Consider the following 112,261-nt stretch of genomic DNA (forward strand, 5'->3'; position numbering starts at 1 on the left):
GCAATGCGTGGCTCGTGGGCCGGCGCCATGGGCCAGACCCAGTTCATCCCGACCACCTACAACACCCATGCCGTGGACTTCGACGGCGATGGCCGACGCGACATCTGGAACAGCACGCCAGACGCCCTGGCCTCGACCGCGCACTATCTGCAGAGCTCGGGCTGGAAACGTGGCCAGCCGTGGGGCTTCGAGGTCCAGGTGCCGCCTGGCTTCGATTACTGGCAGGCCGATGGCGCCCTGCGCAAGCCGGTGAGCGAGTGGCTGGCGATGGGCGTGAAACTGCCTGCCGGTACCCAGCTGCCAGTGGGCAGCAACCAGCTGTCTGCCGCCCTGCTGCTGCCAGCGGGCGCGCGTGGCCCGGCGTTCCTGGTGCTGGACAACTTCCGCGCCATCCTCAAGTACAACAACTCGTCATCCTACGCGCTGGCGGTAAGCCTGCTGGGTGATCGCTTCACGGGCTGGGGCTTCATTGCCGGCAGCTGGCCGAAAGAAGACCTGCCGCTCAGCCGCAGCGAGCGCATGGAGCTGCAGAACCTGCTGAACAGCAATGGGCACGAAGCCGGCAATGCCGATGGCATCATTGGCGCCAATACCCGCAAGGCGATCCGCAATGCCCAGCAGGGGCTGGGGTGGCCGGCGGATGGGTATCCGACGCACAAGCTGCTCGAGAGCCTGCGTCAGCAGTGAGCATTTTGGGGCCGCTGCGCGGCCCATCGCGACACAAGGCCGCTCCTACAAGCGATCGCGAACCATCGGGGTAACGCGGTCTCCTGTAGGAGCGGCCTTGTGTCGCGATGGGCTGCAAAGCAGCCCCGGCAATCTCAAGCCTGGAAAAGATCCTGCTCCAGCAGCAAGCTCTGCCGATCACTATCCAGCCTTACGCGAGCCCCCAAAGGCAAGCACACATTCGGGTCACAATGCCCACTGCGCCACCCGGCCAGCACCGGCACACCCAGCGGCGCGAAGATGTCCTCCAGCAGGGGCGTCAACGCCGCAGTGGTAATCCCGGCAAAGTCCCCCACCAGCACACCCTTCACCCCCTCCAGCTTGCCCGCCAGGCGCAGTTGGGTCAGCAAGCGATCCACCCGGTACAGCGGCTCGTTGACGTCCTCGATGAACAGGATGCAACCCTGCGTATCCAGCTCGGCAATCGTCCCCAGCGTCGCGCCCAGCATCGACAGGTTGCCGCCCAGCAGCGGCCCGCTGGCCACCCCATGCAGCACGCTGCTCAAGGCGAAGTCAGCAGGGTGCACGATCTGCTCCCCTGCCCGCACATGCCCACCCAGCTGCGCCAGCAACGAAGTCTCGGTTGGCGGCAACTTGGCCCCCAGCAGGTCGGCATTGAGCATCCCGCCATGGAAGGTGAGCAGCCCGGTATGCCGGTAGATCGCCGTGTGCAGCGCGGTGATGTCGCTGTAGCCGATCAACGGCTTGGGGTTGCGCCGGATCAGTTCGAAATCGAGCTGGTCGAGCAGGCGCATGCTGCCGTACCCCCCACGCATGCACAGAATGGCGTCGATGGCCGGGTCGGCAAAGGCCTCATGCAGGTCCTGCAACCGCTGCCGGTCCGGCCCCGCCAGATAGCCCTGGGCCTGAAGGGCACCCGGATAGATGCGGCAACTGTAGCCTCGATCAACGAACCACTGGTTGACCTTGTGCGTATCCAACCGCGCCGCGCCCGCCGGGGCGACAATGGCAAAACAGGCATCACGCGGCAGCGCGGCGGGCAGGCTGGGTTGGAAGGTTTCGGCGCAATTCATCGCGGCTCCTTGCAGCGCGTGTGGCACAAACAAAAATGCCGATGCCGCCCTTCGGCGCGCATCGGCATGCGTAGCTCTGTGCTTGGCTCAGAGCTTGATCTTGGCTTCGTGAGCCTGCTGGTCAGCGTGGTACGAAGAACGCACCAGCGGGCCGGAAGCGACGTTCTTGAAGCCCATCTTGTAACCTTCCTCGGCGAACCAGGCGAAGGTGTCCGGGTGGACGAAACGCTGCACCGGCAGGTGGCTGCGCGACGGCTGAAGGTACTGGCCGAGGGTGAGCATGTCGATGTCATGCTCGCGCATGCGGTGCATCACTTCGATCACTTCCTCGTCGGTTTCGCCCAGGCCGAGCATCAGGCCCGACTTGGTCGGTACGTGCGGCACCAGCTGCTTGAACTTCTGCAGCAGGTCCAGCGACCAGTCGTAGTCCGAACCCGGGCGTGCGGCCTTGTACAGGCGCGGTACGGTCTCGAGGTTGTGGTTGAACACATCCGGCGGCTCTTGCGCGGTGATCTCCAGGGCAATATCCATGCGCCCACGGTAGTCCGGCACCAGGGTTTCCAGCTGTACGCCCGGCGACAGCGCACGGATTTCGCGGATGCAGTCGGCAAAGTGCTGGGCACCACCGTCACGCAGGTCGTCGCGGTCCACCGAGGTGATCACCACGTACTTCAGGCGCAGGTCGGCGATGGCGATGGCCAGGTTCTTCGGCTCGTCCAGGTCCAGCGGTTTCGGCCGGCCGTGGCCAACGTCGCAGAACGGGCAACGACGGGTGCAGATGTCACCCATGATCATGAAGGTGGCGGTACCACCGGAGAAGCACTCGCCCAGGTTCGGGCAGGATGCCTCCTCGCATACGCTGTGCAGCTTGTGCTTGCGCAGCAACTGCTTGATGCGGTCTACCTCGGGCGACACCGGGATACGCACGCGGATCCAGTCGGGCTTCTTCGGCAGCTCTTCGGTGGGGATGATCTTCACCGGAATGCGCGCCACCTTTTCGGCACCACGCAGCTTGACCCCGGCTTCCACCTTCTTCGGCGCTGGGCGCGGGGTGGCATCCTGGGTAGGTATCAGGTTCGGCACGGCTTCTTGCACAGTTGTCATATTCAGTCGATTCCGCCCGTGAGGGTCGTCTGCTCAGCGTAGTCGAGGTGCTTGACCAGCTGTCCGCGCAGCCTTGTCCTGACCTCGTCGAGTTCGATCGGACCTGCCAGGTCGCGCAGCTGGGTCATCGCCAGCCCCGCATAGCCGCAGGGGTTGATTCGGCGGAATGGCGCGAGGTCCATGTCCACGTTCAGGGCAAGGCCGTGGAACGAACGGCCGTTGCGGATTCGCAGGCCGAGGGAGGCGATTTTCGCTCCGTCGACATAGACGCCCGGGGCATCGGGCTTGGCCGCGGCCTGGACATCGTAACTGGCGAGCAGGTCGATGAGGGTCTGCTCGATACGGCTGACCAGCTCACGCACGCCAAAGCCCAGCCGGCGCACATCCAGCAGCAGGTAGGCCACCAGCTGCCCGGGGCCATGGTAGGTCACCTGGCCACCGCGATCGGTCTGCACCACCGGGATGTCGCCCGGCACAAGCAGGTGCTCGGCCTTGCCGGCCTGGCCCTGGGTGAAGACCGCGGGGTGCTCGACCAGCCAGACTTCATCCTGGCTGTCCGTGCTGCGCTGCTCGGTGAAGCGACGCATGGCCTCCAGCACCGGTTCGTAGGGCTGCAGGCCAAGCTCGCGAAAACCGAGGCAGGCGGACATCAGAGCACCATTTTCACGATGCCGGTAGCGCGCAGGGCGCTGTTGATATCGTGAAGCTGGTTCTCGCTTTCGGCAACGATGTGCAATTGCACGGTGGTGTACTTGCCTTCCTTGCTCTGGCGCTCGGCCAGGGTGGAAAGGTCGACCTTAGCGTGCTTGCTCAGGATCTCGATCACCGTGTCCTTGAAGCCGACAACGGTGTCACCGATGACCTTGATCGGGTAATCGTCGCAGGGGAATTCGATCTTGTGCGACTTGACGTCTGGTTCGCTCATGGCGGAAACGGCCTCGTAAGCCGTGGCAACAACAACGCCCCCGCAGGATACGCGGGGGCATGCAGGTCACGTATCAGTTGAACAACCCGTAGAAGAATAGACGGATGCTATCCCACATACGGCGGAAGAAACCACCTTCCTCGACGCCATCGAGGGCGATCAGGTCGGCACTGTGAACCACTTTCTCGTCCAGTTTGACTTCCACTTTGCCGATCACGTCACCTTTGGCGATTGGCGCGGTGAGCTGCGGGTTCATGGTCATCGAAGCCTGAAGGCGCTTCAATTGGCCTTTAGGCATAGTCAGGGTCAGGTCGTTGGCCAGGCCGGCTTTCACTTCGCCAGTCGCGCCCTTCCAGACCGGCGACTTGGTCAGCTCGGTACCCTTCTGGTAGAAGGTCTGGGTTTCGAAGAAGCGGAAGCCGTAGGTCAGCAGCTTCTGGGTCTCGGCAGCACGCGACTGCTCGCTGTTGGTGCCGAACACCACGGCGATCAGGCGCTGGCCATCGCGAACGGCCGAAGCCACCATGCAGTAGCCGGCTTCGTCGGTGTGGCCGGTCTTCAGGCCGTCGACGGTCTTGTCACGCCACAGCAGCAGGTTGCGGTTTGGCTGCTTGATGTTGTTCCAGAAGAACTCTTTCTGCGAGTAGATGGCGTAGTGGGCCGGGTCGACGTTGATGATCGCACGGGCCAGGGTAGCCATGTCGTGGGCCGACGAGTAGTGCTCCGGGTGCGGCAGGCCGGTCGGGTTCATGAAGTGGCTGTTGCCCATGCCCAGGTCGGCAGCGGTCTTGTTCATCATGTCGGCGAAGGCGTCTTCGCTGCCGGCGATGTGCTCGGCCAGGGCGACCGAGGCGTCGTTGCCGGACTGGATGATGATGCCGTGCAGCAGGTCGCTGACGGTCACCTGGCTGCCCACCTTGATGAACATGCGCGAACCGCCGGTACGCCAGGCGTTTTCGCTGACGGTAACCGGGTCGTTTTCACCGATCTGGCCGCGACGGATGTCCAGGGTGGCGATGTAGGCCGTCATCAGCTTGGTCAGGCTGGCTGGCGGCAGGCGCTCGTCACCGTTGTTCTCGACCAGCACGTTGCCGCTGGACGCATCCATGAGTACGTAGGACTTGGCTGCCAGTTGCGGTGGCGCCGGCGTCATCTGCTCAGCCGCGAAGGCGGCAGGCGTGATCATCAGCAGTACGGGCAGGCAAAGTCGTTTGGCAAGGTTGGTGATGTTCATCCGTCTCTCGAAAATCGCTAATGGTCTGATGTTCCCTGGGCAAGATCATGTGCCCAGCGCCAGTCAGTCTAGTTTTTGTGGCCGTAGGCCAGGCTCGCAAAGTGCGGCTTTATGTCGCTGCGAGCAAAAGCCGACATTGTACATGCCCGCGCCCGGCAATTCATGACAAAACCGACAGTTTAACGGTTGCCTTGAATGGGAACGCGGTCATTGTAGGAGCGGCCTTGTGTCGCGATCGGGCTGCAAAGCAGCCCCAGCCACTTTTGCATTCATGCAGAAATCCTGGGGCCGCTGCGCGGCCCTCTCGCGACACAAGGCCGCTCCTACAGAAAGCGCATCAAGGCTGGAGCTCCACTGTCAGTCAGCTGTGACCAGCTTGGCCTGCCCAAGGTTCGCCAGGCGGATGCTGTCCTGCGCTTGCTGGATCTCGCCCTGGCTGTTGATCGGCCCAAGGCGCACGCGGTGCAGGGTCTGCTGGTTGCGCACGATCGAGCTGATGAACACTGGCGCGCTGACCATGCTGCTGAGCTTGGAGCGCAGCAGTTCGGCGGCGTCCGGGTTGGCGAAGGCGCCCACCTGCAGGAAGCTGCCGCCACTGCCGGCCGGCACGTTGTTGCCAGCCACCTGCACCGGCACCACCGGCGCCGCATGCTGCTGGGGCGGCGGGGTCCATTGCTCGACGCGCCCGGTACTGGCCGGGATTGCCTGGGTCTGGGCCACCTGCGGCTCTTTCAGCACCATCGGCGGCGTCTGGCCACGCTGGGCCCACCATTGCTGCGGGTCGATGCCTTCGACGCGCACGTGCGCGGTACCGATCTCGGCATAACCGAGCTTTTTCGCCGCGGCATAGGACAGGTCGATGATGCGGTCCGAATAGAACGGCCCACGGTCGTTCACCCGCAGGATCACGCTGCGGCCGTTGGCCAGGTTGGTCACCCGCACGTAGGCCGGCAGCGGCAGGGTCTTGTGCGCCGCGCTCATGCCGTACAGGTCATACAGCTCGCCGTTGGCGGTGTTCTGGCCGTGGAACTTGGTGCCGTACCACGACGCGGTGCCCTCCGCGCGATAGTTGCGCGAGTCCTGCATCGGGTAGTAGGTCTTGCCCAGCACCGTGTACGGGTTGGCCTTGTAGTTGCCGGTGTGCACGGTTGGCGTGGCGTCGGGGATCTTGTTCACATCCACGTCCCACCACGGCGCGCCGTCCTTGTGCGCCCGGTTGATGTCCAGGCCCGGCTGGGTGCGCACCACGTTGCCACTGCTTTGCTGGGACGGGCGGTTGGACGAACAGCTGGCCAGCACCACGCCGACGGCGAGGCAGGTGAGCAGCTTGAAAGAGTTGCCAGAGAAGATTGCGCGCATTACTTGACGCCCCGTGCTTGAACCAGCTGTTCCGATAGCTGATGCACCGCCATGGCATACATCACGCTGCGGTTGTAGCGAGTGATCGCGTAGAAGTTCTTCAGGCCCATCCAGTACTCGGGGCCATTGTCGCCCTCGAGACGGAAGGCGGTAACCGGCAGATCATCGCGCAGCGAATCATGGACCGACCAGCCAAGCGTGCGCAACTCCCCAACGGTTTTTACCGGTTCGATGCCGGTAGTCAGGCCTTCGTCGGCGCGCCCACCGTCCACCCAGGCGCGGCTGACCACACCTTCGCCGGCCACCCAGCCGTGGCGCTTGAAGTAGCTGGCCACGCTGCCGATGGCATCGTCCGGGTTGTTCCAGATATTGATGTGGCCGTCGCCGTCGAAGTCCACCGCGAAGTTGCGGAAGCTGCTCGGCATGAACTGCGGCAGGCCCATGGCGCCGGCGTAAGAGCCCTTGAGCGTCAGCGGGTCGAGCTGCTCCTCACGGGCCAGCAGCAGGAACTCGCGCAGCTCCTTGCGGAAGAATTCGGCCCGTGGCGGGTAGTCGAAGCCCAGTGTCGACAAGGCATCGATCACCCGGTAGTTGCCGGTGTTGCGGCCAAAGAAGGTTTCCACGCCGATGATGGCGACGATGTACTGCGCCGGTACGCCGTATTCCTGCTCGGCACGGGCCAGCACCGCCTCGTGCTGGCGCCAGAAGTCCACACCACGGGCGATGCGCGCGTCGGTGATGAACATCGGCCGGTAGTCCTTCCACGGCTTTACCCGTTCGGCCGGGCGCGAAATGGCGTCGAGGATCGACTGTTTGCGCTGCACCTCACTGAACACACCCATCAGCTGCTCAGGGGCAAAGCCATGGTCGCGGCTCATTTCGCCAACGAACTGGGCCACCTGGGGCGAGCCTTGGTAATCGCCGGCATGGGCCAGCTGTACAGCGCCGAACAGGCCCACCGCGCCGATCCACGGCGCACAACGGGCAGCCCAGTTACGCACTGCTTGCATGAAATTCTTCACCTTATTCAAACCTGAGCGATCCATTTGCGGTGCGTGTGGATCGACATCAGAACGCCAAACGCTGACAGCAGCGTCACCAACGAAGTTCCGCCATAGCTGATGAAGGGCAGCGGCACGCCCACCACGGGCAGAAGGCCGCTGACCATACCGATATTGACGAACACGTATACAAAGAAGGTCATGGTCAGGCTGCCCGCCAGCAGCTTGCCGAACAGGGTCTGCGCCTGGGCGGTGATCATCAGGCCACGGCCGATCAGCAGCAGGTAGACGATCAGCAGCAGGCAGATGCCGACCAGGCCGAATTCCTCGCCGAGCACGGCAATGATGAAGTCGGTGTGGCTTTCCGGCAGGAAGTCCAGGTGCGACTGGGTGCCGAGCAGCCAGCCCTTGCCGAACACACCGCCCGAGCCGATCGCCGCCTTCGACTGGATGATGTTCCAGCCAGTGCCCAACGGGTCGCTTTCCGGGTCGAGGAAGGTCAGTACCCGCTGCTTCTGGTAGTCGTGCATGACGAAGAACCACATCGCCACCGCCACTGGCACCGCAGCCGCCAGCACGCTGAGGATCCAGCGCCAGCGCAGGCCGCCCATGAACAGCACGAAAGCCCCGGAGGCGAGGATCAGGAGCGCCGTGCCCAGGTCGGGCTGGCGCACGATCAGGATGAACGGCACACCGATCAGCACCAGGCTGATCGCCACATGCTTCAGATGCGGCGGCAACGTGCGCTTGGACAGGTACCAGGCGATGGTCGCCGGCATGATGATCTTCATGAACTCCGAGGGCTGGAAGCGGATCACCCCGGGGATGTTGATCCAGCGCGTGGCGCCCATGGCGTTGTGGCCCATCACGTCCACCACCACCAGCAACAGCACCCCGGCCAGGTAGGCCAGCGGCACCCAACGGGCCATGAAGCGCGGCTCCAGCTGGGCGATGATGAACATCGACACCAGGCCGATGCCGAACGAGGTGGCCTGCTTGAGCAGCAGGTCCCAGTTCTTGCCACTGGCCGAGTACAGGACAAACAGGCTGCCGGCCGCGAGGGTCAGCAGAATGATCAGCAAAGGGCCGTCGACGTGGATGCGCTGCAGAAAGCTGGCGCGCCGACGCATCACATCCTCGCTGGAGAGCATGCGATCGAAATTGTTCATCACAGGGCTGATTCCTGGGTAACGGTGGCAGGCGCGAACTCGGGCTTGAGCCGGCCGTTTTCGTCAAGCAGCCAGGCGTCCATCACCTGACGCACCACCGGGGCGGCGACGCCCGAGCCGGACTCACCGTTCTCGACCATCACCGAAACCACGATCTTCGGGTCCTCGGCCGGGGCGAAGGCGACGAACAGAGCGTGGTCGCGGTGGCGCTCCTGGAGCTTGTTGCGGTCGTACTTCTCGCCCTGCTTGATCGCCACCACCTGGGCGGTACCGCTCTTGCCGGCAATGCGGTACTGCGAGCCGATGGCCGCCTTGCGTGCGGTACCGCGGGCGTTGTGCATCACCTGCTCCATGCCATGGGTGACCTTGGCCCAGTCGGACTTGTCACGCAGCACGATGTTTTCCATGGGGTTGTCGTCTACCGGCGGCAGGCCTTCGATGGTCTTGGCCAGGTGCGGGCGGTTCCACACACCCTTGTTGGCGATCAGCGCAGTGGCCTGGGCCAGTTGCAGCGGCGTGGTCTGCATGTAGCCCTGGCCGATGCCGAGGATCAGGGTTTCGCCGGGGAACCAGGCCTGGCGGCGAGTGGCGCGCTTCCATTCGCGCGACGGCATCAACCCGGCAGACTCCTCGAACATGTCGAGGGAAACCCGCTGGCCGATGCCGAACTTGTTCATGTAGCTGGACAGCCGATCGATGCCCATCTTGTGGGCAAGGTCGTAGAAGTAGGTGTCGTTGGAGCGCATGATCGCGGTGTCCAGGTCGACCCAGCCATCGCCCGAGCGGTTCCAGTTACGGTATTTGTGGTCATAGTTGGGCAGCTGGTAGTAGCCCGGGTCGAACACCCGGCTGCCGGCATTGACCACGCCGCTGTCCAGGCCGGCGATGGCCACCGCCGGCTTGATGGTCGAACCTGGCGGGTACAGGCCGCGCAGCACGCGGTTGAACAGCGGTCGGTCGATCGAGTCGCGCAGTTCGGCATAGGCCTTGAAGCCGATGCCGGTGACGAACAGGTTGGGGTCGAAGCTGGGCTGGCTGACCATCGCCAGCACCTCGCCGGTACGCGGGTCGAGCGCCACCACCGCGCCACGCCGGCCACCCAGGGCGGCCTCGGCGGCCTCCTGCAGCTTGATGTCCAGGCTCAGCACGATGTCCTTGCCCGGTTTCGGGTCGGTACGCTTGAGCACCCGCAGCACACGGCCACGGGCGTTGGTCTCGACTTCCTCGTAGCCCACCTGGCCATGCAGGTCGGCTTCGTAGAAGCGTTCGATGCCGGTCTTGCCGATGTGGTGGGTACCGCTGTAGTTCACCGGGTCGAGGGTTTTCAGCTCTTTCTCGTTGATCCGCCCCACATACCCCACCGAATGGGCGAAGTGTGCGCCCTGCGGGTAATGGCGCACCAATTGGGCCACCACTTCCACGCCCGGCAGGCGGAACTGGTTCACCGCCACGCGGGCGATCTGCTCTTCGTTGAGTTCGAACAGGATCGGCACCGGCTCGAACGGCCGGCGGCCCTGGCGCATGCGCTTCTCGAACAGGGCGCGGTCGTCGGGCGTCAGTTCCAGCACTTCGACGATGGTATCCAGCACTTCCTGCCAGTTACCCGCACGTTCGCGGGTCATCGAAAGGCTGAAGCTGGGCCGGTTGTCGGCGACGATCACCCCGTTGCGGTCGAAGATCAGCCCGCGGGTCGGCGGGATCGGCTGCACATGCACCCGGTTGTTCTCCGACAGCGTCGAGTGATAGTCGTGCTGGATGACCTGCAGGTAGTACAGCCGCGCGATCAGCACGCAAATGAGCAGCATGATCGCCACTGCGCCGACCACGACGCGGTTGCGCACCAGGCGGGCGTCTTTCTCGTGGTCCTTGAGACGGATCGGCTGCGACATCGGACTGCTTACAGGCTCATTTATGGTAAGGATGCCCGGACAACACGGTCCAGGCGCGGTAGATCTGCTCGCCGATGAGTATCCTTACCAATGGGTGCGGCAAGGTCAGCGGCGACAGCGACCAGCGTTGCTCGGCGCGCGCACAGACCTCGGGCGCCAGGCCTTCCGGGCCGCCCACCATCAAATTCACCGTGCGCGCATCCAGGCGCCAGCGGTCCAGCTCGGTCGCCAGTTGCTCGGTACTCCAGGGCTTGCCATGGACCTCGAGGGTGACGATGCGTTCCCCTGGCTGAACCTTGCTCAGCATGGCCTCGCCCTCCTGACGGATCAGGCGGGCGACGTCGGCATTCTTGCCACGAGTGTTCAGCGGGATTTCCACCAGCTCCAGCGACAGCTCGGCAGGCAGGCGCTTGGCATATTCATGCCAGCCTTCCTCGACCCACTTCGGCATGCGCGAGCCGACCGCGATCAGGCGCAGACGCACAGCGCTTCCTTATTCCCGGTCCTTGAGCTTGTCGGAGTACTCGTGGGCATGGTCCGGGCTGTGGTGCTTGCCATCGGCAGCACGGCTTTGCTCGGCACCCTGCCACAGGCGCTCCAGGTCGTAGAACTGGCGGGCAGCGGCGGTCATCATGTGCACGATGACGTCGTTCAGGTCCAGCAGCACCCAGTCGCTGTCGCCCTTGCCTTCTTCGCCCAGTGGCTGGGCACCCTTGGCCTTGACCGCTTCGCGGACCTTTTCCAGCATCGCGTTGATCTGGCGGTTGGAGGTACCGGTGGCAATGATCATGTAGTCGGTCAGGCTGTGCTTTTCGCGCACGTCGATGACCTGGATGTCCTGGGCCTTGACGTCTTCCAGCGCTGCCTTGGTCAGGGCGACCAGTTCTTCGCCGTGGATTTTCTGCTTGGTCATATAAAACTCGTTCAACTCGTTGGATGAGGCGCCAGAGGCACCGTCAGTTAGGTGCACGATACAGTTCGTGCGCCTCGATGTAGGCCAGTACGGCGTCCGGCACCAGGAACCTCACCGATTTGCCGCTGGCCAGCAGCTGTCGGATCTGTGTAGCCGACACCGCAAGCGGCGTCTGCCAGACGAACGAAATGTTTCCCGCCGGGCCGGACATGGCGGTGGGATCGCTCTCCGAGCGCGCAGCCAGCAGGTTGCGCAGCTCGTCAGGGGGTTCTACGTCGGCATCCGGGCGTTGCAGCACCAGGATGTGACAGTGTTGCAGCAATTCTTCCCAGCGGTGCCAGCCGGGCAAGCCACAGAAGGCATCCCAGCCCAGCACCAGGAACAGCTGGTCGTTGGCGCCCAGTTCGGCGCGGATCGATTCCAGCGTGTCGATGGTGTACGACGGCTTGTCGCGCGCCAGTTCGCGGGCATCCACGCTCAGGCAGGGCACGCCCTGCACGGCGCCCTGCACCATGGCCAGGCGGTCCTGCGCGGCCACCTGCGGGGTGTCGCGGTGTGGCGGCCGGGCGTTGGGCAGCAGGCGCAGCTCATCCAGCCCCATGAACTCGGCCACTTCCAGCGCGCTGCGCAGGTGGCCGATGTGCACGGGGTCGAAGGTGCCGCCAAGAATGCCGATGCGCCGGACTGCCTGGGCCTTGCTCAACTCAGCAGGACTCCTGGCCGCGCAGCTGGCCGTCGCCGATCACTACGTACTTCTCGCAAGTCAGGCCTTCCAGGCCGACCGGGCCACGGGCATGCAGCTTGTCGGTGGAAATGCCGATTTCCGCACCCAGGCCGTACTCGAAGCCGTCGGCGAAGCAGGTCGGGGTATTGAGCATGACCGACGCCGAGTCGACCTCGGCCATGAACTGGCGGGCTTCACCCTGGTGTTCGCTGATGATCGAATCGGTGTGGTGCGAGCCATAGTAGTTGATGTGCTCGATGGCCTGGTCCAGACCGTCGACCACACGGATCGACAGGATCGCATCGAGGTACTCGGTGTGCCAGTCGGCCTCGGTGGCCGGCTTGGCGTCGATGATCGCCCGGGTGCGCTCGCAGCCACGCAATTCGACGCCCTTCTCCTGGAAGCGGCGGGCCATTTCCGGCAGGAAGCGCTCGGCCACCTGCTGGTCGACCAGCAGCGTTTCCATGGCGCCACAGATGCCGTAGCGGTAGGTCTTGGCGTTGAACGCCACGCGCCAGGCCTTGTCCAGGTCGGCGTGCTGGCTGACGTAGACGTGGCAGATACCGTCCAGGTGCTTGATCACCGGCACGCGGGCATCGCGGCTGATGCGTTCGATCAGGCCACGGCCACCGCGCGGCACGATGACGTCGACGAATTCCGGCATGCTGATCAGCGCGCCCACGGCTTCGCGGTCGGTAGTCTCGACCACCTGCACCACGGCTGCCGGCAGGCCGGCGGCGGCCAGGCCACGCTGGATGCAAGTGGCGATGGCGCGGTTGGAGTGGATGGCTTCGGAGCCGCCGCGCAGGATAGTCGCGTTACCCGACTTCAGGCACAGGCTGGCGGCATCGATGGTCACGTTCGGGCGCGACTCGTAGATGATCCCGATCACCCCCAGCGGCGTGCGCATCTTGCCAACCTGGATACCGGATGGGCGGTAGCTCATGTCGCGGATGGCACCGACCGGGTCCGGCAGGCTGGCCACCTGCCGCAGGCCGGTGATCATGCCGTCGATACGCGCCGGGGTCAGCGCCAGGCGGTCGAGCAGCGCCGGTTCCAGGCCGTTGGCACGGCCGGCGGCCAGGTCCAGCTCGTTGGCAGCGGTCAGCTCGGCACGAGCGGCGTCCAGTGCATCGGCGGCAGCTTGCAGGGCGCGGTTCTTCTGCGCGGTGCTGGCACGACCGATCACCCGGGAAGCCTCACGGGCAGCGCGACCCAGGCGGGTCATATAGTCAAGAACGGACTCAGTCATGGGTTCGGTGTCTTGGCGAAGGGGAAATCGGCTGATTATAACTGCCGCGCAGGTGTACGCCCAGCGGCGGGTGGCGGATGGTAGAAAATGGCTGGGGGCATTGTGTAGGAAAGATGTAACCGGGGTTATCGAAACTTCTATCTCCTGTCAGGGCCCTTTCGCGGGTAAACCCGCTCCTACAGGGATTGCACAAGGCCTGGGACCTCCAAGGTACCTGTGGGAGCGGGCGAGCCAGCGAAAGGGCCGACACTGCCAACATCCCACCCGATTCAGCCTAGATTAAGCCATTCATTGTTATCATCCCCGCCTTCCCAACCGCGAACCGCCCGCATGCCAGCCTTGCCCGACAGCTTTTTCGACCGCGACGCCCAGACCCTGGCCAAGGCCCTGCTGGGCAAGGTCATCCGCCATCGCCACGGCGACCTGTGGCTGGCCGCGCGCATCATCGAGACCGAGGCCTACTACCTCACCGACAAGGGCAGCCACGCCTCGCTCGGCTACACCGAAAAACGCAAGGCGTTGTTCCTCGATGGCGGGCACATCTATATGTACTACGCGCGCGGCGGCGACTCGCTGAACTTCAGCGCCCACGGGCCGGGCAACGCGGTGCTGATCAAGTCGGCCTATCCTTGGCAGGACGCCCGCTCGGGGCCGAACAGCCTGGCGCAGATGCAACTGAACAACCCCGATGCCAGCGGCAACCTCCGCCCGGCCGAGCGCCTGTGCGCCGGCCAGACCTTGCTGTGCCGGGCCCTGGGCCTGAAGGTGCCGCACTGGGACGCCCGGCGTTTCGACGCCGAGCGCCTGTACGTGGAGGATTGCGGCAACGCCGTGCCACGGGTGATCCAGGCCGCCCGCCTGGGCATCCCGCATGGCCGCGACGAGCATCTACCCTACCGTTTCGTCGATGCCGAATACGCCCGTTTCTGCACGCGGAACCCGTTACGTCGTGGCCAAGTCGAAGGCCGCGACTTCTTCATTCTCGAACAAGGAAGCTGAACCATGGGCCAATGGCTCGACAGCCTGACCGGCTGGCTCAGCGCCAACCCGCAGTGGCTTGGCCTGGCAATTTTCCTGGTGGCCTGCATCGAGTGCCTGGCCATTGCCGGCATCATCGTGCCAGGCACCGTGCTGCTGTTCGCGGTCGCGGTACTGGCCGGCAGCGGCGCCTTCAGCCTGGGCGAAACGCTGCTGCTGGGCTTTCTCGGCGGCCTGGTGGGCGATGCCTTGTCGTACACGGTGGGCAAGTACTTCCACCAGAATATCCGTCGCCTGCCCCTGCTGCGCCACCATCCGGAATGGATCGGCAGTGCCGAGGCCTACTTCCAGCGCTACGGCATCGCCAGCCTGCTGGTAGGGCGCTTCATCGGGCCGCTGCGGCCAATGCTGCCGATGGTCGCCGGCATGTTCGACATGCCACTGCCGCGCTTCATCGCCGTCAGCCTTGTGGCCGGTGCCGGCTGGGCGGTGGCCTACCTGCTGCCCGGCTGGGCCACCGGCGCGGCCATGCGCCTGCCCTTGCCGGAAGGCTTCTGGCTGGATGCCGGGATCATCGCCGGCACCCTGGCAGTCATCATCGGGCTGAGCCTGAACACCAGCATTCGCGATCAACGCCACGGCACCCGGCTGATCGCCGGCATGAGTTTCCTGGCCTTGGCCGGGGTCTTCCTCGGCTGGCCCTACCTGCACGAATTCGACCAGGGCGTGATGACACTGGTGCAGGAACACCGCAGCCAGGCCATCGATGGAGCCGTGGTGCTGGTGACCCGGCTGGGCGATTTCCGCACCCAGTTGTTCCTCGGCGGCCTGCTGACGGGCCTGCTGCTGCTTGCCCGGCAGTGGCGGCATGCCATGTTCGCTGCGGGCGCGCTGATGGGTACTGCGCTTGCCAACGGCACGCTGAAGTGGCTGTTCGCCCGGGCCCGCCCGGAAGTGCTGAGTGACCCGCTGACCAGCTACAGCATGCCCAGCGGGCACAGTTCGGCGTCGTTTGCGTTCTTTCTGGTGATGGCGGTGCTGGCCGGGCGCGGGCAACCGCCGCGGATGCGCCTGACCTGGGTGATGCTGGGCTGTATTCCAGCGCTGGCGATTGCCCTGTCACGGGTGTACCTGGGGGCGCACTGGCCGACCGACATCCTCGCTGGGGCCTTGCTGGCGTGCTGTGTGTGCGCGCTCAGCCTGGCACTGGTGCAGCGTCACCAGACCCTGCCGGCCTTGCCGCTGCGGGTGTGGTGGCTGGTGTTGCCGGCGTGTGTCGCGTTGCTGGCGTTCTTTGCCATGCATGCGCTGCCGCAGGCTTTGCTGCGGTATCAATATTGATACCGCCTGTACCGGCCTCTTCGCGGGTAAACCCGCTCCCACAGGTACTGCATCAAGCCTTAGAACGGCGCTATCTCTGTGGGAGCGGGTTTACCCGCGAAAAGGCCGGCACTGGCAACCCATCACTATCAGGCAAACAATTCACCCTGAATCCGCTCCAGCAGCTTCTGGATTTCCCCCAACCGCTCCTGTGGCGAGTCGAGGGTCAGCAAATCCAGCTTGTCCTCTTCCATGAACGGCAGCAGGTACGCCAGCTGGTTGGCCAGCGCCTGGCGCCCGTCAACCGGGCGCGGCATGTCCAGGGCTTCGACCATCGGGTGTTCACCCAGGGCCACCAGCAACGCCAGCAGGTCTTCGTCCGCCTCGAGCAACGGGCTGTCCGCCTGCTCCGCCAGCCATTGCACCTGCCCCACCAGCAACTGGTCCTTCTGCACCTCGGTGCTTTCCAGGTTGAAGCGCCGCACACCTTCGACGCGGATACCCAGCAAGCCGTTATCCTGCTGCACGAAGTCACGGATCACCGCCTCGCAGCCGATCGAGGCAACCACCGGCGGCGCCTTGCCGACCTGCTCGCCTTCCAGGATGCACACCACACCAAAACCTTCGCCCCGTTTCATGCAGCGCCCGATCATGTCCAGGTAGCGTGCCTCGAAAATCTGCAAATCGAGGAAACAACCAGGAAACAGCACGGTATTGAGGGGAAACAGCGGTAGCGTCATCACAAGTCCTCAAGCCACCAGGCTGACCGCCAGCGGCAGGAACACCGCCGTGGCCACCCCCATCAGGCTCATCGCCAGCGCGGCAAAGGCGCCGCATTCGTCACTTTCCTGCAGGGCCACCGAAGTGCCCACCGCGTGCGCGGTCACGCCCAGAGACATGCCGCGCGCCTCGGGGCTATGCACGCCAAAACGGCTCAGCAGCGCCGGGCCGAAGATTGCCCCGATCACCCCGGTAATCAGCACGAACACTGCCGCCAGGGCCGCCACGCCGCCAATCTGCTCGGCCACCAGCATGGCGATCGGTGAGGTCACCGATTTCGGCGCCATGGTCATCAGGATCATGTGCTCGGCACCGAACCACCAGCCCAGCATCAGGCAGCACAGCGTGGCGAACAGGCCTCCGACTACCAGCGTAGTAAATGTGGGCCAGAACAGCTGCCGGATACGCCGCAGGTTGAGGTAGAGCGGCACCGCCAGAGCCACGGTGGCAGGCCCCAGCAGGATGTTCATGATTTCGGTGCTCTTGCGGTATTCGCTGTAGTCGATGCCACACACCAGCAACACGCCGATCACCAGCAGCATCGACACCAGTACCGGCTGCAGGAAGATCCAGCGGGTCTTCTCGTAGGCCGCCAGCACCACCTGGTAGGCCCCAAGCGTGATGCCGATACCGAACAAGGGATGATGAACGACCGCATTCAGTGCGCCTTGCCAGTCGAGCATCATGGCTGCTCCTCGCGCCGGCCCTGGCGGTGGATGAGCTTTTGCATCAACACGCCGACGAACACCAGGGTCACCAGGCAGGAGATCAGCAAGGCACCGGCAATGGCCCAGAAGTCCGCGGCGATATCCCTGGCATACACCATCACCCCCACCGCAGGCGGCACCAGCAACAGCGGCAGGTAGCGCAGCAGGCTGCTGGCGGCCTCGTTCAGCGGCTTGCCCACCTCACCACGGGCCATGAGGAAGAACAACAGCAGCAACAGGCCGATGATCGGCCCCGGCAAAAACGGCACCAACAGGTGGTTGATTGCCGTCCCCAGCAGCTGGAACAGCACCAGCCAGGTCAAACCACGCAACAGCATAAGCATCTCCCTCGGGCATGGCCGCCATTATAAGCACGTGCCGCCATATACCGATATTCGTCGAAAAGCGCGCAACTTGACTGAAACGGTTCGCCGTGCTGATCTTGCACTTTCGTACCAACTGACAACCTGGAGAGTCCGCGATGCCCCATGTACCGGTTACAGAGCTTTCGCAGTACGTTGGTAAGGAACTGGGCCGCTCGGCCTGGCTGAAGATCGACCAGCAGCGCATCAACCTGTTCGCCGAAGCCACGGGCGATTTCCAGTTCATCCATGTCGACCCGGAAAAGGCGGCGAAAACCCCGTTTGGCAGCACGATCGCCCACGGTTTCCTGACGTTGTCGCTGATTCCCAAGCTGATCGAGGACATCCTGGTCCTGCCGGAAGGGCTGAAGATGGTGGTGAACTACGGACTGGACAGCGTGCGGTTCATCCAGCCGGTCAAGGTCGATAGCCAGGTGCGGCTGAAGGTGGACCTGGCCGAGGTGACCGAGAAGAAGCCGGGGCAATGGTTGCTCAAGGCGATTGCCACGCTGGAGATCGAGGGAGAAGAGAAACCTGCTTATATAGCTGAGTCGCTTTCACTCTGTTTTGTCTGATGCACCACAGTTTCTGTGGGAGCGGGCAAGCCCGCGAAGCAAGCACCGCGGTGGATGGCACGGGCTTCGCCCGTGTTCGCGGGCGCGCCCGCTCCCACAGGGTGCATGCCAGGATTTCAATGTTGTGCAAGGCAGTAGCCCCAACGATGTCCGTGCCTGGCCTCCTCTACAAACCCACCGCACTCGCGTAAACTGCCAGCCTTCGTGCAGCCTAGGGCTGCCCCTGTCGATTTACCAAAGGTGCCCGCCATGCCCTGGCTGCAAGTACGCCTGGCCATCAGCCCGGAACAAGCCGAAACCTACGAAGATGCCCTGCTCGAAGTGGGTGCCGTCTCGGTCACGTTCATGGACGCCGAGGATCAACCGATCTTCGAGCCAGACCTCAACACCACCCCGCTGTGGTCGCACACCCACCTGCTGGCCCTGTTCGAGGCCGATGCCGACCCTGAGCAGGTATTCGCCCACCTGCGCCTGCTGACCGGCGCCGAGCTGCCCGAGCACCAGGCCGAGGTGATCGAGGACCAGGACTGGGAACGCAGCTGGATGGACAACTTCCAGCCGATGCGCTTCGGCCGCCGCCTGTGGATCGTGCCCAGCTGGCACGAGGCCCCGGAACAGGACGCGGTGAACCTGCTGCTCGACCCGGGCCTGGCATTCGGCACCGGCACCCACCCGACCACCGCCCTGTGCCTGGAATGGCTCGACGGTCAGCAACTCGAAGGCACCCAGGTGCTGGACTTCGGCTGCGGCTCGGGCATTCTGGCCATCGCCGCGCTGCTGCTGGGCGCCCGTGAGGCGGTCGGTACCGACATCGACGTGCAGGCCATCGAGGCTTCGCGCGACAACGCCCAGCGCAACGGCATCGCCGATGAGAAGCTGGCGCTGTACCTGCCCGAGCACATGCCGGCCATGCAGGCCGACGTGCTGGTCGCCAACATCCTCGCTGGCCCGCTGGTGTCGCTGGCACCGCAACTGTCCGGCCTGGTCCGCCCAGGTGGCCTGCTGGCGCTGTCGGGCATCCTCGCCGAGCAGGGTGAGGAAGTGGCCGCGGCCTATGCCGCCGACTTCGAGCTGGACCCGATCGTCGTGCGCGACGGCTGGGTGCGCATCAGTGGTCGCCGCCGTTAAGCGGGCCTAGAATACTTTTCTGCACAGCTCCCGGATTGCCGCATGACCGACAGTTTCGTCACCCAGTGCCCGCATTGCCAGACCAGCTTTCGCGTCACCCACCACCAGTTGAGCGTGGCCCGCGGTGTAGTGCGCTGCGGCCACTGCCTGCAGGTGTTCAACGCCGCCAAGCAGCTGCTGGAGCAGAACCGCGCCGGCGGAGCCAGCGCACCTGCGGTGCCGGCACCGATGCCTGCCGCCCCTGCCGAGCCGCTGGCCGAACCGGTGATCGCACCCGAGCCTGTCGCCAGCGAACCCGGCACCACCCCGGACGAGGACTGGGCGCTCACCAACCAGGCGTTGGACGCGCTCGACCTCGACATGGAACTGGAGCGCCTGGAGCGCCGCGGCCAACCGGCCACGGCTCGCCCGGCCAGCCAGGATGACGGTCTGCAGGCGCGGCGTGACGAACTGCACCCGGACGAACATGCCGACGACCTGTTCGGTACGGCTACCGATGAACCGTTCGAACCGCAACCGGCGATAGAAACCGCGCCCGTGCTGCGGGAGCCGGAGCCCTTGGAGCTGGACCTGGAGCCCGCCCCGGGCGAGCGTACCGAGCCGACGTTAGGCGGCAATCTGGACCTGGACATCGACGACGAGCCACCGGTACACCGTGCCGTCGAAATCGATGACCACCCCGAATTCAACGAACCGCTGCGTGCCAGCGATGATGAAGCCCCGGTACAGGGCCTGAGCGCCCGCGACGACGAGCCGCTGGAGCTGCACCTGTCTGCGCGCGATGACGAGCCTGTCGAGCCGCTGCCCGGCGAACGCCTGGAACCAGGCCTTGCCGGCAAAGCCGAGCGCCCGGCGCGCAAGGAGCCGCTGGTCGACGTCGTCGACGACCCGCTGCAACTGGGCTGGGAAAAGCCCGCACCCAACTGGGGCAAGCGCCTGCTGTGGGGCTTCCTGACCCTGCTGGCCGCTGGCTTGCTGGCGTTCCAGTACGTGTGGTTCCACTTCGACGAAATGGCCCGCCAGGACCAGTACCGGCCGCTCTTCCAGCAAGTCTGCCCGTTGGTCGGCTGCGAAGTGCCGACCCGCGTCGATATCGCCCGAATCAAGAGCAGCAACCTGGTGGTACGCAGCCACCCGGACTTCAAGGGCGCACTGATCGTCGATGCGATCATCTACAACCGCGCGCCGTTCGCCCAGCCGTTCCCGCTGCTGGAACTGCGCTTCGCCGACCTCAATGGCCAGCTGATCGCCAGCCGGCGCTTCAAGCCCAGCGAATACCTGTCCGGCGAACTGGCCGGGCGCGGCGAAATGCCCAGCCAGACCCCGATCCACATCGCCCTGGACATCCTCGATCCGGGGCCGAAGGCCGTTAACTACAGCCTGAGCTTCCGCTCGCCGGAATAACTACCAACCCTGTGGGAGCGGGCGTGCCCGCGATCACGGGCGAAGCCCGTGCCATCCATTGCGCCGCCTGCTTCGCGGGCCCGCCCGCTCCCACAGGGGCCGCGCAAGGTCCTGGATCCTCCCCCCATACCAAATGTCATAAGCCGACAACTGTTCAGATTTTATCCAAATCCATCTTTATCCGGTCACCGAGAGCGGGTATCATGCCAACCCTTTTTCGAACTCCAAGATTCGGCCCCACAACAGGGATCACCTATGTCGGCGGTACGCATCGGCCCATACACACTACGTAACAACCTGATCCTCGCGCCCATGGCCGGGGTCACGGACCAGCCTTTCCGTACACTTTGCCAGCGCCTGGGCGCCGGCATGGTGGTGTCGGAAATGGTCTCCAGCGACATGAGCCTCTGGAACAGCCGCAAGTCGAGCCTGCGCCGCATCCATGAAGGTGATCCCGAACCACGCTCGGTACAGATCGCCGGTGGTGATGCGCAGATGATGGCAGCGGCGGCAAAGGCCAACGTCGAAGCTGGCGCCCAGATCATTGATATCAACATGGGCTGCCCGGCAAAAAAAGTCTGCAACAAAGCCGCAGGCTCTGCTTTATTGAGAGATGAAGCCTTGGTCAGCGAGATTCTCCACGCCGTGGTCGGCGCCGTGGACGTCCCGGTGACCCTGAAGATCCGCACCGGCTGGGACCGGGCGAACAAGAACGGCCTGAACGTGGCGAGGATCGCCGAGCAGGCCGGCATCCAGGCGCTGGCGGTGCATGGCCGCACACGCGCCGACCTGTACACCGGCGAAGCCGAATACGACACCATCGCTGCCATCAAGCAGGCGGTGTCGATCCCGGTTTTTGCCAACGGCGATATCACCTCGCCAGAAAAGGCCCGGGCGGTGCTGGACGCCACCGGGGTAGACGGCCTGTTGATCGGCCGGGCCGCCCAGGGGCGGCCATGGATCTTTCGCGAGATCGAGCATTACCTGCGCACTGGCGAACACCTGCCAGCGCCGCAGCTGGACGAAGTGGAACGCATCCTGCTGGAGCACCTGGCCGCGCTGCATGCCTTCTATGGCGATGTGATGGGCGTACGTATCGCCCGCAAGCACGTTGGCTGGTACCTGGCAACACGACCCGGCGGCAAGGAGTTTCGCTCCCGGTTCAACGCTTTGGAAGACACACAAGCGCAGTGCGCCAACGTTCGCGCGTTTTTCAGCGAACGTCGACAGAGCCTTGAGACAGAGGACGGACAAGGGGTGGCCGCATGACGATGATGACCGAGACATTTGTGAGTGGAACAACGCCCGTGAGCGACAACGCCAACCTGAAACAGCACCTCAACACGCCGAGCGAAGAGGGCCAGACCCTTCGCGACAGCGTCGAGAAGGCGCTGCACAACTACTTCGCCCACCTGGAAGGCGCGACCGTGACGGACGTGTACAACCTGGTGCTCTCCGAAGTCGAGGCGCCCCTGCTCGAAAGCGTGATGAACTACGTGAAGGGCAACCAGACCAAGGCCAGCGAGATGCTCGGGCTGAACCGAGGCACCCTGCGCAAGAAGCTCAAGCAGTACGACTTGTTGTAAGCCAGAATCCCAACCAGAAAAGGCGGCTCCCTGAACAGAGGCGCCTTTTTTGCTGACTCCACCGCGTTATTGGAACCCGAAATGACCGACCAGACTACCCGCCTGCCAGTCCGCCGCGCCCTGATCAGCGTCTCCGACAAGACCGGTATCCTCGAATTCGCCCGTGAGCTGCAGCAGCTCGGTGTCGAGATCCTGTCCACCGGCGGCACCTACAAGCTGCTCAAGGACAACGGCGTCAACGCGGTGGAAGTGGCCGACTACACCGGCTTCGCCGAAATGATGGATGGCCGGGTCAAGACCCTGCACCCGAAAATCCACGGTGGCATCCTCGGCCGTCGCGGCACCGACGACGCCATCATGAACGAGCACGGCATCAAGCCGATCGACCTGGTAGCAGTCAACCTGTACCCGTTCGAAGCCACCATTTCCAAGCCTGGCTGTGATCTGCCGACCGCCATCGAGAACATCGACATCGGCGGCCCGACCATGGTCCGTTCGGCTGCCAAGAATCACAAGGACGTGGCCATCGTGGTCAACGCCAGCGACTACGCCGGCATCGTCGAAGGCCTCAAGGCCGGTGGCCTGACCTACGCCCAGCGCTTCGACCTGATGCTCAAGGCGTTCGAACACACCGCCGCCTACGACGGCATGATCGCCAACTACATGGGCACCATCGACCAGGCCAAAGAGACCCTGAGCACTGAAGGCCGCAGCGAATTCCCGCGCACCTTCAACAGCCAGTTCGTCAAGGCCCAGGAAATGCGCTACGGCGAGAACCCGCACCAGAGCGCGGCGTTCTACGTGGAAGCGAAAAAAGGCGAAGCCAGCGTTTCCACCGCCATCCAGCTGCAGGGCAAGGAACTGTCGTTCAACAACGTGGCCGACACCGACGCCGCACTGGAGTGCGTGAAGAGCTTCGTCAAGCCGGCCTGCGTCATCGTCAAGCACGCCAACCCATGCGGCGTGGCCGTGGTACCTGAAGACGAAGGCGGCATCCGCAAGGCCTACGACCTGGCCTATGCCACCGACACCGAGTCGGCGTTCGGCGGCATCATCGCCTTCAACCGCGAGCTGGACGGCGAAACCGCCAAGGCCATCGTCGACCGCCAGTTCGTCGAAGTGATCATCGCGCCGAAAATCTCCCAGGCTGCCCGCGACGTGGTTGCCGCCAAGCAGAACGTACGCCTGCTGGAATGCGGCGAGTGGCCAGCCGAGCGCGCTGCCGGTTGGGACTTCAAGCGCGTCAACGGTGGCCTGCTGGTGCAGAGCCGCGATATCGGCATGATCACTGCCGATGACCTGAAGATCGTCACCAAGCGCGCGCCGACCGAGCAAGAGATCCACGACCTGGTGTTCGCCTGGAAAGTGGCCAAGTTCGTCAAGTCCAACGCCATTGTCTACGCCAAGCAGCGCCAGACCATCGGCGTCGGCGCCGGCCAGATGAGCCGCGTCAACTCCGCGCGCATTGCTGCAATCAAGGCCGAGCATGCCGGCCTGCAGGTGCAGGGCGCAGTCATGGCGTCGGACGCGTTCTTCCCGTTCCGTGACGGCATCGACAATGCGGCTAAAGTGGGTATCAGCGCCGTGATCCAGCCGGGTGGTTCGATGCGTGATGCCGAGGTGATTGCTGCCGCTGACGAAGCCGGCATCGCCATGGTCTTCACCGGTATGCGCCACTTCCGCCACTAAACAGATGCAGGGCCGATCGCCGGCCCTTGTAGGAGCGGCCTTGTGTCGCGATAGGGCCGCAAGGCGGCCCCGGCAATTTCTGCTGCGAAGCTGAAAACCTGGGGCCGCTACGCGCCCCTTTCGCGACACAAGGCCGCTCCTACAGGAAGCGGGATCGGCCAGACAGAATTCGAGGTTTTGACATGAAAGTTTTGATCATCGGCAGCGGCGGCCGTGAGCACGCCCTGGCCTGGAAAGTCGCCCAGGACCCACGCGTGGAGAAAGTCTTCGTTGCCCCGGGCAACGCCGGCACCGCCATTGAAGCCAAGTGCGAGAACGTCGCCATCGACGTGTGCGCCCTGGAGCAACTGGCTGACTTCGCCGAGAAGAACGTCGACCTGACCATCGTCGGCCCGGAAGCACCGCTGGTCATCGGCGTGGTCGACCTGTTCCGCAGCCGCGGCCTGGACTGCTTCGGTCCGACCAAGGGCGCAGCCCAGCTGGAAGGCTCCAAGGCCTTCACCAAGGACTTCCTGGCGCGTCACAAGATCCCGACCGCCGACTACCAGAACTTCACCGAAATCGAACCGGCGCTGGCCTACCTGCAGGAAAAAGGCGCGCCGATCGTGATCAAGGCCGACGGCCTGGCCGCGGGCAAGGGCGTGATCGTCGCCATGACCCTGGAAGAAGCCGAAGCCGCCGTGCGTGACATGCTGGCCGGCAACGCCTTCGGCGATGCGGGCTCCCGCGTGGTGATCGAGGAGTTCCTCGACGGCGAGGAAGCCAGCTTCATCGTCATGGTCGACGGCCAGAACGTGCTGCCCATGGCCACCAGCCAGGACCACAAGCGCGTCGGCGACCAGGACACCGGCCCGAACACCGGCGGCATGGGTGCCTACTCCCCTGCCCCGGTGGTCACCGCCGAAGTGCACCAGCGCGTGATGGACCAGGTGATCTGGCCGACCGTGCGCGGCATGGCCGAGGAAGGCAACGTCTACACCGGCTTCCTCTACGCCGGCCTGATGATCGACAAGGCGGGCAACCCCAAGGTCATCGAGTTCAACTGCCGCTTCGGCGACCCTGAGACCCAGCCAGTCATGCTGCGCCTGGAGTCGAGCCTGGTGCTGCTGGTCGAGGCCGCATTCGCCAAGGCGCTGGACAAGGTCGAAGCACAGTGGGACCCGCGCCCGAGCCTGGGCGTGGTACTGGCTGCCGGCGGCTACCCGGGCGACTACGCCAAGGGTGACGTGATCAATGGACTGGACGCTGCCGCGAAGATCGAAGGCAAGGTGTTCCACGCCGGTACTGCGCTCAAGGATGGCAAGGTGACCACCAACGGCGGCCGCGTGCTGTGTGCCACCGCCATGGGCAGCACCGTTGCCGACGCGCAGCAGCAGGCTTACCGCCTGGCCAAGGAAGTAAGCTGGAACGGCAGCTTCTACCGCACCGACATCGGCTACCGGGCCATCGCCCGCGAGTGCGGTGAGCACCAGCAGTAAGTTGTACCGGGCTGCCGCAGCGCGCTCCAGCACCTTGCGCCTGCGGCATCCGGCTCGTCGACAGGGCCCCGAGGGGCCTTGCCTTCGACTTGGCGCGCCGCGCATAGTTAATACCCGGCACCTTGGCTAAGAAGGGATTTCGTAGTGCGTCGGCTTCGGATTGCCTCAGCTCTGATCGTCAGCTTGCTGACCTTGCTCTGCATGTTCCCGGCTGCGGCCGAACATGACGGAGGCTGGGCCGTTCTGCTCGACGAACAGGCCAACCTGCAACTGAGCGACGTGCGCTCCGAGCGTTACCGCAACCAGTTCAGCCCGCTGGTACTCGCCGACCTGGATGCCGCCCCCGCGGAACAGGCCCTGTGGCTGCACTACCGCCTGGAGCCCGGCGAGCAGGAACAACTGCTGCGGGTTTTCGCCCCAGACCTTTCTGGCCTGGACCTCTACGCCCTCGAGGGCGACCAGCTTCTGCGTCAGCTGCACCACGGGCGCCAGGCCGGCAATGCCAGCCCGACCCTGCGTGGCAGCGACCATGTACTGCCCCTGCCCAACAGCAAGCAACCCCTGGATATCTACCTGCGCCTGGTTTCCGAGCACCAGCTGCGCCCGGCCATCAGCCTGGAGCCTGCGGCCGTGGCAGCCTCCGACCAGCGCCAGCCACTGCTGTTCGGCATGCTGTTCGGCGGCCTGGTGATGCTGATCATGCACAACCTGATCCGCTTCCTCTACAGCCGCTCCAGCACCACCCTGATCCTGGCGCTGTACCACGGCCTGATGCTGCTCAGCGGCCTGATCCTGCTGAACCTCAGCGGCCCCTGGTGGCACGTGTGGCACAGCGCGCAGACGCCCGCCGCATACCTGACGCTGGTCCTGGCCGGCCTGGCCGGGCTGTGTTTCACCCAGCATTTCTTCTCGCCATGCAACTCGCCACGGCTCAACCGCCTGCTGCAGGGCGAGATGCTGGTGGTCGGGTTGAGCGGGTTGGTGCTGCTGTTCGTCGACACCCTGCCCCTGAACCTGATGACCTACGCCCTGATGGCCCTGGGCAGCGTGAGCATGCTGCTGGTCAGCAGCTACCACTGGTACAAGGGCTATGCCCCCGCACGCCTGTTCAGCCTGGCCATGGTGGTGTTCAACCTCGGTGGGCTGGTGCTGCTGCCAGCGCTGCTGGGCCTGACCCGTACTTCGACGCCCTGGCTGCTGTGCATCCTGCTGGGGCTGACCGTGGCCAGCGGCCTGCTGCTCAACCTGGCAGTCAGCGAACGCCTGCGGCGCATGAGTGAAGAGCGCTTCAGCGCCAGCCGCGCCCTGGCTGCCAGCGATGCCGAAATCAACGCCAAGGCCGAGTTCCTGGCCAAGATCAGCCACGAAATCCGCACCCCCATGAACGGTGTGCTGGGCATGACCGAGCTGCTGCTGGGCACGCCGCTGTCGGTCAAGCAGCGCGACTACGTGCAGACCATTCACAGCGCCGGCAACGAACTGCTCACGCTGATCAACGAGATTCTCGACATTTCCAAGCTGGAATCCCGGCAGATCGAACTCGATGACGTGCAGTTCGACCTCAACGCGCTGATCGAAGATTGCCTGAACATCTTCCGTGCCAAGGCCGAACAGCAGAACATCGAACTGATCAGCTTCACCCAGCCGCAGGTACCACGGGTGATCAGCGGCGACCCGACGCGCCTGCGCCAGGCCTTGTCGAGCCTGCTGGAGAATGCCCTGAAAAACACCGACCAGGGCGAGATCCTGCTGGTAGTGGCGCTGGACCAGCGCGGCGAGGTACCGCGCCTGCGCATCGCCGTGCAGGACAGCGGCGAACCGTTGCCCGCCGCTGACCGCGAAGCCCTGCTGCAGGCCGAGTTGCACAGCCACCACTTCCTGTCCAGCAACAAGCTGGGCGGCCACCTGGGGCTGGTCATCGCCAAGCAGCTGATCGGCCTGATGCAGGGTGAGTTCGGCATCAAGAGCAGCACCGGCATGGGCAACACCCTGTGGCTGACGCTGCCGCTGGACCCTTCGCGCCTGGAACAGCCACCGGCCGACCTGGACAGCCCGCTGCGCGATGCTCGCGTACTGGTGGTGGACGACAACGACACCTGCCGCAAGGTGCTGGTACAGCAGTGCAGTGCCTGGGGCATGAACGTCAGCGCGGTCCCGTCGGGCAAGGAAGCGCTGGCCCTGCTGCGCACCAAGGCCCACCTGCGCGACTACTTCGATGCCGTGCTGCTGGACCAGAACATGCCAGGCATGACCGGCATGCAGCTGGCCGCCAAGATCAAGGAAGACCCGAGCCTGAACCACGACATCCTGGTGGTGATGCTCACGGGCATCAGCAACGCGCCGAGCAAGGTCATTGCGCGCAACGCCGGGGTCAAGCGGATCCTCGCCAAGCCGGTGGCCGGCTACACGCTGAAAACCACCCTGGCCGAAGAACTGGCCCAGCGCGGCCGCGAGCAAGCCATACCAGCCAGTTTGCCCGGCATCCCCCAGGCACTGGACCTGCCCGGCGATTTCCGCGTGCTGGTCGCCGAGGACAACAGCATCTCGACCAAGGTGATCCGCGGCATGCTCGGCAAGCTCAACCTCGAGCCCGACACCGCCAGCAATGGCGAAGAGGCCTTGCAGGCGATGAAGGCGCAGCGCTATGACCTGGTGCTGATGGACTGCGAAATGCCGATACTGGACGGCTTCTCGGCCACCCAGCAGCTGCGCGCCTGGGAAGCGGCCAACCAGCGCCAGCGCACCCCGGTGGTGGCGCTGACCGCGCACATACTTGCCGAACACAAGGAACGCGCCCGCCTGGCGGGCATGGACGGGCACATGGCCAAACCGGTGGAACTGTCGCAGTTGCGAGAGCTGATCCAGTACTGGGCCAATCACCGGGAAGCCAAGGTGGATCCGGTGCATAGTTCCTGATCTGAGGCGCCTGTGCCGGCCTCTTCGCGGGTGAACCCGCTCCCACAGGGATAGCATTGCCTTCAGGCCTTATGCAGTACCTGTGGGAGCGGGTTCACCCGCGAAAAGGCCGGTACAGGCTATCAACAGAATCTGCTGATAAACTCTGCCCAGCCATAACTGCCTGGACTAGCCCCCATGCTCCATGAGTTGTTCAGCGTCTACCTGAAAATGCTCGTGCTCTACAGCCCGTTCTTCGTGCTGTCGTGCTTCATCAGCCTGACCCGCGGACACTCCAGCAAGGAGCGCAAGCAGCTGGCCTGGAAGGTGGCCATCGCCGCGCTGATCGCCAGTGTCCTGCTGTACCTGTTCGGGCGGGCGATCTTCGGCATCTTCGGCATCACCGCCGACGCCTTCCGCATCGGCGCCGGCAGCGTGCTGTTCATCTCGGCACTGGGCATGGCCCAAGGCAAGTCCGCGGTACAGGCCGACAACGTGCAGCAGGATGTCACCATCGTGCCGCTGACCATCCCGCTCACCGTCGGCCCCGGCACCATCGGTGCACTGCTGGTGATGGGCGTCGGCCACCCGCACTGGGACGACAAGCTGTTGGCCATCATCAGCATCGCCCTGGCCAGCTTTACCGTCGGCCTGGTGCTGTACCTGTCACACCGTATCGAGCGCATCCTCGGTGACCAGGGCCTGCAGATCGTCAGCCGGCTGATGGGGCTGTTCGTCTGCGCCCTGGCTGCACAAATCATCTTTACCGGTATCAAAGGCTACCTGGCGCCCTGACCATCGCCGCATTGAGGTCGAACCGATACTCCCCCTGCGCATCCTTGGTTTTCATCAATGCCTGCAGTTCATCTCGCTGGTGTTGGAAGCGCCCGTTATCCAGCTGCAAGGAAACGCCATTGAACCCGGCTTCGCCCTCCAGCGCCTTTTCGACCAACAGCATGTCCTGAGAGATGCCGGCGATCGGCTTGTCGAATTGCAGGGTGATACTGCAAAGGTCGAGCGCCGGCCCCGGCTTGAGCAGGCCAAGCTCGATCACCAGCTGCGAACCCTGCGTGCTGAACTTCAGCTGGTGGCGAAAACCTTCGATCGATCGGCCCAGGCCGCTTCTTACTGCAGCCAGCACGGCTTCATGACGGATCGAGCGCATCTTCAGCCACGCCTCGAGCGGCTGTATCTGCGCGCTGCGCGCGGGTTGCCCCAACTGTTTCAGGTCATGCGTACTGGCCAGCTTGATCCAGCCCAGTTGCCGATATGCCTCGCGATAGGCGTCATACCAGGCTTCATAGTTGTCAAAGCGTGACCCCGCATTCCTGTTGGCCACCAACTGGGCGTAAAGGATGGAGTCGAAGGCAGCCTGGCGTTGAATCTGGCCAGTGTCCGCGCGATACAGTAATGCCGTCCCGCCAATCAACATCAGTTGTTCAGCTGTTCTGTCCATTGCGTTGCCTCGTCACAAAGAGCCGAACAAGGCGGCGTTGCAACAACGCCGCCCTGCAATCAGATGTCGTACTGGAGAACGTTCTCGACGCTGCGCACGCCGAGTTTGTTTTCCACGGTTTCGCGGACCTTGTCGTAGACGAAAGTGTTGAGGGTGAGCACAGCCATGCCGGCGTAGTACTCGGTCTTTTCCAGCTTCCACTGGATACCCAGGATGTCATCATCCAGTTGTGGGGCAGACGCCTGGATGCAGTTCACCACCATGACTACATCGTTGTTGTCGGTTTCGACGCAGGCGGCCATCCCGACCATGCCCCTGACCTTGTTCTTGCGCTTGTGATCGACCACCTTGAGGTCGTTTTCGACGGTGGTGAGTTTGTCGAAGGCCGCCTTGGCCAGCACACCCAACTTGGTACCACCCAGCACCGCATTACCGACCGCACCAATCGCCCGTACAGCGACAGCACCTATGGTGACAGACAGGTCGGCAGAGGTTTCCAGCTCGAAGGTGCGACGAGGGATGGTAAAACCAAGATCACGCATGACATCGATGAACCGGTCATACCACTCCCTGCTCTGTTTTTCGGCATCGAAGGACTTGTCAGCCACCAAGGTGGCAAAGTGGAAGGCATTCTTCACATCGTGGCGGCTTTGCGCCGACATGCCTGCGCCGCAGGCCAGCAGGTTACCTTCAACCAGGATGGCTGTGTCAGTTGCAGTGACTTGTGTTTCTGTGGACATGTGGAAACTCCTAGATGGTTACCCCTCGAGTGAGGGGCAACCAACTTAGCCAGCGCGCCCAGGATGCAACGCGCTGAAGGGTTTCCGGTGCAACTAGTCGGCCGACGGGTACCAACGCGGCGTGTAGGCCCACACCCCACCCGAGAGGCGAGGAAACACGCAGGTTGTAGATGAGCCGACCAGCACCATGGTGCGCATGTCGACCATTTCCGGCAGCAGCTCGGCCAATGTGACGACCTTCAGCGTCTGCCCCGGCCTACCGATGTCACGGCCAAGGACTACAGGCGTGTTCCCCTCGCGGTGCCGACGCACGACCTCCAGCGCTACCCCGAGCTGGTGCGGCCTTGCCTTGGAAATCGGGTTGTAGAACGCCAGCACCAGGTCGGCCTGGGCCGCCAGGTCCAAGCGCTTTTCAATGATCGACCACGGCTTGAGGTTGTCCGACAGCGACATCACGCAGAAGTCATGCCCCAGCGGCGCGCCCGCCTGGGCGGCGGTCGCGAGCGAGGCCGACACCCCCGGCAGGATCTCGAGATCCACCCGGTGCCAGGCCGGGTCAGTGGACTCGTGCAACGCTTCAAGTACCGCAGCTGCCATGGCGAACACACCCGGGTCGCCCGACGACACCACCACAACCGAACGGCCCTGGGCTGCCAGTTCGAAAGCATGCCGGGCACGCTGCATCTCTTCACGGTTGTCGGTGCAGTGCAGCACTTGGTCGTCACGGAACGGGCCGGCCATGCGCACGTAGGTTTCGTAACCGAGCACATCTTCGGCCCGCGCAAGCTCGGCCTTGACCGCCGGCACCATCAGCTCGGCTGCACCCGGCCCCAGGCCGATGACCGCCAGACGACCCCGACGACGACCGATCTGCGCCACCTCGACCGGGGCAGGCGCCACCGCGATGACCACGTCTGCCACCTCGATCAGCTGCGCAGCAGGCAATGCCGCAGCAACCATCCCGGCCAGATCATGCGTCCTGGCAGCAAAGCGCAAGGCAATCCCCAGGGCCTGTGCGGCCTCGTGCAGGGCATTGTCGGCCATGGCTTGCTCGTCGGCCAGCAGGCAGGCCACTGCAGGCTCGGCGATGCCGGCCTGCTGCAATGCCGCACGGATACTGGCCAGGCTGCCGCCAGCAACACCCACTACCACCGAACGCGGGTGGATCAGCAGCTCGTCGCGGCTGGCCGGGCGGGCCTGGTGCCCCACATGGATGGTACGCCGAGCCGCCTCGCTGGCAGGCAACTGTGCCTGTTGCAGCCACGGCGCGTCACCTTCGATGCGCACCGCCTCGCCAGCCAGCAGGTCGGAGACAAAGCGCTTGCCTTGCTCGATATCCGCCAGCGCATAGCCCTGTGGCGGGTTCAGCAGACAGGTGCCGAAACGCAGCTCGCCACTGGTGGTGATGGCCGCAGCAACGCCCAGTGCTTCAGCGATTTCGCGCGCCATCACGTTCACACCGCCAAGGCCACCAAGCAACGGCACTACGGCACTGCCGTCTTCGGCCACGGCCAGTACCGGTGGCTCGACACCTTTCTCGCTGAGCAGGCTGGCCAGGCTGCGGATGACGATACCCGCCGCGCACAGGGCGATGATCGGCGTGTTCTGCTGGTACAGCCCACGCAGGGTATCGCCGAACGCGGTGTAGCAAAGGTCGGCACCCTCGACCCGGCCTTCCAGGCCATGGATCGATGCTTGTGGATAACGCTGCTGGATACGCTGCGCCGTGGCCAGGCTGCCCTGGCCAAGGATGACGATCGCCGGTGCCTGGTGCATGTTCAGCCCTGCCATTTTTCACCCGGCACGATGATCAGCGAGAAGTACGGCGACGACTGTGGGTCGACCTGGTCCAGCGGCACGATCTTCTGGTTGGCCATGGTCGCCCGCTCCACATACAGCGCGCGCCCGTCCAGGCCCAGTTCGGCCAGCACTTCGCGCACCTTGGGGAAGTTGCGCCCAAGCTTCATGATCACCGCCGCGTCGGCGTCGGCCAGGCGACGCTTGAGCTCCTCGGCCGGCAACACGCCAGACAGCACCGACAGGCTCTGGTTGCGGTACACCAGCGGCGCGCCCAGTACCGAGGCACCACCGAGCATCGAGCAGACGCCGGGGATCACTTCGGCCTCGTAGCGCTGCGCCAGGCGGTCGTGCAGGTACATGTAGGAACCATAGAAGAACGGGTCGCCTTCACAGATCACCGCCACGTCGCGGCCGGCATCCAGATGCTCGGCTACCTGCACGCTGGCCTCGTCGTAGAAGTCGCTGATCACCTGTTCATAGGACAGCGGCGCTGGCAGCGCTTCGGTGGTTACCGGGTAGACCAGCGGCAGCAAGGTCTGCTCGGGCTGCAGGTGCGCCTCGATGATGCCGAAGGCGTTGCCGCGCTTGCCCTTGGCCACGAAGTAGCCGACCACGGGCGCTTCACGCAGCAGGCGCAGGGCCTTGAGGGTAATCAGTTCAGGGTCGCCAGGGCCCACGCCCAGGCCCAGCAGACGTCCACGCGGCGCCATCATTCCACCTCCGTGGCGAGGGCGTTGACCGCAGCGGCGGCCATCGCGCTGCCGCCCAGGCGGCCTTGCATGATCACGAACGGCACGCCACGGCTGTCGGCGGCGAGCATCGCCTTGGACTCGGCGGCACCGACGAAGCCGACCGGGAAGCCGAGGATCAGTGCTGGTTTCGGGGCGCCGGCGTCGAGCATTTCCAGCAGGTAGAACAGCGCGGTAGGCGCGTTGCCGATCACCACCACACTGCCTTCCAGGTACGGTCGCCACAACTCCAGGGCCACGGCGGAACGGGTGTTGCCGGCGTCTTTCGCCAGGCCCGGTACGCTCGGGTCGCGCAGGGTGCAGATGACCTTGTTGTCGGCGGGCAGGCGGGCGCGGGTAATGCCCTCGGCGACCATGTGCGCATCGCACAGGATCGGCGCGCCGTTCAGCAACGCCTCGCGCCCGGCCCGGCCGGCGCCTTCGGAGAACTGCAGGCCATCGATGGCGTCGACCATGCCACAGGCGTGGATCACGCGCACGGCGAGCTTTTCGAGGTCTGCGGGGATCCGCTCGAGTCGGGCTTCCTCGCGGATGATCCGGAAGGAATTGCGATAGATCTCCTGACCATCGCGGATGTAGTCAATCATCAAGGTGCTCCGTCGGCAGGTCGAGCATGGCGCCTGCTTCATTCAAGGTAAGGTCGGTGGCGCGCAGGGCGCCGAAGCCCGGCAGGCGCGCATCACGCAGGTACAGGTCGTAACGGCCCGGCGCACGGGCCAGCAGGGTGGCCGGGGCAACATGGGCCATGGCGCAGGATCGGGGGCAACCGGACAAGTGCACGCTACCGGGCACGCCAGGGCCGAGCAGTGCAGCCAGGGTGACGGCGTCGGCCTTGGTCTCGCCCAGAGCCTTGGCACAGCCACTGGCGCCGGTACAGGCGCTTATGCGTGCCAGTGGCTCATGGTCGTGGCATAGCAGGCCCAGTGCGGACAATCCGGCCTGGGCGTGATCGATGTGTTGCGCTTGCAGGTTGGTCAGCACCAGGCTTTGCCAGGGGCTCAGGCGCAGGCTGCCATCGCCATGTTCACGGGCAACGCGCGCAGCGCCACGCAGCATGGCCGGAGTCAGGCGCCCCTGCGGCGGGGCAACGCCCAAGGCGACGCCCTGCACCTGGGGCAGAACGCCCAGCCACGAGACGTTGCAGGGTGCACGCCGCCATGCGAGCACGGCGGCATCGCGGCGGATGGCCAGGCCGAGCCCGTCGATGAAATCGGTTGCCGAACACACCTCGAGCAACTGGCGCATGCGCGACTGTGCCGGGGTGACCAGGTCGAGGAAGCGCTCCAGCACCGCACGCACCAGTGCCAGGCCTTGTTCCGCCGGCACCGCGCCGAGCACCTGGCCGTTTGCCGGGCAACCCGCCAGGCCGAACGCCAGCCAGGTCTGCTGCTCCAGGCGCAGGGTCGACAGCCACAGGTCATGGGGGTGTTCGAGCATGGCCAGGTTTTCGCCGGCATCCAGCTGCACGGCGAACTTGGCCGACAACTGGTGAAAACGCGGGGTGCCTTCCAGCAGGTCGAGGATCTGCCCGGCCAGCGGCCGAGCGTCCAGCAGCATCGCCGGGTCATGCCCGGCCAGCGGGCTGAGCATCAGGTTGCGCACATCGTCACCGGCGGCATCACGTGGGCCCAGGCCGGCTGCGAGCAGTGTCTCGACCAGGCCGCGATGCTCGCTGCCGATGCCGCGAATCTGCAGGTTGCCGCGGTTGGTGGCCTCGATCACGCCACCGGCGAAACGCTCGGCAGCCGCCGCCACTGCGTCGGCCTGGTCGGCCAGCAGCAGGCCGCCCGGCAGCTTGATGCGGCAGATGCCGCCATCACGGGCACTGACGATGCGCCACAACCCCGGGCAGGCCGAGGGACGGGGCGATACATGGGAGGCATGGGCCTGGGTCAAAGGGGCGTCCGGCAATCTGTGAAAATGCGCTTGAGTGTAGAAGGCGCGGTATTATGCCTGCTTTGTCCGGCGGCATGAAAAGCCGGTGGTCGAGCATCATCGACGATCGAGTAGAAATTCAGGACCGCGTCGCCTTCTTCGCGGGCATGCCCGCTCCCACAGGATCACCGCTGCCCTCAACGGCTGCGCTGTACCTGTAGGAGCGGGCGAGCCCGCGAAGGGGCGCGCAGCGGCCCCAAAAATGGCGGAATGAAATACATGGCACCCTGGCTGACAGTTGTAGGTATCGGCGAAGACGGCTTCAGCGGCCTGGGCAAGCAGGCCCGGCGCGCGCTGCTGGGCGCTGCGCGGATCTTCGGCAGCCCGCGCCAGCTGGCCTTGCTGCCACGCTGCGTGGCCGGCGAACGGCTGGGCTGGCCAAGCCCGTTCTCGCTGGCCCCGGTACTGGCCCTGCGCGGCCAGCCGGTATGCGTGCTGGCCAGCGGCGACCCGATGTTCTACGGCGTCGGCGCCAGCCTGGCGCGCCAACTGCCCGCCGCTGAAATACGCGTGCTGTCGATGCCCTCCTCCTGCGCCCTGGCCGCAGCCCGCCTGGGCTGGCCACTGCAGGACGTGCAGGTGGTATCGCTGGTCGCTCGGCCCCTGGCAGCGCTCAATGCCCACCTGCACAGCGGCGTGCGCCTGCTGGTGCTGAGCAACGACGGCGACAGCCCGGCAGCAATTGCCACGCAGCTGCGCGAGCGGGGCTTCGGGCCAAGCCGCCTGCGGGTCTTCGAACACTTGGGTGGCGTGGACGAACGTGAGTTGGCCGGCACCGCCCAGGACTGGCCGCACAGCGACGTCGCCGCGCTCAACCTGGTAGCCATCGAGTGCCTGGCCACACCCGAGGCGCCGCGCCTGCACCGGCTGGCCGGGTTGCCGGACAGCGCCTTCCGGCATGACGGCCAGCTGACCAAACGCGATGTCCGCGCCATCACCCTGGCCCGCCTGGCACCACAGCCCGGCGAGTTGCTGTGGGACGTGGGTGCCGGCTGCGGCTCGATCGGCATCGAATGGATGCGCGCCCACCCGGCCTGCCGCGCCTTGGCCATCGAGGCCGACGAAGGCCGCCTGGGCTTCATCGAACACAACCGTGATGCGCTGGGTGTACCCGGCCTGCAACTGGTCCGGGGCAAGGCACCGGCGGCGCTGGAGGGCCTGGAGCAACCGGATGCTGTCTTCATCGGTGGCGGCGTCACCCGCGAAGGTGTGCTTGACCTGTGCTGGGCAAACCTGCGCCCCGGCGGCCGGCTGGTAGCCAATGCGGTGACCCTGCAAAGCGAACTGGCCCTGGCGCATTTCCGTGAACGCCATGGCGGCGAGCTGACCCGCATCCATGTCGCCCATGCCCAGCCATTGGGCGCGTTCGACACTTGGCGCCAGGCGCTGCCGATCACCTTGCTGGACGTGGTGAAACCCGCCGATGCGTGAAGAAACCCGCGAACAGCCCGCCCCCCTGCGCAGCGGCCTGACCACCGGCAGCTGCGCCACCGCCACCAGCCTGGCGGCAGCACGCTTGCTGCTCGGTGGCGAGAGCAACGACGCCGTCAGCATAACCCTGCCCAAAGGCAAGGTGGTGCAGATGCGCCTGGAGTTCTGCCGCCTCACCGGCCAAGGTGCCGAAGCGGGCACGCTCAAGGACGCCGGCGACGACCCGGACGTGACCCATGGCGCCCTGCTCTATAGCCAGGTGCGCCTGCTGGCCGAACCGGGCATCCGTTTTGTCGCCGGCACCGGCGTCGGCACCGTGACCCGCCCGGGGCTGGTGCTGGCGGTGGGTGAGCCGGCCATCAACCCGGTGCCACGGCGCATGATCAGCGAACACCTGCAACGCCTGGCGGACGAATGCAGCTACTCCGGTGGCTTCGAGGTCACGGTCAATGTGCAGGGCGGCGAGCAACTGGCCCTGAAGACCATGAACCCGCGCCTGGGCATTCTCGGCGGGCTGTCGATCCTCGGCACCAGCGGCATCGTGCGGCCGTTTTCCTGCGCGGCCTACATCGCCTCGATCCACCAGGGCATCGACGTCGCCCACACCAACGGCTACACGCATATCGCCGCATGCACCGGCAACGCCAGCGAAGACACCATGCGCCGCGTCTATGGCCTGCCGGAAATAGCCCTGATCGAAATGGGCGACTTCGTCGGTGCGGTGCTCAAGCACCTGCGCAAGGTGCCGGTGCCACGCCTGACCCTGTGCGGCGGTTTCGGCAAGATCAGCAAACTGGCTGCCGGGCACATGGACCTGCATAGCCGCCACTCCAGCATCGACCTGCCGCAACTGGCCGGCTGGGCAGCGGACATCGGCGCCGACGAGGCGCTGCAAGCATCGATCATTACTGCCAACACCAGCCAGCAGGCCCTGGCACTGGCCCATGCAGCCGGCATCCCCTTGGGTGACGCGGTGTGCGCCCACGCCCTGGCCTTCGCCCGCAGCGTGGTGCCAGCGCAGGTGCAGGTGGAAGTGTTCGCCATCGACCGCCAGGGTGGCATCGTCGGCCGGGCGGGTGTGCAATGAACGGGCGCATCCTGCTGCTGGGCGGCGTCACTGAAGCCCTGGCCATCGCTCGCCGCCTGGGCCCGCAGCACGTCTACAGCCTGGCAGGCATCGGCCGGGTGCCGCAGGACCTGCAATGCCAGGTTCGGGTCGGCGGCTTTGGCGGTGCCGAAGGGCTGGCCAGCTACCTGCACGAGGCAGGCATCACGTTGCTGATCGATGCTACCCATCCCTATGCCGCACAGATCAGCCGCAATGCGGCCAACGCCGCACGCATGGCCGGTATCCCGTGCTGGGCCTTGCGCCGCCCGGCCTGGCAGGCGCAAACGGGGGACGACTGGCGCGAGGTCGAGGACTGGGCGGGGTTGATCGAGGCACTCAAGCCGTTTCGCAGGCCATTGTTCACACTGGGGCGTGAGCCGCTGCAACATCTGGACGAGATACCGCCGGAGCAGTTCTGGACCTTGCGTGCGCTGGAGGCGTGCCCTGGCAATGATCGCTGCGAAGTGATTGGCGCGCGCGGGCCGTTCCATATCGAGGATGAGCGGGCGTTGTTCCAGCGCCGCAAGATCGATGTACTGATCAGCAAGAACAGCGGCAGCGTGGCGACCGAACCGAAGCTGGAAGTGGCGCGGGAGCTGGGGATACCCGTGCTGATCCTGAAGCGACCGGCTTTGCCGGATGTGGACCGGGCATTCGACTCGCCAGCCGACCTGGCTGCGGCACTCGACCTGCGCGGATAACAAATTCCGAAAGCGCACCGCAGATCCCTGTGGGAGCGGGTTTACCCGCGAAGAAATCAACGCTGTGCATGGCACCGGCTTCGCCGGTGTTCGCGGGTGAACCCGCTCCCACAGGGGACGCGGCAACTTTCATGTATTTGCACAAGATAGTTGCTCCTACAGCCATTTCGGACTTTTCTTGCAAACCATGAAGTGGCCATGTGCCGCACTGCTACCTTAAACTCGGCACTCCCTCCCGGAAGGCGCTACCCATATGGAAATGCAATGGTGGATCTGGCTGGTCTTCGGCATCGCGCTGATCCTGCTCGAACTGGTCCTGCCGACGTTTTTCATCCTCTGGTTCGGCATCGGCGCCGTGCTGGTGTCGCTCATTTCGCTGGCCGCCCCCAGCCTGCAACTGGACATGCAGGTGCTGCTGTGGGTGCTGATGTCGTCAGTTACCACGGCACTGTGGTTCAAGCTGTTCCGGCGCAAGCAACCAGACGTGCGCTGGACCGCCGAAAGCGTGATCGGTGAAGTAGGGCTGCTGACTGCTGGTGTTTCGGAGTTCCAGAAAGGCCGTGTGCGCTTCCAGAAGCCTATCCTCGGCAGCGAGGAATGGACCTGCGTCGCCAACAGCGAGATCGCGGCCGGCGAGCGGGTACGCCTGACCGCCATCGAAGGGAACACCGCCCGGGTCATCCGGGCCTGAATCCGCACTAAAAGGAATTTCGCATCATGACCAGCCTCATCGTCGTCGTCGCCATCGCCCTGTTCGTCCTGATCACCGTGTTCAAGGGGGTGCGCATCGTGCCCCAGGGCGAGGAATGGGTCGTCGAGCGCCTGGGCCGCTACCAAAGCACCCTCAAGCCCGGCCTGAACATCGTCATCCCGTACATGGACGTGGTCGCCTACCGCCTGCCGACCAAGGACATCATCCTCGATGTGCAGCAGCAGGAAATCATCACCCGGGACAACGCGGTGATCGTCGCCAACGCCCTGTGCTTCGCCAAGGTGGTCGACCCGCAGAAGGCCTCCTATGGCGTGCAGGACTTCTCGTTCGCCGTCACCAGCCTGACCATGACCTCGCTGCGCGCCATCGTCGGCGCCATGGACCTGGACGAAGCGCTGTCCAGCCGCGAGCAGATCAAGGCACGCCTGCGCGAGGCGATGTCCGAGCAGACCGAAGACTGGGGCGTGACCGTACGCTCGGTGGAAATCCAGGACATCAAGCCCTCGGAGAACATGCAACTGGCCATGGAGCGCCAGGCGGCAGCAGAGCGTGAGCGCAAGGCCGACGTGACCCGAGCCGAAGGGGCCAAGCAGGCGGCGATCCTGGAAGCAGAAGCACGCTTGCAGGCTGCCAGGCTGGATGCCGAAGCGCAGATCAGCCTGGCCGAGGCCTCGGCGCGGGCGATTACGCTGGTCAAGGACGCGGTCGGCAACGAGACCGTGCCGGCGATGTACCTGCTGGGCGAGCGCTATGTGGGGGCGATGGAGAACCTGGCGGGCAGCAGCAATGCCAAGGTGGTGGTGCTGCCGGCGGACCTGCAGGAGACCGTGCGTGGGCTGATGGGCCGCAACAAGGCTTGATAATGCTGGGGGCGCTTTGCGCCCCATCGCGACACAAGGCCGCTCCTACAGGTTACCCGCTGCCCCTGGGCCGGTGATAATCCTGTGGGAGCGGGCGTGCCCGCGAAGCAGGCGACACCGCTTCAACAGCATGCCTGCGTCACTTCACCGCACCCCGCCATTTTTACCTATACTCCGCCTTACAATACCCACCACGATTCCTGACCGGATCTCTCCATGCCCCCACGTCGGCACATCGCCTGGATAGCCTGCCTTGCAGTGCTGTTCAACCTGCTGGCCATGCCGCTGTCTTCCGCCGCGCCCAAGGGCCCGGCCGAGCAGCTGCTGTGGGGGGCCTTCTGTTCCAGCATGGCCAACAAGGCCAAGGTCGACGTCCAGGCCCTGGCCAAGATCGACCTCGGCCCGCAAACCGACGACAGCGCCAGCATGATGAATTGCTGGTGCTGCTCCGGTGCCGCGCCACTGCTGGCCCTGCCCGGTTACCCGCCGCAGCTGCACAACCCGCCGATACTGCTCGCCGGCCTGCTGCCGCCACCCGCCGACTACCACGCCACGCCGCGCCAACTCTGGCCGGCGCTCAATCCCCGTGCCTCTCCGCTGGCCTGAGTTCTTCACGCTGTCTGCCTGAACCTGAACAGAAACGGAGATTCACCATGCTCAAGCACGCCCTCGTCATGGCCGCCCTGCTGCTGCCCGGCGCCTTTGCCAATGCCCACGAATACAGCGTGGGTGACCTGCACATCGCCCACCCCTGGTCACTGCAGCTGCCCCCCAACGCCCCCAACGTCGCGGCGTATTTCGTGGTGCACAACAATGGCCAGGCCGACGACCGCCTGCTCGGTGTCGACAGCCCCATCAGCGATGACGCACAACTGCACGAGCATGCCATGAGCGCCAGCGGTGCCATGAAGATGCAGCAGGTGCCCAGCGTGGTGGTGCCCGCAGGCAAGGACCTGACCTTCGCCCCCAGCGCCTACCATGTGATGCTGATGCAGCCCAAGGACCGCAGCCTGCTCAGCGACGGCAAGCGCTTCCCGTTGACCCTGCACTTCGAAAAGGCCGGCGATATCACCGTCGATGTGGCCGTGCAGAAGCAGGCGCCGACGGACCAGCCGCAAGCCCACGAACACGCGCACTGATCACTCGCTGAAAGGCACTCGCCATGAGCCTGCCGCGCAACAGCATCAGCCGTACCACCCGCCCTGACCGCAGGCGCGCCGGTGGCGGATGGCTGAGCCTGTTCGCCATGTGGATGATCTTCATCGGCCCGCTGATTTCCCAGTCGATGCCGATGGACCACCACGCCGGCATGAGCATGCCGATGAACATGCCGATGGCCACCGCCCATCAGCATGGCGGCGACCCCCATCACGGCCAGGCTGGCGATGGCCAGCTGCATGTGATGTGGGAAAAGTGCGGTTACTGCAGCCTGTTGTTCAACTGCCCGGCCCTGCCCCAGGCCCTCAGCCCGCTCAGTGCCGGCAGCGTCGTACCCACCACCCACCTGTTCGCACCCACGCGCCAGGGCCATGCCCGGCAGGCTGTATTCCCCGGCGCGCGCAGCCGCGCCCCACCTTCCTCGATCAACGTCTGAACCCACATTTTTTGCGCACGGAGCCAGGAGGCTTCGCGCTGACTCATGACTGATCGACTGGAATCATTATGTCCGGCTGCACCCCTGTTTTTTCCTTGTCCCTGCGTGGGACCATCGCCGCCGTGTGCGGCTCGCTGCTCGCGCCCGTGGCCCTGGCCGCCGACCCAGGCCATGAAGGCCATGCACACGATGCCCCCGAGCTGAGCCCGACGGTGATCACCGCGGTGGCCCCGAGCTCGCCGCTGACCGTGGTCACCAACCCGAAAGACCCGCGCCAGCCGGTGCCGGCCAGCGATGGCGCCGACTACCTGAAGACCATCCCCGGCTTCTCGGCCATCCGCGCCGGCGGCACCAACGGCGACCCGGTACTGCGCGGCATGTTCGGCTCGCGCCTGAACTTCCTCACCAATGGCGGCCTGATGCTGGGCGCCTGTCCCAACCGCATGGACGCCCCCACGTCGTACATTTCGCCGGAAACCTACGACCGCCTGACCGTCATCAAAGGCCCGCAAAGCGTGATCTGGGGCCCGGGCGGCTCGGCGGGCACCATCCTCTTCGAGCGCGAGCCGGAAAAGTTCGGCACCCTCGGCAGCCGGGTCAATGCCAGCCTGCTGGCCGGCTCCAACGGCCGCTTCGACAAGGTGCTGGACACTGCCGTCGGCAACGACCAGGCCTACGCCCGCTTCGTCGGCAACCAGTCGCGCTCGGACGACTACCACGACGGCGGTGACAACACCGTGCCGTCACGCTGGGACAAGTGGAACGGCGATGTCGCTCTCGGCTGGACCCCCGACCAGGACACCCTGCTGGAACTCACCGCCGGCAAGGGCGATGGCGAGGCCCGCTATGCCGGCCGCGGCATGGACGGCTCGCAGTTCAAGCGCGAAAGCCTGGGCCTGCGTTTCGAAAAGTCCAACCTCGGCGAGGTGCTCGACAAGGTCGAGGCGCAGGTCTACTACAACTACGCCGACCACGTGATGGACAACTACAGCCTGCGCACGCCTTCGGGCAGCGGCATGATGGGCATGCCGATGGTCAGCAACGTCGACCGCCGCACCATGGGCGCACGCATCAAGGCCACCTGGCGCTGGGCTGATGTTCAACTGATCGGCGGCATCGACGCGCAGACCAACGAACATCGCAAGCGCGGTGGCATGGGTGTGGACGCGCACAAGGGCAAGGCCTGGACCAAGGACGCCGATTTCCACAACTACGGTGCCTTTGGCGAGCTGACCTGGTACGTCAGCGGCGAGGACCGGTTGATCAGCGGTGCCCGCCTGGACCGCGCCTCGGCCCGCGACTTCCGCGCGACCAGCGCCACCAACGGCAACACCCGCGCCGACACCCTGCCCAGCGGTTTCATGCGCTACGAGCACGACCTGGCTGCGCTGCCAGCCACCACCTACATCGGCCTCGGCCATGCGCAACGCTTCCCCGACTACTGGGAGCTGTTCTCGGCGGGCGGCCCCACCGGCTCGGTCAATGCCTTCGACAGCATCAAGCCGGAGAAAACCACCCAGCTCGACTTCGGTGTCCAGTACCGCGACGAGCGCATGGAAGCCTGGGCTTCCGGCTACGTGGGGCAGATCCGCGACTACATCCTGTTCGACTACCAGGGGATGAGCTCCCGGGCGCGCAATATCGACGCCCGCATCATGGGCGGCGAACTGGGCGCGGCCTACCAGCTGACGGAAAACTGGAAGGCCGACGCAACGCTGGCCTACGCCTGGGGCAAGAACAGCAGTGACGGAACAGCACTACCGCAAATGCCGCCCCTGGAAAGCCGCCTGGGCCTGACCTACAGCCGCGATGTGTGGAGCGTCGGCGCACTGTGGCGGCTGGTGGCGGCGCAGAACCGCATCGCCGAGAACCAGGGCAACGTGGTCGGCAAGGACTACGACAAGAGCGCCGGCTTCGGCGTGTTCTCGCTCAATGGCGCCTACAAGGTAAGCAACCACCTCAAGCTCAGCGCAGGGGTCGACAACCTGTTCGACAAGACCTACGCCGAGCACTTGAACCTGGCCGGGAACGCCGGGTTCGGCTACCCGGCTACCGATCCACAGCCGGTCAACGAGCCAGGCAGGACCTTCTGGACCAAGGTCGACTTCAGCTTCTGACAACAACAACGGGCGCGGCGCAGGTCGCGCCCATCTGCTGGTCAAACAGGAGGTTCCCATGAGAGGAACACGCATCAATTTCTACAACCTGGCCTGGCGTTGGCACTTCTATGCGGGGCTGTTCGTGGCCCCGTTCATGATCCTGCTGGCAATCACCGGGATCATCTACCTGTTCAAGCCGCAGCTCGACCCGCTGCTGTACCGCGAGCTGATGGTGGTCGAAGCCGGCCACCACCGACAGGGCGCGGACACGATGCTGGCCGAGGTGCGCAAGGCCTACCCCAAGGGCCACGTTGGCCAGTACCTGCCGCCGCTAGACGCCGAACGCAGCGCACAATTCGTGGTGCATGACGCCGGGCGTGAACTGAACGTGTTCGTCGACCCCTATAGCGGCAAAGTCCTCGGCGAACAGGATGGCAAGCAGAACCTGCAGGCCATCGCCCGCGCCCTGCATGGTGAACTGATGGTCGGCACGGTCGGTGACCGCCTGGTAGAACTGGCCGCGGGCTGGGGCATCGTGCTGGTGGTGTCGGGCCTGTACTTGTGGTGGCCACGCGGGCGCAATGGTGCTGGCGTGCTGTGGCCACGGCTGTCGGCACGCGGCCGACTGTTCTGGCGCGACCTGCATGCGGTGACCGGTTTCTGGGGCTCGGCCTTGTTGCTGCTGATGCTGGTCAGCGGCATGACCTGGACCGGCCTGTGGGGCAAGCAGTACGCCGACTTGTGGAACCGCTTTCCGGCAGCCATGTGGAACGACGTGCCCAAGTCGGACCAACAGGCGGGTGAACTCAACAGCGCGCACCGCCAGACCGTGCCCTGGGCGATGGAAAACACGCCGATGCCGCAGTCTGGTGCACACGCCGAACATGCCGGGCATCACATGATGTCGAGCGCGCCGGCAGCGCCACAGATAAGCCTGCAGCAGGTCGAAGACATCGCTACCGCGCGCCAGGTCGAACCGGGTTACAGCATCACCGCGCCGACCACGGCCGATGGGGTGTTCACCATCGCCGTATTCGCCGACGACCCGCGCAACGACGCCACCCTGCATGTCGACCAGTACACCGGCAAGGTGCTGGCCGATGTGCGCTGGCAGGACTACAGCCCGGTCGCCCGTGCCACCGAGCTGGGTGTGATGCTGCATGAAGGCAAGATGTTCGGGGCGTTCAACCAGATCATCATCCTGCTGGTGTGCCTGATGATCTTGCTGGGCTCGGTGAGCGGGCTGGTGATGTGGTGGAAGCGCAGGCCGGCCGGCGGGCTGGGTGTGCCGCCGCTGCGCCATGACCTGCCGCGCTGGAAAGTAGCGGTGGGGGTGATGCTGGTGCTGGGGTTGATGTTCCCGCTGGTGGGGGTGTCGATGGTGGTGATGTGGCTGGTGGATAGCCTGGTGGTGAGGCGCGGCCGGGTGCTGGCCAGCGCTTGAGCCTTGCTTCGTCTGTGCCGGCCCCTTCGCGGATAAACCCGCTCCCACAGTTTCTGCGCCAAGCCTGAGGGCAGCGCGGTCCCTGTGGGAGCGGGTTCACCCGCGAAGAGGCCCGCACAGGCACAACACTGCTCCCCAAAAGTCGAGTCGATCTGTCGCGCCCCGAACTGGAACGCGCGTGTTAGCCTAGCCGGCTACCTCTGACAAGACGACCGACTGTCCAACGGAATGCAGCCTATGACGCAAACCTCACCCACAGCGCCAGATGAACAGCATCTGCAGCGCAACCTGACCAACCGCCACATCCAGCTGATCGCCATCGGTGGCGCGATCGGTACCGGCCTGTTCATGGGCTCGGGCAAGACCATCAGCCTGGCCGGGCCGTCGATCATCTTCGTCTACATGATCATCGGCTTCATGCTGTTCTTCGTCATGCGCGCCATGGGCGAACTGCTGCTGTCGAACCTCAACTACAAGTCCTTCATCGATTTCTCCGCCGACCTGCTCGGCCCCTGGGCGGGCTACTTCACCGGCTGGACCTACTGGTTCTGCTGGGTAGTCACTGGCATCGCCGATGTGGTCGCGATCGCGGCCTATACGCAGTTCTGGTTCCCCGAACTGCCGCAGTGGATACCGGCGCTGACCTGCGTAGGGCTGCTGCTGTCGCTGAACCTGGTGACGGTGAAGATGTTCGGTGAAATGGAGTTCTGGTTCGCCCTGATCAAGATCGTCGCCATCATCGGCCTGGTCGTCACCGGCCTGTACATGGTCATCACCGGCTTCACCTCGCCCAGCGGGCGCACCGCGCAACTGGCCAACCTGTGGAATGACGGTGGCATGTTCCCCAATGGCCTGATGGGCTTCTTCGCCGGCTTCCAGATCGCCGTGTTCGCCTTCGTCGGCATCGAGCTGGTAGGCACCACCGCCGCCGAAGCGAAGAACCCGGAACGCACCCTGCCACGGGCGATCAACTCGATCCCGGTACGGATCATCGTGTTCTACGTGCTGGCGCTGATCGCGATCATGGCCGTGACCCCATGGCGCGACGTGGTGCCAGGCAAGAGCCCGTTCGTGGAGCTGTTCGTGCTGGCCGGCCTGCCTGCGGCGGCGAGCATCATCAACTTCGTGGTGCTGACCTCGGCGGCCTCGTCGGCCAACAGCGGCGTGTTCTCCACCAGCCGCATGCTCTACGGCCTGAGCCAGGAGGGTGACGCACCCAAGGCCTTCGAGAAACTGTCGAGCCGCTCGGTACCAGCCAACGGCCTGTACTTCTCCTGCACCTGCCTGCTGCTGGGCGCAGTGCTGATCTACCTGGTGCCGAACGTGGTCGAGGCATTCACCCTGGTCACCACCGTTTCGGCGGTGCTGTTCATGTTCGTCTGGACACTGATCCTGCTGTCGTACCTGAAGTACCGCAAACACCGCGCGGCACTGCACCAGGCCTCGAAGTACAAGATGCCGGGCGGGCGCTTCATGTGCTACGTGTGCCTGGTGTTCTTTGCCTTCATCCTGGTGTTGCTGAGCCTGGAGGACGATACCCGTGCGGCGTTGCTGGTGACGCCGATCTGGTTCGTGCTGCTGGCGGTGACCTATCAGGGTGTGCGCAGCAAGCGCCATCCGCGCACGGCTGTGCGTAACGGCTGATGGCCTCGGGGGCTGCTTTGCGGCCCCAATCCTGTGCACACAAATCCATCAGGCACCAACCTGGATCCAACCAACGCCCCAACACCTCGCACAACCCCTCTATTGCGCACCTTCCGCCGTTAGGCACACCCCTTGCAACGCCCCTCCCCGCTTGCCCAACACATAAAAACTCAGCGGAGAGAGCACATGAAGCGACGCAGTCTGATCAAGGCCTTCACCCTTAGCGCATCGATTGCCGCAATGGGCCTGAGCTGGAGCATCCAGGCCGCCGAAACCATCAAGGTCGGCATCCTGCATTCGCTGTCGGGGACCATGGCCATTTCCGAGACTTCGCTCAAGGACATGGCGCTGATGACCATCGAGCAGATCAACGCCAAGGGCGGCGTGAACGGCAAGCTGCTCGAACCGGTGGTGGTCGACCCGGCCTCCAACTGGCCGCTGTTCGCTGAAAAGAGCCGACAGCTGCTGACCCAGGACAAGGTGGCAGTGGTGTTCGGCTGCTGGACCTCGGTATCGCGCAAGTCGGTACTGCCAGTGTTCGAGGAACTGAACGGCCTGCTGTTCTACCCGGTGCAGTACGAAGGTGAAGAGATGTCGCCAAACGTGTTCTACACCGGCGCCGCGCCCAACCAGCAGGCCATCCCGGCCGTGGAGTACCTGATGAGCGAGGACGGCGGCAGCGCCAAGCGCTTCTTCCTGCTGGGCACCGACTACGTCTACCCGCGCACCACCAACAAGATCCTGCGTGCCTTCCTGCACAGCAAGGGCGTGGCCGACAAGGACATCGAAGAGGTGTACACGCCGTTCGGCCACAGCGATTACCAGACCATCGTCGCCAACATCAAGAAGTTCTCCGCCGGCGGCAAGACCGCGGTCATCTCCACGGTCAACGGCGACTCCAACGTGCCGTTCTACAAGGAGCTGGCCAACCAGGGCCTGAAGGCCACCGACGTGCCGGTGGTGGCGTTCTCGGTGGGCGAAGAAGAACTGCGCGGCATCGACACCAAGCCGCTGGTGGGCCATCTGGCGGCGTGGAACTACTTCGAGTCGGTGGATAACCCGGTCAACCAGAAATTCGTCGCCGACTGGAAGGCCTACGCCAAGGCCAAGGGCCTGCCAGGCGCGGACAAGGCGGTGACCAACGACCCGATGGAGGCCACCTACGTGGGCATCCACATGTGGGCGCAGGCGGTGGAGAAAGCCAAGTCCACCGATGTCGACAAGGTGCGCGAGGCACTGGCCGGGCAAAGCTTCGAGGCGCCGTCCGGTTTCACCCTGACCATGGACAAGACCAACCACCACCTGCACAAGCCGGTGATGATCGGCGAGATCCAGGATGACGGGCAGTTCAGCGTGGTGTGGGAAACCGAGCAACCGCTACGGGCGCAGCCATGGAGCCCGTTCATTCCCGGCAACGACAAGCGCCCTGATTACGCCGTGAAAGGCAACTGAGTGCACTGGGGCTGCTTTGCAGCCCATTCGCGGGTGAACCCGCTCCCACAAATTCGGTGCAAGGTTCGAAACCTGTGCGATCCCTGTGGGAGCGGGTTTACCCGCGAAGAATCCACCGCTGTATTCCAGGATTGCTCGCATGCTTAGACTCCTGTTAACCCTTCTCCTGCTGATGCCCTTGGCAACCCAGGCCAGCGAGGGCGAATTCTTCCTCGCTGCCAAGCCCGCCGAGCAAGCCCGCCTGCTCGAAGGCTGGGCCGCGCAACCCGATGCCGCCCGCCTGCCGCTGCTGGACAACCTGCGCCAAGGCCGCATCGCCGGCGACGACACGCGCAAGGTGCGCCTGAACAACCGCCTGCGTGGCCTGATCGACAATGCCCTGGCCAGCCACCAGTTGCTCAGCGACAACAGCGACATCCGCCTGGCCGCTGCCCAACAACTACAGAAAAGCGCGCAACCGGCGCAAATGGCCTTCCTCGACCGGCGCTTCGCCAGCGAACCGGATGCCGCCGTGCACGCCGCCCTCGGCCTGGCCCTGGCCAACCTGCAACTGGGCGCCAGCGAACCAGCGGTACGCCTGGCTGCCGTGCGCCTGCTCGGCGAAACCGGTGACCCGCTGGCCCGCACCCGCCTCGAAGCCTTGCTGCAACCCAACGCGGAAACCGACCCGGGCGTGCGCACCGCCGCCGAAACCAGCCTGGCCCAGGTGCAGCGCAAGCTGCTGGTGGGCGAACTGCTCGGCCAGGCCTTCAGCGGCCTGTCGCTGGGCTCGATCCTGCTGCTGGCAGCCCTTGGCCTGGCCATCACCTTCGGCCTGCTCGGGGTGATCAACATGGCCCACGGCGAGATGCTGATGCTCGGCGCCTACAGCACCTACATGGTCCAGGTACTGCTGCAGCGCTACGCCCCCGGCGCCATCGAGTTCTACCCGCTGATCGCCCTGCCGGTGGCGTTCATCATCAGTGCCGGGGTCGGCATGGCGTTGGAGCGCACGGTAATCCGCCACCTGTATGGCCGCCCACTGGAAACCCTGCTGGCGACCTGGGGCATCAGCCTGATCCTGATCCAGGCCATCCGCCTGCTGTTCGGCGCGCAGAACGTCGAAGTCAGCAACCCGGCCTGGCTGTCGGGGGGCATCCAGTTGCTGCCCAACCTGGTGCTGCCATACAACCGCCTGGTGATCATCGGCTTCGCCCTGGCCGTGGTACTGCTCACCTGGCTGCTGCTCAACCGCACACGGCTGGGCCTGAACGTGCGCGCGGTCACCCAGAACCGCAACATGGCCGCCTGCTGCGGCGTTTCCACCGGGCGCGTAGACATGCTCGCCTTCGGCCTCGGCTCGGGCATCGCCGGGCTAGGCGGCGTGGCCCTGAGCCAGGTCGGCAACGTCGGCCCGGACCTGGGCCAGAGCTACATCATCGACTCGTTCCTGGTGGTGGTGCTCGGCGGCGTCGGCCAGTTGGCCGGCAGCCTGTGGGCAGCCTTCGGCCTTGGCATCGCCAACAAGCTGCTGGAGCCGCAGATCGGCGCCGTGCTCGGCAAGATCCTCATCCTTGCGTTGATCATTCTGTTCATCCAGAAGCGCCCGCAAGGCCTGTTCGCCCTCAAGGGACGGGTAATCGACTGATGAACCAGCCACTGCTTGTCACCGCTACGCAAAAGGCCGGGCCACGCCTGACCCTGGCCATCGGCGCCGTCGTCGTCCTGCTGCTGGTGGCCCTGCCGCTGCTGTCGCTGCTGCCGGCGGACCATGCCCTGCAAGTGTCGGCCTACACCCTGACCCTGGTCGGCAAGATCCTCTGCTACGCCATCGTCGCCCTGGCCCTGGACCTGGTCTGGGGCTACGCCGGGCTGCTGTCGCTGGGCCACGGGCTGTTCTTCGCCCTCGGTGGCTACGCCATGGGCATGTACCTGATGCGCCAGGCCGCCGGTGACGGCCTGCCAGGGTTCATGACCTTCCTGTCGTGGAGCGAGCTGCCCTGGTACTGGGCCGGTACCCAGCATTTCGCCTGGGCCCTGTGCCTGGTGGTGCTGGCGCCCGGGCTGCTGGCGCTGGTGTTCGGCTGGTTCGCCTTCCGCTCGCGGATCAAGGGCGTGTACTTCTCGATCATGACCCAGGCGCTGACCTTCGCCGGCATGTTGCTGTTCTTCCGCAACGAAACCGGCTTTGGCGGCAACAACGGCTTTACCAGCTTCCGCACCATCCTTGGCTTCGACATCGCCGCCCAAGGCACCCGCGCGGTGCTGTTCCTGCTCACCGTCGGCCTGCTGCTGGCCAGCCTGTACCTGTGCTGGCGCCTCACCCGCAGCAAGTTCGGCCGCCTGCTCACCGCCGTGCGCGACGCCGAAAACCGCCTGATGTTCTGTGGCTACGACCCACGCGGTTTCAAGCTGCTGGTGTGGGTGCTAAGCGCCGTACTGTGCGGCCTGGCCGGTGCGCTGTACGTACCGCAGGTGGGCATCATCAACCCCAGCGAGATGTCGCCGACCAACTCCATCGAAGCCGCCGTGTGGGTGGCCCTGGGCGGACGCGGCACCTTGATCGGCCCGCTGCTCGGCGCCGGCCTGGTGAATGGCATGAAAAGCTGGTTCACCGTGGCCTTCCCGGAGTTCTGGCTGTTCTTCCTCGGCGCGTTGTTCATCCTCGTCACCCTGTACCTGCCCAAGGGCGTGGTCGGCCTGTTGAAGAAAAGGAGCCAGCCATGAGAGGCGTGCCCCCGGTCCACCCGGAATTCATGCTCGAACCGGTGTTCGACAACCTCGGCGCCGGCCGCGACGCCATCGGCCTGGGCCACAGCCGCAAGGCCGGCCTCGATACCCGCCATGGCACGGTGCTGAGCCTGGAAGACATCAGCGTCAGCTTCGATGGCTTCAAGGCGCTGAACGCGCTGAACCTGTACATCGGCGTGGGCGAACTGCGTTGCATCATCGGCCCCAACGGGGCCGGCAAGACCACGATGATGGATGTGATCACCGGCAAGACCCGGCCCGACAGCGGTACGGCCTATTTCGGTGACACCCTCGACCTGACCCGCATGAGCGAATACCAGATCGCCCAGGCCGGCATAGGCCGCAAGTTCCAGAAGCCCACGGTGTTCGAGGCGCTGACGGTGTTCGAAAACCTGGAGCTGGCGCTGAAGACCGACAAGTCGGTATGGGCCAGCCTGGCAGCGCGCCTGGGTGGTGAGCAGCGCCAGCGCATCGAGGAGGTGCTGGGCACCTTGCGCCTGCTGCCGCTGGCCCAGCGCCAGGCGGGCTTGCTGTCGCATGGGCAGAAGCAGTTCCTGGAGATCGGCATGCTACTGGTGCAGGAGCCGCAACTGCTGTTGCTGGACGAGCCGGTGGCGGGCATGACCGATGCCGAGACCGAGTTCACTGCCGAGCTGTTCAAGGGGTTGGCTGGCAAGCATTCGCTGATGGTGGTGGAGCATGACATGGGGTTTGTCGGCAGCATTGCCGACCATGTGACCGTGCTGCACCAGGGCAGCGTGCTGGCGGAAGGGTCGCTGGAGCAGGTGCAGGCGGATGAGCGGGTGGTCGAGGTGTATCTGGGCCGCTAGACATTGAAACCTGTGCCGGCCTCTTCGCGGGTAAACCCGCTCCCACAGGTACGGCACAGGCCTGAAGAGCTGCGCGGTCCTTGTGGGAGCGGGTTTACCCGCGAAAGGGCCGGCACAGGCAAAGCAGATTTCCCAGGAACCACACATGCTGAAAATCGACACCCTGCACCAGTACTACGGCGGCAGCCATATCCTCCGGGGCCTGTCCTTCGAAGCCAAGGTCGGCGAAGTCACCTGCCTGCTGGGCCGCAACGGCGTGGGCAAGACCACCCTGCTGCGCTGCCTGATGGGCCTGGTTCCGGCGCGCGACGGCAACATCGAATGGGAAGGCAAGCCGATCACCAACCTCAAGCCCCAGCAACGGGTCCACGCCGGCATCGCCTACGTGCCCCAGGGCCGCGAGATCTTCCCGCGCCTCACCGTCGAGGAAAACCTGCTGATGGGCCTTTCGCGCTTCCCCGCCCGTGAAGCTCGGGAAGTACCGCCCTTCATCTACGAACTGTTCCCCGTGCTGGAACAGATGAAACAACGCCGTGGCGGTGACCTGTCCGGCGGCCAGCAGCAACAGCTGGCGATCGGCCGCGCCCTGGCCAGCCGCCCGCGCCTGCTGATCCTCGACGAGCCCACCGAGGGCATCCAGCCTTCGGTGATCAAGGAGATCGGCGCAGTCATCCGCCGCCTCGCCGAGCGTGGCGACATGGCAATCCTGCTGGTGGAGCAGTTCTACGACTTCGCCGAGGATCTGGCCGACCAGTATCTGGTGATGGCCCGTGGCGAGATCATCCAGCGGGGCCTCGGTGAAAACATGCAGGCCGAAGGTGTGCGCGGGCTGGTAACCATTTAATCTGCAAGCAACAACCCTGCGAGACGCTGTCATGAGTCATGAAATCCGCGACGCCCTGCCTATCGACGTGCCGGGCATCCTCGACATCTACAACGACGCGGTGCGCAACACCACGGCGATCTGGAACGAAACCCCAGTGGACCTGGCCAACCGCCAGGCCTGGTTCGATGCACGTGCGCAGCAGGGTTACCCGATCCTGGTGGCGGTGGATGAGAGCGGGGTGCTGGGCTATGCGTCGTTTGGCGACTGGCGGCCGTTCGAGGGCTTTCGCAACACCGTGGAACATTCGGTTTATATCCGTAGCGATCAGCGTGGCAAGGGGCTGGGGCCGGTGCTGATGGCGGCGCTGGTCGAGCGTGCGCGCGCGTGTGGCAAGCATGTGATGGTGGCGGCCATCGAGAGCGGCAATGCAGCGTCGGTGCGCCTGCACGAGCGGCTGGGCTTCGTGGTGACCGGGCAGATGCCGCAGGTGGGGGTGAAGTTTGGCCGGTGGCTGGACTTGACCTTCATGCAGCTGGTGCTGAACCCGGGGGCAGAACCAAGCTGAATTTGATTTTGCCTGTACTGGCCTCTTCGCGGGTAAACCCGCTCCCACAGGTACTGCACACATCTCAGGAATCGTGCGATCCCTGTGGGAGCGGGTTCACCCGCGAAGAGGCCGGGCCTGCAAACCTCACATCTGGGTAAACCTGCCCAACCGCTGCCTCAGCATGTTGTTCTCGCTGCGCAGCTGCTGCACTTCCTGCAGCAGCTCCAGCGCCAGCGCCACCCCTTCCCACTCCAGTTCCAGCTCCTGATGCAGCTTCGCCGCACGTTTGGCCAACAACGGCGCCTGATCGTCGAACAACCAGTCCTCCGGCGTTCGGCCGGAAGGTTCGACAATGCCGTGCTCGACGATTTCGATCACGCAGTCAGCCGTGATATCGGCCTCCTGACACAAGGTACGCATGTCCAGTTGAACGATCAGGGTGCTGCTCATGATCACTTACTCCATTGTGTCCTCGGGTTGAACGCAGCCTTCTCGGAAAGCTTGGTCCACAATTCGCGGGCAGACTCGTCGGATGCTGGCGGCATGACCACTTTCAGTTGCGCGTAAAGGTTGCCGCGCTCGCCACTCTTGTTGGCCAGGCCCTTGCCCGGCACGCGCAGGCGCTGGCCGCTCTGGCTGTCGGGGCGGATGGTGAGGTTGATCTTGCCGTCCAGGGTCGGCACGGCCACCTTGGCGCCCAGTGCTGCCTCCCACGGTGCCAGCGGCACGGTGATGATCAGGTCATGACCTTCGACATCGAACAGCGGGTGCGGTGCCATGCGAATGGTCAGGAACAGGTCGCCATTGGCCCCGCCACCACTGCCCGGCGCGCCCTGGCCCTTGAGGCGGATGCGCTCGCCGTCGGTCACCCCTGCCGGGATCTTCACGTTCAGGGTCTTGGTAGTGAAGCCGGTGCGCTGGCCCATGGCATTGGTCTGCGGCACCTGGAAGCTGATCTGCTTGGACTCCTTGCTCAGGGTCTCTTCAAGGAATACCGCCAGTTCTAGCTCCACGTCCTGCCCCCGCCTGCCGGCGCTGCGTTGCTGCTGGCGGGCACCACCGAACGGGTTGCCACCCCGGCTACCAAAGATCGAGCTGAAAAAGTCAGAAAAATCACCGCCTTCGAAACCACCGCCACCGCCGCGGCTTTCCCAGCCCGGTGGTGCCTGGAACGGCCGGCCATGCTGGCCGCCGTACTTGCGGATTTCGTCGAATTCGGCACGTTTCTGCGCGTCGCCCAGCACTTCGTAGGCCTCGTTGGCCTCCTTGAATTTTTCCTCGGCGTCGCGCTCCTTGCTGACATCGGGGTGATACTTGCGCGCCAGCTTGCGGTACGCGGCCTTGATCGCCTTGTCGTCCGCCGTGGGCTCTACGCCGAGTATCTTGTAATAGTCTTTGAAGTCCATCTATGGATCACCAATGTGAATGTGCGTGTTGCAAAAGAAAATAGGGGTCAAGCATAGCCTTTCAAGACCGCCTTGGGTTTGCTCCATGGCAGACGACCGGTCTTGATTCTGTAGCCAACTGGCATACACTGCGCGGCCGTTTTGCCTCCGGAAGCTCATTCCCCATGTCTGACGTATCCCCGGCCCGCGCCCTGGGCATCGACTTTGGCACCTCCAACTCCACGGTCGGCTGGCACCGCCCCGGCGTCGAGTCGCTGATTGCCCTGGAAGACGGCAAGATCACCTTGCCCTCGGTGGTGTTCTTCAACATCGAGGAGCGTCGCCCGGTATATGGCCGCCTGGCACTGCACGAGTACCTGGAAGGCTACGAAGGCCGCCTGATGCGTTCGCTGAAAAGCCTGCTGGGTTCCAAGCTGATCAAGCACGACACCAGCGTGCTGGGCAGCGCCCTGCCATTCAAGGACCTGCTGGGCATGTTCATCGGCGAGCTGAAAAAACGCGCCGAGGCCGCTGCCGGGCGCGAGTTCGAGCAGGTGGTGCTGGGCCGCCCGGTGTTCTTCGTCGACGAAGACCCGGCCGCCGACCAGGAGGCCGAGGACACCCTGGCCGAAGTGGCGCGCAAGATCGGCTTCAAGGATGTGTCGTTCCAGTACGAGCCGATTGCCGCGGCCTTCGACTACGAGTCGAGCATCAGCCGCGAAGAGCTGGTGCTGATCGTCGACATTGGCGGGGGTACCTCGGACTTCACCCTGATCCGCCTGTCGCCCGAGCGCCACCTGGTGGCCGAGCGCCAGAGCGACATCCTCGCCACCGGCGGCGTGCACATTGGCGGTACCGACTTCGACAAGCAGCTGAGCCTGCAGGGCGTGATGCCGCTGTTCGGCTACGGCAGCCGCATGAAGAGCGGCGCGCTGATGCCGACCAGCTATCACCTCAACCTCGCCACCTGGCACACCATCAACGCCCTGTACTCGCAGAAGTCGCAGCTGGCGCTGGGCAGCATGCGCTATGACATCGAGGACACGCTGGGCATCGACCGCCTGTTCAAGCTGATCGAAGAGCGTGCCGGGCACTGGTTGGCGATGGAAGTGGAGGCCAGCAAGATCGAGCTGACCGAGCAGCAGAGCCGCCACGTCGACCTAGGCCGCATCGAGCGCGATCTGGGCGTGGACCTGTCCCGAGCGCTGTTCGAGGGGGCTATCGAAGGGTTGCTGGAGCGGGTGCGTGGTAGCGTGAGCGAACTGCTGGTCAAGGCTGGAGTGAGCGAAACACAGGTCGATACGGTCTTCTTCACCGGCGGTTCCAGCGGGATTCCGGCGCTGCGCAACAGCGTGTCGGCGATGCTGCCGAATGCGCGGCATGTGGAAGGCAACATCTTTGGCAGCATTGGTAGCGGGCTGGCCATCGAGGCGCGCAAGCGTTACGGCGTAGCCTGAGCCATCCCTTTCACCTGTGCCGGCCTCTTCGCGGGTAAACCCGCTCCCACAGGGTCCCCGCAAGTCTTGAGAGAAGTGGCGAACCTGTGGGAGCGGGTTTACCCGCGAAGAGGCCGGTACTGGTCAATAAAGAATCAGACCAGTTCGGCCCGCTTCAGCTCACTCTTCAGGTAGGCATAGTAGATCGGCCCCGCCACCACCCCCGGCAGCCCGAACGCCGCTTCGAACACCAGCATCGCCAGCAGCAGTTCCCACGACTTGGCACTGATCTGCCCGCCCACGATCCGTGCGTTGAGGAAGTACTCGACCTTGTGGATGACGATCAGGTAACCCAGCGCCGCCGCCGCCACCCAGATCGACAGCGACAGGCCGACGATGGTGATCAGGGTATTCGACATCAGATTGCCGATCACCGGCAGCAGGCCCAGCAGGAAGGTCAGCACGATCAGCGTCTTGGTCAGCGGCAGGTGCACATCGAACATCGGCAGCACCACGGCCAGGAAGATGCCGGTGAAGGTGGTGTTGAGCAGCGAAATCTTGATCTGCGCGAAGACGATGTTGCGAAACGCCTGCACCAGCAGGCTCAGGCGCTCGAACAGCGCCGCCGCCAGCGGCTTGCGCCGGGAGATGTCGGGGATGCGCTGCAAGGCGACGATGGCGCCCAGGATCATGCCGATCAACAGGGTGACGAACATGTGCGCCATGCCCTTGCCCACCAGCTGCAGGTCGCTCAGGTGGCTCTTGATCCAGTCACCGATGGCCACCTTGAACTCCGCCGCACTGGCCGGCAGGTAGCCTTCGATGAACGGCGGCAGCTGCCCGCGGGCGCGCTCCACCAGGGCCATGAACTTGTCCAGCGAAGCCCCGGGGTTTTCCGCCTCGTGCAGCAAAAAGCTGAAAGCACCGGCAAACAGCAGGGTCAGGGTGCTGACCACCAGCGTGCCGAGCAGCGCTACAGCCAACCAGCGGGCGCGCTGCCCGGCAATCAGCGGCTGCAGCCGCGGCGTGAGCATGTTGACCAGCTCGAACACCAGCAGGCCGGCCAGCAGGCTCGGCAGCAATTTCAGGGGCAACGCCAGCAACAGGCCGGCAAACACGATGATCCAGCTGGCCAGGGTGACCTGGCGGGGGGTGAAGGTCATACAGCCTCAACGGCAGACAACGGGAAAGACCCGCAGTCTGCCAGCCTTACGTCTGCAGGCATAGGCGCAGGTCATTTCTTCTTCAGGCAGTCGCTCATGAACGCTTTGCGCTCGTCACCCTTCAGGGCCTTGGTGGTGGCGTCGGCGTTGCAGGTTTTCATCTTTTCTTGCTGGGATTGCGGCACATCCTTCTTCAGGCAGGTGCTCATGAAGGCTTTGCGCTCATCGCCCTTGAGGGCCTTGGCGGTGGCGTCGGCGTTGCAGGTTTTCATCTTTTCCTGCTGCGCGGTATTGGCGGCGAAGCCTTGGGCGCTGAACAACACCGCCAACACCAGTAAGGGGATTTGCAGCACTTTCATGGAGTAGTCTCCTTGGCTCCGCGCCCGATGCACGGGGGTCGAGCTGAGTGTAGCCAAGAATTTCAACGCCCTGCCCGTGCCTGGCGGCGGTATTGCTCGGGCGTGCACTGGGCCTGGCGCTGGAACATGGCGATGAACGCCGAGGCGCTGCTGTAGCCCAGGTCGAAGGCGATGGCCTGGATCGGCTGGCCGGCCTCCAGCGCTTCGATGGCGCGCAGAAAGCGCAGGCGCAGGCGCCATTCGCCAAAACTGATGCCCAGTTCACGCAGGAACTGGCGGGCCAGGGTACGTTCGCTGACATGCACCTTGGCGGCCCAGTCGGCTAGCGGGCGGTTGTCGCCCGGCTCGGCACCGAGGGCATCGAGCACCTGGCGCAAGCCTTCGCTGTGGGCAAACGGCAGGTAGCAGGCCTGGGTGGGCGCCAGCAGCAACTGGTCGAGCAGCACTTGCACCAGGCGCTGGTCGCGCTCGCCCTCGGCCACCCGCAGGTCGCGCCGGGCGAAGTCGGCGAGGATGGCCTTGAGGATGTCGCTGATCATCAGGCTGCACGGTTGCTGCGGCAGTGCGGCGCACAGGCTGCGGTCCAGGTAGACCGAACGGTAGACGATGGCCTGCGGGTTGTAGCAGCCATGCTCGGTGTCGGGCGGCACCCACACGGCGTATTGCGGCGGCGACAGGAAGTGCTGGCCAGCGACCTCCAGGTGCATCACGCCGTGGGCGGTGTAGTTGAGCTGGCCCCAGGCGTGGCGATGCAGGGCGCTGCGGGTGTCGGCACCGAACTCGTCGTGGCGGAAGTACACCGGGGCCGGGAGCCGGGTGAATTGGGGAATGTCGAGGTATTTGCGCGGCATGCTGTCTGCTTTGCGGGGTGGGTTGTCTGGATAGGAGTATAGGCTTGTAGACAGACAGTTGATAATGGCTGTCATCGGGGCCTGCTGCGCAGGCCATCGCGACACAAGGCCGCTCCTACAGGGACCCGCGTTGTCTTCCGGGCCTGCGCGATACCTGTAGGAGCGGCCTTGTGTCGCGATGGGCTGCAAAGCAGCCCCAATCCAAGCCCCAACGAGTAACCTGCTACATGAACTACCTGTTCCCCCTGACCGCCATCCTGATATGGGCCGGCAACACCGTGGTCACCAAGATGTCCGCCGGCGCCATCCACCCCGCCGAAATCGGCTTCTACCGCTGGCTGCTGGCCGCGCTGTTGTTCACCCCGTTCCTGCTGCCCGCCGTGTGGCGCAATCGCGCGGCCATTCGCCCGCACCTGGGCAAGGTTTTCGTGCTGGGCATGCTGGGCATGGCGCTGTACCAGAGCCTGGCCTACTTCGCCGCCGGCATCACCAGCGCCACCAACATGGGCATCATCCTCTCGCTGATGCCACTGATGTCTCTGGCACTGTCCATCGCCTGGCTGGGCCAGCGCCTGAGCTACGGCGCCCTGCTGGGCGCGCTGGTGTCATTTTTCGGCGTGCTTGAAGTGGTCAGCGCCGGCCACCCCGCCAGCCTGTTGCAACAAGGCCTGAACAGCGGCGACCTGCTGATGCTGGTGGCCACACTGGCCTACGCGCTGTACAGCTTCCTGCTGAAGAAATGGCAGCTGCGCCTGCCGCCGATGCAGCTGCTGTACCTGCAGGTGCTGGTAGCCATCGTCGTGCTGCTGCCGCTGTTCGTGCTGTCGGACAAGACTGGCCTGAACAGCCGCAACATCGGCCTGGTGCTGTACGCCTGCGTGCTGGCCTCGATGATCGCGCCCCTGGTATGGATGCAGGCCGTGCACCGCCTGGGGCCCAGCCGCACCACGCTGTTCTTCAACCTGCTGCCGCTGGTCACGGCACTGATCGCCGCCGTGATGCTCGACGAGCAGCTGGCCCGCTATCACCTGGTCGGCGGCCTGCTGACCCTGGCGGGCGTGGTGCTGGCCGAGCGCTGGACCACACCGATCCGTCGTTAGAGCCCTGCCGCCTTGAGCCGGGCGGCATGTTCGGTGAACAGTCGCACCGGTTCGGCACCCTTGCCCACCGCACCAAGCGACTGGTTGACGATATCCAGGTGGTCGAGCGGGTAATCGTCGCCGATCACCTGCCCCAGGTGCGAACTGAAGCGCCCGACCATACCGTCGCAATGGCCCTTTTCCTTGACGAAACTGCGCGCGAACAGGCGGCAGAAGTGGCTGCTGCCGTCGAAACGGTTGCGCCGCTGGTCGGTCAGGCCGGGCTGCAAGGTGCCTGACCAGGAGTAATAGCGCACGCCATCGACCTCATAGGCCCCTTCCCCACCCCAGGTGTCTGGCAACCCCTGTGGATAAGCCTGGTTGAACAGCGCCACCCCGGCGCTGGTCAACGACTGGTGCGAGGCGTGTACATCCACCGGCAGCGGGTCGCGGCGCCAGCCGGTTTCCAGCCACACCAGCAGCACGGCCAAGCCATGCAGCACAGCCTTCAGGATGCGCCCCTGCGGGGAATCGCCCGGTGCCGTACGCTCCAGGTAGTCGGCCAGTTCCGAGCCATGGTTGGGCCCCGCCACCGAGGTGACCGAAGCCACCCGACCGGGCCGCCTGGCAGCCGCGTAGCGCGCGCTCAGGGCACCCTGGCTGTGGCCGATGAGGTTGACCTTTTCCGCTCCGGTGCGCAGGCAGATGTCTTCGATGATGGCCAGCAACTGCTCGCCGCGCACCTCGCTGGAATGCAGTGGCGAAACCTGCACCGGGAACACCTGCGCCCCGCCCTTGCGCAGGGCCGGCACGATGCCGAACCAGTAGGGGTAGAGCACTACCCGGACAAAACCGAGCATGCCCGGCACCAGCACCAACGGGTATCGCGTGGCCAATTCCTGCTGCATTGCCCCAGCCCCTTTCCGTGGACGACCGGCCAACACTACAGCGGCCTTGATGACCATCGCAATCGAACTCCCGGCGCGCGCTGCGGTTCCAAACCACACATACCCTTTGCAAGGAGCGGGACCATGTACAAGCAGACCCTGGCAATCCTTCTGGCAAGCGCCACCCTCGCCGCCTGCGGCAGCCGCCCGGAAAACCCGGTGGACTACGTCACCTACCGCGACGAGCCGCTGGTCAAGCAGGTGGAAAAAGGCATGACCATGCAGAAAGTCATCGCCATCGGCGGCAGCCCGTCCAACGTGATCGACCTCCCCCATGGCGGCACCTGCAACGACTACATCCTCAACCACGATGGCCACCAGCAGCCCTACTACGTGCGCTTCGACGCCACCGGCCATGTCGACGCCAAGGGCTTCAAGACTTGCAAACAACGCGAAGAAGACAGCGACGCCGTCCACGGCGCCTGAGCCTTCCAGGCCATATCCATGACCACCCTGATGTTCCAGGAGATGAACATGAATGCGACTGAACTGACCGATGTGAAAACCCTGCGCGAACGTGCCCGCCAGCATGTCGAGCAAGGTGCGGTGACCGAGGGTTACGATGCTGATCGCCAACAGATCCTGCGCCTGCTCAATGATTCACTGGCCACCGAACTGGTCTGCGTGCTGCGCTACAAGCGTCACTACTTCATGGCCAGCGGCATCAAGGCCAGCGTGGCTGCCGATGAATTCCTCGAGCATGCCAACCAGGAAGCCGAGCACGCCGACAAGCTTGCCGAACGGATCGTGCAGTTGGGTGGAGAGCCGGATTTCAACCCGGACAACCTGAGCAAGCGGTCTCATGCCCAATATGTGGCGGGCACTTCATTGAAGGAGATGGTGCTGGAAGACCTGGTGGCGGAGCGGATCGCCATCGATAGCTATCGCGAGATCATTCGGTACATTGGGGATAAAGATCCGACTACGCGGCGGATTTTTGAAGACATCCTCGCGCAGGAAGAAGAGCACGCGGACGATATGTCCGACCTGTTGCAAGGCTTGTGATTGCTGGGGGCGCTTTGCGCCCCATCGCGACACAAGGCCGCTCCTACAGAGGGATCGCGTCTCGGCAGATTTGCGCGATTCCCTGTAGGAGCGGCCTTGTGTCGCGATGGGCTGCGAAGCGGCCCCCTGCTATTTCCTCTCTTTTACCACCGCCGGCGCCTTGCCCGCCTTCATCTGCTGCAACAGCGGCGTGCACTGGTTGGGATCATCCCCGCTGCTAGGCGCAATCAGCGCCAGCAACCCCGCCGCCGGCCCGGCCACCACACCCAACGCCACCATCCCCGCCCCGCGCAACGCCAGCGGCACCGCCTGCACCCCGGCACTGGGCTTGGCGAACGGCCCGCGCACATACAGCGGCGAGCGCAGCGAGAACAGCCGCAGCCCTTTCGATTCAGGAGTAATTTTCAGGTCCAGCTGCTCCGTGGCGAAATTGGCCGTGCCGTTGATGTAGATGATCGCGTTCTCGGTATCGAAGATGAACAGGCGCGTGGTCGCCAGGCCATCCTTGATGCCCACGTCAGCCGCTGCACAGTTGATCTTCACATCCTCATCACCAAACAGCTTGCCGACCACATAGTTGCCCACGTTCAACCCGGCAATCTCCATCAGGCTGCGGCTGATGGCGCCATCGTTGATCAACATGCGCAGGTCGCCATTGGCCGTGCCCAGCAAGGCGGCTACCGAGTTGCCCCGGCCGGCGATATCGGCATCGCCATTCAACTCACCGAAGCTGGTCTGCATCGGCGCAAAGGATGGGAACAACTGCTTGAGCTTGAAGCCCCGCGCCGTCAGCCGGGCACGCCCCTGCAACGGCACGTTGCGGCCATCCAGGCGGATTCTGGAAGCGAGGTTGCCGCCAGCCACGCCAAAACGCAGGGGCTCCAGGCGCAGCAGGCCGTCCTCCAGTATCACGTGGGCCGACAGGTCGTTGAACGGCAGTTGTGCGCTGTGCACGATGCGCTTGCCGGCGAAGGTGACGTCGGCGTCCATCGTGCGCCAGCGCTCGGTGCGGAACTCTTCCACCGGCAGCACCTTGCCCGCCGGCTGTTTGCTGGCACCCCCGCGGGCCTTCTGCTCGGCGTTGGAGTCGGCGCCGATCAGCGGCGCCAGGTCCTTGAACAGCAACTGGTTGGACACCAGGTTGCCGGACAGCTTGGGCCGTGGCTGGCTGGCAACGAAGGCCAGGTCGCCGTGGATATCGCTGTCACCGATCTTGCCGTTGAAACCTTGGTAGTTGAAGGTCGCCCCTTGCGCCGCGTGCAGGTTGGCGCTGAGGTGGCCGTCGGTGGAATAGGCCGGGGTGTCGGGCAGGGTTACGCCGGTCAGCGGGTAGAGGTTGCCCAGGCTGGCCCCGGACAGGCGCAGGCGCAGGTCGAGGGCGCCGAGGTTGCGCGGGTCGGTCAGGGTGCCGGCGAGTACCACATGGGTGTCGGCGATGTGCACGTCAGCCTGCAGCGGGAACGGCTGGCTGGCGTCCTGCAGGGCCAGCAGGCCGCCGATCTTGCCGGTGCCGGACACTGGCTGGCCTTTGTAGCGGCCCTGGGCCTTGAGCCCGAAGGCGTAGTCCTGCGCGGCACCGGCCTTCTCGGCGCTGGCCTTGCCGACGATGTCGCTGAACGGGACAGGCTTGCCCAGCGGGTCGATCTGCACCTTCATGCTGGTTTTCAGGGTTTGGTCATCGAAGCTGACATTGCCCTGGTCGAAGCCGATGGCGCCAATGTCCAGCTGCCATTTGGAAGGCTCTGCGTTTTCATCCTTGGGGCCGAAGTCGAAGATCCAGTTGGCGCGGCCATCGGCCAGGCGGGTGAGGCTGGCTGTGGGCTTGGTCAGGTCGATGCGCGGGATGCTGATCTGCTGGAACAGCAGCGGCAGCGGCGCCAGGCGGAACGCCACGCGCTCCAGGCCGACCATCTTCGGTTCCTTGAGCCACTCGGGGTTGCCCAGGGTCAGGTCTTCGGCAATGAAGTGCGGCCAGGGCACCCAGGCACGCCAGCCCCCCTCTTCTGGTTCGGTGCGCCAGTCCACGGCAAGGTTGCCATTGATCGCGAAGGGCCGCTGCAGGGCCTCGGATACTTTCTCGTTGAGCAGGGGCTTGACGCGGTTCCAGTCGAAGGTGGCGATCACCACCACCAGGATCGCCAGCAGGGTCAGCAGGCTGGTGAAGGTCCAGAGGAGGATTCTGGCGGGACGCGTCATTGCGTGATTCTCCTTGCGGTATGGCACAGAACAGGTGCAGCGGTGGCACTCAATATCTCGGACTGATGAAAACCCGTGGGGTTTTATCGATGGCGCCATGATAGCGAAGTTTTTCCTGGCCTTTTGCTCAGCAATTCGTCGCGCCAGACCATACGTGTTACCCGCAAACATCGCCATCAAATTGCCACCCTCCGGCCTGGAAAGTGCTTTCTAGAGCAGCTTGCAACCTCTATCAATACGGTCGATTGTTACCATTACCCGTATGAACTTCTCTCTGGCGTTACCCGGCGTAGCATTGGCTCCGTACCCACTTTCCAGCCCCCGAGAGGAGCACCGAAATCATGAAACGCCATCTGCTGACCCTGACCCTGTCCATCCTGGCCGCCAACGCTTTTGCCCTGCCGGCCGACGAGCAACACCTGACCGCCGAATCGCGCTCCAGCGCTGCCGAAATCGCCCAGCCGCTGAAAACCGTTGCCGAAGGTGGTGCTGATCGCCTGATCGAACGTAGTGGCCGTGTTGCCGAAGGTGGTTCCGATCGCCTGATCGAACGTAGTGGCCGCGTCGCCGAAGGTGGCTCCGATCGCCTGATCGAACGTAGTGGCCGTGTTGCCGAAGGTGGCTCCGATCGCCTGATCGAACGTAGTGGCCGCGTTGCCGAAGGTGGTTCCGATCGCCTGATCGAACGTAGTGGCCGCGTTGCCGAAGGTGGCTCGGATCGCCTGATCGAACGTAGTGGCCGTGTTGCCGAAGGTGGTTCCGATCGCCTGATCGAACGTAGTGGCCGTGTTGCCGAAGGCGGCTCGGATCGCCTGATCGAACGTAGTGGCCGTGTTGCCGAAGGTGGCTCCGATCGCCTGGTTGAACTCAGCCGTGTGAGCTGATCACCATGGCCGAAAAGAACAACCTCTGTCACAACGCTTGCTACCCTCCAGGCCCGGTCCATTGACCGGGCTTTGTTTTTTTAACTAGAGTGCCCAGCCTTACCGCCACAGAAGCCCGCACCATGCTGCCGCGCGCCGAACAGAAGCTACAGACCCGCCAGGCCCTGCTCGATGCCGCCTGCCAGCTCATGGAGAGTGGCCGTGGTTTCGGCAGTATCAGCCTGCGCGAAGTGGCGAAGACAGCCGGCATCGTACCCACCGGCTTCTACCGGCATTTTTCCGACATGGACGCCCTGGGCCTGGCCCTGGTTGCCGAGGTCGACACTACCTTCCGCCAGACCATCCGCCTGGTGCGCCAGAACGAATTCGAACTGGGCGGCATCACCGACGCATCGGTGCGCATCTTCCTCGACGTGGTCGCCGCCCACCGTGCGCAGTTCCTGTTCCTCGCCCGTGAGCAGTACGGCGGTTCGCAGGCCGTACGCCAAGCCATTGCCCGCCTGCGCCAGGACATCAGCGACGACCTGGCCACCGACCTGGCGCGGATGAAGCGCTGGCAGCACCTGGATAGCGCCGCGCTGGCGGTGATGGCCGACCTGGTGGTGAAAACCGTGTTCGCCACCCTGCCAGAGCTTATCGACAGCCCCGAAGCGGGTTATCCACAGGCGTTGACGCCGCAGGAAAAGATCACCCAGCAGTTGCGCTTCATCTTCGTGGGGGCGCGGCATTGGCAGGGGCTTGGCAACCCGAGCTGATCGGTAGCCTGTGCCGGCCTCTTCGCGGGCATGCCCGCTCCCACAGGTACCCCGCATTGCTCGAACCTTGTGGTGATCCTGTGGGAGCGGGCGTGCCCGCGAAGAGGCCGGCACAGACTACCCACAACCCCAGTTCTGCTACCATGGCGCCCTGCCCGACAGCGACGAGCGCCGAAATGTCCGACCCCCGCCCCACCCTGCCCGAACTGGCCCGCTTCAACCAGCACTTCGCCGAACGCATCGTGCCGTTGTGGCAAGGCCCGGGCTGGAACGCCGACATGGCCCTGCCCTACGAGGCACTGGACGCCCAGCACCAGCCATTGCCGGTGCAGCGCTACCGGGCCATGGCCTGCGCGCGTCAGCTGTACCTGTTCAGCAGCCGCATCGGGCAACCGGGCGCAGCCGAGCGTGCGGCCGCCTTGTTCCGCTCGCTGCAGAAGCACTTCCACGACGCCGAACACGGCGGCTGGTTCTACAGCATCGACGCCCAGGGCAAACCGCTGGATCGGCGCAAGGACCTCTACACCCACGCCTTCATCGTCTTCGCCTGTGCACATTACTGGGGCAAGGTGCGTGAAAACCTGGTGGAGTCCACGCTGAACGCCGCGATGGACATCATCGACCAGCAGTTCGCCCGCGACGATGGCCTGTACGAAGCCAGCCTCGCTGAAGACTGGGCCGACCTCGGCAGCGGCCCGCTGCAGAACCCGCAGATGCACCTGGCCGAAGCCTTCCTGCAGGTGCTGGCGGTGCGTGACGACGAGCATGCCCAGCAGTCGTTGCTGCACCTGTGCGAGGCGCTGCAGGAACACTTCATCGACCCCGCCCACGGCCTGATGCTGGAAAAGCCACGCGGCACTGTGGATAACTGGTTCGAGCCAGGGCACCAGTTCGAGTGGTTCTACCTGCTGCATACCTCGCCACTGCTGCGTGATACGCCGCTGCATGCGTCCATCGACCGGGCTTTCGGCTACGCCGAGCAGTACGGTGTGAAGGACACCGCGGTACTGGCGATGCTGGATGTGGATGGCCAGGTGCTCGACGCCACCCAGCGGATCTGGGCGCAGGCGGAATACCTGCGGGCGCTGGTGTTGCGGACAGGGGGCGAGGCGAAGCTGGCCGGGCAGTTGCAGGCGCTGGAAGCGCGGTTCCTGCGTGAGGCGGGCTGGTATGAGTGCCGGGATGGGCAAGGTAGTGTCAGCCGGCATGATATGCCTTCTACTACGCCCTATCATTTGGCGACTTGCCTGGAAGGGTTGCAGCGCCTGAGCTGACGCATTCGCGGGTGAACCCGCTCCCACAGGGATAGCGCCTGCTCCGAAACCGGTGCAGTACCTGTGGGAGCGGGTTTACCCGCGAAAAGGCCCTCGGATCAGCCTTTGACCGATCGGTCGATCGAGAACCCTGCCCAGTCCTGGCTCACCGGCATCAGCTCGAGGCTGTTGATGTTGATATGCGCCGGCTGGTTGAGGATCCAGAAGATGGTCTCGGCAATGTCCTGCGGCTGGATCGGCTCGGCACCGGCATAGGTGGCGTCGTATTTGGCCTGGTCACCGCCGAAGCGCACCAGCGAGAACTCGCTCTCGCACAGGCCCGGCTCGATGTTGCTCACGCGCACGCCCGTACCCCGCAGGTCGCAGCGCAGGCTCAACGAGAACTGGCCGACGAAGGCCTTGGTGCCGCCGTACACGTTGCTGCCCGGGTACGGGTAGTTGCCCGCCACCGAACCTACGTTGAGGATCGACGCCCCACGGCCATGGGCGATCAGCCGTGGCAGCAGCAGGCGGGTGGTGTACATCAGGCCCTTGATGTTGGTGTCGACCATGGTTTCCCAGTCGTCCAGGCTGCAGTTCTGCGCCGCGTCCACACCCAGCGCCAGGCCTGCGTTGTTGACCAGGCCGCGCAGCTTGTCGAAGCCGGCCGGCAGGCTGGCGATGGCCTGCTCCATGGCCTTGCGGTCACGCACGTCGAGCACCAGGCCATGTACTTCGGTCTTGGCCGACAGTTCGGCGCACAGGGCGTCCAGGCGCTCCTTGCGGCGGCCAGTGAGCACCAGCTTCCAGCCGGCTTCGGCGAAGCGGCGGGCAGTGGCCTCGCCGAAACCGGAAGTCGCGCCAGTGATGAATACGGTGGACGTCATGCTCTGTTCCTCACGGTGGATTGTCATCGGCAGGCTTGCAGCATGCCCGCGCCGGGCGCTTGCAGCAACCCGCCCGGGGCACTGTTCGTTTTTTGATCATATGCGGCAAACCCTTGCAGCAGAGGGCTCGGCACCAGCTATGCGCATGTTATCCACAAGGCTTTCCCCACGGATTGGGGGCAACTTGTCCATGGTGCGGAACCCTTTCAGCGACTTGTGGTCGGTGGATATCTTTTCGGTGATGGCGCAAGGCTTTCAGGCATGCCGTCTGCAGCGGTCTGTCCAAGGTTTTTTCACAGGGTTATCCACAGGTTTTGCGCGAGCCTTGGAATGAATGCAGGGCTTTAAAAAACCTGGGAAAATCATCCACAAGGCGCCTGTGATCAAAAAATGATCATGAAGCTGCAGGGCTTGTTATCAAAGGGCTCGAGCGAGATGCCACCATGTTTTCCACAGGCGGTTCCACATTATCCGTGGAAAAGATCGGGCCTGTGGAAACAAGGGCTTGGGATGGGATGCTGGAGTGTATGGAGGCAGGCCCGCGACAAGTTGTCCACATTTGGAATCGGGGCTGCTTTGCAGCCCATCGCGACACAAGGCCGCTCCTACAAGGGGCCGCGATGCCACATGGAATCGCAGATCGCCTGTAGGAGCGGCCTTGTGTCGCGATGGGCCGCAAAGCGGCCCCCCAGTGCAACTCAATGCCCGCCGAGATAGGCGTTGCGCACTTCCTCGTTGACCAACAGCTCCTGCCCCGTGCCGCTCATGCGAATCTGCCCGTTGACCATCACATAAGCCCGGTCCGACAGTTTCAGCGCATGGTTGGCGTTCTGCTCCACCAGGAAGATGGTCATCCCGGTCTTGGCCAATTCACGCAAGGTCGAGAAGATCTGCTTGACCACGATCGGCGCCAGCCCCAGCGATGGCTCATCCAGCAGCAGCAACTTTGGCCGGCTCATCAGCGCGCGGGCAATGGCCAGCATCTGCTGCTCGCCACCGGACATGGTCATGGCCCTCTGGTTACGCCGCTCTTTCAGGCGCGGGAACAGCTCGTACATGCGCTGCATGTCTTCGTCGGCATGCTTGTCACCGATGGGGATGGTACCCATCATCAGGTTCTCCTCGACGGTCATGTCGGGGAACACCCGGCGCCCTTCCGGCGACTGGGCGATGCCGTTGGAAGCGATGTAGTGCGACGACTTGCGAGTGATGTCGGTGCCGCGGTACACGATATGCCCCGACGCCGCCCGCGGCTGACCGAAGATCGACATCAGCAGGGTCGACTTGCCGGCACCGTTGGCGCCGATCAGGCTGACCGTCTCGCCCTCGTTGATGTGCATCGAGACCTTTTTCAGCGCCTGGATCGGGCCGTAGAACACGTCCAGGTCCTTCAGTTCGAGAATGGGTGCACTCATACCAGTTCCTCTTCATCGGCACCCAGGTAGGCGGCGATCACCGTCGGGTTGTGGCGGATATCCTGCGGCGCGCCTTCGGCAATCACGTTGCCGTGGTCGAGCACCACGATATGGTCGGAAATGCTCATGACCATGCCCATATCGTGTTCGATCAGCACCACGGTGATGTCGTGCTCGTCGCGCAGCACGCGGATCATGCGGCTGAGAGCTTCGGTTTCCTGTGGGTTCAGGCCAGCCGCCGGTTCGTCCAGGCAGATGATCTTCGGCCGCGTGCACATGGCCCGGGCGATTTCCAGGCGGCGCTGCTGGCCGTACGACAACTCGCCAGCCAGGCGGTTGGCGCAATCGACCAGGTCGACCACCTCCAGCCAGTAGAACGCGTGGTCCAGTGCGTCACTCTCGGCCTTGCGGTAGGCCTTGGTGTTGAGCACCCCGGCCAGCAGGTTGCGGTTGACCCACATGTGCTGGGCCACCAGCAGGTTCTCCACCACCGACATTTCCTTGAACAGGCGAATGTTCTGGAAGGTGCGTGCCAGGCCGGCGCGGTTGACCAGGTGGGTACCGCCGAACATCTTGTAGTACATGCGGTTGGCAAAGCGCGCCGGCGAGACGAAGTCCGCCACCTGGAAGCGCTCGCCGAGCAGCTGGATGACATTGGTGTGGCTGCCGCGCACGTTCAGCTCGATGCGCCCGCCACTGGCCTTGTAGAACCCGGTCAGGCAGTTGAACACGGTGGTCTTGCCCGCACCGTTGGGGCCGATCAGGGCGAAGATCTGGTTGCGCCGGACCTTCAGGCTGACATCGCTGAGCGCCTTGATGCCACCGAACTGCATCATCAGGTTGTCGACCGAGAGAATGATATCGTCGCTCATGGCGCCACTCCTTTACGCGGGGTCACACCGGTACGGCTGATGCGGATCAGCCCACGCGGTCGCCAGATCATCATCAGCACCATCAGCACACCGAACAGCAGCACGCGGTATTCGGAGAAGCTGCGCAGCAGCTCGGGCGCCACGGTCAGCACGAAGGCCGCGATCACCACACCTACGGTCGAGCCCATGCCACCGAGCACGACGATGGCGAGGATCAGCGCCGACTCGAAGAAGGTGAACGACGACGGGTTGACGAAGCCCTGGTAGGTGGCAAAGAACACCCCGGCCAGGCCGGCGGTGGAGGCACCCAGGGTAAACGCCGAAAGCTTGACCAGCACGTGGTTCAGGCCCATCGAGCGGCAGGCGATCTCGTCTTCGCGTAGCGCTTCCCAGGCACGGCCGACCGGCATGCGGGTCAGGCGATGCTTGATGTACAGCACGGCCAGCACAACGATGAACAGCACTGCGTAGATGAACACGAACTTGAGGTTGGCGTTGTAATCGAAGCCGAAGAACTCGTGGATCGGTACCCCACCGTCCTTGGCCCTACGGCCGAACTCCAGGCCGAAGAAGGTCGGCGCCGGTGCCGGCATGCCGTTCGGGCCGCCGGTGAACGACAACCAGTTGTTCAGCACCAGGCGGATGATCTCGCCAAAGCCCAGGGTCACGATCGCCAGGTAGTCGCCGTGCATCCGCAACACCGGGAAGCCGAGTATGCACCCCGCCAGCGCCGCGGCGATGGCCGCCAGTGGCAGCACGCTCCAGAAGCCCAGGCCAAGGTACTGGTAACCCAGCGCCAGGCCGTACGCGCCGATGGCATAGAACGCCACGTAGCCCAGGTCGAGCAGGCCGGCCAGACCGACCACGATGTTCAGCCCCAGGCCCAGCAACACGTAGATCAGGCCGAGGATGACCACGGTCAGCAGGTACTTGTTGGCGAAGATCGGGAAGACGATGGCAATCACCACCAGCGCAGGGATGATATAGCGCAGCCGCGATACGTAGTTCGGCGCGCGCACATGCACGCCCGAACCACCGCTTTCGAAGCCCTGGAGCATGCGCGAGCCGGCGGCCGTCTGCAGGTACAGGCTGAGCAGGAAGCGCCCCAGCATCACCCCGCCGACCAGCCAGGCCACACGCCGCGGCTCGGCATTGAAGGTGTAGCCGTCGAGCACCACGCCGACCACAGGGCCAAACACGATGAGTGCCAGCAGGCCGGCGACGATGGTCTCCAGCAGGCTGCGTTTGATGTCGAAACTTCTGGTTTCAGTAACGGAGGCAGTTTTGGCAATGGACATGTTCACACCTTAGCCACGAGCGGGCGACCCAGCAGGCCTTGTGGGCGGAAGATAAGGATCATCACCAGCAGCGAGAAGCTGAACACATCCTTGTAGTCGGAGTTGATCAGGCCAGAGAACAGCGACTCGGAAATACCCAGGATGATCCCGCCGAGCATGGCGCCAGGCAGCGAGCCGATACCGCCGAGCACCGCAGCGGTGAACGCCTTGATGCCGATGATGAAGCCGGCGTAGAAGTCGAAGGTGCCGTAGTTCATGGTGATCAGCACGCCGGCCAGGGCGGCCATCACCGCACCGATGACGAACACGTAGGAGATCACCCGGTCGGTGTTGATGCCCAGGATCGAGGCCATCTTGCGGTCTTGCTGGGTGGCACGGCACATGCGGCCGAGCTTGGTGTACTTGATCACGTAGGTGAGCAGGCCCATGCCAACGAAGGCTGCCACCAGGATGAAGATCTTGGTGTAGGTCAGTTGCACGAAGCCGGTGCCCACTTCGACACGCCAGGCACCTTCCAGCAGGGTTGGCACGCCTTGCTGGCGGGCGCCCTGGCTGATCTGTGCGTAGTTCTGCAGGATCAGCGAGATGCCGATGGCACTGATCAGCGGTGCCAGGCGGGTGGAGTTGCGCAGGGGTTTGTAGGCGATGCGTTCGATGGTGAAGCCGTACACGCCGGTGACGACGATGGTGAACAACAGGGTGCCCAGCATCAACAGGGGGAACGACTCGATACCGAAATAAGCCAGCAATGCCAGGCTGATCGCCGCGAGGTACGCGGAAATCATATACACCTCGCCGTGCGCGAAGTTGATCATGCCGATGATGCCATAGACCATTGTGTAGCCGATGGCGATCAGGCCATAGACCGACCCGAGGGTCAGGCCGTTGACCAGTTGCTGCAGGAAAATACCATCCATAACGCAATCTCACCTGATTGAGATTGCACGAGCGCCGACCACGGCGGGCCTGGGACAAGGCGGCCCTCGCAGCGCAGTACTGTGCAGATCTACGGATAAAGACAGGTACCGCGGGGCTTTGGCCCGGGGCTGACGCGCCCGGGCCGTGGGCCGTTGTTATTTTTGTTTTTCCAGCTGGTGGTACTTGCCTTGGGCATCCCACTGGTAGACCACATAGTCGGACACGGTCAGGTCTCCCTTCGAGTCCCACTTTTTCTCGCCCATGACGGTCTGCACCGGGTTGGCCTTGAGCCACTTGGCAGCGTCTTCGCCCTTGTTCGACTTGGCGCCGTTGAACGCGGCAGCCAGGGCCTGCAGCGAGGCGTAGGCGTACAGGGTGTAGCCTTCAGGTTCGGTACCGGCCTTGCGGAACTCCTCCACCACCGCCTTGCTGTCCGGCAGCAGGCGCGGGTCGGCGCCGAAGGTCATGTACACACCATCGACGTACTGCGCGCCGCCGGCGGTGGACACCAGTTCGTCGGTGACGATGCCGTCATCGGACATGAACTTGACGTCCTTCAGGCCCTGCTCGCGCAGCTGGCGTACCAGCGGGCCGGCTTCCGGGTGCAGGCCGCCGAAGTAGACCACGTCGGCACCGGTGGAACGGATCTTGGTGACGACGGCGCTGAAGTCCTTCTCGCCGCGGGTCAGGCCTTCGTACAGCACCGGTTTGACGCCGCGTTTCTCCAGCTGTGCCTTGGTCGCGTCGGCCAGGCCCTGGCCGTAGGTGTCCTTGTCGTGCAGCACCGCGACTTTCTTGCCCTTGAGCACGTCGACGATGTAGTCGCCGGCGACGATGCCCTGCTGGTCGTCACGGCCGCACATGCGGAACATGGCGCCCAGGCCGCGCTCGGTGACCTGTGGGTTGGTGGAGCCCGGGGTGATGGCGATGACGCCAGCCTCGTCATACACCTCGGAGGCCGGGATGGTGTTGGAGGAACAGAAGTGGCCGACCACGCCGATCACCTTGTCCTGGTCGACCAGGCGGTTGGCCACGGCCACGGCCTGCTTCGGCTCGCAGGCGTCATCGCCTTTGACCAGCACGATTTTCTCGCCGTTCACGCCACCGGCGGCGTTGATCTTGTCGGCCGCTGCCTGCGCACCTTTCATGTACTGCTCGCCAAACGCTGCGTTAGCCCCGGTCATCGGGCCCGCTACACCGATCTTGACGTCGGCCTGAACATACGAAGAAACACCCAGTGCCGTAGCTACGGCCAGAGCCAGGAAACCTTTCTTGTAAAACGTCTGCGACATGAGGTGGTGCTCCTAGAGTTTTTTTTGGTTGGCACTACAACTTCTCAGCCCTGTGCTCTGAGCAAGGGCCGTGCCATAGGTTTTGTCTTCCGGGAAAACACACTATGCAAGTTGCCGGCAGGCGACCGACGGCCTTTTCTTTATTGAGCGTGCAACCGTCTGCCACGCGGCAGGCGCCACCACACGTACAGACAAGGAGCAACCATCGAGTGCCATCATTGCAACCCTGGCAAGTGTTTACGTGCAACCGCCCTGTAACAGCGGACGTCACCGAACTGCACACAGCTGGTGCGCGACTGCTACAGGCGGCACCGTTTCAAGGCTAGCTGGTGCACGAAAAAACACGCGGTTTTGGCAGATCCGGCCTCTTCGCGGGCTCGCCCGCTCCCACAGGTATTGCACCGTTCCTGAGCTCGGAGGTGTTCCTGTGGGAGCGGGCAAGCCCGCGAAGAGGCCGGAACAGCCACACGAGGCGCAAAAGGCTGGCACAATGTCCGCCATTCGCCGCTTCCGGAGCCCCATTGATGAGCGAGAGCGCATTCGCCGAGCGCATCGTGCACAACCTGCTCGACACCGACTTCTACAAACTCACCATGATGCAGGGCGTGCTGCACAACTACCCGGACGCCGACGTCGAGTGGGAATTCCGCTGCCGCAACGGCGAGGACCTGCGCCCCTACCTCGGCGAGATCCGCAACCAGCTCGAACTGCTCAGCGACCTCACCCTGGATGACGGCCAGCTGGCCTTCCTCGAACGTATCAGCTTCCTCAAGCCTGACTTCCTGCGCTTTCTGCGCCTGTTCCGCTTCAACCTGCGCTACGTAGGCCTGGGGATAGAAAACGACCAGCTGTTCCTGCGCCTGAAAGGCCCGTGGCTGCATGTGATCCTGTTCGAAGTGCCGCTGCTGGCGATCATCAGCGAAGTGCGCAACCGCCACCTGCACCCGCGCATGCGCCTGGCCGAGGCCCGCGACCAGCTGTACCGCAAGTTCGACTGGCTGCGCGCACATGCCAGCGACGATGAACTGGCCGAACTGCAGGTGGCCGACTTCGGCACCCGTCGGCGCTTTTCCAGCCGTGTGCAGGAAGAAGTGGTACGTGTGCTGCGCGACGATTTCCCGGGCCGCTTTGTCGGCACCAGCAACGTCGACCTGGCATGGAAACTGGATATCAAGCCGCTGGGCACCATGGCCCATGAATGGATCATGGCCCACCAGCAACTCGGCCCGCGACTGATCGACAGCCAGATCGCCGCGCTGGACTGCTGGGTGCGCGAGTACCGCGGCCTGCTCGGTATCGCCCTGACCGATTGCATCACCATGGATGCCTTCCTCGGCGATTTCGACCTGTACTTTGCCAAGCTGTTCGATGGCCTGCGCCACGACTCGGGCGAACCGGTGGCCTGGGCGGAAAAGGCCATTGCCCATTACCAGAAACTGGGTATCGACCCGATGACCAAGACCCTGGTGTTTTCCGACGGTCTCAACCTGACCCGCTCGCTGGAAATCTTCCGTGCCCTGCGCGGTCGCATCAACGTCAGCTTTGGCATCGGCACCAACCTGACCTGTGATATCCCGGGCGTGGCCCCGATGAGCATCGTGCTTAAAATGACCGACTGCAACGGCGCGCCGGTGGCGAAGATCTCGGACGAAGCCGCCAAGACCCAATGCCGCGACGAGAACTTCGTCGCCTACATGCGCCATGTATTCAAAGTCCCCAGCAAGGAGTAACCCATGCAAGCGGTTCAGCAAGAGATTGCCCAGGCGCTGAAGGTACAGCCGCCGTTCGCCGACGCCGCCGCGCTCGAGGCCGAAGTGGCCCGGCGCGTGGCGTTCATCAAGGATTGCCTGGCCAACGCCCGGCTCAAGACCCTGGTGCTGGGCATCAGCGGCGGCGTCGACTCGCTGACCGCCGCCCTGCTAGCCCAACGCGCCATCAACGAGCTGCGCGCCGAAACCGGCGACAAGGCCTACACCTTCATCGCCGTGCGCCTGCCTTACCAGGTCCAGCATGACGAGCATGACGCCCAGGCGTGCCTGGAAGTGATCAAGGCCGACGAAGTGCACACCGTGGATATCGCCCCGGCAGTACGGGCGCTGGCGGCTGAAGTGGTGGAGTTGAAGAACGGCTCGCCGACGCTGGTGGACTTCGTGGTCGGCAACGTCAAGGCGCGCACCCGCATGGTCGCCCAGTACACCATCGCCGGTGCCCGCGCGGGCCTGGTGATCGGTACCGACCACGCCGCCGAGGCGGTGATGGGGTTCTTTACCAAGTTCGGTGATGGTGCCTGCGACCTGGCGCCGCTGAGCGGGCTGGTGAAGAACCAGGTGCGGGCGATTGCGCGCAGCTTCGGTGCGCCGGAATCACTGGTGGAAAAGGTGCCGACTGCGGACCTGGAAGACCTGGCGCCGGGCAAGCCGGACGAAGCCTCCCATGGCGTGACCTACCAGCAGATCGATGCCTTCCTGCATGGGCAGCCGGTTGACCAGGAAGCGTTCGACATTATCGTCGCCACCTACCGCAAGACCCAGCACAAGCGCGAACTGCCGTTCGCCCCTTGATCAGGCTATAGACGGACCTGTGGGAGCGGGTTCACCCGCGAATGCCATGGTGAAGCCACCGACGCATTCGCGGGTGAACCCGCTCCCACAGGATTCACCGTCAGCCTTTGATTACTTGACGACGACCTTGCCCTTCATCATCGAGATGTGGCCCGGGAAGGTGCAGAAGAAGCTGTAGTCGCCACCGGCTTCCAGCTTGGTAGCGTCGAACTTCACCTCGGTCTCCTTCTCAGGAGCACCAATCATCTTGGTGTGGGCGATGATCGCGGCGTTGTCAGCTTTGATGTAGTCCTTTTCCAGACCCTGGCTCATGCCTTCGGTGGCAATGCCCTGCATGTCGGCAGTCTTGCTGATCACCAGGTTGTGGCCCATGACGTTCTTCGGCAGGTTGCCGGAGTGGGTCAGTTTGACGGTGAATTCCTTGCAGCTCTTGTCGACGGTGATTTCCTTGGTGTTGTAGGACATCTGGTCGGTGGAGTCGACAGTCACCGAGCACTCGGCTGCGAAGACAGAAGCGCTGGCGAGGGTCAGCAGGGATACCGCTACAGCTTTCGCAAACATCATGAATCTCCTTGGCAGGGTTTTATCAATTGCGAGACTGCCTGAAACCGTTCAGCCCCTTGCTGATATGGGTCAAGGGGCTGTCAAGAGGCCAGCCAGTAGAATTGTTCAATGGATTGTATACAACCAATTCAAGGGCACATCATGCCCTTTTATTGGACGATGGGACAACCTCTCATTTAGGAGCAATACGAAATGACCCTTGGAAGCCTGATGAACAGCCTGCTGGCGGCCTACGCCCATGGAGCGACCGGCGCCATCTGCGAATTCTCCCGACCGGAGTGAAAGCAGCCTTGGAACTGTAGGACATGGGCCTTACCCTGTCAGCCTGAGTGACTGGAGATGAGCAATGCCCGTACGTTCCGTTTGTGTGTTCTGCGGCGCCAGCATTGGTGCCAACCCTGCCTATCGTGAAGCGGCCATCGCTCTGGGCCAGGCGATTGCCCGTCGCGGCCTGACCCTGGTCTATGGCGGTGGCGCGGTCGGCCTGATGGGCACCGTCGCCGACGCGGCCATGGCGGCCGGTGGCGAAGTGATCGGGATCATCCCCCAGAGCCTGATGAATGCCGAAATCGGCCACAAGGGCCTCAGCCGCCTGGAAGTGGTCGACGGCATGCACGCGCGCAAGGCACGCATGGCCGAGCTGAGCGATGCCTTCATCGCCCTGCCCGGTGGGCTGGGTACGCTGGAGGAGTTGTTCGAGGTATGGACCTGGGGCCAATTGGGCTATCACGCCAAGCCGCTGGGGCTGCTGGATGTGAACGGCTTCTACGAGAAGCTGGGCGGGTTCCTCGACCATATCGTCGAAGAAGGCTTCGTGCGGCCGCAGCATCGGGCGATGTTGCTGCTGGGGCAGCAGCCTGATGAGCTGCTGGACGGGATGGACAGCTTTGTTGCGCCGGTGGCGCCAAAGTGGGTCGACAAGAAGCCTGACTGAAGCTGAGATTTTTGGGACCGCTTTGCGGTCCATCGCGACACAAGGCCGCTCCTACACCGACCGTGAGCCCCCCGGAATTGTCGGGTTTGCACGGTCATTGTAGGAGCGGCCTTGTGTCGCGATGGGCTGCAAAGCAGCCCCAAGAATCGCCCAGTTAACGCGGGATCACTGGCTGACGCGGCTTCTTGTTGCCTTTGCCACCCTTGGCCGCTTCCTTGCGCTCCTTGGCCGCCTGCTGGTTACGCGCAAACGCTTCGGCCTTGGCTTTTTCACGCTTGTCCCACGGCTTGCTGCCATCACTGCCACGCGGCGGCAGGCCGGTGTGCTGGGTAAGAACCTTCTGCTCCTTGCCCACCTTGTGGCTACCCGCCGGGGTCGAGTTCTTGCGGCGAGCACTCTGGTAGGTATCGGTCTGCGGCTGGTGCAGCGGGATCAGCTGGTGCTTGCCCGGCCCGATAAGGTCGGCACGGCCCATGCGCTGCAACGCCTCACGCAGCATCGGCCAGCCCTTCGGGTCGTGGTAACGCAAGAACGCCTTGTGCAGGCGGCGCTGCTCCTCGCTCTTGACGATATCCACACCTTCGCTCTTGTAGGTCACCTTGCGCAGCGGGTTCTTGCCCGAGTGGTACATGGCCGTGGCCGAGGCCATCGGCGACGGGTAGAACGCCTGCACCTGGTCGGCACGGAAGCCGTTGCCCTTCAGCCACAGGGCCAGGTTCATCATGTCTTCGTCGGTGGTGCCCGGGTGCGCGGCGATGAAGTACGGGATCAGGTACTGCTCCTTGCCCGCCTCTTTCGAGAACTTCTCGAACATGCGCTTGAAGCGGTCATAGGTGCCGATGCCCGGCTTCATCATCTTGTCCAGCGGGCCACGCTCGGTGTGCTCCGGGGCAATCTTCAGGTAACCGCCGACATGGTGGGTGACCAGTTCCTTGACGTACTCCGGCGACTCCACCGCCAAGTCATAACGCAGGCCAGAGGCAATCAGGATCTTCTTCACACCCGGCAGGGCACGAGCCTTGCGGTACAACTCGATCAGCGAGCTGTGGTCGGTGTTGAGGTTTTCGCAGATGCCCGGGAACACGCACGACGGCTTGCGGCAGTGCTTCTCGATGTCATGGCTCTTGCAGGCGATGCGGTACATGTTGGCAGTCGGGCCGCCAAGGTCGGAGACCACGCCGGTGAAGCCCGGCACCTTGTCACGCATCTCTTCGATTTCGTGCAGGATCGACTCGTGCGAGCGGTTCTGGATGATGCGGCCTTCGTGCTCGGTGATCGAGCAGAAGGTGCAGCCACCAAAGCAGCCACGCATGATGTTCACCGAGAAGCGGATCATCTCGTAGGCCGGGATGCGCTCCTTGCCGTAGGCCGGGTGCGGCACACGGGCATAGGGCATGCCGAACACGTAGTCCATTTCCTCGGTGCTCATGGGGATGGGTGGCGGGTTGAACCACACATCCACTTCGCCATGCTTCTGCACCAGGGCGCGGGCGTTGCCCGGGTTGGTCTCCAGGTGCAGCACCCGGTTGGCATGGGCATAGAGTACCGGGTCGTTACGCACCTTCTCGAACGACGGCAGGCGGATCACCGACTTTTCCCGGGTCATGCTCGGGCTGTCGAGAATCTGCACGACCTTGGCTTCGTTCGGGTCCTCCTGGTCGCCCTTGGCCTGCTCGATGGCACAGGCCTGGGTGTCCTGGGTATTCACGTACGGGTTGATGATCTTGTCGACGCGGCCCGGGCGGTCGATGCGGGTCGAATCGATCTCGTACCAGCCCTGAGGCGTGTCACGACGCACGAAAGCAGTGCCGCGCACATCGGTGATGGTTTCGATCTTCTCGCCGTTGGACAGGCGCTGGGCCACCTCGACCACCGCGCGCTCGGCGTTGCCGAACAGCAGGATGTCGGCGCTGGCGTCGATCAGGATCGAGTGGCGGACCTTGTCCTGCCAGTAGTCGTAGTGGGCGATGCGGCGCAGCGAGGCCTCGATGCCGCCAAGCACGATCGGCACATGCTTGTAGGCTTCCTTGCAGCGCTGGCTGTACACCAGGCTGGCGCGGTCCGGACGGCTGCCGGCCAGGCCACCAGGGGTGTAGGCGTCGTCGGAACGGATCTTCTTGTCCGCGGTGTAGCGGTTGATCATAGAGTCCATGTTGCCCGCGGCCACGCCGAAGAACAGGTTCGGCTCGCCGAGCTTCATGAAGTCGTCTTTCGACTGCCAGTTCGGCTGGGCGATGATGCCCACGCGGAAGCCCTGGGCCTCCAGCAGGCGGCCGATGATGGCCATGCCGAACGACGGGTGGTCGACGTAAGCATCACCGGTCACGATGATGATGTCGCAGGAATCCCAGCCGAGCAGATCCATCTCCTCCCTGCTCATCGGCAGGAAAGGTGCTGGCCCGAAACATTCGGCCCAGTACTTGGGATAGTCGTAGAGTGGTTTGGCTGCTTGCATGTCAGTGACCGGTTCTGGTGTGCAGGGAAATCGCGGGCGCGGAATATAGCACAAATTTTGACCAAATCCGACGATGGTTGTCGGATTCATGGCTTGCCGGCGATGAGGCCGGTGGCTTATTCGTCGTCGTCGAAGTTGTACATGCCCGGCGCAAGGTTCTCGAAGCGGGTGTACTTGCCGATGAACGCCAGGCGCACGAAGCCGATGGGGCCGTTACGCTGTTTACCGATGATGATTTCCGCCACGCCCTTGTGCTCGGTCTCGGGGTGGTACACCTCGTCGCGGTACACGAACATGATCACGTCGGCGTCCTGCTCGATCGCACCGGATTCACGCAAGTCGGAGTTCACCGGGCGTTTGTTCGGGCGCTGCTCCAGGGAGCGGTTCAGCTGCGACAGGGCGATGACCGGGCAGTTGAATTCCTTGGCCAGGGCCTTGAGCGAGCGGGAGATCTCGGAAATTTCGTTGGTCCGGTTGTCGCCGGCCGAACCCGGGATCTGCATCAGCTGCAGGTAGTCGACCATGATCATGGCGATTTCGCCATGCTCACGGGCCAGGCGGCGGGTACGGGCGCGCATTTCCGAGGGGCTGATGCCGGCGGTATCGTCGATGAACAGCTTGCGGTCGTTGAGCAGATTCACCGCCGAGGTCAGGCGCGGCCAGTCGTCGTCGTCCAGCTGGCCGGAACGCACCTTGGTCTGGTCGATACGGCCCAGGGACGAGAGCATACGCATGATCAGCGATTCACCTGGCATCTCGAGGGAGAACACCAGCACCGCCTTGTCGGTACGCAGTACGGCGTTTTCCACCAGGTTCATGGCGAAGGTGGTCTTACCCATCGACGGACGGCCAGCGACGATGATCAGGTCGGCAGCCTGCAGGCCACTGGTCTTCTCGTCGAGGTCGGTAAAGCCGGTGGACACACCGGTGATGTCACTGTCGGAGTTGAACAGCGTGTCGATACGGTCGATGGCCATGGTCAACAGTTCGTTGACCCCCACCGGGCCGCCGGTTTTCGGGCGGGCCTCGGCGATCTGGAAGATCTGCCGCTCGGCGTCGTCGAGAATCTCTTCGGCGTTGCGCCCTTGCGGGTTGAACGCGTTGTCGGCGATATCGGTACTGATGCTGATCAGCTGGCGCAGGGTGGCGCGCTCGCGAATGATCGCGGCGTAGGCCTTGATGTTGGCTACCGACGGGGTGTTCTTGGCCAGCTCGGCCAGGTACGCCAACCCACCGACTTGCGAAGAAAGGCCTTCCTTGTCCAACTGCTCGTGCAGGGTCACCACGTCGAATGGCTGGTTGGCGTCGGCCAACTTGTGCACGGCACGGAAGATCAGGCGGTGGTCATGCCGGTAGAAGTCGCCATCCGATACCTGGTCCAGCACCCGCTCCCAGGCATTGTTGTCCAGCATCAGGCCACCGAGCACGGCCTGTTCGGCCTCGATGGAATGCGGCGGCACCTTCAGGGCTGCGGTTTGCAGGTCTAGCTGTTCGGAGGTGGTGATCTCGTTCATGGCCACGAAAGAATTCTGGAGGATGAAAAAGACAAAGGGCACGGCCTGTCGAAAACAGGACCGTGCCCGATGTTAACCGCCTGACCCACAAGGAGCCAGCCAGTCAGCGCAGCTTAGGCAGCTACGACGACCACGCGTACGGTGGCTTCAACATCGCTGTGCAGGTGCACGGCTACGTCGTATTCGCCAACCTGACGGATGGTGCCGTTCGGCAGACGAACTTCAGCCTTGGCCACTTCAACGCCGGAGGCGGTCAGGGCGTCAGCGATGTCGTGGGTGCCGATCGAACCGAACAGCTTGCCTTCGTCGCCAGCGGTGGCAGTGATGGTCACTTCCAGCTCGGCCAGTTGGGCAGCGCGGCTTTCAGCCGAAGCTTTCTTGTCAGCAGCTGCTTTTTCCAGCTCGGCGCGACGCTCTTCGAACGCAGCCAGGTTGGCGGCGTTGGCAACGGTGGCCTTGCCGAATGGCAGCAGGAAGTTACGGCCGTAACCAGCCTTAACTTTTACTTTGTCGCCCAGGTTGCCCAGGTTAGCGACTTTTTCCAGCAGGATCAGTTCCATTTGGTAAAACCTCTTAACTTTTAACCTTCACCGTTCGCGGAGTCATTCCCCTTGGGGGACTTGCGACCGCGAAAATCAATCAGGCTGTCGACAACGGCCAAAACCACCAGCAACGGATAAATCAGCTGCATGATCAGCGGCAACGTCACGTACATGCCCACCAGCCAGAAACCGGCCAGTCGCCCCTGCGCCACCAGCCCGTGCATCAAGGCGATGCCGGCCAGCACCAGTACCAGGCTCGAGGCCGATGCCAGGACGATGAACTGCGGCCCGATGAACGGGGCCACCACCATCACTGCCACCAAGACCGCCATGGTCTGTTTCGGCAACTTCAGGGCGCGAAACTCGCGACCGAAGCCTCCAGGGTTGTACAACGCTGCCTGCCAGTAGCGCGCCAGCACCAGGGCCAGCACACTGAACAATTGCACCGTCACTGCTGTGGAAGCGACCAGCACAGGGCGGATCAGCTCACCGGAGAGCACCGGTTGCCCCTCGATTTTCGGCATGGCTTCGGCAAACGCCTTGGCCAGCACATCGAAGGTTTGCGCCAGCGCCAGATCGAGCACGAGGCTGAAAGCCACGGCGAACACGGCACTGACCAGCAACACCCGGCTCCAGGGATGCTCGGCGCGCAACAGCGCAGCCAGGCCCAGGGCACCCGCGATCACCAGAAAGGTGATGGGATCGCCCATGACCCACACGGCCAGCCCGGCCAGCAGGCCGCCGGCGATGACCGTTGTAGCATCCTTGAACCCACGCCGCAGCAGCACAAGGCTGCCGGCAGCGGCACTCAACCAGAACAGCAGCGGCAGTACCGCGCTGATGACCACCACCAGGGTGGCCTGCACACGACCGCGCATGATGAAACTTGCTAACGCTCGCATGCTAATCCCTTACTGCTTGTCGACGACCCGGTCTCAGCGGCCGTGGCTGTCGGTGTAGGGCAGCAGGGCCAGGAAGCGGGCGCGCTTGATAGCGGTAGCCAGCTGACGCTGATAACGAGCTTTGGTACCGGTGATACGGCTTGGAACGATCTTGCCGGTTTCGGATACGTAAGCTTTCAGGGTGTTGAGATCTTTGAAGTCGATCTCTTTCACGTCTTCAGCAGTGAAGCGGCAGAATTTACGACGACGGAAGAAACGTGCCATTTAATAGGCTCCTCTAAAGGTCCGTGGATTACTCGTCAGCGTTATCGCTGGAGTCGCTGTCATTGCTGTCGTCGCCGTCGGCGGATTCAGCATGCTCAGGACGCTCACGACGCTCACGGCGCTCGCTGCGGTTTTCTTCAGCCTTCAGCATCTCGGACTGGCCGGTAACGGCTTCGTCGCGACGGATGACCAGGTTACGGATAACGGCATCGTTGTAGCGGAAGTTGTCTTCCAGCTCGGCCAGGGCCTTGCCGGTGCACTCAACGTTCAGCATCACGTAGTGAGCCTTGTGAACATTGTTGATTGCGTAGGCCAGTTGACGACGGCCCCAGTCTTCCAGGCGGTGGATCTTGCCACCATCTTCTTCGATCAGCTTGGTGTAACGCTCAACCATGCCGCCGACTTGCTCGCTCTGGTCCGGGTGAACCAGGAAGATGATTTCGTAATGACGCATGAATGCTCCTTACGGGTTAGTAGTCTGCCAGCGAATCTGGTCAGACAAGGAGTGAATGACACTGTATGTCTTGCACGGAGGGGAGGCACATGCGCGCCTGCCAGCTCGGCAAGGGGCGCAATTGTAGAGAAGGCGAGGCGTACAAGCAAGGTGATTGGTGAATATTTGAACAGCCTGAAAAATATTCAGAATGTGTCAGGCCCGATTCGCGGGCACGCCCGCTCCCACAGATCAACTGCTGCCTTTGGCATTGCAGATTACCTGTGGGAGCGGGCGCGCCCGCGAAGAGGCCGGCGCAGGTTATAGATCAGCGCTTGGCCTGACGCTGACGCACAGCCTCGAACAGGCACACGCCAGTCGCCACCGACACGTTCAGGCTACTGACACTACCGCCCATCGGCAACTTCACCAGGAAATCGCAATGCTCGCGGGTCAGCCGGCGCATGCCCTTGCCTTCCGCGCCCATGATCATCACCAGCGGCCCGGTCAGGTCCTGCTGGTAGATTTCCTGTTCGGCCTCGCCGGCGGTACCTACCACCCACAGGCCACGCTGCTGCAGTTTTTCCAGGGTGCGCGCCAGGTTGGTCACGGCCACCAGCGGGATCACCTCCGCAGCGCCACAGGCCACCTTGCGCACGACCGGCGTCAGGGTTGCGGACTTGTCCTTGGGCACCACCACTGCCGTGGCACCGGCGGCATCGGCGGTACGCAGGCAGGCGCCAAGGTTGTGCGGGTCGGTCACGCCATCCAGCACCAGGATCAGCGGGGGTGTTTCGGTGCGTTCGAGCAATTCCTCGAGCATCAACTCGCCCCAGACCTGGCTCGGGCTCACCTCGGCGACCACACCCTGATGCACGCCCTCTACCCAGGCATCCATCTCACGGCGCTCGGCCTGGCCGACCGCCACGCGATTTTCCGCGGCCAGCGCCAGCAGCGCCTGCAGGCGCGGCTCGCTGCGCCCTTCCGACAGCCAGATCTGCTTGACCCGCTTCGGATGGTGCTGCAGCAATGCCTGCACGGCGTGCACGCCGTAGATCTTTTCCAGCTGACTCATGACTTGCTCTTGCTCTTGCGTGGCGCGCCGGACTTCGACGGGCCTTTACGGTGCTTGGTCGGCTTGCCGGAGGCCTTGCCACCCTTGTCCGACTTGCTGCTGGCATGGCCGCCACTGCGCGCCTCGCTCATCAGCGCCTTCTTCATTTCGCGGCTCTTGCGTACTTCGGCGTTACGCTGCACAGCGTCTTTCGGGAAGTACGCCTCGGCGGTCTCGCTCTTGCGGCTGCGCGGCTTCGGCGTGGCCTTGGCCTCGACCGGGGCCTGCTCGGCCTGGCCGGCAGCCGGTGCGGCACCACGCTGCTTGCGGCCGATCGGGGCGGCGAGGGTCTTTTCCGACACTTCGAAGTCGATCTTGCGCTCGTCGAGGTCGACGCGCATGACCTTGACCTCGATCGTGTCGCCCAGGCGGAAGCTGCGCCCGGTACGCTCGCCAGACAGGCGGTGGTGCACCGGGTCGAAGTGGTAGTAGTCGCCCGGCAGCGCACTGACGTGCACCAGGCCTTCCACATAGATATCGGTCAGCTCGACGAACAGGCCGAAACCGGTCACCGCGGTGATCACACCCGGGAAGGTCTCGCCCACGCGGTCCTTCATGAACTCGCACTTGAGCCAGTTGACCACGTCACGGGTAGCTTCATCGGCCCGGCGCTCGGTCATCGAGCACTGCTCGCCGAGCTGCTCGAGGGTGTTCTCGTCGTACGGGTAGATGCGCGCCTTGGGGATGCTCATGGCGCCGGCACGCTTGACGTGCGGGGTTTCGACCCTGGAACGGATGATGCTGCGGATGGCGCGGTGCACCAGCAGGTCCGGATAGCGACGGATCGGCGAGGTGAAGTGGGTGTACGCCTCGTAGTTCAGGCCGAAGTGGCCGTTGTTGTCGGTGCTGTACACCGCCTGGCTCAACGAACGCAGCATCACGGTCTGGATCAGGTGGAAGTCCGGGCGCCCGGCGATGCTCGCCAGCAGTGCCTGGTAATCCTTCGGCGACGGGTCCTTGCCCTTGTGCAGGGTCAGGCCCAGTTCGCCCAGGAAGGCGCGCAGCTTTTCCAGACGCTCTGGCGGCGGGCCGTCGTGCACGCGGTACAGGGCCGGCACGCCATGCTTCTGCAGGAACTCGGCGGTGGCCACGTTGGCCGCCAGCATGCATTCCTCGATCAGCTTGTGGGCGTCGTTGCGCACGGTCGGGCGGATTTCCGCGATCTTGCGCTCGTCACCGAAGATGATGCGGGTTTCCTGGGTCTCGAAGTCGATCGCGCCACGGGTGTGACGGGCCTCCACCAGCACCTTGTACAGGTTGTACAGGTTCTTCAGGTCCGGCACGACTGCCTTGTACTCCTCGCGCAGCGCCTTGCCCTCACGGGTGCGGGAGTGCTCGAGCATGCTGCTGACCTTGTTGTAGGTCAGGCGGGCGTGGGAGTGGATGACGCCTTCGTAGAACTGGTAGTCGACCATCTGGCCGGCTTTGTTCATGGTCATTTCACAGACCATGGCCAGGCGATCGACATGCGGGTTCAGCGAGCACAGGCCGTTGGACAGCTCTTCAGGGAGCATCGGCACCACGCGCTCGGGGAAGTACACCGAGTTGCCGCGCTGCTGGGCCTCGACGTCCAGGGCCGAGCCCAGGCGCACGTAGCTGGACACGTCGGCAATGGCCACATACAGGCGCCAGCCGCCGGAGAACAGGCGCAGCTTGCCCAGCGGCTCGCAATAGACGGCGTCGTCGAAGTCACGGGCGTCCTCGCCGTCGATGGTGACGAACGGCAGGTGGCGCAGGTCGACGCGCTTCTCCTTGTCCTTCTCTTCGACTTCGGAGCGGAACTTGCGCGCTTCCTTGATCACGTCCTTGGGCCAGACGTGCGGGATATCGTAGCTGCGCAGGGCAACGTCGATTTCCATGCCCGGCGCCATGTAGTTGCCGATGACCTCGACCACATCGCCTTGCGGCTGGAAGCGCGGGGTCGGCCAGTGGGTGATCTTGATCTCGACGAACTGGCCGATCTTGGCACCGCCGTTGCGCCCGGCAGTGACCAGCACTTCCTGCTGGATCTTCGGGTTGTCCGGGGTCACGTAGCCGATACCGCCTTCTTCGAAGTAACGGCCGACCACGCTTTCGTGGGCACGGGAGATGATTTCGACCAGCACGCCTTCACGGCGGCCACGGCGGTCGACGCCAGATACGCGGGCCAGGCCGCGGTCACCGTCGAACACCAGGCGCATCTGCGACGGGCTGAGGAACAGATCTTCGCTGCCGTCGTCCGGAATAAGGAAGCCGAAGCCGTCGCGGTGACCAGAGACGCGGCCGCAGATCAGGTCCAGCTTGTCTACCGGGGCATAAGTGCCGCGCCGGGTATAGATAAGCTGGCCATCGCGCTCCATTGCACGCAGTCGGCGGCGCAGGGCTTCGATCTGGTCTTCGTCGTAAAGACCGAACTCGGCCGCCAGCTCCTCGCGTGCGGCCGGTTCGCCACGGTCGGCGAGGCGCTGCAGGATCAGCTCACGGCTGGGAATGGGGTTGTCGTATTTTTCCGCTTCGCGAGCGGCCTCGGGATCGAGGGATTGCCAATCGGCCATCAGAAGGGGTTCACCTTGGGGTATATAGATATGAATTCTGGCATAGGCGTATTGAAACCGGAAATGTCAGCCTTGGACAGCCCCACCGGCGCCTCCGGCGAGCAGGAATAGGCCTGCGGAATCAACAAGTTGAATTTTTTGAAATTTTTTTCGCTTGGGGGGTTTACAGCCCCCCGGACCGTCCGTATAGTGCGCACCACAACGACGGACAACCCCGAAGTTGTAGTAGAGATGAGCGGCGCTGTAAAGCATCAAGTAATCTCGAATGTGTGCCCAGGTGGCGGAATTGGTAGACGCGCTGGTTTCAGGTATCAGTGGCTTAACGGCCGTGGAAGTTCGAGTCTTCTCCTGGGCACCAAATATTTTCAAGTAACAGATGACCAAGGATCTGTTACTACTGTGTGAAAGCGAACGATAGTCGCCTTCTCCAGATGATGTAAAGCTTTGCCCAGGTGGCGGAATTGGTAGACGCGCTGGTTTCAGGTATCAGTGACTTAACGGTCGTGGAAGTTCGAGTCTTCTCCTGGGCACCATACAAAAACCCACTAGCTTGCTAGTGGGTTTTTTCTTGCCTGCGATTTTTGTATCCCTCCTCTTTCGATCATAGGTGCAAACCTGCACCGGCCTCTTCGCTGCTAAAGCCGCTCCCACAGGTATTTCCCCCCCTCAAGACCTGTGATTTCCCTGTGGGAGCGGGTTTACCCGCGAAGAGGCCAGCACAGCCAACACACCTTCAGCCTCTTGCACCATGGTCTGACCATGAATTTCTCGTCACCCGGCCACTTGAGAAACGATTTCGTTTACCATTGTTTCCAAATATGTAGCCGTAAGCGAGGAAGTACCCGCATGACGATCCGCCCGCAACCGCTGATGCGTACCTTGGCCGCCGCCGTGCTGAGCCTGGTCATCGGCGCTCCGGCCGCCATGGCAGACGCACCGGTCACCCTGACCATGTACAACGGTCAGCACAAGGAAATCGGCGAGGCCATCGCCAAGGCCTACGAGGCCAAGACCGGCATCCACATCGATATCCGCAAGGGCAGCAGCAACCAGCTGGCCAGCCAGATCATCGAGGAAGGCGAGCGCTCGCCGGCCGACATCATCTATACCGAAGAGTCCCCTCCCCTGAACAACCTGGGCGAACTGGGCCTGTTGGCGAAGATCGACGACGCCACCGCGAACATGATGCCCAAGGAGTACGTTGGCGCCAACGGCACCTGGATGGGCATTACCGCCCGTACGCGCATCGTCGTGTTCAACCCGAAGAAGGTCGACGAGAAAGACCTGCCGACCACAGTGATGGACTTTGCCAACCCTGAGTGGGAAGGCCGTGTCGGCTATGTGCCCACCAGCGGCGCCTTCCAGGAACAGGCCGTGGCCATCCTGAAAATGCACGGGCGAGAAGCCACCGAAGAATGGCTGACCGGCCTGAAGGCATTCGGCAAGACCTACACCAACAACATGGTCGCCCTCAAAGCCGTGGAAAAAGGCGAAGTGGCTGCGGTACTGGTGAACAACTATTACTGGTATGCGCTGGAGCGCGAGCGCGGCAAGCTGGACACCAAGCTCTACTACCTGGCCGATGGCGATGCCGGCAACCTGGTCACCATTTCCGGTGCAGCCGTGGTCAAGGCCAGCAAACACCCGAAAGAAGCCCAGGCCCTGCTCAACTGGATGGCCAGCGAAGAAGGCCAGCGCGTGATCACCCAGACCACCGCCGAGTACCCGCTGCACAAAGGCATGGTCTCCGACCGTGGCCTGAAACCGTTCGAAGACCTGCGCCCACCGAAGATCTCACCAGCCGACCTGGGCAATGCCGAGGAAGCGATCGAGCTTGAGCGCGAGGTCGGCCTGCTCTGATGACTGCCGCCCTGTCCGAGCCGGTGCCGGTACGCTTCGTACCGCGCCGCAAGCGCCCCTCCGTCTGGGTAGTGCTGCCTGTGCTGTTCCTGGTAGCGATGAGCTTGCTGCCTTTGCTGTACGTTGCCATGAAAGCCTGGGAGGCCGGCTGGCGCGAAGCCTTGCACCTGCTGTGGCGGCCGTTTGTCTGGGGGCTGATGCGCAACACCCTGATGCTGATGGTCGGGGTGACGCTGACCTGCATGGTGGTCGGCCTGGCCCTGGCCTGGCTGCTTGAGCGCAGCAACCTGGCCGGCCGTCGGCTGTGGGGCGTGGTGCTGTGCCTGCCGTTCGCCGTGCCGTCGTTCGTCAGCAGCTTCACCTGGGTGTCGCTGAGCTCGGACTTCGAAGGGCTGGGCGGGGCGATCATGGTCATGGCCCTGTCCAAGTACCCACTGGTGTTCCTGCCGGTGGCCGCGACCCTGCGCAACCTCGATACCTCGCTGGAGGAATCGGCACGTACGCTGGGTTGCAGCCGCTGGGGCGTATTCATCAAGGTCACCCTGCCGCTGCTGTGGCCATCGATGCTGGGCGGCGCACTGCTGATCGCCCTGCACATGCTGGTGGAGTTCGGCGCCTTGTCGATCCTCGGCTTGCAAACCTTCACCACGGCGATTTACCAGCAGTTCGAACTGGAGTTCAGCAATGCCAACGCGGCCATGCTGTCCGCCGTACTGTTGGCGATGTGCCTGGTGATGCTGTGGCTTGAACTGCGGGTACGCGGCAAAGCCCGTCATGTGCGCATCGGCCAGGGTGTAGCGCGGCGAGCACAACCGGTGCGGCTGCGTGGCTGGGCAGTGCTGGCGCAACTGTTCTGCGTGGGCCTGGCGGTGTTGGGCAGCGGTATTCCGCTGGCCATGCTCGGCTACTGGTTGAGCGTGGGTTCATCGGCGGCATTCCCTGTGGCAGCCATTTCCAAGGCGCTGTTCACCTCGTTGTCGGTGTCGCTGGGGGGGGCCGGTTTCTGCGTGTTGCTAGCCCTGCCAATCAGCTTCCTGGTGGTGCGCTACAAGGGCCGCCTGGCAATCTGGGCCGAGCGCCTGCCATACCTGTTGCACGCCCTGCCCGGCCTGGTGATTGCCCTGACCCTGGTGTTCTTCGCCCTGCATTACGTGCCGGCGCTGTACCAGACCACGGCACTGTTGCTGCTGGCCTATGCGCTGCTGTTCCTGCCGCTGGCGCAGTCGCCGGTGCGCACCGCACTGAACAAGGCTTCACCTACCCTGGAGGAAGCGGCACGGACCTTGGGCGCGAGCAGCTTTGCCGCGTTCTGCCGGGTGACCCTGCCGATCATCTTCCCGGCCATGGCGGCAGCCTTTGCCCTGGTGTTCCTGGATGCCATGAAGGAACTGACAGCTACCTTGCTGCTCAGCCCGACCGGCATGACCACCCTGGCCACCGAGGTGTGGGCGCACACGGCCAACGTCGAGTTCGCGGCGGCAGCGCCTTATGCGGCGTTGTTGATTGTGGTTTCGGGGTTGCCAGTGTATCTGCTGACTACGCGGATGTATCTGAACAAGGCGTAACCTTCTTCGCGGGCTTGCCCGCTCCCACAGATACCGCGCAGCCCTGCTGCCCACAGAGGCAAGGGCTCTGTGTCGCGATCGATGTGGGAGCGGGCATGCCCGCGAACACCGGCGAAGCCGGTGCCATCCACCGTGTCGCCTGCTTCGCGGGCACGCCCGCTCCCACAATGATCGGGTCAGGCTCTGAATTGGCCCAGGCTGGCACGCAGCTGTGCCGCCAGGTCATCCAGCACCTTGCTGCTGGCGGTGGTCTGTATCACCACCTCGGCCGAGCGTTCGGCCTGGGCGTGTATGGTTTCCACCCGTCCACGCACTGCCTGCGCCCCGCTCGCCTGCTGCTCGGCCGCCCGGGTGGCCAGGCCGATGGCCGCGTGCACCTGCTCCACCGCTGCCTGCACCGACTGCTGGCGGCGCTCGTTGTCGCGCAGCACCAGCAGCCCTTCGCTGGCCTTGAGCCCGGCCTGGCTGATGGTGGCCACGGCCTCCTTGGCCCCCTTCTGCAGCGCGGCGATATGCGCCTGGATATCTCCCGTGGAACTTTGCGTCTTGCTCGCCAACGCCCGCACCTCATCGGCCACCACGGCAAACCCGCGCCCGGTTTCGCCAGCACGGGCGGCTTCGATGGCCGCGTTCAAGGCCAGCAGGTTGGTCTGTTCGGCGATGCCGTGGATAACCGTCAGCACCACTTCGATCTGCTCGCTCTGCTTGGCCAGGCGCTCGATCACCTGGGAGCCGGCCTCCACCTGCCCAGCCAGGTTCTCGATCAGACCGGCTAGCTGGGTCGATGTGCGGCTGTTCTCGTCAGTTGCCTGGCGAATATCCACCACCTGCTGCAGGGCTGCCTGCATCGCGTGGCTTTCAGCCTGGGCCTCGTCGGCCATGCTCGACAGGTCGCGCAGGCTGGCCGCCACTTCGTCGCGTTGCAGTGCAGCGGCAGCATCGGCGCCGGCATTGCGCTGGGCCATCGCGCCAATCTCAACGCCGGTGCGCTGCGCCACCTCGCCCGCCTCGCGCACGATGGGTTGCAGCTTGTCGACAAAGCGGTTCACCGCCGAAGCCATGTCGCCAATTTCGTCGCGGCTGTCGAGGGGCACACGCTTGGTCAGGTCGCCTTCGCCAGCCGCCAGGTCATCGAGGGCGGCAATCAGCAGGCGCAGCTTGCTCAGCACCCGGCGGCCAAGCACCACGGCCACCACCACCAGCACACCCAGGCCGACCAGCATCAGGCCCAGGCCGATGCGCCAGCGCAGTTCGGCGGCAGCATCACGCACGGTCTGTGCGGTATTGGCCTGCATCGCGGCTGCGCTGCCCTGCGCCTTTTCCAGGCGCTCGCGCAAGGTCTTGCCACTGTCGGCTGCAGCACCGACCAGGCTGTCGCCGACCAGTTGCTCGCCGCTGGCGATCAGGGCGGCGAAGCGCTGGTCGAGGGCCTTGAGCTCCTGGTCGATGCCAGCGGTGGAAACGCCCATCACCACCTTGCCGATTTCTGCACCATTGGGGTTGATCGAGGCCTCGACGAAGTACACCGCCGGGTCGCGCCGGGCCGCGTCGATCACCTTGTCCAGCGCACGCTCGCCCTGGCCTTTGTCCATCAATGCCTGGTTGATCGGGTTTTGCCGGTTCAGGTAGCGAGTCAGGTGCTGGCCCTGGGCGTCGTCGTAGACCACGAACAGCACGTTAGGGTTGCGCTGCGCACGCCGAGCGAAGTCGGAGAGCACCGGCACGTCGTTGTCCCATATCGCCCGCGGTGCGACCGACGCCAGCAGCTCGGCCATATCGTTGGCGGAGTCCTTGAGGTTCTTTTCCAACGTGCTGCGCAGCTGCTGCTGCTCGCTTTGCAGGCGCGCCGACAAACCTGCGCTAAGGCGCTGGCGGGTGCTGCTGGAGAGGCCGTCGAGGCCTGAGCGCACGTCTTGCCCGGCTTGCTCCAGCTCACTGGCGAGCTGGCGGCTGTCATTGCCCAAGCGTTCGCCCAGGTCGGCTTCCAAGGCGGTGACCGTGCTTCGGGTAAGCGCAACGGCGACCAGCACCTGCACCAAAAGAGCGATACCAAGGGCAACAAACACAGGCCGCAAAAGGCGGCTTCGTAACAGTGAGAGGATGGCAGACACGGTGTAACCCTCGTGTTTTCTGGCGCCACTATTTTGATGGCATCTTCAGAAACTTCTTACAGCAAGGGTTGTGCCGAGGGCAGCAGGGAAATGTGCCAAGGTCTAGCAATGAGGTTGCCCGCACGGGCCTCTTCGCGGGTGAACCCGCTCCCACATGGACCGCGCAGGTCCTGAGGACTGTGCGGTACCTGTGGGAGCGGGTTTACCCGCGAAAGGGCCGGGACAGGCATACCCCACAAATGAAAACGCCGCAGCCCCTTTCAGGGCCACGGCGTCAGATCAGCCTGGAAGGCAGATCAGGCGAACGGATGACGCAGAACGATGGTCTCGTTGCGGTCCGGGCCGGTGGAGATGATGTCGATCGGCGCGCCGATCAGCGCTTCGATGCGCTTGATGTAGGCGCGAGCGTTGGCTGGCAGATCTTCCAGGGTTTTCACGCCCAGGGTCGACTCGCTCCAGCCTGGCATCTCTTCGTACACCGGCTCCAGGCCAATGTAGCTGTCGGCATCGGAAGGCGCGTCGATGACGGCACCGTTCTCGTTCTTGTAGCCAACGCAGATGTTGATGGTTTCCAGGCCATCCAGTACGTCCAGCTTGGTCAGGCAGATGCCCGAGATGCTGTTGACGTCGATGGCGCGACGCAGGATGACGGCATCGAACCAGCCGCAACGGCGCGCACGGCCGGTGGTGGAGCCGAACTCATGGCCACGCTTGGCCAGGGTAGCGCCAGTCTCGTCGAACAGTTCGGTCGGGAACGGACCGGAACCTACGCGAGTGGTGTAGGCCTTGGTGATACCCAGGATGTAGTCCAGGTACATCGGGCCAACGCCAGAACCGGTGGAGATACCGCCAGCGGTGGTGTTGGAGCTGGTGACGTACGGGTAGGTACCGTGGTCGATGTCCAGCAGCGAGCCCTGGGCACCTTCGAACATGATGTCCTTGCCGGCGCGACGCAGGTTGTGCAGCTCGGCGGTGACGTCGAGCATCATCGGCTTGAGCTGTTCGGCGTAGGCCATGCATTCGTCCAGGGTCTGCTGGAAGTCGATGGCCGGCTCTTTGTAGTAGTTCACCAGCTGGAAGTTGTGGTAGTCCAGCAGTTCACCCAGCTTGGCGGCGAAACGCTCGCGGTGGAACAGGTCGCCCACGCGCAGGCCGCGGCGTGCGACCTTGTCTTCGTAGGCTGGGCCGATACCACGGCCGGTGGTGCCGATCTTGGCTTCGCCACGGGCTTTTTCGCGGGCCTGGTCCAGGGCAACGTGGTACGACAGGATCAGCGGCGCAGCCGGGCTGATGCGCAGGCGCTCGCGCACCGGCACGCCCTTCTCTTCCAGCTTGGTGATTTCACGCATCAGGGCATCCGGGGCAACGACCACGCCGTTGCCGATCAGGCACTGTACGCCTTCACGCAGGATACCGGACGGAATCAGGTGCAGAACGGTCTTTTCACCGTTGATCACCAGGGTGTGACCCGCGTTGTGGCCACCCTGGTAGCGCACTACGGCGGCAGCATGTTCGGTCAGCAGATCGACGATCTTGCCTTTGCCCTCATCACCCCACTGGGTGCCCAGGACGACGACATTCTTACCCATTACATTGGTCCTCATTCACGCAAACTTGGTTGCCGGCCTACTGCCGGCGCAGAAACTCACTGGGCCAGCGGCAGAACCTGCCAGCGCCCGTCTTGCTGAATCAATTGCCGATCACAATCCGCCTCGAGAGCAGCACTCAACGGCTGGCCAGGCAGGGCCTGGACCACACGCTGGCCCTCGTTGCGCAACTGGCAGACTTGCTGCCAGAGGGCCGCGTCGCTACTGTCCGGCATCCAGATGCCGCCAGTTGGCAATACGACCTCCGCTCGCCCCAGTGTGACCAGGGTCTTCAAATCCGTGGAGAAACCGGTGGCCGGGCGAGCCCGGCCGAAGTCGGCGCCGATGTCGTCATAGCGCCCGCCCTGGGCGATCGATTGACCTTCGCCCGGCACGAACACGGCGAACACCACGCCAGTGTGATAGTGGTAACCGCGCAGCTCGCCGAGGTCGAAGTACAGCGGCAGGTCCGGGAAGCGCGACGCCAGGCGATCGGCGATCGCCAGCAGGTCGTCCAGCGCCGCCAGCACGCTGGCCGGGGCACGGCCCAGGCGCACGCGGGCTTCGGCCAGCACTTCGCGGCCACCGCACAGCTCGACCAGCGCGCGCAGCATGTTGCCCAGGTCCTTCGGCAGGTCGGCGGTCAGCACCTGAACTTCATCCACGGCCTTGCGCTGCAGGGCGTCGAACAGCTGCTGCTCGACCGCACCGGACAGGCCGGCAGCACGGGCCAGGCCGCGGTAGATACCGACGTGGCCGAGGTCCATGTGCACATCCGGCACATCGGTCAGTTGCAGCGTGGCGAGCATCAGGCTGATGACTTCGACATCGCTGGTGGGGCTGGCGTCGCCGTACAGCTCGGCACCCAGCTGGATCGGGCTGCGCGAGGTGGACAAGGCACGCGGCTGGGCGTGCAGCACGCTGCCGGCATAGCACAGGCGGCTCGGGCCTTCACGGCGCAGGGTGTGGGCGTCGATACGCGCCACCTGCGGGGTGAAGTCGGCGCGGAAGCCCATCAGGCGGCCGGACTGCGGGTCCACTACCTTGAAGGTGCGCTGATCCAGGTCCTGGCCGGCGCCGGTGAGCAGCGACTCCAGGTACTCGATATGCGGGGTGACGACCAGTTCGTAGCCCCAACTCTGGAACAGGTCCAACACCTGGCGGCGCGCGATCTCGATACGCGCAGCCTCAGGTGGCAGTACTTCCTCGATGCCATCTGGCAGCAGCCAGCGGTCTACCGTTGCCATTACGCCATTTCCCCTCTGGTCCGGGCGGCTTGCCAGCAGGCTAGCCGTCAGTAAAGCCGGTATCGCGCACAGCAGCGGGCAGCACTGATCCCAGCGCAGCCACCGTACCCGACACCCTCGAATTGCCTTGCGACCTGACCAAACCGTCAACTGGCGGTTTGCCAATCAACCTTGCAGACGCAAAAAAGCCGGGAAATTTCCCGGCTGCCTCATCATACACCCCTTTTCATTCAGGATGCACCCCGCCTGGTGTTTTAGCTGCCAGGCGGGGCGCCGCTGCATGAAAATCAGGGCCTGAGCATCACGGCCTGCTCTTGTCCAGGAAGCGGAAGAACTCGTTCTTCGGGTCCAGGACCAGCACGTCGCTCTTGCTCGAGAAGCTCTCGCGGTACGCCTGCAGGCTACGGTAGAACGCATAGAAATCAGCGTCCTGGGTGTAGGCCTTGGCGTAGATGGCGGCCGCCTGGGCGTCGCCGTCACCGCGGGTTTCCTCTGCTTCGCGATAGGCCTCAGCCAGCAATACGCGGCGCTGACGATCGGCATCGGCACGGATACCTTCAGCCAGCTCGTTACCCTTGGCGCGGTGCTCGCGGGCTTCACGCTCACGCTCGGTGCTCATGCGGTCGAACACGCTGCGGTTGACTTCCTTCGGCAGGTCGATGGCCTTGACGCGCACGTCGACCACCTCGATACCCAGCTCCTTGGCGGCCATGCGGTTCAGCGATGCAGTGATGTCAGCCATCAGCGCGTCACGTTCACCGGAAACCACTTCGTGCAGGGTACGTTTACCGAACTGGTCACGCAGGCCGCTTTCCAGACGACGCGACAGACGCTCGTCGGCGATCTGCTTCATGCCGGACGTGGCGGTGTAGAAGCGTTCGGCGTCCTTGACGCGCCACTTGGCGTAGGCGTCGACCATCACCGCTTTCTTCTCCAGGGTCAGGAACCGCTGGGTCGGGGCGTCGAGGGTCATCAGGCGGGCGTCGAACTTGCGCACCTGGTTCACGTACGGAATCTTCACGTGCATGCCCGGCTGGACATCCGCCTGGACCACCTTACCGAAGCGCAGCAGTACCGCACGCTCGGTCTGGGACACGATGTAGAAGCTGTTCCAGGCCACGATGGCCAGGACCACGGCGGCGATCAGGGCGATCAGCGATCTGTTGCTCATCAGCGGCTCTCCCTAGTGCGCAGCGGCTGCTGTTGCTGTTGCAGGTCCTGAGCCGCACGCGCGGCCGCATCGTTGACCGATGGCGACACACTGGCGGTCGGCGCGGACGGGTTGCGGCTGCCTTCGACCATCTTGTCCAGCGGCAGGTAGAGCAGGTTGTTCTGCCCGTCCTTGGTCGCCACCATGACCTTGCTCGAATTGCTGTAGACCTCTTGCATGGTCTCCAGGTACAGACGCTGACGGGTCACGTCAGGTGCCTTGCGGTACTCGGCGACCAGCTTGGTGAAGCGGTCGGCCTCACCCTTGGCGCGGGCGATGACTTCGTCGCGGTAACCGTTGGCGTCCTCGATGATGCGCTGGGCCTGACCACGGGCTTCCGGCACCACGCCATTGGCGTAGGACTCGGCCTGGTTGCGGGCACGCTGCTCGTCTTCGCGGGCACGGATCACGTCGTCGAAGGCTTCCTGCACTTCACGCGGGGCTGCCGCGCTCTGCACGTTGACCTGGGTAACGCTGATACCGGTGCGGTAGGTGTCGAGGAAGCGCTGCAGGCGTTCGCGGATATCCACGGCCATCTGCTCGCGGCCTTCGGTCAGCACCTGGTCCATCGAGGTGGAACCCACCACGTGGCGCAGGGCACTGTCGGTCGCGTGCTGCAGGCTGACCTCAGGCTGGTCGACGTTGAGCACGAAGTCCTGCAGGTTGCTGATCTTGTACTGGACGGTCAGCGGTACCTCGACGATGTTCTCGTCTTCGGTCAGCATCTGGCCCTGCTTGGTGTAGGCACGCTCGCGCGTGACGTTCTCCATGTACTTGCGATCGATCGGCGGGAAGTAGATGTTCAGGCCGGGACCGACCGTCTCATAGTACTTGCCGAAGCGCAGCACCACGGCCTGCTCCTGCTCGTCGACCACGTACACGGCGCTGTACAGCCAGATAGCAGCCAGCACCGCCAGGCCGATGCCCAGCAGGCCCAGGCCACCGCCCTTGCCGACATTGCGGTCACCGCCGCCACGTTTCTTGCCACTGCCGAACATGCCGTTCAGGCTGTCCTGCAATTTGCGGAAGGCCTCGTCCAGGTCCGGTGGACCTTTCTTGTCACCACCGCCGCCACCGCCATTCCGGCGACCGCCCCAGGGATCCTGATTGTTCGAGTTGCCACCCGGCTCGTTCCAAGCCATAGCGCTCTCCATCTGATAAAGCAAAGACGCGCCCACGGCGCGCCGTCCAATGCTACAGAATGCCTGTCACTGCTGCCCGGCGACCTCGACGAGCATTTATTGCAAAGTGTGTTGCTCGACAAACACTTGCGGCTCCATGCCTTCGCGGCTGACCAGGCGATTCAGTTCGACCATGGGCAGTCGCACGCTCAGCAGGCTGCGCCCTTCTTCATCATGCTCTTCACTCTGCACGGCACCCAGGGCAAAGAATTGCGCGCGCAAGCGGGCAAAACGCTGCTCCAGACACAGGGTACCGACAAACAGATCATCCCCCAGCAACTCGGCAATCGCCTGGCCGACCAGCTCCAGGCCACGCCCATCGCGTGCCGATACCCAGACCCGTTCCGGCTTGCCATCGGCATTGCGCTGGATCTGCGGCTCGACATCTTCGAGCAGGTCGAGTTTGTTATACACCTCGAGGATCGGCAACCCTTCGGCACCAATCTCGTCCAACACCGCCAATACCTGCTCGATCTGCTCCATGCGCTCCGGCTCATGGGCGTCGATCACATGCAGCAACAAGTCGGAGTTGCTCGACTCTTCGAGCGTAGCCCGAAATGCCTCGACCAGCTTGTGCGGCAGGTGGCGAATGAAGCCCACGGTGTCGGCCAGCACGATCGGCCCCAGGTCGTTCAGCTCGAGTCGGCGCAGGGTCGGGTCGAGTGTGGCGAACAGCTGGTCCGCGGCATACACCTCGGATTCGGTCAGGGCGTTGAACAGCGTGGACTTGCCGGCGTTGGTATAACCCACCAGCGATACCGACGGAATGTCCGCACGCTTGCGCCCACGGCGCGCCTGCTCGCGCTGGCTGCGCACCTTCTCCAGGCGTGACTTGATCTGGCGAATGCGCACCCGCAACAGGCGGCGGTCGGTTTCCAGCTGGGTTTCACCCGGGCCACGCAAGCCGATACCACCCTTCTGTCGCTCAAGGTGGGTCCAGCCGCGCACCAGCCGCGTGCTCATGTGCTCGAGCTGGGCCAGTTCGACCTGCAGCTTGCCTTCATGGGTACGCGCCCGTTGGGCGAAGATATCGAGGATCAGCCCGGTACGGTCGAGCACACGACACTCGAACACACGTTCGAGGTTGCGCTCCTGACTGGGCGTGAGTGTGTGATTGAAAATCACCAGGTCTACCTGTTCGGCATGGACCAGGTCGTGCAACTCTTCGACCTTGCCACTGCCAATCAGGTATTTGGCGGAAGGCTGATGCCTTGCCACCGTGACCAGCGAGACGATGTCGGCACCGGCCGACAATGCCAGCTCCTGGAACTCCTGCGGGTCTTCGCGCGCCTCAGGGTTCTGACCTTCCAAGTGAACGAGCAACGCCCGCTCACCACCACCGTGGCGCTCAAAGAACAATGCAGGCTCCTATCAGGCGTTGCCTGGCTCGCTGTCGCCGTGTTCGGAATCGGACGGGCTTGGCAGACGAACCGGACGGGCAGGAACCACGGTCGAGATGGCGTGCTTGTAGACCATCTGGCTGACGGTGTTCTTCAGCAGTACCACGAACTGGTCGAAGGACTCGATCGAACCCTGCAGTTTGATGCCGTTGACCAGATAGATGGATACCGGGACCTTTTCTTTTCTCAAGGTGTTCAAGTAAGGGTCTTGTAGCGAATGCCCTTTTGACATATGCCGCACTCCTGTAAGGATAAATAATAGAAAATCAAGAAAATCGATAAATTAGGCCGCCCCTTCGCAAGAATAGACGGCAATCAGCAGGGACTCAGCTCAATATGGAGATGGCCCCAAGGTATTTCAAGGTGCGGGACAGATTGTCGCAGGCCAGGCTGTCAAGCCAGTGTACTTCAGGCCAGCCACGCAACCAGGTGAACTGCCGCTTGGCCAGCTGCCTGGTGGCAATGATACCGCGTTCACGCATCTCATTCTCAGTCAGCTTGCCGTCCAGGTAATCCCAGACCTGCCGATACCCCACTGCCCGTATAGACGGCAGCCCGGCGTGCAAGTCACTTCTGGCTCGCAGCGATCGGACCTCGTCGACGAAGCCCTGTTCCAGCATCTGTGAAAATCGTAACGCAATTCGCTGATGCAAAATGTGACGATCTGTAGGAGCAATCGCCAAACTCGCGACAGTATAGGGCAAATGTCCGCCAGCGCCTGCGTCTGCGCCGCGACTTTCCGCGAATTGACGCTGTCGATGTGCCGTCATGCTCTCGCCGCTCACCCGGTACACCTCCAACGCCCGGATCAACCGCTGCGGGTCGTTGGGGTGGATACGCGCCGCCGACTCAGGGTCAACCTCGGCCAACTGGCGGTGCAACTCGGCCAGGCCCAGCGCTTCGGCCTGGGCTTCCAGCTCGGCACGCACCGCGGCATCGGCCGCCGGCATGTCGGCCAGGCCATCGATCAACGCCTTGTAATAGAGCATGGTGCCGCCCACCAGCAGCGGGATCTTGCCGCGCGCGGTGATCTCGGCCATGGCCTCCAGGGCATCGGCACGGAACTGCGCAGCCGAATAGCTCTCGGCCGGGTCGCGAATATCGATCAGCCGGTGCGGGTGAGCGGCGAGGATTTCTTTCGACGGTTTGGCCGAACCGATGTCCATGCCGCGGTAGACCAGCGCCGAATCGACGCTGATCAGCTCGCACGGCAGTACTTTGGTCAGCTCGATGGCCAGGTCGGTCTTGCCGGCCGCCGTCGGGCCCATCAGGAATATTGCAGGGGGCTTGCCGCTCATTTCATCGACCGCGCAGGAAGAGTTTGTCCAGGTCATCCAGGCCCATCTGGGTCCAGGTGGGGCGACCATGGTTGCACTGGCCGCTGCGCTCGGTGTTTTCCATGTCACGCAGCAGGGCGTTCATCTCGGGGATCGCCAGGCGCCGGTTGGCGCGCACGGCGCCGTGGCAGGCCATGGTGCCGAGCAGCTCGTTGAGGTGCGCCTGGATACGGTCGCTGGTGCCGTATTCCATCAGGTCGGCGAGTACATCCTGCACCAGTCGGTTGGCCTCAGCCTGCTTGAGCAAAGCCGGGATCTGGCGGATGGCGAGGGTCTCGGGGCCCAGCCGCTGCAGTTCGAAGCCCAGCCGCTGGAACCACTGCGCGTGCTCTTCGGCGCAGTCTGCTTCGCGCTGGCTCAAAGCAAGGGTCTCGGGCACCAGCAGCGGCTGGCCGCTGAGGCCTTCGCTGGCCATGGCTACCTTCAGGCGCTCGTACATGATGCGCTCATGGGCCGCATGCATGTCTACCAGCACCAGGCCGATGGCGTTCTCGGCCAGGATATAGATGCCCTTGAGCTGCGCCAGCGCGTAGCCCAGCGGAGGAATGTCACCCTGGCTTTCGGGCAACGCCGTCGGCGCCGCGCCTTCATCCAGCGGTTTGTAAAACTCGCGATAAACCGCCTGTGCCTCGGCGGCTGGCAGCGGCTGCGAGGGGCGCGGGGTGTACTGGTACTGGTAACCCGCGCCACTGCCGCCACTGGAAAACGACTGCTGCGGGGCTCGCGGCTGCTCGAGCACCGGCGAGGCCAGGCGCATTTCGCCCTGAGGGCCGAACTCACCGGCCTGCTGGCCCGTGGGGCGGACCACTTCGGGCACGGCAGCAGGCGCCGCCAACTGGTCTTCCGGGCGTACATCGGCCAGGGCGCGATGCAGGGTGCCATACAGGAAGTCGTGCACCGAGCGCCCCTCGCGGAAACGCACTTCGTGCTTGGTCGGGTGCACATTGACGTCGACGCCGTTGGGCTCCAGCTCCAGGAACAGCACGAAAGTCGGGTGCCGACCATTGAACAGCACGTCGCGGTAGGCCTGGCGCACGGCGTGGGCGACCAGCTTGTCGCGCACCGCACGGCCGTTGACGAAGAAATACTGCAGGTCTGCCTGGCTGCGCGAGAAGGTCGGCAGGCCGACCCAGCCCCACAGGCGCAGGCCATTGCGTTCCACGTCGATCGGCAGCGCCTGCTCCATGAAGCCCGGGCCGCAGATGGCGCCCACCCGCCGCGCACGGGCGGTTTCATCGTGGGCCTCGTGCAGGCTGAGGATGCTCTTACCGTTGTGGCGCAGGTGGAAGCCGACATCGAAGCGCGCCAGCGCCAGGCGCCGTATCACTTCCTGCAGGTGATCGAATTCGGTTTTCTCAGCCTTGAGGAACTTGCGCCGGGCCGGGGTATTGAAGAACAGGTCGCGCACTTCCACCGAAGTACCCACCGGGTGCGCCGCCGGTTGCACCCGCGGGGTCATGTCGCGGCCTTCGGTTTCCACCTGCCAGGCCTCGGTAGCGCTGGCGGTACGTGAGGTCAGGGTCAGGCGCGCCACCGAGCTGATCGAGGCCAGGGCCTCACCACGGAAGCCCAGGCTCAATACCCCTTCCAGGTCTTCCAGCTCGCGGATCTTGCTGGTGGCGTGACGGGCCAGGGCCAGCGGCAGGTCGTCGGCGGAAATGCCGCTGCCATCGTCACGCACCCGCAGCAGCTTGACGCCGCCCTGCTCCACTTCCACGTCGATACGCCGGGCGCCGGAGTCCAGGCTGTTCTCCAGCAACTCCTTGGCGACAGAGGCCGGCCGCTCGACAACCTCACCGGCGGCAATCTGGTTGGCCAGCCGCGGGCTGAGCAGCTGGATGCGCGAACCGCCACTCATTGCGAGGCCAACGTGGTAGCGGGGATATCGAGGCGCTGGCCGACCTTCAGCTCATCGGTCTTGAGGCTGTTGGTGCTGCGCAGGCTGGTCACGCTGACCTGGTAGCGCACGGCAAGCATCGCCAGGGTCTCGCCAGGGCGTACCGTGTGCTCACGCGGGCCAGCGGCGATCTTGCCGGTGTCGCGCAGCCAGGCGATGTAGGTGCCAGGCGGCGGGTTCTGCTGGAAGTACTGGCGCACACCGGTGTGGATCGAACGGGCCAGGGCCTGCTGATGGCTGGCGGTGGCCAGCTTGGCGGCTTCGTTGTTGTTCGAGATGAACCCGGTTTCAACGAGGATCGACGGAATATCCGGCGACTTCAGCACCATGAAGCCGGCCTGTTCCACCCGCTGCTTGTGAAGCGAGGTAATGCGGCCCATGTTGCCCAGCACCTTCTGCCCCACATTGAGGCTGGAGCTGAGCGTGGCGGTCATCGACAGGTCGAGCAGCACGCCGGCCAGCATGCGGTCCTTGTCGTCGAGGCTGACGTTACCGGCACCACCGATCAGGTCGGAACGGTTTTCCGTGTCGGCCAGCCAGCGCGCGGTCTCGGAGGTAGCGCCGCGGTCGGACAGGGCGAACACCGAGGCGCCAAAGGCGGCGCGGGACGGCGCGGCGTCGGCGTGGATCGAGATGAACAGGTCGGCGCCCTTCTTGCGGGCGATTTCCGTGCGCTTGCGCAGCGGGATGAAGTAGTCGCCGGTACGGGTCAGCTCGGCCCGGAAGCCTTTTTCGCTGTTGATCTGGCGCTGCAGTTCCTTGGCGATCTGCAGCACGATGTCTTTTTCATGCTGGCCACGCGAGCCGGACGCACCCGGGTCTTCGCCGCCGTGACCGGCGTCGATGGCAACCACGATGTCACGCTTGCCGTTGGGAACCGGCGGCAGCTTGATGGCAGGCTGGGCCGGGGTCACCGGCACTGCCGGCGTGGTTGCAGGCGTTGGTGCCGGAGTCGGGGCCGGCGCCGGCGCGCTGGCCGCAATGGCGTCAGCCTCCTGGTCGTACAGGTCGACCACCAGGCGGTTGCCGTACTGGGCGTTGGGCGCCAGGGTGAAGCTTTTTGGGGTGACCGACTTTTTCAGGTCGACCACCACGCGCAGGTCGGTCGGGGTGCGCTGAGCCGAACGCACGCTGCTGATCGGCGTATTGGAGGTAGCCACGTTCAGTGGCGCGGCCAAGGTCGCGCCATTGATGTCGATAACCAGGCGATCAGGTGCGCTCAGGGTGAAGACGCTGTGCTGCACGGGGCCAGACAGGTCGAAGACCAGCCGCGTGTTGTCTGGCGCGCGCCACAGGCGCATGCTCTTGACTTGAGTGACGGCCAGAGCGTCAACGGTCACCGTTGTCAGCAGCAGCCCAACGATGGCGACCAGTGCGCGTATGCGCATACCTACCCCACTTACTGTTTATAGTGTTCGGCCAGTGCCACGCACCAGGCCTCGCCGCGAGCCCCCTGCGGCGAAAGGATCAGCGAGCGTCCGCCCGCTTGGGGGCTTATGGTAATGGTCAGGTCGGGCTTTGGCAAAACGCCCGCACCCTTTTGTGGCCACTCGAACAGGCACAGCGGGTCGCCCTCGAAATAGTCACGAATACCCATGAACTCCAGCTCTTCCGGATCGACCAGGCGATACAGGTCGAAATGGAACGCCCGCACCTCACCGATCTCGTAAGGTTCGACCACGGTGAAGGTCGGGCTTTTCACCGCACCAGTATGGCCCAGGCCACGAATCAGGCCACGCGACAGCGTGGTTTTGCCCGCGCCCAGGTCACCTTCCAGAAAAATCACGCCGTGACCGCCGGTCACCCCGGCAAGTTGTGCGCCGAATTCGACCGTGGCCGCTTCATCGGCCAGAAACAGGTTTAAGCCAGACACGCAGAATGCTCCTCCAACAACTCACGAATGACCGGCGCCAGATCGCTGGCAGCCAGGCCTCTACCTTTAACGCCCAGACGCTCGCCGGCACAGGCGTGCAGCCATACCCCCAGCCCCGCGGCATGCCAGGCATCCAGGCCCTGGGCCAGCAGCGCCGCCAATACACCGGTCAGCACATCGCCCAGGCCGGCACCGGCCATGGCCGGGTGGCCACGTTCGCACAGCAGCAGCTGCCCGGCTGGGTCGGCCACCAGAGTGCCGGCCCCCTTGAGCACGCAGACGCTGTTGTAACGGCGCGCCAGCTTGCGTGCGGCGCCCGCGCGGTCCGCCTGCACAGCCTCGGTGGAAATGCCCAGCAGCCGCGCCGCCTCCCCGGGGTGCGGGGTAAGAATACTGCCACTGGGCAGAGCCAGCGGGGTGCGCGCCAGCAAGTTCAGGGCATCGGCGTCCCACACCTGCGGGCGCTCGGCATTGGCCACCGCCGACAGCAGGCTGCGGCCCCAGGCTGCCTGGCCCAGGCCTGGGCCGACCACCAGCACCGAAGCGCGCTCCAGCACGCCCATCAGCTGGTTGGCCGAAGTGGCGCCCAGGCACATGACCTCGGGCAGGCGCGCCAGGCTGGCAGTCACGTGTTCAGGCCGGGTCGCCACGCTGACCAGCCCCGCGCCACAGCGCAGGGCGGCCTCGGCACTGAGCAGCACGGCGCCGCCAGTACCGAGGTCGCCACCGACCACCAGTACATGGCCGAAGTCGCCTTTATGGGCATGCGCATGCCGTGCCGGCAGGTGCGCGACAGTCACGCTGCTGAGCAATTGAGGGGTATGGCCGGGGTGTTTGGTCTGCGGCATGGGGTCAAAGGCTCCAATGTCTGGCAGAATTATACGCACCTGAGCCCGTATTGCCTTGCCCATCCATGTCCGCCTGTACGCCTGACCTCGCCCAACTGGCCCAATCGATCAAGATTTGGGGCCAAGAACTCGGTTTTGCCCATGTTGGCATCGCCGGGGTCGACCTTGGCGAACACGAACACCATCTGCAGCGCTGGCTCGACGCCGGCTACCAGGGCGAGATGGATTACCTGGGCGCCCACGGCAGCAAACGCGCGCACCCAGAGCAACTGATCCCCGGCACGGTACGCGTGGTATCGCTGCGCATGGACTACCTGCCCGGCGACACACAGATGGCGCAGCGCCTGGCGCAGCCCGAAAAAGCCTACGTATCGCGCTACGCCCTGGGCCGGGATTACCACAAGCTGGTGCGCAAGCGCGTGCAGTTCCTGGCCGATCGCATTCAGGAAGCCATCGGCCCGTTCGGCTACCGCGCCTTCGTCGACAGCGCTCCGGTGCTGGAAAAGGCCCTGGCCGAGCAGGCCGGGCTGGGCTGGATCGGCAAGAACACCCTGCTGCTCAACCGCAAGGCGGGCAGTTATTTCTTCCTCGCCGAGCTATTCGTCGACCTGCCGCTGCCGGTGGACGAAGCCACCACCAGCGAACATTGCGGGCGCTGCCAGGCCTGCCTGGACATCTGCCCGACCCAGGCCTTCGTCGGGCCGTATGTGCTGGATGCTCGGCGCTGCATCTCCTACCTGACCATCGAACTACGGGGGCCGATCCCCGTCGAGTTGCGTTCAAAGATGGGCAACCGGGTGTTCGGTTGCGATGACTGCCAGATCGTCTGCCCATGGAACCGTTTTGCCAGGCACAGCCAGGAGCAGGACTTCCAGCCACGGCACGGGCTGGAGAATGCCGAGTTAGCGGAGATGTTCCTGTGGGATGAAAGGACCTTCCTGCGCAAGACCGAAGGCGGGCCATTGCGCCGGGCCGGGTATGAGCGCTGGTTGCGCAACCTGGCGGTGGGGCTTGGCAATGCGCCATCGACGATCCCGGTGATCGAAGCGCTGAAGGCGCGGCGCGAGGATGCCTCGGAGCTGGTGAGGGAGCATGTGGAGTGGGCGCTGGCGCAGCACGGCATTTCGTAGCCACACCCCCTGTGGGAGCGGGTTTACCCGCGAAGAAGCCACCGCGGTGGATGGCACGGGCTGCGCCCGTGTTCGCGGGTGAACCCGCTCCCACAGGGGTCGCATGTCAAGGCTACTGCTGGTCGTTGTAGTGGAACTTGGGCATTTCCCAATGGAACCGAATCGCCAGCAACCGCACCAGGAACCCGCCAAACAAGGTCAGCAGCATCGCCTGCTCCGCCGGCACCTTGAAATACACGCAGCCCAGGTAGAACCAAGCCGCGGCAAACGAGACACTGGCGTACAGCTCGCGGCGGAATACCAGGGGAATGTCGTTACAGAAGATATCTCGCAAGATCCCGCCAAATACCCCGGTGATGACCCCGCTGATCGACGCCACGAGCATGCCCTGCCCCATCTCCAGTGCGGTCATGCAACCGATCAGGGTAAAGGCCACCAGCCCCAGGGCATCGAGCACCAGGAACAGCGAGCGCAGGCGGCGCATCATTGGCGCGATGAAGATGGTCAGCAGCGCCGCACAACTGGTCAGCACCAGGTACTCCGGGTGCTTCACCCAGGTCAGCGGGTAATGCCCGAGCAGCACGTCACGCACCGAGCCGCCACCCAGGGCGGTGACGCAGGCAATCAGCACCACGCCGAACCAGTCCATGCCGCGGCGGCCAGCAGACAACGCGCCGGTCATGGCTTCGGCGGTGATGGCGATGAGGTAGAGCATCAACAACATGGTGCGGGGTCCGTGCGGGCGTGCGAGAAAGGCGCGCAGTCTAACCAGTTGCCCATGGCACCAAAAGAGGGCGCAGATACAATATCTGCGCCTTTTCGGCTCACACCTTGATGAAGTGCTCGCGATAGTGGCGCAGTTCGGCGATCGATTCGCGGATGTCGTCCAGCGCCAGGTGGGTGTTGCCCTTCTTGAAGCTGTCACGCACATCAGGTGCCCAGCGTGCAGCCAGCTCTTTCAGGGTCGAGACATCCAGGTTGCGGTAGTGGAAGTAGTTTTCCAGGTTGCGCATGTGCCGGTAGAGGAAGCGGCGGTCCTGGCAGATGCTGTTGCCGCAGATCGGCGACTTGCCTTTCGGTACCCACTGCTCGAGGAAGGCAATGGTCTGCGCCTCGGCTGCGGCCATGTCGACCTTGCTCTCGCGTACGCGCTGGGTCAGGCCCGAAGCGCCATGGGTGCGGGTGTTCCACTCGTCCATGCGCGCCAGCACTTCGTCACTGTGGTGGATGGCGATCACCGGCCCTTCGGCCAGGGTGTTCAGTTCGCTGTCGGTGACGATGGTGGCCATCTCGATGATGACGTCGCTGTCCGGATCCAGGCCGGTCATTTCCAGGTCGATCCAGATCAGGTTCTGTGGGTTTTGCATGCGGGGGCTCCTCGTATAGGCCGTCATAGTAGCGTAGTGGCCAAGGCACGCCCATTCACGGCGCGAAGGTAAGCCAAATGGTCCGGCGCCTGGCGTGCTAAACTGCCTGCCGTTTTCAACCTGCCCCCACGCACGGAATCTTCATGGCCAAACGCCAGCTCAATCGCCGCCAGAACTGGCGCATCGAAAAAATCCAGAACGAGCGCGCCGCGCGTGCGGCCAAACGCGAACAGCACGTGTTGCAGGAACTGGAGGGTGGCGACCTGGGACCGGAGCAACTGGGCCTGGTGATTGCGCACTTCGGTGTGCAGGTAGAAGTGGAAGCCCAGGACGGCGAAGCCGCGGGCCAGGTATTCCGCTGCCACTTGCGCGCCAACCTGCCGGCGCTGGTTACCGGCGACCGCGTGGTATGGCGCTCGGGCAACCAGGGCATTGGCGTGATCGTCGCGCAGATGCCGCGCAGTACCGAGCTGTGCCGGCCAAACAACCACGGCCAGCTGAAACCGGTGGCGGCCAACGTCGACCTGATCGTGATCGTCTTCGCCCCCGCGCCCGAGCCGCACCCCAACCTCATCGACCGTTATCTGGTGGCGGCGGAGCACGCCGGCATTCGCCCGCTGCTGCTGCTGAACAAGGCCGACCTGATCAACGACGAGAACGGCCCGGGCCTGCATGCGCTGCTGGAGGTTTACCGCGAGCTGGGCTACCCGCTGCTGGAGGTCTCGGCCCACCACGGTGACGGCATGCAACGCCTGCAACAGATGCTCGACGGCCACATCAGCGTGTTCGTCGGCCAGTCAGGGGTGGGCAAGTCGTCGCTGGTCAACAGCCTGCTGCCGGACGCTGGCACCCGTGTCGGTGACCTGTCGGAGTGGTCTGGCCAGGGCACCCACACCACCACCACCGCGCGGTTGTACCACTTCCCCAATGGTGGCGACCTGATCGACTCGCCGGGCATCCGCGAGTTCGGCCTGGGTCACGTCAGCCGCAGCGATGTGGAGGATGGTTTCATCGAGTTCCGCGACCTGTTCGGCACCTGCCGCTTCCGCGACTGCAAGCATGATCGCGAACCGGGCTGTGCGCTGCTCAAGGCGCTGGACGAGGGGCGTATCAAGCAGCAACGGATGAACAGCTACCGCTCGATCATTGCCAGTTTGCCGGAAGACGCTTACTGACCGCTTGCGCCACAGGTTCTGCGCCGGTTTCAGCTACGGCGCGATCCTGTGGGAGCGGCCTTGCGTCGCGAAAGGGGCGCGCAGCGGCCCCAGATATCAGCATTAAGCAAATATTGCCGGGGCCGCGTTGCGGCCCTTTCGCGACACAAGGCCGCTCCCACAAGGGACCGCGCAAGACGAAAAAGGGTTTACTGGTCCTTGGCCTCATCCATCTTCAGCGTCCCCTCTTCGAAGATGTTCAGCTTCTGGCGCAGTTCACGCGGCTGCATGGGGGCCTGCCCGGCCTCCCCTGGCGCCGCCGGTGCCGCCGCGGCCGGCGGTGCAGGCTCGGCAGCCGGTGCTTCCGGCGCGCCCTGCTCGCCTTCGATATTGCGCTGGGCCTTTTTGGTCAGCACGATGATGTCGATGCGGCGGTTGACCGGGTTGAACGGGTCCTTGCGATCGAACAGCGACGACGAGGCATAACCCACCACCCGCGCCACCTGGTCATCCGGGTAGCCGCCGGCCACGAGTGCACGGCGCGCGGCGTTGGCGCGGTTGGCCGACAGTTCCCAGTTGCCGAACTCGCCACTACCGGCATAAGGCTTGGCGTCGGTGTGGCCACTGATGCTGATCTTGTTCGGCACCGCCTTGATGGTGTCGGCCATGGCCAGCAGGATGTCCTCGAAGTAAGGCTGCAGGCGCGCGCTGCCAATGTCGAACATCGGCCGGTTCTCGGCGTCCATGATCTGGATGCGCAGGCCGTCCTGGGTGATCTCGAACAGGATCTGGTCCTTGAACTTCTGCAGCTGCGGGTTCTCTTCCACCTTGTTCTGCAGTTCCTGCAGCAGCAACTCCAGGCGCTCACGCTCGACCTGCTCGGCCATGGTCTCCACCTGGTCCTTGTCCAGCTGGATGCTGGTATCAGGCGTCGGCTCCGACTTGGCTTCGGGGTTGATGGTCTTTTCCGGCGCCAGCTGAGGCGAGCCGCCCAGGTCGATGACGTAGGGCGTTCCGCTTTCCGAGAAGCCGATCGGGTCCTTGAAGTAGCCGGCAATGGCGATCTTCTGTTCCGGTGTGGCCGTGGACAACAGCCACAGCACCAGGAAGAACGCCATCATCGCCGTGGCGAAGTCGGCGAAGGCGATTTTCCAGGCGCCGCCGTGATGGCCGCCGCCAAAGCGCTTGACGCGCTTGACGATGATGGGCTGATTGTTCTCCATGACTCAGCGACCGCGAACCGCTTGTTCCAGTTCGGCGAAGCTTGGGCGGTGCTTGGGGTACAGCACCTTGCGCCCGAACTCGACCGCCAGCGAAGGCGGCATGCCCGAGGCCGAGGCCACCAGCGAAGCCTTGATCGATTCGTAGAGGTTCAGCTCTTCCTTGGCATCGTGCTCCAGGCACTTGGCCAATGGGCCGAAGAAGCCGTAGGCCGCCAGAATACCGAAGAAGGTACCCACCAGTGCCGCACCCACATGGAGGCCGATGGAGGCCTGGTCACCGTCGCCGAGCGAGGCCATGGTCACCACGATACCCAGTACCGCCGCAACGATACCGAAGCCGGGCATGCCGTCGGCGATGCCGGTCACCGCATGGGACGGGTGCTCCAGTTCTTCCTTCATGCTCAGCAGCTCCATGTCGAACAGGCCCTCGAGTTCGTGCGGGGCCATGTTGCCGGTGGACATGATGCGCAGGTAATCGCAGACGAACGCGGTCATGCGTTCATCGGCCAGCACCGTCGGGTACTTGGCGAAGATCGGGCTGGCGGCGGCATCCTCGATGTCGGCCTCGATGGCCATCATGCCTTCGCGCCGGCTCTTGTTGAGGATCTCGTACACCAGGCCCAGCACTTCCAGGTAGAAGGCATGAGTGAAGCGCGAGCCGAACATCTTCATCGACTTCTTGATGACGTGCATGGTCATGTGGCCAGGGTTGGCCTGGAGGAATGCACCAAAGGCCGCACCGCCGATGATCAGTACTTCGAACGGCTGGATCAGCGCCGCGATCTTGCCGTGGGAAAGCACGTATCCGCCGAGCACGCTCGCGAATACGACGATGATGCCGATAATTTTAGCCATAGGTTCAAAGCACTTGCTGTCGTGGTCAGGGGAAGAGACGGGAGCTTTAAAACTCTTCTTCTACTTATCGGCAGAACTGCGCCAGACTATAGCCACTCAATGCGAAAAGCCAGTTCGGACTGATGTCAAAATGCCAATTGAAACCAAGGTGCCCGCTCAGGCTCCACGTACGCTAGAGGCCTGGGTAAAGCTGCTCGAGAGTGTTCGCATCCCCGTGCCGAAGCACAGCTACGACCGGGTCATGGCCGCCATCCACGATAGCCGCCGCTCGCTGCGCGATATCGCCGAACTGATGCAGGATAGCCCGGCACTGGTGCTGTCGGTGATGCGCGAAGCCAATCACCCCACCAATGCCAGCCTGGCAGAGCCCGCCGAAAGCCTGGAAGTCGCCCTCAACCGTCTGGGCCTGGAGCGCAGCGAACAGCTGCTCAAGCGCCTGCCAGCAGTGCCCGTCGAAGAGATCCCGCCGGTACTGTGCCAGTTCCAGCTGATCAGCCAGCACGCCTCGCAGCAGGCCAGCGGCCTGTTCGCCAGCCGCCTGGCACGGCTGTGGCAGGAAATCCACTGGGGCAGCCTGTTGTTCCTGTCGCCACTCTGGCCGCTGGCGCTGGCCTACCCCAAGCTGCTCGATACCTGGGAGCTGCGGGTTATCCACAAGGGCGAAGACGCCGCCCATGTCGAGGAAGAACTGTTTGGCGTGCGCATCATGGAGCTGTGCCAGACCATGGCGGAGTACTGGCGCCTGCCACAATGGGTGACCCAGGGTTACCGCCTGTTGCTGGAAGAACGCGAACAACTGGCCCAGGTGCTCAGTATCGCCCGCGACCCGGACCTGCTCAGCCAGCAACACCGCCTGGACGCCGAGCCTGGCCTGCGCCGCTGGTTCAACCAGCCGGCCAACACCGTGCTGCTGGCCAACAACCTGGCCCTGGCGGCACAGGTGGGCTGGGACAACCCACACCTGCTGCGCTGGCAGCTGTTGACCGCACTGTACCTGCAGACCTCGCTGGAAGACGTGCAGCAGCAGGTGCACCAGCAGGCTGCGGCCAGCGCCCGCCGCCATGCCCAGCATGCCCTGTTCCACCCGGCCGAAGCGCTGATCTGGCCCTGGCACCAGCGCCGCCCGCACCCAGACATGCTGGCTCCGCCACCGCCCACCAGCGACGAACTGGCGCGCTGGCGCAAGCTGTGCCAGGACCTTCTGGCCCAGCCCAGCCCGTTCACCAACAGCGTGCACCTGGCCACGCAGGTTATCGAGGCCCTTCTGGCCTCTGGCATGCAGCGGATCCTGCTGCTGAGCCTGGACAAGGCCAAAGACGAGCTGCGCGTGCAGCAGATGGCCGGCCTGCCCAAGGAAGCCGGGGCGCTGGTGCTGCCGGTGGCGCAGAACAAACTGCTGCAAAAGCTGCTGGCCAAGGCCGGGCAATTGCGTATTACCCCGGAAAACCACAGCCAGTTCTCGGCCCTGCTGCCGGCCCCGCTGCGTGCCTTGTTCCGCAGCGAACACGTGCTGCTGCGCTCGCTGGCGGTGGCGGACCAGGTGCTGATGCTGATGGTGGCTGACCAGGGCTGCCGGCCGCTGGCCGACATCAGCGTGCAAGCCTTCGGCAAGACCGCACAGTGCACCGAACGGGCGCTGTCGGTGTTTGCCAACCGCAAGGCCTGAGCCTTGCGCTACAATCGCCCCTCTTTCCACACTGGAGACCGTGGATGAC

The 112,261-nt window shown here is 64.1% G+C and carries 105 protein-coding genes, 2 tRNA genes and 1 pseudogene (2 of these 108 only partly in view); 47 read left to right on the top strand and 61 right to left on the bottom strand.

The features are described from left to right. Positions 1-687: the 3' portion of a lytic murein transglycosylase gene (locus ABNP31_RS23125; RefSeq protein WP_350012804.1), read on the top strand. It extends 630 nt beyond the left edge of the window; the window shows 687 of its 1,317 coding nt (coding positions 631-1,317); its start codon lies beyond the left edge, outside the window; it ends in the stop codon at positions 685-687. Positions 688-821: 134 nt separating this feature from the next. On the opposite strand, the gene ABNP31_RS23130 is transcribed toward ABNP31_RS23125, so the two are convergent. The 13 genes from ABNP31_RS23130 to ABNP31_RS23190 all read right to left on the bottom strand — a co-directional run bounded on the left by ABNP31_RS23130 (position 822) and on the right by ABNP31_RS23190 (position 13,330). Continuing rightward, positions 822-1,760, bottom strand: a complete 939-nt coding sequence (locus ABNP31_RS23130; RefSeq protein ID WP_350012805.1) for a S66 peptidase family protein — start codon at positions 1,758-1,760, stop codon at positions 822-824. Positions 1,761-1,847: 87 nt separating this feature from the next. Continuing rightward, on the bottom strand, positions 1,848-2,864 hold the full coding sequence (gene lipA / locus ABNP31_RS23135; RefSeq protein ID WP_003257574.1) for a lipoyl synthase: 1,017 nt from the start codon (positions 2,862-2,864) through the stop codon (positions 1,848-1,850). 2 nt (positions 2,865-2,866) lie between these two features. Further along, positions 2,867-3,514: a lipoyl(octanoyl) transferase LipB gene (gene lipB / locus ABNP31_RS23140; protein WP_085663573.1), complete on the bottom strand. Its 648-nt coding sequence runs from the start codon at positions 3,512-3,514 to the stop codon at positions 2,867-2,869. Then, the gene (locus tag ABNP31_RS23145; RefSeq protein WP_003249736.1) at positions 3,514-3,789 is read right to left on the bottom strand and encodes a DUF493 domain-containing protein; all 276 of its coding nucleotides are present in this window, start codon (positions 3,787-3,789) and stop codon (positions 3,514-3,516) included. The genes lipB and ABNP31_RS23145 overlap by 1 nt, the downstream gene beginning before the upstream one ends. Before the next feature lie 73 nt (positions 3,790-3,862). Then, positions 3,863-5,023 carry a D-alanyl-D-alanine carboxypeptidase family protein gene (locus tag ABNP31_RS23150; RefSeq protein WP_025340765.1) on the bottom strand — a complete coding sequence of 387 codons (1,161 nt, stop codon included), beginning with the start codon at positions 5,021-5,023 and terminating at the stop codon, positions 3,863-3,865. A gap of 357 nt (positions 5,024-5,380) precedes the next feature. Continuing rightward, complete coding sequence (locus ABNP31_RS23155; protein ID WP_046613225.1) at positions 5,381-6,382, bottom strand: septal ring lytic transglycosylase RlpA family protein; 1,002 nt, start codon at positions 6,380-6,382, stop codon at positions 5,381-5,383. Continuing rightward, on the bottom strand, positions 6,382-7,392 hold the full coding sequence (gene mltB / locus ABNP31_RS23160; protein WP_025340767.1) for a lytic murein transglycosylase B: 1,011 nt from the start codon (positions 7,390-7,392) through the stop codon (positions 6,382-6,384). Before mltB ends, ABNP31_RS23155 begins: the two co-directional genes overlap by 1 nt. A gap of 17 nt (positions 7,393-7,409) precedes the next feature. Continuing rightward, entirely contained in the window at positions 7,410-8,513 is a 1,104-nt protein-coding gene (gene rodA, locus ABNP31_RS23165) for a rod shape-determining protein RodA (protein WP_015271941.1), read from the bottom strand. Between the two features lie 38 nt (positions 8,514-8,551). After that, positions 8,552-10,441: a penicillin-binding protein 2 gene (gene mrdA / locus ABNP31_RS23170; protein WP_350012806.1), complete on the bottom strand. Its 1,890-nt coding sequence runs from the start codon at positions 10,439-10,441 to the stop codon at positions 8,552-8,554. 16 nt (positions 10,442-10,457) lie between these two features. Beyond that, on the bottom strand, positions 10,458-10,925 hold the full coding sequence (rlmH, locus tag ABNP31_RS23175) for a 23S rRNA (pseudouridine(1915)-N(3))-methyltransferase RlmH (protein ID WP_003249722.1): 468 nt from the start codon (positions 10,923-10,925) through the stop codon (positions 10,458-10,460). Positions 10,926-10,934: 9 nt separating this feature from the next. After that, positions 10,935-11,354, bottom strand: coding sequence for a ribosome silencing factor (gene rsfS / locus ABNP31_RS23180; RefSeq protein ID WP_013974359.1), 420 nt, complete (start codon positions 11,352-11,354; stop codon positions 10,935-10,937). Between the two features lie 43 nt (positions 11,355-11,397). Beyond that, entirely contained in the window at positions 11,398-12,057 is a 660-nt protein-coding gene (gene nadD / locus ABNP31_RS23185) for a nicotinate-nucleotide adenylyltransferase (protein WP_075046481.1), read from the bottom strand. A gap of 1 nt (position 12,058) precedes the next feature. Further along, positions 12,059-13,330 (bottom strand): glutamate-5-semialdehyde dehydrogenase, encoded by a 1,272-nt coding sequence (locus ABNP31_RS23190; protein WP_350012807.1) that lies wholly within the window; start codon positions 13,328-13,330, stop codon positions 12,059-12,061. Between the two features lie 330 nt (positions 13,331-13,660). On the opposite strand from ABNP31_RS23190, the gene ABNP31_RS23195 reads away from it, so the two are divergent. Both ABNP31_RS23195 and ABNP31_RS23200 read left to right on the top strand, forming a co-directional pair. Continuing rightward, a complete protein-coding gene (locus tag ABNP31_RS23195) occupies positions 13,661-14,329 on the top strand; it encodes a DNA-3-methyladenine glycosylase (RefSeq protein WP_085663571.1) in 669 nt (222 codons plus the stop codon). Between the two features lie 3 nt (positions 14,330-14,332). Continuing rightward, positions 14,333-15,649 (top strand): bifunctional DedA family/phosphatase PAP2 family protein, encoded by a 1,317-nt coding sequence (locus ABNP31_RS23200; protein WP_025340772.1) that lies wholly within the window; start codon positions 14,333-14,335, stop codon positions 15,647-15,649. Positions 15,650-15,777: 128 nt separating this feature from the next. Here the strand turns inward: ABNP31_RS23200 and ABNP31_RS23205 are convergent, their stop codons facing one another. From ABNP31_RS23205 to ABNP31_RS23215, 3 genes are read right to left on the bottom strand one after another with little or no spacing between them, the layout of a single operon-like run. Next, a complete protein-coding gene (locus ABNP31_RS23205) occupies positions 15,778-16,368 on the bottom strand; it encodes an LON peptidase substrate-binding domain-containing protein (protein WP_350012808.1) in 591 nt (196 codons plus the stop codon). Positions 16,369-16,377: 9 nt separating this feature from the next. After that, positions 16,378-17,094 (bottom strand): LrgB family protein, encoded by a 717-nt coding sequence (locus ABNP31_RS23210; protein ID WP_350012809.1) that lies wholly within the window; start codon positions 17,092-17,094, stop codon positions 16,378-16,380. Beyond that, positions 17,091-17,453: a CidA/LrgA family protein gene (locus ABNP31_RS23215; RefSeq protein ID WP_084785276.1), complete on the bottom strand. Its 363-nt coding sequence runs from the start codon at positions 17,451-17,453 to the stop codon at positions 17,091-17,093. The genes ABNP31_RS23210 and ABNP31_RS23215 overlap by 4 nt, the downstream gene beginning before the upstream one ends. A gap of 143 nt (positions 17,454-17,596) precedes the next feature. Between ABNP31_RS23215 and ABNP31_RS23220 the strand changes: the two genes are divergently transcribed. From ABNP31_RS23220 to ABNP31_RS23260, 9 genes are all read left to right on the top strand, one after another. Further along, complete coding sequence (locus ABNP31_RS23220) at positions 17,597-18,052, top strand: MaoC family dehydratase (RefSeq protein ID WP_054573589.1); 456 nt, start codon at positions 17,597-17,599, stop codon at positions 18,050-18,052. A gap of 249 nt (positions 18,053-18,301) precedes the next feature. Then, a complete protein-coding gene (prmA, locus tag ABNP31_RS23225) occupies positions 18,302-19,180 on the top strand; it encodes a 50S ribosomal protein L11 methyltransferase (protein WP_025340777.1) in 879 nt (292 codons plus the stop codon). 42 nt (positions 19,181-19,222) lie between these two features. Beyond that, positions 19,223-20,584 carry a DUF3426 domain-containing protein gene (locus ABNP31_RS23230; protein WP_085663569.1) on the top strand — a complete coding sequence of 454 codons (1,362 nt, stop codon included), beginning with the start codon at positions 19,223-19,225 and terminating at the stop codon, positions 20,582-20,584. 255 nt (positions 20,585-20,839) lie between these two features. Next, a complete protein-coding gene (gene dusB / locus ABNP31_RS23235) occupies positions 20,840-21,853 on the top strand; it encodes a tRNA dihydrouridine synthase DusB (RefSeq protein WP_046613238.1) in 1,014 nt (337 codons plus the stop codon). Further along, entirely contained in the window at positions 21,850-22,170 is a 321-nt protein-coding gene (fis, locus tag ABNP31_RS23240) for a DNA-binding transcriptional regulator Fis (protein ID WP_012274390.1), read from the top strand. The genes dusB and fis overlap by 4 nt, the downstream gene beginning before the upstream one ends. Before the next feature lie 81 nt (positions 22,171-22,251). Next, positions 22,252-23,859: a bifunctional phosphoribosylaminoimidazolecarboxamide formyltransferase/IMP cyclohydrolase gene (purH, locus tag ABNP31_RS23245; protein ID WP_063911866.1), complete on the top strand. Its 1,608-nt coding sequence runs from the start codon at positions 22,252-22,254 to the stop codon at positions 23,857-23,859. Positions 23,860-24,041: 182 nt separating this feature from the next. Beyond that, positions 24,042-25,337: a phosphoribosylamine--glycine ligase gene (purD, locus tag ABNP31_RS23250; RefSeq protein WP_350012810.1), complete on the top strand. Its 1,296-nt coding sequence runs from the start codon at positions 24,042-24,044 to the stop codon at positions 25,335-25,337. A 144-nt stretch (positions 25,338-25,481) separates the two neighbouring features. Further along, positions 25,482-28,253 (top strand): hybrid sensor histidine kinase/response regulator, encoded by a 2,772-nt coding sequence (locus tag ABNP31_RS23255; RefSeq protein WP_025340782.1) that lies wholly within the window; start codon positions 25,482-25,484, stop codon positions 28,251-28,253. 177 nt (positions 28,254-28,430) lie between these two features. Next, positions 28,431-29,027, top strand: coding sequence for a MarC family protein (locus ABNP31_RS23260; protein ID WP_013974374.1), 597 nt, complete (start codon positions 28,431-28,433; stop codon positions 29,025-29,027). Here ABNP31_RS23260 and ABNP31_RS23265 read toward each other — a convergent pair. The 6 genes from ABNP31_RS23265 to cobG all read right to left on the bottom strand — a co-directional run bounded on the left by ABNP31_RS23265 (position 29,005) and on the right by cobG (position 34,888). Next, complete coding sequence (locus ABNP31_RS23265) at positions 29,005-29,688, bottom strand: hypothetical protein (protein ID WP_238066973.1); 684 nt, start codon at positions 29,686-29,688, stop codon at positions 29,005-29,007. The two genes, ABNP31_RS23260 and ABNP31_RS23265, sit on opposite strands and share 23 nt — an antisense overlap. 59 nt (positions 29,689-29,747) lie before the next feature. Beyond that, positions 29,748-30,428 carry a hypothetical protein gene (locus ABNP31_RS23270; protein WP_350012811.1) on the bottom strand — a complete coding sequence of 227 codons (681 nt, stop codon included), beginning with the start codon at positions 30,426-30,428 and terminating at the stop codon, positions 29,748-29,750. A gap of 93 nt (positions 30,429-30,521) precedes the next feature. Then, the gene (gene cobJ, locus ABNP31_RS23275; RefSeq protein ID WP_350013431.1) at positions 30,522-32,204 is read right to left on the bottom strand and encodes a precorrin-3B C(17)-methyltransferase; all 1,683 of its coding nucleotides are present in this window, start codon (positions 32,202-32,204) and stop codon (positions 30,522-30,524) included. A 2-nt stretch (positions 32,205-32,206) separates the two neighbouring features. After that, on the bottom strand, positions 32,207-32,941 hold the full coding sequence (locus ABNP31_RS23280; protein WP_016712210.1) for a precorrin-2 C(20)-methyltransferase: 735 nt from the start codon (positions 32,939-32,941) through the stop codon (positions 32,207-32,209). After that, positions 32,938-33,564 (bottom strand): precorrin-8X methylmutase, encoded by a 627-nt coding sequence (locus ABNP31_RS23285; RefSeq protein ID WP_039613543.1) that lies wholly within the window; start codon positions 33,562-33,564, stop codon positions 32,938-32,940. The genes ABNP31_RS23280 and ABNP31_RS23285 overlap by 4 nt, the downstream gene beginning before the upstream one ends. Next, entirely contained in the window at positions 33,557-34,888 is a 1,332-nt protein-coding gene (gene cobG / locus ABNP31_RS23290) for a precorrin-3B synthase (protein WP_350012812.1), read from the bottom strand. Before cobG ends, ABNP31_RS23285 begins: the two co-directional genes overlap by 8 nt. Positions 34,889-35,131: 243 nt before the next feature. Between cobG and cbiE the strand changes: the two genes are divergently transcribed. The 17 genes from cbiE to ABNP31_RS23375 all read left to right on the top strand — a co-directional run bounded on the left by cbiE (position 35,132) and on the right by ABNP31_RS23375 (position 52,908). Further along, a complete protein-coding gene (cbiE, locus tag ABNP31_RS23295; RefSeq protein ID WP_238066974.1) occupies positions 35,132-36,343 on the top strand; it encodes a precorrin-6y C5,15-methyltransferase (decarboxylating) subunit CbiE in 1,212 nt (403 codons plus the stop codon). Beyond that, positions 36,336-37,430: a cobalt-precorrin-5B (C(1))-methyltransferase gene (locus tag ABNP31_RS23300; protein WP_025340790.1), complete on the top strand. Its 1,095-nt coding sequence runs from the start codon at positions 36,336-36,338 to the stop codon at positions 37,428-37,430. Before cbiE ends, ABNP31_RS23300 begins: the two co-directional genes overlap by 8 nt. Next, positions 37,427-38,152: a cobalt-precorrin-6A reductase gene (locus ABNP31_RS23305; protein ID WP_350012813.1), complete on the top strand. Its 726-nt coding sequence runs from the start codon at positions 37,427-37,429 to the stop codon at positions 38,150-38,152. The genes ABNP31_RS23300 and ABNP31_RS23305 overlap by 4 nt, the downstream gene beginning before the upstream one ends. 253 nt (positions 38,153-38,405) lie before the next feature. Further along, positions 38,406-38,843, top strand: a complete 438-nt coding sequence (locus ABNP31_RS23310) for an NfeD family protein (protein WP_085663562.1) — start codon at positions 38,406-38,408, stop codon at positions 38,841-38,843. Positions 38,844-38,869: 26 nt separating this feature from the next. Continuing rightward, a complete protein-coding gene (locus ABNP31_RS23315; RefSeq protein WP_061550630.1) occupies positions 38,870-39,724 on the top strand; it encodes an SPFH domain-containing protein in 855 nt (284 codons plus the stop codon). A 216-nt stretch (positions 39,725-39,940) separates the two neighbouring features. Beyond that, positions 39,941-40,330: a DUF2946 domain-containing protein gene (locus ABNP31_RS23320; protein ID WP_085663561.1), complete on the top strand. Its 390-nt coding sequence runs from the start codon at positions 39,941-39,943 to the stop codon at positions 40,328-40,330. A gap of 47 nt (positions 40,331-40,377) precedes the next feature. Beyond that, positions 40,378-40,863, top strand: a complete 486-nt coding sequence (locus tag ABNP31_RS23325) for a copper chaperone PCu(A)C (RefSeq protein ID WP_003257539.1) — start codon at positions 40,378-40,380, stop codon at positions 40,861-40,863. Between the two features lie 23 nt (positions 40,864-40,886). After that, a complete protein-coding gene (locus ABNP31_RS23330) occupies positions 40,887-41,318 on the top strand; it encodes a DUF2946 domain-containing protein (RefSeq protein ID WP_085663560.1) in 432 nt (143 codons plus the stop codon). A gap of 68 nt (positions 41,319-41,386) precedes the next feature. After that, positions 41,387-43,435, top strand: coding sequence for a TonB-dependent copper receptor (locus ABNP31_RS23335; protein ID WP_350012814.1), 2,049 nt, complete (start codon positions 41,387-41,389; stop codon positions 43,433-43,435). 58 nt (positions 43,436-43,493) lie between these two features. Continuing rightward, positions 43,494-44,861, top strand: a complete 1,368-nt coding sequence (locus ABNP31_RS23340; protein ID WP_075046503.1) for a PepSY-associated TM helix domain-containing protein — start codon at positions 43,494-43,496, stop codon at positions 44,859-44,861. A gap of 237 nt (positions 44,862-45,098) precedes the next feature. Continuing rightward, positions 45,099-46,505: a D-serine/D-alanine/glycine transporter gene (gene cycA / locus ABNP31_RS23345; protein ID WP_025340798.1), complete on the top strand. Its 1,407-nt coding sequence runs from the start codon at positions 45,099-45,101 to the stop codon at positions 46,503-46,505. Positions 46,506-46,691: 186 nt separating this feature from the next. After that, positions 46,692-47,957: an urea ABC transporter substrate-binding protein gene (gene urtA / locus ABNP31_RS23350; protein WP_013974390.1), complete on the top strand. Its 1,266-nt coding sequence runs from the start codon at positions 46,692-46,694 to the stop codon at positions 47,955-47,957. A gap of 139 nt (positions 47,958-48,096) precedes the next feature. Continuing rightward, positions 48,097-49,584 (top strand): urea ABC transporter permease subunit UrtB, encoded by a 1,488-nt coding sequence (gene urtB, locus ABNP31_RS23355; RefSeq protein WP_414058100.1) that lies wholly within the window; start codon positions 48,097-48,099, stop codon positions 49,582-49,584. Then, complete coding sequence (gene urtC, locus ABNP31_RS23360) at positions 49,584-50,663, top strand: urea ABC transporter permease subunit UrtC (RefSeq protein WP_025340800.1); 1,080 nt, start codon at positions 49,584-49,586, stop codon at positions 50,661-50,663. Before urtB ends, urtC begins: the two co-directional genes overlap by 1 nt. Further along, positions 50,660-51,517 (top strand): urea ABC transporter ATP-binding protein UrtD, encoded by an 858-nt coding sequence (gene urtD, locus ABNP31_RS23365; RefSeq protein ID WP_176240851.1) that lies wholly within the window; start codon positions 50,660-50,662, stop codon positions 51,515-51,517. The genes urtC and urtD overlap by 4 nt, the downstream gene beginning before the upstream one ends. Positions 51,518-51,662: 145 nt before the next feature. Beyond that, a complete protein-coding gene (gene urtE / locus ABNP31_RS23370; protein ID WP_085663557.1) occupies positions 51,663-52,361 on the top strand; it encodes an urea ABC transporter ATP-binding subunit UrtE in 699 nt (232 codons plus the stop codon). A 31-nt stretch (positions 52,362-52,392) separates the two neighbouring features. After that, the gene (locus ABNP31_RS23375; RefSeq protein ID WP_085663556.1) at positions 52,393-52,908 is read left to right on the top strand and encodes a GNAT family N-acetyltransferase; all 516 of its coding nucleotides are present in this window, start codon (positions 52,393-52,395) and stop codon (positions 52,906-52,908) included. Positions 52,909-53,034: 126 nt separating this feature from the next. Here ABNP31_RS23375 and ABNP31_RS23380 read toward each other — a convergent pair whose 3' ends face one another. Next, the gene (locus tag ABNP31_RS23380; RefSeq protein ID WP_025340803.1) at positions 53,035-53,340 is read right to left on the bottom strand and encodes a chaperone modulator CbpM; all 306 of its coding nucleotides are present in this window, start codon (positions 53,338-53,340) and stop codon (positions 53,035-53,037) included. Between the two features lie 2 nt (positions 53,341-53,342). Further along, positions 53,343-54,296 (bottom strand): curved DNA-binding protein, encoded by a 954-nt coding sequence (gene cbpA / locus ABNP31_RS23385; RefSeq protein ID WP_133975706.1) that lies wholly within the window; start codon positions 54,294-54,296, stop codon positions 53,343-53,345. A gap of 164 nt (positions 54,297-54,460) precedes the next feature. On the opposite strand from cbpA, the gene ABNP31_RS23390 reads away from it, so the two are divergent. Further along, the gene (locus tag ABNP31_RS23390; protein ID WP_350012815.1) at positions 54,461-55,732 is read left to right on the top strand and encodes an Hsp70 family protein; all 1,272 of its coding nucleotides are present in this window, start codon (positions 54,461-54,463) and stop codon (positions 55,730-55,732) included. Positions 55,733-55,866: 134 nt separating this feature from the next. Here ABNP31_RS23390 and ABNP31_RS23395 read toward each other — a convergent pair whose 3' ends face one another. The 3 genes from ABNP31_RS23395 to ABNP31_RS23405 form a co-directional block, all read right to left on the bottom strand. Further along, the gene (locus tag ABNP31_RS23395; RefSeq protein ID WP_025340806.1) at positions 55,867-56,874 is read right to left on the bottom strand and encodes an AI-2E family transporter; all 1,008 of its coding nucleotides are present in this window, start codon (positions 56,872-56,874) and stop codon (positions 55,867-55,869) included. A gap of 71 nt (positions 56,875-56,945) precedes the next feature. Next, positions 56,946-57,233, bottom strand: a complete 288-nt coding sequence (locus ABNP31_RS23400) for a PsiF family protein (protein ID WP_085663554.1) — start codon at positions 57,231-57,233, stop codon at positions 56,946-56,948. A gap of 62 nt (positions 57,234-57,295) precedes the next feature. Further along, positions 57,296-58,084, bottom strand: a complete 789-nt coding sequence (locus tag ABNP31_RS23405) for an AraC family transcriptional regulator (RefSeq protein ID WP_025340807.1) — start codon at positions 58,082-58,084, stop codon at positions 57,296-57,298. 227 nt (positions 58,085-58,311) lie between these two features. Between ABNP31_RS23405 and ABNP31_RS23410 the strand changes: the two genes are divergently transcribed. Beyond that, positions 58,312-59,184 carry a DMT family transporter gene (locus ABNP31_RS23410; RefSeq protein ID WP_085663553.1) on the top strand — a complete coding sequence of 291 codons (873 nt, stop codon included), beginning with the start codon at positions 58,312-58,314 and terminating at the stop codon, positions 59,182-59,184. Here the strand turns inward: ABNP31_RS23410 and ABNP31_RS23415 are convergent. After that, on the bottom strand, positions 59,181-60,071 hold the full coding sequence (locus tag ABNP31_RS23415) for an esterase/lipase family protein (RefSeq protein ID WP_085663552.1): 891 nt from the start codon (positions 60,069-60,071) through the stop codon (positions 59,181-59,183). The two genes, ABNP31_RS23410 and ABNP31_RS23415, sit on opposite strands and share 4 nt — an antisense overlap. 123 nt (positions 60,072-60,194) lie before the next feature. Here ABNP31_RS23415 and osmE point away from each other — a divergent pair, with 123 nt between their 5' ends. Beyond that, positions 60,195-60,536, top strand: a complete 342-nt coding sequence (gene osmE, locus ABNP31_RS23420) for an osmotically-inducible lipoprotein OsmE (protein ID WP_015271980.1) — start codon at positions 60,195-60,197, stop codon at positions 60,534-60,536. 48 nt (positions 60,537-60,584) lie between these two features. Then, on the top strand, positions 60,585-61,115 hold the full coding sequence (locus ABNP31_RS23425) for a ferritin-like domain-containing protein (RefSeq protein WP_350012816.1): 531 nt from the start codon (positions 60,585-60,587) through the stop codon (positions 61,113-61,115). A 129-nt stretch (positions 61,116-61,244) separates the two neighbouring features. On the opposite strand, the gene ABNP31_RS23430 is transcribed toward ABNP31_RS23425, so the two are convergent. Continuing rightward, positions 61,245-63,311: an AsmA family protein gene (locus ABNP31_RS23430; RefSeq protein WP_085663551.1), complete on the bottom strand. Its 2,067-nt coding sequence runs from the start codon at positions 63,309-63,311 to the stop codon at positions 61,245-61,247. 341 nt (positions 63,312-63,652) lie between these two features. On the opposite strand from ABNP31_RS23430, the gene ABNP31_RS23435 reads away from it, so the two are divergent. From ABNP31_RS23435 to ABNP31_RS23445, 3 genes are all read left to right on the top strand, one after another. Further along, a complete protein-coding gene (locus ABNP31_RS23435; RefSeq protein ID WP_085599702.1) occupies positions 63,653-64,195 on the top strand; it encodes a phage infection protein in 543 nt (180 codons plus the stop codon). A 122-nt stretch (positions 64,196-64,317) separates the two neighbouring features. Beyond that, positions 64,318-64,950: an HTH-type transcriptional repressor FabR gene (gene fabR, locus ABNP31_RS23440; protein WP_003259042.1), complete on the top strand. Its 633-nt coding sequence runs from the start codon at positions 64,318-64,320 to the stop codon at positions 64,948-64,950. 176 nt (positions 64,951-65,126) lie between these two features. Further along, complete coding sequence (locus ABNP31_RS23445) at positions 65,127-66,224, top strand: AGE family epimerase/isomerase (protein WP_350012817.1); 1,098 nt, start codon at positions 65,127-65,129, stop codon at positions 66,222-66,224. 98 nt (positions 66,225-66,322) lie between these two features. Here the strand turns inward: ABNP31_RS23445 and ABNP31_RS23450 are convergent, their stop codons facing one another. The 6 genes from ABNP31_RS23450 to ABNP31_RS23475 form a co-directional block, all read right to left on the bottom strand. Then, a complete protein-coding gene (locus ABNP31_RS23450; protein ID WP_075046516.1) occupies positions 66,323-67,090 on the bottom strand; it encodes an SDR family oxidoreductase in 768 nt (255 codons plus the stop codon). Positions 67,091-67,788: 698 nt separating this feature from the next. Then, positions 67,789-68,505, bottom strand: coding sequence for an ABC transporter ATP-binding protein (locus ABNP31_RS23455; RefSeq protein ID WP_015271986.1), 717 nt, complete (start codon positions 68,503-68,505; stop codon positions 67,789-67,791). Then, positions 68,502-69,377, bottom strand: a complete 876-nt coding sequence (locus ABNP31_RS23460; protein ID WP_025340815.1) for an ATP-binding cassette domain-containing protein — start codon at positions 69,375-69,377, stop codon at positions 68,502-68,504. Before ABNP31_RS23460 ends, ABNP31_RS23455 begins: the two co-directional genes overlap by 4 nt. Continuing rightward, a complete protein-coding gene (gene livM / locus ABNP31_RS23465; protein WP_238066982.1) occupies positions 69,374-70,675 on the bottom strand; it encodes a high-affinity branched-chain amino acid ABC transporter permease LivM in 1,302 nt (433 codons plus the stop codon). Before livM ends, ABNP31_RS23460 begins: the two co-directional genes overlap by 4 nt. Before the next feature lie 2 nt (positions 70,676-70,677). After that, a complete protein-coding gene (locus ABNP31_RS23470; protein ID WP_013974411.1) occupies positions 70,678-71,592 on the bottom strand; it encodes an ABC transporter permease subunit in 915 nt (304 codons plus the stop codon). Positions 71,593-71,748: 156 nt separating this feature from the next. Then, a complete protein-coding gene (locus ABNP31_RS23475) occupies positions 71,749-72,885 on the bottom strand; it encodes a branched-chain amino acid ABC transporter substrate-binding protein (RefSeq protein ID WP_015271988.1) in 1,137 nt (378 codons plus the stop codon). A gap of 524 nt (positions 72,886-73,409) precedes the next feature. Here ABNP31_RS23475 and pncB point away from each other — a divergent pair. Then, entirely contained in the window at positions 73,410-74,615 is a 1,206-nt protein-coding gene (pncB, locus tag ABNP31_RS23480) for a nicotinate phosphoribosyltransferase (RefSeq protein WP_350012818.1), read from the top strand. A 3-nt stretch (positions 74,616-74,618) separates the two neighbouring features. Beyond that, positions 74,619-75,446 (top strand): ammonia-dependent NAD(+) synthetase, encoded by an 828-nt coding sequence (gene nadE / locus ABNP31_RS23485; RefSeq protein WP_013974414.1) that lies wholly within the window; start codon positions 74,619-74,621, stop codon positions 75,444-75,446. Positions 75,447-75,557: 111 nt separating this feature from the next. On the opposite strand, the gene azu is transcribed toward nadE, so the two are convergent. After that, complete coding sequence (azu, locus tag ABNP31_RS23490) at positions 75,558-76,007, bottom strand: azurin (protein ID WP_015271990.1); 450 nt, start codon at positions 76,005-76,007, stop codon at positions 75,558-75,560. Between the two features lie 349 nt (positions 76,008-76,356). Here azu and ABNP31_RS23495 point away from each other — a divergent pair, with 349 nt between their 5' ends. After that, positions 76,357-76,944 carry a TIGR00730 family Rossman fold protein gene (locus ABNP31_RS23495; RefSeq protein WP_025340819.1) on the top strand — a complete coding sequence of 196 codons (588 nt, stop codon included), beginning with the start codon at positions 76,357-76,359 and terminating at the stop codon, positions 76,942-76,944. A gap of 154 nt (positions 76,945-77,098) precedes the next feature. On the opposite strand, the gene ABNP31_RS23500 is transcribed toward ABNP31_RS23495, so the two are convergent. The 8 genes from ABNP31_RS23500 to rnr form a co-directional block, all read right to left on the bottom strand. Further along, positions 77,099-79,399: a YgiQ family radical SAM protein gene (locus ABNP31_RS23500; RefSeq protein WP_025340820.1), complete on the bottom strand. Its 2,301-nt coding sequence runs from the start codon at positions 79,397-79,399 to the stop codon at positions 77,099-77,101. Between the two features lie 116 nt (positions 79,400-79,515). Further along, positions 79,516-80,913 (bottom strand): replicative DNA helicase, encoded by a 1,398-nt coding sequence (dnaB, locus tag ABNP31_RS23505; protein ID WP_009681285.1) that lies wholly within the window; start codon positions 80,911-80,913, stop codon positions 79,516-79,518. 113 nt (positions 80,914-81,026) lie between these two features. Further along, positions 81,027-81,473 carry a 50S ribosomal protein L9 gene (rplI, locus tag ABNP31_RS23510; RefSeq protein WP_003249568.1) on the bottom strand — a complete coding sequence of 149 codons (447 nt, stop codon included), beginning with the start codon at positions 81,471-81,473 and terminating at the stop codon, positions 81,027-81,029. Between the two features lie 20 nt (positions 81,474-81,493). Further along, a complete protein-coding gene (locus tag ABNP31_RS23515; RefSeq protein ID WP_350012819.1) occupies positions 81,494-82,357 on the bottom strand; it encodes a hypothetical protein in 864 nt (287 codons plus the stop codon). A gap of 33 nt (positions 82,358-82,390) precedes the next feature. Then, positions 82,391-82,621 carry a 30S ribosomal protein S18 gene (gene rpsR / locus ABNP31_RS23520; RefSeq protein ID WP_003249563.1) on the bottom strand — a complete coding sequence of 77 codons (231 nt, stop codon included), beginning with the start codon at positions 82,619-82,621 and terminating at the stop codon, positions 82,391-82,393. 28 nt (positions 82,622-82,649) lie between these two features. Next, positions 82,650-83,075: a 30S ribosomal protein S6 gene (gene rpsF / locus ABNP31_RS23525; protein WP_013974420.1), complete on the bottom strand. Its 426-nt coding sequence runs from the start codon at positions 83,073-83,075 to the stop codon at positions 82,650-82,652. Between the two features lie 307 nt (positions 83,076-83,382). Beyond that, a complete protein-coding gene (gene rlmB / locus ABNP31_RS23530) occupies positions 83,383-84,129 on the bottom strand; it encodes a 23S rRNA (guanosine(2251)-2'-O)-methyltransferase RlmB (protein WP_003259007.1) in 747 nt (248 codons plus the stop codon). After that, the gene (rnr, locus tag ABNP31_RS23535; RefSeq protein WP_025340822.1) at positions 84,126-86,702 is read right to left on the bottom strand and encodes a ribonuclease R; all 2,577 of its coding nucleotides are present in this window, start codon (positions 86,700-86,702) and stop codon (positions 84,126-84,128) included. The genes rlmB and rnr overlap by 4 nt, the downstream gene beginning before the upstream one ends. Before the next feature lie 271 nt (positions 86,703-86,973). On the opposite strand from rnr, the gene ABNP31_RS23540 reads away from it, so the two are divergent. From ABNP31_RS23540 to ABNP31_RS23555, 4 genes are all read left to right on the top strand, one after another. Next, a tRNA-Leu gene (locus tag ABNP31_RS23540) sits at positions 86,974-87,060 on the top strand. Positions 87,061-87,148: 88 nt separating this feature from the next. Continuing rightward, positions 87,149-87,235: transfer RNA gene (locus ABNP31_RS23545), tRNA-Leu, on the top strand. A gap of 313 nt (positions 87,236-87,548) precedes the next feature. Continuing rightward, entirely contained in the window at positions 87,549-88,562 is a 1,014-nt protein-coding gene (locus tag ABNP31_RS23550; protein WP_085663544.1) for an extracellular solute-binding protein, read from the top strand. Beyond that, on the top strand, positions 88,562-90,127 hold the full coding sequence (locus tag ABNP31_RS23555) for an ABC transporter permease (RefSeq protein WP_013974423.1): 1,566 nt from the start codon (positions 88,562-88,564) through the stop codon (positions 90,125-90,127). Before ABNP31_RS23550 ends, ABNP31_RS23555 begins: the two co-directional genes overlap by 1 nt. 176 nt (positions 90,128-90,303) lie before the next feature. Here ABNP31_RS23555 and ABNP31_RS26290 read toward each other — a convergent pair whose 3' ends face one another. From ABNP31_RS26290 to ABNP31_RS23615, 13 genes and pseudogenes are all read right to left on the bottom strand, one after another. Beyond that, complete coding sequence (locus ABNP31_RS26290; protein WP_433916063.1) at positions 90,304-91,188, bottom strand: methyl-accepting chemotaxis protein; 885 nt, start codon at positions 91,186-91,188, stop codon at positions 90,304-90,306. Between the two features lie 21 nt (positions 91,189-91,209). After that, positions 91,210-91,902 (bottom strand): annotated as a pseudogene (locus ABNP31_RS26295) (methyl-accepting chemotaxis protein); the annotation flags it as partial. A 632-nt stretch (positions 91,903-92,534) separates the two neighbouring features. Continuing rightward, positions 92,535-93,827: an adenylosuccinate synthase gene (locus ABNP31_RS23565; protein ID WP_061550605.1), complete on the bottom strand. Its 1,293-nt coding sequence runs from the start codon at positions 93,825-93,827 to the stop codon at positions 92,535-92,537. 56 nt (positions 93,828-93,883) lie between these two features. Next, positions 93,884-95,071, bottom strand: coding sequence for an ATP phosphoribosyltransferase regulatory subunit (locus tag ABNP31_RS23570; protein ID WP_350012821.1), 1,188 nt, complete (start codon positions 95,069-95,071; stop codon positions 93,884-93,886). Positions 95,072-95,372: 301 nt separating this feature from the next. Beyond that, on the bottom strand, positions 95,373-96,242 hold the full coding sequence (hflC, locus tag ABNP31_RS23575; protein ID WP_013974432.1) for a protease modulator HflC: 870 nt from the start codon (positions 96,240-96,242) through the stop codon (positions 95,373-95,375). Continuing rightward, on the bottom strand, positions 96,242-97,423 hold the full coding sequence (gene hflK, locus ABNP31_RS23580) for an FtsH protease activity modulator HflK (protein WP_025340824.1): 1,182 nt from the start codon (positions 97,421-97,423) through the stop codon (positions 96,242-96,244). Before hflK ends, hflC begins: the two co-directional genes overlap by 1 nt. A 96-nt stretch (positions 97,424-97,519) precedes the next feature. After that, a complete protein-coding gene (gene hflX / locus ABNP31_RS23585) occupies positions 97,520-98,821 on the bottom strand; it encodes a ribosome rescue GTPase HflX (RefSeq protein WP_350012822.1) in 1,302 nt (433 codons plus the stop codon). A gap of 12 nt (positions 98,822-98,833) precedes the next feature. Next, the gene (hfq, locus tag ABNP31_RS23590) at positions 98,834-99,094 is read right to left on the bottom strand and encodes an RNA chaperone Hfq (RefSeq protein ID WP_003258160.1); all 261 of its coding nucleotides are present in this window, start codon (positions 99,092-99,094) and stop codon (positions 98,834-98,836) included. A 94-nt stretch (positions 99,095-99,188) separates the two neighbouring features. Beyond that, positions 99,189-100,160 carry a tRNA (adenosine(37)-N6)-dimethylallyltransferase MiaA gene (gene miaA / locus ABNP31_RS23595; RefSeq protein WP_013974436.1) on the bottom strand — a complete coding sequence of 324 codons (972 nt, stop codon included), beginning with the start codon at positions 100,158-100,160 and terminating at the stop codon, positions 99,189-99,191. Between the two features lies 1 nt (position 100,161). Continuing rightward, complete coding sequence (gene mutL, locus ABNP31_RS23600) at positions 100,162-102,057, bottom strand: DNA mismatch repair endonuclease MutL (RefSeq protein ID WP_025340825.1); 1,896 nt, start codon at positions 102,055-102,057, stop codon at positions 100,162-100,164. Continuing rightward, on the bottom strand, positions 102,054-103,484 hold the full coding sequence (locus ABNP31_RS23605) for an N-acetylmuramoyl-L-alanine amidase (protein ID WP_075046528.1): 1,431 nt from the start codon (positions 103,482-103,484) through the stop codon (positions 102,054-102,056). Before ABNP31_RS23605 ends, mutL begins: the two co-directional genes overlap by 4 nt. 11 nt (positions 103,485-103,495) lie before the next feature. Then, on the bottom strand, positions 103,496-103,969 hold the full coding sequence (gene tsaE / locus ABNP31_RS23610; protein ID WP_025340827.1) for a tRNA (adenosine(37)-N6)-threonylcarbamoyltransferase complex ATPase subunit type 1 TsaE: 474 nt from the start codon (positions 103,967-103,969) through the stop codon (positions 103,496-103,498). Further along, a complete protein-coding gene (locus tag ABNP31_RS23615; RefSeq protein WP_286100655.1) occupies positions 103,957-104,817 on the bottom strand; it encodes an NAD(P)H-hydrate dehydratase in 861 nt (286 codons plus the stop codon). Before ABNP31_RS23615 ends, tsaE begins: the two co-directional genes overlap by 13 nt. Before the next feature lie 65 nt (positions 104,818-104,882). On the opposite strand from ABNP31_RS23615, the gene queG reads away from it, so the two are divergent. Beyond that, positions 104,883-105,947, top strand: a complete 1,065-nt coding sequence (gene queG / locus ABNP31_RS23620) for a tRNA epoxyqueuosine(34) reductase QueG (protein ID WP_039612442.1) — start codon at positions 104,883-104,885, stop codon at positions 105,945-105,947. A gap of 112 nt (positions 105,948-106,059) precedes the next feature. On the opposite strand, the gene ABNP31_RS23625 is transcribed toward queG, so the two are convergent. Beyond that, entirely contained in the window at positions 106,060-106,671 is a 612-nt protein-coding gene (locus tag ABNP31_RS23625) for a trimeric intracellular cation channel family protein (RefSeq protein ID WP_013974442.1), read from the bottom strand. 100 nt (positions 106,672-106,771) lie between these two features. Continuing rightward, positions 106,772-107,314, bottom strand: coding sequence for an oligoribonuclease (orn, locus tag ABNP31_RS23630; protein ID WP_025340831.1), 543 nt, complete (start codon positions 107,312-107,314; stop codon positions 106,772-106,774). Between the two features lie 143 nt (positions 107,315-107,457). Here orn and rsgA point away from each other — a divergent pair, with 143 nt between their 5' ends. Next, entirely contained in the window at positions 107,458-108,489 is a 1,032-nt protein-coding gene (rsgA, locus tag ABNP31_RS23635; RefSeq protein WP_025340832.1) for a small ribosomal subunit biogenesis GTPase RsgA, read from the top strand. A 188-nt stretch (positions 108,490-108,677) separates the two neighbouring features. On the opposite strand, the gene motB is transcribed toward rsgA, so the two are convergent. Together motB and motA are read right to left on the bottom strand one after the other, a co-directional pair. Beyond that, the gene (motB, locus tag ABNP31_RS23640; RefSeq protein ID WP_085587910.1) at positions 108,678-109,691 is read right to left on the bottom strand and encodes a flagellar motor protein MotB; all 1,014 of its coding nucleotides are present in this window, start codon (positions 109,689-109,691) and stop codon (positions 108,678-108,680) included. Positions 109,692-109,694: 3 nt separating this feature from the next. Beyond that, positions 109,695-110,546, bottom strand: a complete 852-nt coding sequence (gene motA, locus ABNP31_RS23645; protein ID WP_015272014.1) for a flagellar motor stator protein MotA — start codon at positions 110,544-110,546, stop codon at positions 109,695-109,697. A 130-nt stretch (positions 110,547-110,676) separates the two neighbouring features. On the opposite strand from motA, the gene ABNP31_RS23650 reads away from it, so the two are divergent. Both ABNP31_RS23650 and ABNP31_RS23655 read left to right on the top strand, forming a co-directional pair. After that, on the top strand, positions 110,677-112,212 hold the full coding sequence (locus tag ABNP31_RS23650; protein WP_085663538.1) for an HDOD domain-containing protein: 1,536 nt from the start codon (positions 110,677-110,679) through the stop codon (positions 112,210-112,212). A 44-nt stretch (positions 112,213-112,256) separates the two neighbouring features. Continuing rightward, positions 112,257-112,261, top strand: the start of a protein-coding gene (locus tag ABNP31_RS23655; RefSeq protein WP_085663537.1) for a rhodanese-like domain-containing protein. 805 nt of this gene lie beyond the right edge of the window; 5 of the gene's 810 nt are visible here — the first part of the coding sequence; its start codon is at positions 112,257-112,259; the stop codon falls past the right edge of the window.

Source organism: Pseudomonas asiatica, assembly GCF_040214835.1.
Classification (GTDB): domain Bacteria; phylum Pseudomonadota; class Gammaproteobacteria; order Pseudomonadales; family Pseudomonadaceae; genus Aquipseudomonas; species Aquipseudomonas putida_Z.

Excerpts from the sequence above, each read along its gene's own strand:
- ABNP31_RS23130 (WP_350012805.1), bottom strand. The coding sequence starts at position 1,760 with ATGAATTGCGCCGAAACCTTCCAACCCAGCCTGCCCGCCGCGCTGCCG.
- lipA (WP_003257574.1), bottom strand. The coding sequence starts at position 2,864 with ATGACAACTGTGCAAGAAGCCGTGCCGAACCTGATACCTACCCAGGAT.
- lipB (WP_085663573.1), bottom strand. The coding sequence starts at position 3,514 with ATGTCCGCCTGCCTCGGTTTTCGCGAGCTTGGCCTGCAGCCCTACGAA.
- ABNP31_RS23145 (WP_003249736.1), bottom strand. The coding sequence starts at position 3,789 with ATGAGCGAACCAGACGTCAAGTCGCACAAGATCGAATTCCCCTGCGAC.
- ABNP31_RS23150 (WP_025340765.1), bottom strand. The coding sequence starts at position 5,023 with ATGAACATCACCAACCTTGCCAAACGACTTTGCCTGCCCGTACTGCTG.
- ABNP31_RS23155 (WP_046613225.1), bottom strand. The coding sequence starts at position 6,382 with ATGCGCGCAATCTTCTCTGGCAACTCTTTCAAGCTGCTCACCTGCCTC.
- mltB (WP_025340767.1), bottom strand. The coding sequence starts at position 7,392 with ATGCAAGCAGTGCGTAACTGGGCTGCCCGTTGTGCGCCGTGGATCGGC.
- rodA (WP_015271941.1), bottom strand. The coding sequence starts at position 8,513 with ATGCGTCGGCGCGCCAGCTTTCTGCAGCGCATCCACGTCGACGGCCCT.
- mrdA (WP_350012806.1), bottom strand. The coding sequence starts at position 10,441 with ATGTCGCAGCCGATCCGTCTCAAGGACCACGAGAAAGACGCCCGCCTG.
- rsfS (WP_013974359.1), bottom strand. The coding sequence starts at position 11,354 with ATGACCAAGCAGAAAATCCACGGCGAAGAACTGGTCGCCCTGACCAAG.
- ABNP31_RS23190 (WP_350012807.1), bottom strand. The coding sequence starts at position 13,330 with ATGACTGAGTCCGTTCTTGACTATATGACCCGCCTGGGTCGCGCTGCC.
- ABNP31_RS23195 (WP_085663571.1), top strand. The coding sequence starts at position 13,661 with ATGCCAGCCTTGCCCGACAGCTTTTTCGACCGCGACGCCCAGACCCTG.
- ABNP31_RS23200 (WP_025340772.1), top strand. The coding sequence starts at position 14,333 with ATGGGCCAATGGCTCGACAGCCTGACCGGCTGGCTCAGCGCCAACCCG.
- ABNP31_RS23205 (WP_350012808.1), bottom strand. The coding sequence starts at position 16,368 with ATGACGCTACCGCTGTTTCCCCTCAATACCGTGCTGTTTCCTGGTTGT.
- ABNP31_RS23210 (WP_350012809.1), bottom strand. The coding sequence starts at position 17,094 with ATGATGCTCGACTGGCAAGGCGCACTGAATGCGGTCGTTCATCATCCC.
- ABNP31_RS23215 (WP_084785276.1), bottom strand. The coding sequence starts at position 17,453 with ATGCTGTTGCGTGGTTTGACCTGGCTGGTGCTGTTCCAGCTGCTGGGG.
- ABNP31_RS23220 (WP_054573589.1), top strand. The coding sequence starts at position 17,597 with ATGCCCCATGTACCGGTTACAGAGCTTTCGCAGTACGTTGGTAAGGAA.
- prmA (WP_025340777.1), top strand. The coding sequence starts at position 18,302 with ATGCCCTGGCTGCAAGTACGCCTGGCCATCAGCCCGGAACAAGCCGAA.
- ABNP31_RS23230 (WP_085663569.1), top strand. The coding sequence starts at position 19,223 with ATGACCGACAGTTTCGTCACCCAGTGCCCGCATTGCCAGACCAGCTTT.
- dusB (WP_046613238.1), top strand. The coding sequence starts at position 20,840 with ATGTCGGCGGTACGCATCGGCCCATACACACTACGTAACAACCTGATC.
- fis (WP_012274390.1), top strand. The coding sequence starts at position 21,850 with ATGACGATGATGACCGAGACATTTGTGAGTGGAACAACGCCCGTGAGC.
- purH (WP_063911866.1), top strand. The coding sequence starts at position 22,252 with ATGACCGACCAGACTACCCGCCTGCCAGTCCGCCGCGCCCTGATCAGC.
- purD (WP_350012810.1), top strand. The coding sequence starts at position 24,042 with ATGAAAGTTTTGATCATCGGCAGCGGCGGCCGTGAGCACGCCCTGGCC.
- ABNP31_RS23260 (WP_013974374.1), top strand. The coding sequence starts at position 28,431 with ATGCTCCATGAGTTGTTCAGCGTCTACCTGAAAATGCTCGTGCTCTAC.
- ABNP31_RS23265 (WP_238066973.1), bottom strand. The coding sequence starts at position 29,688 with ATGGACAGAACAGCTGAACAACTGATGTTGATTGGCGGGACGGCATTA.
- ABNP31_RS23270 (WP_350012811.1), bottom strand. The coding sequence starts at position 30,428 with ATGTCCACAGAAACACAAGTCACTGCAACTGACACAGCCATCCTGGTT.
- cobJ (WP_350013431.1), bottom strand. The coding sequence starts at position 32,204 with ATGCACCAGGCACCGGCGATCGTCATCCTTGGCCAGGGCAGCCTGGCC.
- ABNP31_RS23280 (WP_016712210.1), bottom strand. The coding sequence starts at position 32,941 with ATGATGGCGCCGCGTGGACGTCTGCTGGGCCTGGGCGTGGGCCCTGGC.
- ABNP31_RS23285 (WP_039613543.1), bottom strand. The coding sequence starts at position 33,564 with ATGATTGACTACATCCGCGATGGTCAGGAGATCTATCGCAATTCCTTC.
- cbiE (WP_238066974.1), top strand. The coding sequence starts at position 35,132 with ATGGCACCCTGGCTGACAGTTGTAGGTATCGGCGAAGACGGCTTCAGC.
- ABNP31_RS23300 (WP_025340790.1), top strand. The coding sequence starts at position 36,336 with ATGCGTGAAGAAACCCGCGAACAGCCCGCCCCCCTGCGCAGCGGCCTG.
- ABNP31_RS23305 (WP_350012813.1), top strand. The coding sequence starts at position 37,427 with ATGAACGGGCGCATCCTGCTGCTGGGCGGCGTCACTGAAGCCCTGGCC.
- ABNP31_RS23310 (WP_085663562.1), top strand. The coding sequence starts at position 38,406 with ATGGAAATGCAATGGTGGATCTGGCTGGTCTTCGGCATCGCGCTGATC.
- ABNP31_RS23315 (WP_061550630.1), top strand. The coding sequence starts at position 38,870 with ATGACCAGCCTCATCGTCGTCGTCGCCATCGCCCTGTTCGTCCTGATC.
- ABNP31_RS23320 (WP_085663561.1), top strand. The coding sequence starts at position 39,941 with ATGCCCCCACGTCGGCACATCGCCTGGATAGCCTGCCTTGCAGTGCTG.
- ABNP31_RS23325 (WP_003257539.1), top strand. The coding sequence starts at position 40,378 with ATGCTCAAGCACGCCCTCGTCATGGCCGCCCTGCTGCTGCCCGGCGCC.
- ABNP31_RS23330 (WP_085663560.1), top strand. The coding sequence starts at position 40,887 with ATGAGCCTGCCGCGCAACAGCATCAGCCGTACCACCCGCCCTGACCGC.
- ABNP31_RS23335 (WP_350012814.1), top strand. The coding sequence starts at position 41,387 with ATGTCCGGCTGCACCCCTGTTTTTTCCTTGTCCCTGCGTGGGACCATC.
- ABNP31_RS23340 (WP_075046503.1), top strand. The coding sequence starts at position 43,494 with ATGAGAGGAACACGCATCAATTTCTACAACCTGGCCTGGCGTTGGCAC.
- cycA (WP_025340798.1), top strand. The coding sequence starts at position 45,099 with ATGACGCAAACCTCACCCACAGCGCCAGATGAACAGCATCTGCAGCGC.
- urtA (WP_013974390.1), top strand. The coding sequence starts at position 46,692 with ATGAAGCGACGCAGTCTGATCAAGGCCTTCACCCTTAGCGCATCGATT.
- urtB (WP_414058100.1), top strand. The coding sequence starts at position 48,097 with ATGCTTAGACTCCTGTTAACCCTTCTCCTGCTGATGCCCTTGGCAACC.
- urtC (WP_025340800.1), top strand. The coding sequence starts at position 49,584 with ATGAACCAGCCACTGCTTGTCACCGCTACGCAAAAGGCCGGGCCACGC.
- urtD (WP_176240851.1), top strand. The coding sequence starts at position 50,660 with ATGAGAGGCGTGCCCCCGGTCCACCCGGAATTCATGCTCGAACCGGTG.
- urtE (WP_085663557.1), top strand. The coding sequence starts at position 51,663 with ATGCTGAAAATCGACACCCTGCACCAGTACTACGGCGGCAGCCATATC.
- ABNP31_RS23375 (WP_085663556.1), top strand. The coding sequence starts at position 52,393 with ATGAGTCATGAAATCCGCGACGCCCTGCCTATCGACGTGCCGGGCATC.
- ABNP31_RS23380 (WP_025340803.1), bottom strand. The coding sequence starts at position 53,340 with ATGAGCAGCACCCTGATCGTTCAACTGGACATGCGTACCTTGTGTCAG.
- cbpA (WP_133975706.1), bottom strand. The coding sequence starts at position 54,296 with ATGGACTTCAAAGACTATTACAAGATACTCGGCGTAGAGCCCACGGCG.
- ABNP31_RS23390 (WP_350012815.1), top strand. The coding sequence starts at position 54,461 with ATGTCTGACGTATCCCCGGCCCGCGCCCTGGGCATCGACTTTGGCACC.
- ABNP31_RS23395 (WP_025340806.1), bottom strand. The coding sequence starts at position 56,874 with ATGACCTTCACCCCCCGCCAGGTCACCCTGGCCAGCTGGATCATCGTG.
- ABNP31_RS23400 (WP_085663554.1), bottom strand. The coding sequence starts at position 57,233 with ATGAAAGTGCTGCAAATCCCCTTACTGGTGTTGGCGGTGTTGTTCAGC.
- ABNP31_RS23405 (WP_025340807.1), bottom strand. The coding sequence starts at position 58,084 with ATGCCGCGCAAATACCTCGACATTCCCCAATTCACCCGGCTCCCGGCC.
- ABNP31_RS23410 (WP_085663553.1), top strand. The coding sequence starts at position 58,312 with ATGAACTACCTGTTCCCCCTGACCGCCATCCTGATATGGGCCGGCAAC.
- ABNP31_RS23415 (WP_085663552.1), bottom strand. The coding sequence starts at position 60,071 with ATGCAGCAGGAATTGGCCACGCGATACCCGTTGGTGCTGGTGCCGGGC.
- osmE (WP_015271980.1), top strand. The coding sequence starts at position 60,195 with ATGTACAAGCAGACCCTGGCAATCCTTCTGGCAAGCGCCACCCTCGCC.
- ABNP31_RS23425 (WP_350012816.1), top strand. The coding sequence starts at position 60,585 with ATGAATGCGACTGAACTGACCGATGTGAAAACCCTGCGCGAACGTGCC.
- ABNP31_RS23430 (WP_085663551.1), bottom strand. The coding sequence starts at position 63,311 with ATGACGCGTCCCGCCAGAATCCTCCTCTGGACCTTCACCAGCCTGCTG.
- ABNP31_RS23435 (WP_085599702.1), top strand. The coding sequence starts at position 63,653 with ATGAAACGCCATCTGCTGACCCTGACCCTGTCCATCCTGGCCGCCAAC.
- fabR (WP_003259042.1), top strand. The coding sequence starts at position 64,318 with ATGCTGCCGCGCGCCGAACAGAAGCTACAGACCCGCCAGGCCCTGCTC.
- ABNP31_RS23445 (WP_350012817.1), top strand. The coding sequence starts at position 65,127 with ATGTCCGACCCCCGCCCCACCCTGCCCGAACTGGCCCGCTTCAACCAG.
- ABNP31_RS23450 (WP_075046516.1), bottom strand. The coding sequence starts at position 67,090 with ATGACGTCCACCGTATTCATCACTGGCGCGACTTCCGGTTTCGGCGAG.
- ABNP31_RS23455 (WP_015271986.1), bottom strand. The coding sequence starts at position 68,505 with ATGAGTGCACCCATTCTCGAACTGAAGGACCTGGACGTGTTCTACGGC.
- ABNP31_RS23460 (WP_025340815.1), bottom strand. The coding sequence starts at position 69,377 with ATGAGCGACGATATCATTCTCTCGGTCGACAACCTGATGATGCAGTTC.
- livM (WP_238066982.1), bottom strand. The coding sequence starts at position 70,675 with ATGTCCATTGCCAAAACTGCCTCCGTTACTGAAACCAGAAGTTTCGAC.
- ABNP31_RS23470 (WP_013974411.1), bottom strand. The coding sequence starts at position 71,592 with ATGGATGGTATTTTCCTGCAGCAACTGGTCAACGGCCTGACCCTCGGG.
- ABNP31_RS23475 (WP_015271988.1), bottom strand. The coding sequence starts at position 72,885 with ATGTCGCAGACGTTTTACAAGAAAGGTTTCCTGGCTCTGGCCGTAGCT.
- pncB (WP_350012818.1), top strand. The coding sequence starts at position 73,410 with ATGAGCGAGAGCGCATTCGCCGAGCGCATCGTGCACAACCTGCTCGAC.
- nadE (WP_013974414.1), top strand. The coding sequence starts at position 74,619 with ATGCAAGCGGTTCAGCAAGAGATTGCCCAGGCGCTGAAGGTACAGCCG.
- azu (WP_015271990.1), bottom strand. The coding sequence starts at position 76,007 with ATGTTTGCGAAAGCTGTAGCGGTATCCCTGCTGACCCTCGCCAGCGCT.
- ABNP31_RS23495 (WP_025340819.1), top strand. The coding sequence starts at position 76,357 with ATGCCCGTACGTTCCGTTTGTGTGTTCTGCGGCGCCAGCATTGGTGCC.
- ABNP31_RS23500 (WP_025340820.1), bottom strand. The coding sequence starts at position 79,399 with ATGCAAGCAGCCAAACCACTCTACGACTATCCCAAGTACTGGGCCGAA.
- dnaB (WP_009681285.1), bottom strand. The coding sequence starts at position 80,913 with ATGAACGAGATCACCACCTCCGAACAGCTAGACCTGCAAACCGCAGCC.
- rplI (WP_003249568.1), bottom strand. The coding sequence starts at position 81,473 with ATGGAACTGATCCTGCTGGAAAAAGTCGCTAACCTGGGCAACCTGGGC.
- ABNP31_RS23515 (WP_350012819.1), bottom strand. The coding sequence starts at position 82,357 with ATGCGAGCGTTAGCAAGTTTCATCATGCGCGGTCGTGTGCAGGCCACC.
- rpsR (WP_003249563.1), bottom strand. The coding sequence starts at position 82,621 with ATGGCACGTTTCTTCCGTCGTCGTAAATTCTGCCGCTTCACTGCTGAA.
- rpsF (WP_013974420.1), bottom strand. The coding sequence starts at position 83,075 with ATGCGTCATTACGAAATCATCTTCCTGGTTCACCCGGACCAGAGCGAG.
- rlmB (WP_003259007.1), bottom strand. The coding sequence starts at position 84,129 with ATGAGTCAGCTGGAAAAGATCTACGGCGTGCACGCCGTGCAGGCATTG.
- rnr (WP_025340822.1), bottom strand. The coding sequence starts at position 86,702 with ATGGCCGATTGGCAATCCCTCGATCCCGAGGCCGCTCGCGAAGCGGAA.
- ABNP31_RS23550 (WP_085663544.1), top strand. The coding sequence starts at position 87,549 with ATGACGATCCGCCCGCAACCGCTGATGCGTACCTTGGCCGCCGCCGTG.
- ABNP31_RS23555 (WP_013974423.1), top strand. The coding sequence starts at position 88,562 with ATGACTGCCGCCCTGTCCGAGCCGGTGCCGGTACGCTTCGTACCGCGC.
- ABNP31_RS26290 (WP_433916063.1), bottom strand. The coding sequence starts at position 91,188 with ATGGCTTCGGCGGTGAACCGCTTTGTCGACAAGCTGCAACCCATCGTG.
- ABNP31_RS23565 (WP_061550605.1), bottom strand. The coding sequence starts at position 93,827 with ATGGGTAAGAATGTCGTCGTCCTGGGCACCCAGTGGGGTGATGAGGGC.
- ABNP31_RS23570 (WP_350012821.1), bottom strand. The coding sequence starts at position 95,071 with ATGGCAACGGTAGACCGCTGGCTGCTGCCAGATGGCATCGAGGAAGTA.
- hflC (WP_013974432.1), bottom strand. The coding sequence starts at position 96,242 with ATGAGCAACAGATCGCTGATCGCCCTGATCGCCGCCGTGGTCCTGGCC.
- hflK (WP_025340824.1), bottom strand. The coding sequence starts at position 97,423 with ATGGCTTGGAACGAGCCGGGTGGCAACTCGAACAATCAGGATCCCTGG.
- hfq (WP_003258160.1), bottom strand. The coding sequence starts at position 99,094 with ATGTCAAAAGGGCATTCGCTACAAGACCCTTACTTGAACACCTTGAGA.
- miaA (WP_013974436.1), bottom strand. The coding sequence starts at position 100,160 with ATGAGCGGCAAGCCCCCTGCAATATTCCTGATGGGCCCGACGGCGGCC.
- mutL (WP_025340825.1), bottom strand. The coding sequence starts at position 102,057 with ATGAGTGGCGGTTCGCGCATCCAGCTGCTCAGCCCGCGGCTGGCCAAC.
- ABNP31_RS23605 (WP_075046528.1), bottom strand. The coding sequence starts at position 103,484 with ATGCGCATACGCGCACTGGTCGCCATCGTTGGGCTGCTGCTGACAACG.
- ABNP31_RS23615 (WP_286100655.1), bottom strand. The coding sequence starts at position 104,817 with ATGCCGCAGACCAAACACCCCGGCCATACCCCTCAATTGCTCAGCAGC.
- queG (WP_039612442.1), top strand. The coding sequence starts at position 104,883 with ATGTCCGCCTGTACGCCTGACCTCGCCCAACTGGCCCAATCGATCAAG.
- ABNP31_RS23625 (WP_013974442.1), bottom strand. The coding sequence starts at position 106,671 with ATGTTGTTGATGCTCTACCTCATCGCCATCACCGCCGAAGCCATGACC.
- orn (WP_025340831.1), bottom strand. The coding sequence starts at position 107,314 with ATGCAAAACCCACAGAACCTGATCTGGATCGACCTGGAAATGACCGGC.
- rsgA (WP_025340832.1), top strand. The coding sequence starts at position 107,458 with ATGGCCAAACGCCAGCTCAATCGCCGCCAGAACTGGCGCATCGAAAAA.
- motB (WP_085587910.1), bottom strand. The coding sequence starts at position 109,691 with ATGGAGAACAATCAGCCCATCATCGTCAAGCGCGTCAAGCGCTTTGGC.
- motA (WP_015272014.1), bottom strand. The coding sequence starts at position 110,546 with ATGGCTAAAATTATCGGCATCATCGTCGTATTCGCGAGCGTGCTCGGC.
- ABNP31_RS23650 (WP_085663538.1), top strand. The coding sequence starts at position 110,677 with ATGCCAATTGAAACCAAGGTGCCCGCTCAGGCTCCACGTACGCTAGAG.